The sequence below is a fragment of the Aequorivita flava genome, from assembly GCF_038742595.1.
Lineage (GTDB): Bacteria > Bacteroidota > Bacteroidia > Flavobacteriales > Flavobacteriaceae > Aequorivita > Aequorivita marisscotiae.
In genome coordinates this window covers 346,029-458,006 of record NZ_JBANCF010000003.1, presented here as the reverse complement: position 1 = coordinate 458,006, position 111,978 = coordinate 346,029, and the positions used below count along the sequence as shown (strand labels likewise).

Sequence of the window (111,978 nt, the reverse complement as noted above, 5' to 3'; positions counted from 1 at the left end):
GTTGATACTTTTGACTGTTCTGATGTTGGCGACAACAACGTTATTTTAACAGTAACCGATGTAAACGGAAATACTTCAACTTGTACTGCCATTGTAACTGTTGAAGATGTAACTGCACCAATGGTAGTATGTCAAGATATTACAGTTGTACTCGATGCAACAGGAACTGTAACCATTGCAGGAATAGATGTTGACGGCGGAAGCACCGATGCTTGTGGCATTGCGAGCTACGACCTCGACATAGATACTTTTGATTGTTCAAATGTTGGTGACAATATTGTAACATTAACGGTAACCGATGTAAACGGAAACACGTCAACTTGTACCGCTACGGTAACTGTGGAAGACAATACAAGCCCGGTATTAGTGTGTCAGGACTTTACCCTAGAACTGGGCGCGGATGGTACTGCCGTTCTTGACCCAAGTGATGTGATAGCTTCTAATGACGATGCCTGCGGAATCTTTGCCTCGGCGGTAGATATTACAAACTTTAGCTGTGCAGATATAGGAGCGCCAATTACGGTTCAAGTATTTACAATGGATGTAAACGGCAACCTTGCAACTTGTACAGCAGAGGTTACGGTTGTAGACTTACTAGCGCCGGTTATTACCTGCCCTGCAGATCAAACAGTTGATCCGGGACCTGGAAATATTTTCTATATCCTTCCAGATTACTTTGCAACGGGTGAAGCTACAGCAATTGACAACTGTACAGATCCAGTTACAATTACAACACAATCTCCTGCAGCAGGAACGCCGCTTTCTGATGGTACGTACACCATTACATTTACCGCAGAGGATGCATATGGAAATGTTTCAACTTGTGATTTTGAACTTATCGTAGAAAGTGTCTTAGGGGTTGGCGATAATAGCTACGACCTTGGAAGCATTACGATGTATCCGGTACCGGCCAAGAATATTCTGAACATCGGCAATCCGAAGTTATTGGAATTGGAGAAACTGGAAATTTACGATCTAAGAGGTAGATTGGTACAAAGTGCAGACCTTCGTGCAATGGGCAATGTAAAAACAATAAACGTTGACCAGCTTGCCGCTGCTTCCTACTATGTAAAAATAAGAGGTACAGAGGGCGAGATAACCAAACGCCTTTTAAAAGAGTAGTTTTATAATTGAATATTGAAATGAAATCGCCCGAGAATTTTCTCGGGCGATTTTTTTTAATCTTAGCAAATGATAAAAAATTTCAATCTCAGATTAATTAATCAAATTCTTCAAAATCGAATCGTTGACCTCCAACCGATACTTCGGCCATTAATCCTTCCTTTTGTAAGGTAAAAACTGCAACGCCATCGTTATACGAAATATCTAATGAAGGCGAAGCGTGATCTACAGCAATAGCCGAAACATTTGATCCAAACTGAAAATCGTCGTCCATAAATTTCTGAACAGCTTTGTCCGTTTTAAAGAATATTACTTCGCTATAGGCTTTTCCACCTATCTGTGCGCCAATATCCAGTTGTTTCATATTTGCCATTCCTACGAGTACCCCTCGTTCGTAAACGGCACCATTTCCTGAAGCGGCACCAATAATTATGGCTCCTTTTCCTACATTCGGAAATATTGCATATGCCTTGGCATCATCAAAATAGTCTTGCATTTTTGGATTAGCTTCAATAAATGCGGCTTTAGATTGTTCGGCATCCCGAATAATTTTTTTGTCCTCTGCATTCTGCGCGAAGATGTAAGCACCTATAAATAGCATTACTATCGTAAAAAGATTTTTCGTTTTCATATTTCTGTTTTTTTTTTTGAAATATAAAATTACGACCAATTTAAAACCCCTCTGGTTAAAGAAGTGTTAGATTATATTTAAGGTTGTGCCAAATAAGGTGGATGAAAAATATAAGTGTAGAAAAATTTTCAATACTTATTTAAGATCTTTTTTCACTAAAAGATAAAAATTGTTGTCTAATGGAAGATATCCTTGATCGTATAAATAGTAGTACGTAGAACCAGATTTGGTTGTATAAATTCCGGTGAAATATTCAAAACTAAAACCCATTCGCAGTAGCCTATCTTTGGTAGTTTTCGTTTTATCTTCGGTATTTAATGTTTCTAGAATTCGGTAATTTTTCCTTAGGCGATTGTTAATATTGCGCACTAAATTCTTTCTGTCTTTATTTAACGAATTGTTATGCGCATTACGACAGGCGTCACTGCAATACTTTTTGTCTGCGCGCCCAACAATTTTATCGCCACATTCGGGACAGCTCCTTTCCATATTTTAAAGATAGGGTTTTTGGAGGCAAATATCAAAACACACAATTTAAAATCTTGCGGACGGTTTCTTCGAATTTAATCGAAACTTTGCTCTTGAACTTCAATTTTTCCTTTAATATGAAACCTGTAAATAGCTTCAAATTTCAAAAAAACACCGCCACTAAGCGAAGGATTTAACTGGGTGCGATCGTCGCCAAAACTAAAGGCCGAAATGCCCAAATCCATCTTTTCGCCTTCGGCATACATTTCGTAATTATTACTGGAATAGCCAAGTTTTGCACGCAATAGCACACTTTCTTCCTTTACATTGAATTGCAAATAACTCGCAAATTCCAAAGAACTGAGGTCTGCGTATAGGGTGGGTGCATTTTCATAATGTACATTATAGCTTCGCCCAATTCCGAAGTAATCCATTCCAATAGTAGTGGCTCCTAATTTGTAACTTACATCTGCCGAAATGGGAAGGCTCATATCCATTTCAAACCGTTTATTTGCGCTTAGGTAGTACCATCCAAAAATAGGGGTGGTGAAAAGCCCGAACGCTTCCTGGGTTGCATATAAACCGAAACGATATTTTAACTTATCATTTCGCTTTAATTTCAATACTGCAAAACCACCAAAATAGAAGTCGGCTTCAGAAATGTTTTTGTAATCGGAGGCAATTTTGGGAAGCAAAACAATGGTAGTACTCCATTTTTCTGACCAGGTAGATGCCAGTCCCAATTTTAAATTGGCACTATAAAGACTAGTAAATTCAGTTTCTGGAAAAAGTTGCAGATTATTTCGACTGAAATCTGCACCAGTAACCAATGCGTGGTTTTCATTAAGAACGATGGGTAGCGTTACGCCTACTTCAAAAGATTTTACATATGTACTGCTGCCCGTATCTTCAAACTTATTATTGAATGTTTGACCGTACCCTAGTCGGAAAATATCTACATATTCCTGTGCGGAAACAAAGCATGGCAAAAGGATTGTAAATAGTAATAGTTTTTTCAAATTGGTAAATTGAACTAATTACGAATATATATTTATCGTTTTAAAGATAAAATAAAAATTCGCTAGAACGTAAACCAATGCTCCATTTTATTATCGGGAACTTCCTGCTTATGAAAAAACTCATTGCTTTGGGCATTGTATTTATAATCCTTGCTCCAATCTGAAAAATTGGCTGCCAATTGGGCAATGGCATCGCAAACAAAATGGGCTTCGGCATTGGTACTCGTAGGATTGAAAGACATGCGTATCCATCCCGGCTTATGTGTAAGATTGCCGCCATCTATCTCGCAAGTAATTGTATTTGAAGTTTCCTGATCTACGTGAAGTAGGTAATGACCGTACGTGCCGGCGCATGAGCAACCCCCGCGGGTCTGAATGCCAAAACGGTCGTTGAGCAATTTTACGCCTAAATTGAAATGTAAATCTTCAATATAAAAACTAATTACCGCCAATCTGTTTTGAGTATGGGGTGCCAGAATTTTTAGATTGGGAATACTTTCTAGCTTTTCAAAGATAATTTCTAAAAGTTCGTGTTCGCGTTTTAAAATATTTTCAATCCCCATTTTGTCTTTCAATTTAATAGAAAGAGCTGTGCGAATAGTTTGAAGAAATCCAGGTGTACCGCCGTCTTCTCGGGTTTCAATATCGTCAATATATTTGTGATTTCCCCAAGGATTGGTCCACGAAACCGTACCTCCTCCCGGATTATCGGGAATGGTGTTTTTATAAAGATTATTATTAAAAATTAACACGCCGCTGGATCCTGGACCACCTAAAAATTTATGGGGCGAAAAGAAAATTGCGTCCAAATGCGCTCCTTCCTCCTCGGGATGCATATTAATGGAAACGTAGGGTGCCGAGCAAGCAAAATCTACAAAACAGAGACCGTCGTTCTTATGCATTAGTTTTGCAATTTCGTGATAGGGTGTTTGAATTCCCGTAACGTTAGAGCAGCTTGTTACCGCAGCTATTTTTATGGGCCGTTCCTTATATTTTTCAACTGTTCTGGCAAAAGCTTCCATACAGACCAATACATTGTCGTTTGGCGGCACTACCACAACATCGGCAATGGTTTCGAGCCAAGAGGTTTGGTTACTGTGATGCTCCATATGCGTTACAAAAACCACGGGTCTAATTTCATCCGGAATGTTAGTGTACTTCTTTATGTTTTCGGGAATTTTGAGGCCTAAAATTCTTTGAAATTTATTTATAGCACCTGTCATTCCGCTATCGCAAGTAATGAGCACGTCCTGATCGTTGGCATTTACATGCTTTTTAATGATTTTTCGTGCTTCGTGATAGGCCTTTGTCATTGCGGTGCCCGTTACCGAAGTTTCGGTGTGGGTATTGGCTACAAAGGGCCCAAAATCCTTGAGCATTTTCTCTTCAATTGGACCGTATAAACGGCCACTTGCGGTCCAATCTGTGTAAATAATTTTCTTTCTTCCAAAGGGAGATTCAAATTCTTGATTAATGCCCACAATATTATTTCGAAAAGGCTCAAAATACTTTTCAAGGGACGATGTTTTTATGTTTTCTTCGGAAGTAATCATTATTAATATTTAAAAAAATTGCCTAATAAATTGAAATCTAGTTTTTAACTTTATTTAAATTCCATAACAAATTAATGAAAATAGCTTAAATAGAGGTGTTTAGCTATTTTTAATTTTGAAAGGCGGCGGTACCTTTTTGAAGCCAGCTGTAATATTCGTCAATATCGGGGGTGTAACCTACCGGATCTATTAAATTTTCTTCGTTATGATCCATCAAAACATAGAACGGTTGGGCATTTGCTTTGTATCGCTTAATTTGAAATTCGCTCCATTTTTGCCCTATATATTTTAACTTCTTTCCAGATATTTCAGAAACAAAAACTTCGTCTTCGGGTAGAGGTCTTTTATCATCCACATAGAGCGAAATTAGCACGATGTCCTGATTTAGCAATTTCAATATTTTTGGTTCGCTCCAAACGCGTTCCTCCATTTTTCGACAATTAACACACGCATGACCTGTAAAATCTACAAGTACTGGTTTACCTACTTTTTTGGCATAGGCCAAACCGGTTTCGTAATCGTGGAATGCCAGAATATCATGGGGTCCAAGATGGGCACCTTCCGGAAATTCAGCCGTACTAGTACTACCACCACTACTCATTTTAGTAAAACCAACCCCATAAGGAGATTCGCTATACTGCATCGGGGGTGGGAAACCGCTTATTAATTTTAAAGGTGCTCCCCACAAGCCTGGAATTAAATATATGGTAAACGCAGCTACAACCAAACCTAAACTCAATCTACCCACAGATAAATGATCTATAGGCGAATCGTGCGGAAGTTTGAATTTTCCGAATAAATACAGTGTTAAAGCTCCAAAAACTGCAATCCAAATGGCTAAGAAAACTTCTCTTTCCAACCAGTGCAGTTGAAGAACTAAATCTGCATTGGAAAGAAATTTGAATGCCAAAGCAAGTTCTAAAAATCCTAAGAATACCTTTACGGTATTAAGCCATCCACCAGATTTTGGAAGCGAATTCATCCATCCCGGAAAGGCTGCGAATAGCGCAAATGGCATTGCTAAAGCCAGTGAGAATCCAAACATTCCAACAAATGGTGCGATGCCTCCTTTTGAAGCCGCTTCAACCAAAAGCGTTCCTATAATAGGTCCCGTACATGAAAACGAAACAATGGCCAATGCCAAGGCCATAAAAAAGATTCCAATCATTCCGCCACGTCCCGCTTGCTTATCTACTTTATTCGCCCACGAATTGGGTAACATTATTTCAAATGCTCCTAAAAAGGAAAGCGCAAAAATTACAAGCAATAAAAAGAAGAAAAAGTTAAACCAAACATTGGTAGATAACGCATTGAGCGCATCGGCACCAAAAAACCAAGTTACTATTGCACCCAGAAATACGTAAATTACAATTATTGCAATACCGTAAATAATAGCATTTTTAATACCCGCGGCTCGCGACTTGCTTTGCTTTGTGAAAAAGCTTACAGTCATAGGTATCATCGGGAAAACACAGGGAGTTAGCAATGCTGTAAACCCGAATAGAAACGCCACGACAAAAATGGTCCACAGCCCTCTATTTTCCTGTTTTTTTGTTTGCTTAATTGCTGCTTTCGAAGTTTCGGAAGTAGTTTGAACACTATCTTTAACCACTTCTGTATTTTGAGCAGTTAAGGTGTCTTCAATATTTTCAGTGGTAGTATCGGTAAGTTCTGAATTATCTGTTGATTCAGGAACAACGTTCGTTTCAGAATTTTTGGCTGGCGCGGGAATTTTAAAAACTAAATCTACATAGTTTGGTGGCAAACAACGTGTATCGTCACATACCATAAACTCTACTTCGCCTTTTATGGTAGTGCCTTCATTGCCGGTTAGAGCTATTCGCTTGGTAAATGTGGCCGTGTGCGAAAAGAAAGTAATAACCATATCAAAAACCGGATCGTGTTCGGTAACGCCTTTTTCTTCCTTTACTTCACCTACAGATTTGTATGCATTATTTTCTTCAAAAGTAAAAACCGTTGGCAAAGGGCCATCCTCGGGCACTACTTGCGAATATAAATGCCAATTGTCTTCAATTGTGGCTTTTGCAATTAAATCGTATTCCGTTTCTGATATTTTCTTGATGCTTGTTGTCCAAGATACAGGATCTAGAATCTGCGATTGTACAGAACCGAACGAAACAAGCAGCAGTAAAAAGAAAATTTTTTTCATTAGTAAACTGTTTTGTAATGGCAAAATGAATTTCATAATTGAAGATGAGAATGAAGTAATCAAAAATATGATGCAATTTTAAGGATAAACCCTTAAAAAAATAAATACAAATATAAAGATACCTTTAGATTATGCAGGTGAATTGATTTAGAAAAGAAGGTTTTTGAAAATAAATATCGCTTTATTTGGAAATATTTATCACATAAACCTCTCTAAAGAACAAAAAACTCTAAAATTGTCAAAAATTAAACACTGAAAAATCGAAATAAAGTTTTAGGAAGATTTACGGATTCTTCGGCATAATAATTACAATTAGAGGGCGTTAGTTGATAAAATGGTGTTATATTCGCCGAAAAATTAAAAAAATCGAAATGATGAAAATATCAAAATTATTTATCCTTTGTATCTTAGCAGTGGCAACCATTAGCTGTAGTAGTGATGACGACAATAATCCGCCTCCATACACGCTTTCCACAACAAATTTTGTGGATACCTACAAATTAAAATTTTTGGAAATTAGAGAAGTTGAAACAATTACTTTTAGCAACGGAACAACTTCCACATCTTCGGCGGTAACTGTGGGCAGTGTTTTTCAAAATGTAAACTTTGTTTTCAACTCAAATAACACCTATACCGCAAATGGGTTGTTTAATACGGTAACCACAGTAACTAATCCTGACGGGAGTACAACGGTTGGCGATACGGTTATTGTGAGCTTAGATGAAACCGGTACCTACACTTTAAATGTTGGCAATAGCACCTTAACTGTGACTGATAGTGATGGGGAAGTAACAGCATTAGAAATTAGTGACTATACCGAAACCAGTATGACACTCTATGCAGAAGAAACAACAGTTTCTAACAACAGTACTATTGTAACTTCCGTTGAATACAGATTTTCTAGATAGAACTTACATTATAATCACTAGAAAACGCCGCTTTTTTAAGTGGCGTTTTTTATTATTTAATTTTCCAAAATCACTACCACTCGAGAAATCAATTAATTCTTTAAAAAACCTTACTTTTGCACACTTTATTGCAATATCCATACTATGAGTACAAAGTTTAAAGAGTATAAAGGGCTAAACCTCCCGAAACTGGCGGAAGAAATACTAGATTTCTGGAAAGAAGAACATATTTTCGAGAAAAGTATTTCCATTCGTGAAGAGGCCGAACCATTTGTGTTTTTTGAAGGACCGCCATCGGCCAATGGATTGCCGGGAATACATCACGTTATGGCGCGTGCTATTAAAGATATTTTTTGCCGCTATAAAACCCAAAAGGGATTTAAAGTAGATAGAAAGGCAGGCTGGGATACCCACGGCTTACCAATAGAATTGGGCGTAGAAAAAGAACTCGGTATTACCAAGGAAGATATTGGCAAAAAAATATCTGTTGAAGAATACAACGCGGCATGCAAAAAAGCAGTTATGCGTTATACCGATGTTTGGAACAATCTTACAGAACGCGCTGGGTATTGGGTAGATATGGAAGACCCGTACGTAACGTACCAACCCAAATATATGGAAACCGTTTGGTGGTTACTAAAAGAAATTTACAATAAAAACTTAATTTATAAGGGCTATACAATCCAGCCCTATTCGCCAAAAGCTGGAACAGGTTTAAGTTCGCACGAACTTAACCAGCCAGGAACGTATCAAGATATTACCGATACTACTGTTGTTGCGCAATTTAAAGCAATAACCAATACACTGCCAGATTTCTTGGCCGAAGAATCTAACAACATTTGGTTCCTCGCTTGGACCACGACACCATGGACACTTCCGAGCAATACAGCACTTACCGTTGGCGCCAAAATAGATTATGTATTGGTAAAAACGTTCAACCAATACACCTTTCAGCCAATACATGTTGTGTTGGCTAAAAGTTTAGTTGCTAGCCAATTCGCAAATAAGTTTGAAGAAAAGCCAAATGAAGAATCCCTCGAAGCTTTTAAACAGGGCGATAAAATGATTCCGTATTTTATTGCGAAGGAATTTAAAGGCACAGATTTACTGGGAATTCGCTACGAGCAATTATTAGATTATGCCAAGCCGCACAACAATCCCGAAAATGCTTTTAGAATAATTGCAGGCGATTTTGTTACCACAGAAGATGGTACCGGAATCGTGCACACGGCACCAACCTTTGGAGCGGACGATGCTAAAGTGGCAAAGGAAGCAACGCCCGAAGTGCCGCCAATGCTCGTTAAAGACGAAAACGGTAACTTAGTGCCACTTGTAGATTTACAAGGAAAGTTCCGTCCCGAAATGAAGGAGCTCGCCGGAAAGTACGTAAAAAACGAATACTACGACGATTCCGAAATACCCGAAAAATCTGTAGATGTTGAGCTAGCCATTAAATTGAAGACTGAAAACAAAGCTTTTAAAGTTGAAAAATATCTTCACAGCTATCCAAATTGCTGGCGTACCGATAAACCAATTCTATATTATCCATTAGATTCCTGGTTTATAAAGGTTACCGAATTTCGCGATAGAATGTTCGAATTAAACAAGGAAATAAACTGGAAACCAAAAGCAACTGGCGAAGGCCGTTTCGGCAACTGGCTTGCAAATGCCAACGACTGGAATCTTTCACGTTCGCGATATTGGGGAATTCCATTGCCAATTTGGAGAACCGAGGACGGAAAGGAAGAAATCATCATCGGTTCGGTAGAAGAATTGAAAATTGAAATGAATAAAGCTGTTAAAGCTGGATTGATGGAGAAGGATATTTTTGAAGGCTTTAAAGCGGGCGATTTATCAGACGAAAACTATAAAGAGGTAGATCTTCACAAAAATATCGTAGATGGAATAACCTTAGTTTCGCCATCTGGAAAACCAATGAAGCGCGAAGCCGATTTAATAGACGTGTGGTTCGATAGTGGCAGTATGCCGTACGCACAATGGCATTATCCGTTCGAAAACAAAGAGAAAGTTGAAAATACTTGGAGAAAGGCCGATTTTATTGCAGAAGGAGTAGACCAAACACGCGGTTGGTTCTATACCCTGCACGCCATTGCAACCATGATTTTTGACGACGTAGCTTATAAAAATGTTGTATCAAACGGACTTGTTTTAGACAAAAACGGTCAGAAGATGAGTAAACGCCTGGGCAACGCTGTAGATCCATTTGAAACTTTAGATGTTTTTGGCCCAGATGCTACACGCTGGTATATGATTAGTAACGCCAATCCTTGGGATAATTTAAAATTTGATCAAGACGGAATTTCAGAAGTTCGGAATAAGTTTTTCGGAACGCTATACAATACTTATAGTTTTTTTAGTTTATATGCCAATCTCGATAATTTTAACTATATTGAACCCGATCTTCCGCTGGCAAAGCGACCGGAAATTGACCGTTGGATACTTTCAGAATTACACTCCCTTATCCAAAAAGTAGACGAATATTACGCAGATTATGAGCCTACCAAAGCTACGCGAGTTATTTCAGAATTTGTACAGGAAAATTTAAGTAATTGGTTCGTGCGCTTAAGCAGAAGGAGATACTGGAAAAGTACCAATAATGAAGATAAAATTTCGGCTTACCAAACGTTATATACGTGTTTGGAAACCGTAGCTAAATTAGGTGCTCCGGTAGCTCCGTTCTTTATGGATAGACTTTATAAAGATTTAACGGGCGGAACATCAAAAGAAGGCGTGAAGTCGGTACATTTAACCGATTTCCCAAAAGTATATGCCGCATTTATTGACAAAAAATTGGAGCATAAAATGCAGAAAGCACAAACCATATCGTCGTTGGTGCTTTCGTTACGACAGAAAGAAAAAATAAAAGTGCGTCAACCGCTTCAAAAAATAATGATTCCCGTTTTGGAAGATACCGAAAAGGAGGAAATATTAGCGGTTTCAGATTTAATAAAAAGTGAAGTAAATGTAAAAGAAATAGAACTGATAGACGAAGGTTCCGGAATGCTGGTAAAGCAGATAAAACCAGATTTTAAAGCCCTCGGCCCACGATTTGGAAAAGAGATGAAAGCCGTGGCAGCAGCAATTTCGGCTTTTGATCAGCAACAAATTGCTATTTTAGAGAAAGACGGTGAAATATCAGTTTTTATTAATGAAAAAAGTACTAAATTGGCACTCGAAGATGTAATAATTAGTTCGCAGGATATTGAGGGCTGGTTGGTTGCAAATGCCAATGGAGTTACCGTTGCACTGGATGTAACTATAACGCCAGAATTAAAAAATGAAGGGATTGCCCGCGAACTTGTAAACAGAATACAAAACCTGCGAAAAGACAGCGGTTTTGAAGTAACAAACCGTATTGAGGTAACACTTGAAAATAACGAAGAATTACAGGTGGCGGTAAACCAAAACCTAAAATATATACAAGAAGAAACATTAACTGAGGTTTTGCAATTTCAACCAAAAATTGAACAAGGAACCGAAATTGCATTTGACGATATTGAAACGCAAATAAGCATTAAAAAACACGAATCATGACAGAAACAGAAAAGACCAGATATTCAGATGCCGAGCTGGAAGAATTTAGAGTACTTTTAAACGATAAAATAAAAAAGGCAACAGAACAATTAGAGTTAATCCAAAGTTCATATAAAAACGACAGTAACAACGGTACAGACGATACTTCGCCTACCTTTAAAGCCTTTGACGAAGGCAGTGAGGTAATGAGCAAAGAAGCAAATTCGCAACTTGCCATTCGACAAGAAAAGTTTATCCGTGACCTTAAAAACGCGTTGGTGCGTATTGAAAACAAAACCTACGGGGTTTGTCGCGTAACCGGTAAATTAATAAACAAGGAGCGTTTAAAACTTGTGCCGCACGCTACACTGAGCATAGAGGCTAAGAATTTGCAAAAATAGGATCATCCTAGCCCCTGCCCAATGCTAAGGGATTTTATTCGTAAAAATTATAGCCTTGAAAATTTTCAGGGCTTTTTTTATTGAATAAATTCTTGACGATCTTTATTATTAAATTTGTGAAACTAGCACTCTTTATACTCGCTGTAAGCTGTTTCGGAATAAATGCTTCGGTCGGTCAAAAAATAATCGAAAAGCAATTTTTTACCGAGGATATTACTACGCTCTCTATTGAAGATAATGCCATCTTTAAAATAACAGTTTATACTTCCGAAGAAAAGGAAATTAAATTTTCAGCACACATTTCTGGTGAACACTCCGAAAATGTGATAATTGAAGAAAATTTTTCTGAAGGTAAACTTTCATTAAAAACCGGATTTGCGCCATTTTTCGTTTTAAACAACGACAAATTGGCCGCCCATAAACTAATGGCCATAGAGGTGAAATTAATTGTTCCCGAAACTCTTTCGTTAGAAATTAAATCGAAACTTGCCTCCGTAGCAATAGATGGCACCATTAAAAATCTTGCAGTATCGCTACAAAGAGGCAATTGTTTTGCAACAAATTTTAGCGGAAATGCCCACCTTAAAACCACCGATGGCACTATAACCGTATATGCTGCAGATGCTGTTGGCGGAAAAGCCATTTCTACCCGTGGAAAGATTGAGAACAACTTGCCGCCCAATGGAAAGTTTTTCATTGAAGCCGAAAGTATTAATGGCAATATTAGGATGCTTCAAACCAAATAATATTGCTACTTTTGCCCGCGTTATCCATTTGCATATATGAGCCTAAAAAAATCTATTTTTATTATTATTCTGGTCTTATTGATAGATCAAATTTCTAAGTTTTATATAAAAACACATTTTGCTTTAGGCGACGAAGTTCGCGTGTTTGATTGGTTTCGTATTCTATTTGTTGAAAATGAAGGTATGGCTTGGGGTGCAAAAATTCCTGGCGAATACGGCAAGCTATTTTTAACACTTTTTAGAATTGTTGCTATTGGCGGTATAGGCTATTGGCTGTGGGACTCCGTACGAAAAAATATGCCAAGCATTCTCATCTTTTGCGTAGCGCTTATATTTGCAGGAGCTTTGGGCAATATTATCGATTCAGTCTTTTACGGAATTATTTTTAACGACAGTCACCACCAAGTAGCTACGTTATTTCCTGAAGCAGGAGGTTACGGCACGCTTTTTCACGGAAAGGTGGTAGATATGCTCTACTTTCCGCTTTATGGGGGCGTCTTGCCAGAGTGGATTCCTTTTTGGGGTGGAGAATATTTCACTTTTTTTGATCCCGTATTTAATGTGGCCGATTCGTCTATAAGCGTAGGTGTAATTTTGCTGCTTATCTTCAATAAAAAAGCATTTCCAAAGAAAGAAGTTTCGGAGTAGTATTAACCGGTGGGCGCAAGCAAATTAAAAGGATAAATGGGTATGTTTCGCAAAACCCAATAAATAACTGCCAAAGCGAAATATCCAAAAATAAAAACCTTACTGTAAAAAAGTAAAAATCTGTAACTGGTACCAAAAATCCAATTAACAATGGTAATTCCTAAGCCATAAACTAGGATAGGTATTGTTAAAACCATTAATGGGTTAAATCGAAATGCTCCAAAAATATCGCCCCGAAATAATAGGTGAATAGCCCGCTGTGAACCACAACCCGGACAGTGAAACCCCGTTAAATAGTGAAACGGGCACGGAATAAAAAATCCATTTTCCGAAGGATCATACGTGTAATAAACTATAAAAAAGACACCTGCCAATACTAGAATTAGGCCTATTTTAAAATACTTATTAGAATCCGGCAAAATTTCCTCCTATACCTATTATAACAACAAATATTACATAAAGTACCACAAGAATTAGTGAAGATGCCGCTCCCCAAATTGCCCACTTTTTTGCGTCGTCTGCTGCTCTATATGCACCATCGTAATCGCCTTGAGCCCATCGTTCATTAACTTTTGAAGCGGAAATAATCGATACAATTCCCAGCGGTAAGCAGCAAAATACGGTACATAAAATTGCCCAGATCAAGTTGTTGTCCGGTGGAGTTTGCATAGGTTGGTTGGTTGTTTCCATCTGCTTTAATTTTTAAGTTAAAATATTAGAATTTTTATAAAGATAGGTGGCAATTTTCAAAATTCACAATTTTTTCTGAAGTGATACAAAAATTTAAAGGAATATCTGTGGTTTCAAAAGGTATTTTCGGCTCCGGTTTAAAAAATGAAAGACCAACTAATATTGTGTTTTTATTGCACTTAGCCAAAAACCTATCGTAAAATCCTTTGCCATAACCCACGCGGTTTCCGCTGGTATCGTACGCCAATAAAGGTACAAATACAACTTCAATTATTTCAGGCATAATTTCAATGCCCGAAACTGGTTCTGGGATACCGTATTTTGAAGTTTTTAAAACCGTATTTTCCTGAAGTAAAAAATGTTTCATTTCACCCGAATCAAAATTTGCTTTGGAAATTACTATACTTTTGTCTTTCCCTTGTAAAATGTGAAGTAAATATTCCGTATTAACCTCTTTTTTTTCTAAAATGGGAAGAAATATATGATAATAGGTTTTATTCCAAATAGGAAGTTTTAATGCCTGATTGGCTATCTGAAGGCTCATGGCCTCAATGGATTCTTCGGAAAGCTCTTCCCGGAGTTTTTTATATTTCAAACGAAGCGAAGTTTTATCTGCCATAATATTTTAAAATTCCAACTTCCAAATTTTGTCATCCAGAACACAGTCTAAGGGCCAAATCCCAAATCCCAAATCCCAAATTCCAAAATCATCAATCGTTAATCCTCAATCGTCAATCAAAAAATCCTTTTAGTCTTCCATTTCTTCATCATCCGTATTATCGGAATTTTGAGTGGAAATATGAAAAATAGCATCGCCTTGGTTTACAATGGGCGATTGGTTTACATTTATAATATAACCTTCATTGGGCGAGGTAACTTTAAAGCGCATTTTTCCGTACGGATCGGTAATAGTTGCCAAAAACTCACCTTTTTCTACGTGCTTGTTGCAATCTATTTTAACGTGTAGCAATCCACTGCGGTAGGCACGAATCCATTTGCTTTTTTCAATAATTACCGTTTTGGCATTTGGTTCTGGCGCTACGTGCCGTTTGCCCAACATGTCTAAATGTGCTAGCACTCGCAATATACCGTCAACACCTTCTTTTGCAATGTGTTTATTGCTTTCGCGACTTTTTCCTCCTTCAAATAGTAATACGGGAATCCCCATTTTTTGACAGGTATTGCGATATGATTTTTCAATAGTATTAGAAAACACTGTAAATGGAGCATTAAAAACTTTTGCAAGTTCCAACAATTTGTCGTTCCCCGGTTTTATGCGAATTTGTGCAGCATTAAAACGGCTGGCGCCGCCTGTATGAAAATCGAGGCAATAATCTGCGTGCGGTAACACTTTTTTGGTGAAATGATATGCAACCCTACTGGCTAGCGAACCTGTTTTTGTACCCGGAAAAACCCGATTTAAGTCGCGCCCATCGGGAAACGAACGGTCGCCGTTTAAAAATCCAAATACATTAAGAATAGGAATACAGATAATAGTACCCCGTTTAGGTTTGTTTAATTTTCGGGCAATGAGCTGGCGTACAATTTCCACCCCGTTTATTTCATCTCCGTGAATGGCAGCAGTAATTAAAACCGTAGGCCCTGGGATTTTTGAGCGTTCTATAATTATTGGTATTTCAACTTTTGTGGAAGTGTAAAGTTTCGCAATGCTGAAATCAATTGTCTTACTTTCGCCCAGAGCTACGTGCTCATTTAAAATTACAATATCGCGTTCTTCCTTTTTGGCCATTTTTAAACGTTTCGTTCAATGTATTTAATAATGGAGTTTGCAATGTCTTTGCCAGTTGCTTGTTCAATTCCTTCCAAACCTGGAGAAGAATTTACCTCCAAAATAAGCGGTCCTCGTGCAGACTGAAGCATATCTACCCCCGCAATCCCAAGCCCCATGGCTTTGGCGGCTTTCAGCGCGGCAGTTTCTTCCTCGTCGGTAAGTTTAATGACCGAAGCCGTTCCACCGCGGTGCAGATTACTGCGAAATTCGCCTTCTTTTCCTTGTCGCTTCATTGCGCCAACAACCTGTCCGTCCACAATAAAGGCACGAATGTCTGCACCCCCAGCTTCTTTTATAAATTCTTGCACGATTACCCGTGCCTGTAAATTATTAAAAGCTTCAATTACAGATTCGGCTGCTTTTCTGGTTTCAACCAAAATAACGCCGATGCCCTGTGTGCCTTCCAATAATTTTATGATTACTGGAGCTCCCCCGGCTTGATCTACAATTTCCTTTACGTTTTTAGAGTAGTTTGTAAAAACGGTTTTAGGCAATCCCAATCCTGCACGCGAAAGTATTTGTAAGCTTCGCAGTTTATCGCGTGAGCGCACTAAGGCTTGCGATTCGGTGGTGGTAAACACACGCATCATCTCAAATTGCCGCACCACTGCAGTGCCATAAAATGTAACCGATGCGCCAATACGTGGAATAATAGCATCGGTGTGGTCCAGTTTATGGCCTTTGTAAATAATTACCGGATTTTTCTTTTCGATAACAATATCACATTTTGCGTGGTTAATAATCTCTACTTCGTGCTTTCGGGCCTTTGCCGCTTCCACGAGCCGTTGGGTGGAGTAAAGATTTGCATTAGCCGATAATATTCTAATTTTCATTTTTTGTTTTTTAGTTTGAAGGAGAGGTTAGTTTTATTGATATCTACAAAGAATTTTCTGCTAAGAAAATTTCGTCCCAAAAGTACGGGAAAACGCATCTCTTCGCGATCGCTCAGTGTTAAATATATTGGGTGCGTTTTGCCAAAAAGAACAATTTCCGTTTTAATTCTATATCGCGCCTCAGATTGCCCGTTACTGCTCTTTACAACTTTTACATCGTACTCGTCAAAAACAATTTCTTTTTCGTGATAACTGGGATGTGCTTCATCTAAAAAATTACATTTTAGATAGTTATCTTCCACTTTCATATTTTTGCAATGTATGGAAGAAGTGTAGGCGCCCGTGTCCACTTTCACTTCAATGTTATACAAGTTGAATTGTGGAAAATCTGCCTTATCTATCCTGCCGATGTCTCTTTTCAATGTTTAAGGAATTTTGTTATTGCAAGGTATGAAATCGAAATTGAAATCGAAATTGAAATCGAAACCCAAAAAATAAAAACTGTTCAATGGTACTGTAAACTGTCTACTTTTTAAAATTTCGCTCAATATATCCAATTACGCTTTTTGAAACGTTTTTGCCCGACGTATTTTCAATGCCTTCCAGACCCGGCGTGCTGTTGATTTCCAAAACCAAAGGACCTTTTTTGGATTGCAGGATATCCACGCCGCAAAAAACCAAATTCAATGCTTTTGCAGCTTTTATCGCTATTTTTTCTTCTGCGGAAGAGAGCGAAATCATTTCCGAAGAACCGCCGCGGTGCAGATTGCTTCTAAAATCGCCAACTTTGCATTTGCGTTTCATCGCCGCAACCACAACGCCGTCCACCACAATAGCACGAACATCGGCGCCATTTGCTTCTTCAATATATTCCTGCAGTATAAATTTAACGCCAGCAGCATTTAGGGTTTCAATTGTTGCCAAGGCATTTTGGGGACTTTCAGTTAAAATCACCCCTTCGCCGTGTGTGCCTTCCAAAAGTTTGATGATAATTGGTTTGCCGTTGAATGTTTTTAATTGTTCCTCAAATTCAAAAAACGAAGCATAAACCGTTCGTGGCACGGGAATTTGATGTTTAGCCAAAATTTGAAAGCATGTCCATTTGTCACGGCTATTAATTATTCCTTCGGAAGAAACCACGCTAAAAACGCCCATTGCCTCAAAATGGCGGACTACATTGGTGCCAAAATAAGTATTTGAAGCACCAATTCTGGGAATTACCGCGTGCAGGTCGTCCACCAATTCATTTTGAAAATAGAGGACGGCTTTTCCGTTTTCTACGGCGAGGTTGCAATAGGAAGGATCCAAAACCTCCATGGTGTGATTGCGCGCTTCACCAGCTTTTAAAAGACTTTGGGTGGAATAAAGCGCTTCCCCGCGCGATAAAATGGCAATGTTCATAGTTGGTTATTGTGGGTGCAATTTAACCAAAAAGAACATTGCCCATAAAATCATCAGTTAAAAATTAACGGTTATCTTTCCTCTTAGAAAAAACGGCGTTCCGGGCGTAAAATGTATTTCTTCCACAGCTTCCGGTTCGTCAAACAATCGGCTTTCGGTTGCAAATTGGGTTTCGTTCCATTCGGTATCGAAGAGATTTTCAATTGCAATTCCAAAAACAAAGTTTCTAAAAGTATAATTTATATTTAAATCCGTCACAAAATAACCTTCGGCAACAATGCTGTTGTCTTCGTTTGCAGCTCTGTCTTTTAGATATCGATAGGTAAGTCCGCCAGAAAAATTTGCGAGATTTTCAACTGCAATTCCACCGGTTGAGGTAAAATCCGGCGCCAACGGAATGTAGTCTGCACCATTGGGTTCCTCTGTGCTTCGCGCGTAGGTGTAATTTGCATCGCCGTAAAAATACAGCCAGTCCAGTGCTTCGTAACGCAGGCCAAAATCAACGCCCAATCGACGGGTTTTTCCGCTGGGCTCCACAATTCCGGCGTCGCCCACGTACACAAATTCCTGTTCCAAAAAGAGCGCCCAAAAGGCTGTGTTAAATATTAGATTGTCCGTCAGTTTGTAAATTCCGCCCAAATCTGCGCCGTAAGCTGCGGGCAAAATATCCTCGCCGCCATTGGCAACAACCACGCGTGTATCATTTGAATGGAACCCGATTCCGGTTTTCAAAAACAATTGGAAATCGCGGTTGGGGCTGTAAATGAAATTCAACTTCGGGCTGGCGAAAACCTTGCTTTCACTTCGATTATCGTAGGTTGGCGAAAGTTTGTTTTCGTAATCAAATTTGAAATAATCCAATCGTACGGCGGGGTTTATTTTGAAATCGCCCAAACCAAATTCCGTGTTCAAAAACGCAAAACTGTTTATTTGGTCCACATTTCCGAAGGCAATCCGATCCAAAATTTCATAACGGTTTTTGGTGTGCGAAAGCTCCACGTCGTTCACATCGTCGTAACGAACGCCGATCCCTGCGGTGTACTTAAAATCGAGCGTTTCAGAATTTATTTTATCTGAAAACTCTGTTTGAAAACCCAAAATATTTCGGTCTTCGCGCTGCGCAATTTGGTCGCCGTTTATCGGGTCTTCCAAAAAGAAAGTGAAGTTTGAAAACAGTTCAAAATCATAATGCGAATAATACGCACGGGTTTCCAACTTTTTGTTTTCCGAAAGCAATTTGGAATGGTTTATCAGCAAATTGGTGCGGCTGGTGTTTCCGCCTTCGGTATCGTCAATGGCGCCAAAACGCCCGATGGAACCATCATCAATGGCGCGCTGCGGAATCTGCCCCGAAGCATCCCACTTGCTTTGGAAATGCGAAGCGGTAAGTTGCAGTTTTTGGTTGTCGGGCAATTTCAGATTGTACTTCGCCATCATATTAAAGCGGTTGAAATTCTGCGGTGAATCAAACGGACCGTTAAACGTGTTGAGTGAAGCCGCAACATAGGCATTGCTATTCTTCGTATCCATAAGGTTAAAAAGCCCCACGGTCCTAAAAGCATCAAACTGCCCGTATTCCACAGAAATAGAGCTTTTGTCTAGCTTGTCCAAGGTTTTGAATGCTACGTAACCTGCAGTGGCAAAATCGCCGTATTTCGCGTTATATGGGCCTTTTCCGAAGGAAATTTTCTCGATGGTTTCCGGGATTAAAAAGTGCAAATCGCTGTACCCTTGCCCGTGTGCGTGCGAAACCATATTTACGGGCATTCCATCTACGGAAAGATTGATGTCGGTTCCGTGGTCTATATCAAAACCGCGCAAAAATATTTGTTCCGCTTTTCCACCGCCGGCGTGCTGGCCAATGATTAGTCCGGGAACTTTCCGCAATATTTCCTGCGACGATTTTACGGGCGTGGTCTTTAAATCTACCGCCACTATTTGGCTGAGTGTGTTTACTTCGGGTGTAATTGTAACCTGTTCTAAAGAAACTGCGGCTTCGTTTAAAGTAATGTTTATAGGTTCCGAAAAACTTTTGGCAGCTACGGTGTATTCAAAAGTATTGAAGCCTAAAATTGAAAAACTTATTTGGTCGTTTTCGGCTACATTTTCAAGTGAAAATTTTCCAGAGGCGTCGGTGTGGGTATGATTGCCCGAGGTGCGGTCAAAAACCGCTACATTTTCTAAAGGTGAATTATTGGGGTCTGTTACTTTTCCTTTTAGCGATTGCGATTGCGCAATACCAAAGCATAGCATCAGCCCCAGTAAGAGTATTTTTTTCATGGGTGATTGGTTTAAAAAATTTAAATAATTGGGTTACCGAACAAAAAATGTCTCGGTTAAAATATGCTTGCGGAATAAATTTCTATTTGAATATACGTAACGTGTTTTATCAGTCTGAGCTTGTTAAAGACATCTCTGGACGTGCACATCGACAGGCTCAGCGTGACACGGAAAATTCAATTAAATTTATATTGCAAAACTTATGAAAAGAATGTTTCGGGAGGCGGGCTGGGGATGGTTTTTACGCTTGTCGGAATATGAAAAGTGTAAGTAAAAATGTTGCTGATATTTGTTTTAAATTTGAAATTGACGGGGGGATAGTCCTGTGCAAAATGCTTATCAAAAGTATAATTGAAAAACACGCCATCGTGATCGCTGGTCTCTTCCGAAGAGAATATTTTGGAGAAAAATGTAATCAGTTTATGTTCGTGCGTGTGTTCGTGGCCCAACAAATGGTCTTCTTGGTGGTGCGAATAATCTGTATGCGCCAGCACGTGAGAAAATGTGTGCATTCCTTCCACTAGCTGTTTCTGCATCGGGTTGAGCAAATACAAAGCTGCAAGGAAAAGCACGACATGCTTTTTAAAGGAAATATGAAAATTGCTTTTGGGCATTTTTTTCGGGTTGGTTGTAAATAGATACGCAAGATTCGGAAGTTTGGATTTTTAAAAAGCTTGATTTAACCGTTTCTTAACTATTTTTGATAATGTATTCGGTGTGGATGAAAACCGAACTCCATAACACTCTAAAACCAAAAAAGGAAGCCACAACAGCTCCCTTTTTTAGTTTTATATATTCTAAACCTTACTGCACCACCAACTTTTTGGTAGTAATATCATTCCCCGCTTTTAAGGTTACAAAATAGACTCCCGCAGTATAGCCTGAAACATCCAGTGCCATCACCTCATTATTTTCCAGATATTCCTTTTCCTGCAACACCTGCCCTAAGTTGTTGGCCACGGTAACGACCAGCCCCTCAAAACCTTGGTTGGGGAGGTTTATTGCTACGGTACTTGTTGCCGGATTGGGGTACATGGTAAAATCTTGGAGTGTTGCCTCTGCCACGCCCAACGCATCGCACTCTGCTTGGTTGTTTACAAAGGTGATGTACGGATCAACCAACCAATCGTCCAGATAACTGGCGCTGGCGTCGTCCACAAGGATACAATCGAGTTCGCCTGTAGTTTCAGTAACAACAAAACTCACTATATCTTCATTATTGCCATTTCTAGCATCCAATGATAAAATTGGGTTAGAACTAGCTCCCAAACTGCGGAGTGCTATATTTGTGGTCAAATCCAATTCGGCAATATCATTGTAACTCACCGAAAGAGAAGTAAGCGCCAGATTTTGTGAGGTGTTCAAAAATCCTGTGATCTCATTATGATCAGCGAAAACCAATTCCAACACTGTATTATTAGTCAAATTCAAGCTAGTTAAGTAATTGAAAAAGCAGTATAATTGTACTAGACCAGGGTTATGAGAAACATCCAGCTCGGTCAAGTTGTTTTCTGGACAGTTAATAATCTCCAAGGTTGAGGTAGGGGGGAGTATTAATTCGGTAACGCTACTGGATTCGCAATTTAGCCCCCATAGGTTCATATTCTGCGAGACATCCAAAACCGGAATGATGTTATAGGCGCAATTTAAGAGTTCCAATGCTGCAAAATCCTCAATCCCAGTAAGATCATGGATGCCTCGCGAATTTACCAATAAGGTGTCTACATTTTCAATGTTTGCCGTCAATACCAAACCGTTATTTGGAATGCCGTCACCCATGCCATTTTGCTCGAGATGGTTTTCAAAGTTTGAATCCGGTATAGCAGTGTATTGTGCAAAACAAATAAATGAGCTCAAAAGAGTTATAAAAACCAACAATTTTTTCAAAATCATAATACTGGTTTTTTAATGTTCTACAATCAATTGTTTGATAGTCAATTGGCCATTCTCATAAAAATGAAGAAAGTACAGCCCCTCATCAAGAGTTGAAGTATCAAGGGTCTTGAGTACATTGGTGCTCTCACCCGATAGCACGAGCACGCCAATTTCGCAATGGATCTGTGCGTGGGCCTTATCGCTCATCACAAAGATCAAAGAAGCTAGAAGTAAGAAGTAAGAAGTAAGAAGTAAATTTTCTCATGATTTGGGCCATTTAAAATTTATAATGGTTAAATATACGTTAAAATTTTAAAAAAACAATTTCATCAAATGGAAGAAAAATCCCAATAGAGTTTCGCTGTCTTTTCATTAAATACTGTGTCTTCGTGTATCCAAAAAGTCTTGAAAATAGTAAGATTGTCATTTAACATTTTACCCTTCAATTTCATTGCGCATAAAACCTACAATCCACTATCTTTGAACCTATGGCTAATGCTTCGGTAACACTTCAAATTGCAACCCTTCCAGATTCGCCCGGTGTTTATCAATACTACGATAAGGATGGGAAATTGTTGTATGTGGGCAAGGCCAAAAACCTAAAAAAAAGGGTTTCATCGTATTTCACAAAAAACTTCGACAACAACCGTACGCGGCTTTTGGTGAAGAAAATCGAGACCATAAAGCACATTGTAGTTAAAACCGAGACCGATGCGCTTTTGCTTGAAAACAACCTTATAAAAAACTATCAGCCACGCTACAACGTGATGCTGAAAGACGATAAAAGTTATCCGTGGATTTGCATTAAAAACGAACGGTTTCCGCGGGTTTTTCCAACGCGACGGATGATAAAGGACGGCAGCGAATATTACGGGCCGTACACGAGTATGAAAACCGTACACACGCTACTGGATTTGATAAAAGGCCTGTACCCGTTGCGCACCTGCAACTACGATCTTTCCGAAGAAAAAATTAGGGCAGAAAAATATAAAGTGTGTTTGGAATATCACTTGGGAAATTGCGCCGGGCCTTGCGAAGGGTTTTATTCCGAAAAGGAATACCATGAAAATATTGAGGCCATCCGCAATATTGTGAAAGGAAATTTTAAGGATTCGCTACATAAATTTAAAAGCCAGATGAAAGCCTTGGCAGCCGATTTAAAGTTTGAACAGGCGCAGCGTGTAAAGGAAAAGGTTGATATTTTAGAGAACTATCAATCAAAATCCACAGTTGTAAACCCTAAGATCAACAATGTGGATGTTTTCTCGATAATTTCTGACGAAAGCTATGCGTACGTGAATTTTCTGCAACTCTCGCACGGTGCCATTATTCGTTCGCATACGCTGGAAATAAAGAAAAAACTGGATGAGACCGATGAAGAGTTGCTGCAACTAGCCATTGTGGAAATTCGGCAACGATTCAATTCGCTTTCAAAAGAAATTTATGTCCCGTTTGAAGTGGAATTGGGCGAGGATATAAAAGTACACGTGCCGAAACTGGGCGATAAAAAAGCAATTCTTGAACTTTCTGAAAGGAACGCTAAGTATTTCCGAATGGAAAAATTCAAACAGGCAAAAATCGTGGATCCGGATCGCCATGAAAAGCGTATTATGGCTCAGATGAAAAAAGATTTAAGGTTGACCGAAGAACCACGACATATAGAATGTTTTGACAACAGTAATATTCAAGGCACAAACCCTGTGGCCGCCTGTGTGGTTTTCAAAAACGGAAAACCGAGCAAGAAGGATTATCGTAAATTCAATATAAAAACGGTGGAAGGGCCCGATGACTTTGCGTCGATGGAAGAAGTGGTTTACCGCCGTTACAAAAGATTATTGAAAGAGGAGCAACCCTTACCGCAACTAATCATCATAGATGGAGGAAAGGGGCAGCTTTCATCATCGTTAAAAAGTTTGGATAAGTTGGGATTACGCGGAAAAATAGCTATTATAGGAATTGCAAAACGTTTGGAAGAATTGTTTTATCCCGATGACCCCATTCCGCTATATTTAGATAAGAAAAGTGAAACTTTAAAAATAATACAGCAATTACGAAACGAGGCGCACCGTTTTGGAATAACTTTTCACAGAAGTAAGCGTAGCAAACAGGCGTTGAATACAGAGTTAGAAACCATTGCCGGCATTGGTGAAAAGACGGTAGTTGAGTTGTTAAAACATTTTAAAAGCACAAAACGAATTGCAGCAGCCAATTTTGAAGAACTCTCAAAAGTTGTGGGAGCCAGCCGAGCGAAGAAATTAGTTGAACATTTCAGCAATAAATAATAATAAAAAATAGTAATAAATAATAATAAATAATAACCCCATTAATGAAGCACCTGCCCCTTGTAGTATTATTAATAATTTCATCCTTCTCCTTTTCACAAGAAAAACAACAGGACTTAAAAGTGGGTCTCGTGTTGAGCGGTGGCGGGGCAAAAGGTTTGGCGCATATTGGTGCTTTAAAGGTAATTGAAGAATCGGGCGTGCGGATAGATTACATTGGCGGGACTAGTATGGGGGCTATTATAGGCGCGTTGTATGCGTCGGGATATTCGGCTAAACAGCTAGATAGTATTTTTAAAGAGACTAACTTCAGCACTTTAATACAGGACGATATTCCGCGAAGTTCAAAAACATTTTACGAAAAAAAAGAATCTGAAAAATACGCGTTAACGCTTCCGTTCGACAAGTTTAAAATTGGTTTCCCATCCGGACTATCAAAAGGGCAAAATGTGTATAATCTGCTTTCAAAATTAACGAGTCACGTTAGTAATATTTCAGATTTTAGCAAGCTGCCCATTCCTTTTTTCTGCGTTGCCACAAATGTTGAAACGGGGAAAGAAGTAATCTTAGATCGCGGCTATCTACCGCGTGCCGTTATTGCCAGCGGAGCGTTGCCATCACTTTTTAGTCCGGTGATTATTGACGACAAAGTGCTGATAGATGGCGGTGTGGTAAATAACTATCCGTTAAACGAGGTGCGCGCCAAGGGAATGGATATTATTATTGGTGTGGATGTGCAGGACAGCCTTAAAACCCGCGACAATTTAAAATCGGCTTTCGAGGTTTTGGTACAGATAAACAATTACCGAACTATCAACGATATGATAGAAAAACGAAAAAATACCGACGTTTATATTCACCCAAATATTAAGGATTTCTCGGTGGTTTCATTTAATGAAGGTAAAAAAATTGTGGAGGCTGGCGTAACCGCTGCGGAATCGTTTAGCGATCAGCTTGCTGAAATAGCTTCGCAACAAAGACCTTTTGAAAAGAAGGAAATTAAGTTTGAAGACTTAGATACCATTTATATAAAAGAGGTACGCATTGAAGGCATCGAAAAATACAGCCGAAGTTATGTGTTGGGTAAATTAAAGCTTCGCACCCCAGATAAGGTTAACTATAAAGACTTTAGTGACGGCATCAACAATCTTTCTGCTACCGGAAATTTTCAGGATATTAATTATCGATTTTTTGAAGATGATAACAATCAAAGCACACTGTTGTTGCAATTGCGGGAAAGCAGCTCGTCTATGATGCTTCGTTTTGCGGCGCATTATGACGATTTATTCCGCACAGCGGCTTTGGTAAACATTACCCGAAAACGGCTGTTAACAAATAACGATATTGCTTCATTAGATTTAATTGCCGGCGACAATCTGCGCTATAATTTTGAATACTACATAGACAAAGGTTTTTATTGGAGCGTGGGCTTTAATTCAAAATATCATTTTTTTGAAGCCGATGTGCCTATAGATTTTATTGATGCAGATTTAAACGCTGAACTATCGTTACCAATCAATAAAATTTCCATAAAATATAGCGATTTTACCAATCAGCTATATTTTGAAACGCTCTTTCGACGGACTTTTGTTTTTGGCATGGGAGGAGAGCATAAATACCTTAGATATCTTTCTGAAACCATAGGAACAGATGATCAGAATTTGCCACGGACAGTTTTTGAGAGCACCAATTATTACAGTGCCTACGGTTTCTTAGAGTACGATACTTATAACAATAGTTTTTTTCCAAAATCGGGGGCTTATTTCTCGGGCGATTTTCATTGGTATCTTTTCGCACACGGCCGCAATAAGGATTTTCAACCATTCTCGCTAGCAAAAGCAAAATTTGGATATGCACATACATTTTTTCCAAATTTTTCAGCCCATTTTACAAGTGAAGGCGGTTTTAAATTAGGCGGCCCCGAAACTACCACTCTCGATTTTGCTTTGGGGGGGTACGGTTTTAAAGAGATGAATAACATAATTCCGTTTATGGGTTACGAAGCTATTTCACTTCGTGGAAATACGTATCTTAAATCTACGCTGACTTTTGATTATGAAATTTTCAGAAAAAACCACATCAACATTTCGGCCAATATTGCCAACGTGGGCAACGATCTCTTTGAGAATGGCAAATGGATAGACGGGGTAGATTATTCCGGCTATTCATTGGGTTATGGTTTAGAAACAATTTTAGGGCCAATGGAGTTAAAATACTCATATTCGCCCGAAATGGATAAAAGTGAATGGTACGTAGCGCTGGGGTATCGGTTTTAGTAAAAGATTGAACGTTTAGCTCTAATATTTTTACGATATTTGTAGGGAAGAGTTATTGAGTGGTTTGGTAACTAAGTTATTAGGAAAAACTTAAGTCACAAATCTATATTTTGCGATAAATTAATGAACACAATAACTCAATAACCCATTAACTTAAAAAGATGCCTTTCTATCACAAACTGGGCAAAATACCGCCCAAACGCCATACGCAATTCCGTAAACCAGACGGAAGCCTTTATTCAGAACAACTTTTCGGAACCGTTGGTTTCGACGGTATGTACAGCAATATTTATCACGAATATCGCCCTACGCAAGTAAAGGAAATAGTAAAACAATACAAGGTTGCCCCGAAGATTGCACGCGCCAATAATATGGAATCGCTTCGGCTAAAAGGTTTTAATGTAAAGCCTGAAAAGGATTATCTCAGCAGCCGAAAAACGGTGCTTACCAATAGTGATTGTAGCATTATACTTGCTGCGCCGCAAGAATCGCAAAAGGATTATTTTTATAAAAATACCGATGCTGATGAATTGATTTTTATCCACAAAGGCAGCGGAAAATTGCGAACCTTTTTAGGCAACCTCGATTTTAAATACGGCGATTATTTGTTGGTCCCCCGCGGAATTATTTACAAAATAGATTTTGATACGGAAGACAACCGACTTTTTATCGTTGAATCGCGACGCCCAATTTACACCCCAAAACGTTACAGAAACTGGTTTGGGCAGCTTTTGGAACATTCACCTTTTTGCGAACGCGACATACGCAAACCACAGGAACTTGAACATCACGACGAAAAAGGGGAGTTTTTAGTAAAAGTGAAAAAGCAAGACGATATTTTTGAGATGGTTTACGCCACACATCCTTTTGATGTTGTAGGATACGATGGGTACAACTTTCCGTACGCTTTTTCAATCCACGATTTTGAACCCATTACCGGGCGTATTCATCAACCGCCTCCAGTGCACCAAACTTTTGAAACTGATGCCATGGTAGTATGCAGTTTTGTGCCTAGGCTATACGACTATCATCCAGATAGTATTCCGGCGCCGTACAACCACAGCAATATTGATAGCGATGAGGTGTTATATTATGTAGATGGCGATTTTATGAGCAGGAACGATATTGAAGCAGGACAGATAACGCTGCACCCTGCCGGTATCGTACACGGTCCACACCCGGGGGCTGCGGAAAGAAGCATTGGTAAAACAGAAACAGAAGAACTGGCCGTTATGGTAGATACTTTTAAACCATTACAGGTAACCGAAGATGGTTTGAAACTTTCCGATGGCACGTATTACCAGAGTTGGCTTGAAAAAGAGTAAAAAGTAAGCGGTTACAGTTGGCAGTTATGAACTAACACAAAAATCCATGCCTCCAATTTTTTTTCAAAAAGGGTTATCGTTTTTTCTTTTATAGTAACCAACATTTGCCGATACATATCCATATAGAGAAAGACAATAAAACAGCTAAATTTGAAATTTTTCCAACTTTCTTAATCAAATCGAGAAAATTCAATGCCTCCGAGATTAGGGAAATTCGTAGTTTAGTGGATGAAAATAGTGGCTTAATTAAAAATAAATGGAATGAGTATTTCAATAATTAAATCGACTAATGCGGTTAGTATAAGTTTCGAAGATTATAAAATGAAAATAGTTTTTGAAGGTGGCAGGGAATTGTTAATCCCTTTGGAATGGTTTCCAAAACTTAGAAATGCGACAGAAAGTGAATTAAATAACTGGCGGTTTATTGGAGATGGCGAGGGTGTTCACTGGAAGAACTGGATGAAGATATTCTTATTGAGAATCTTCTAAAATAATAATAGGAATAAGATTTTTATAAAATTAAATTATGAGCAAAGAAGTAAAATCGGTTGATTACGGACTGGAGAAAATTTTTGAAGGAGCAGAAGACTTTCTGCCATTATTGGGCACTGATTACGTAGAGTTTTACGTTGGCAATGCAAAACAATCTGCGCATTTTTATAAAACTGCGTTTGGCTTTCAGTCCTACGCCTATAAAGGTTTGGAAACTGGATCGCGCGATTCTGTAAGCTATGTGCTAAAACAAGATAAAATAAAACTTGTGCTTACCACTCCGTTAAACAGTAAATCGCCCATAAACGACCACATAGTTAAACACGGCGACGGCGTAAAAGTTATAGCCCTTTGGGTAGATGACGCTACAAGTGCTTTTGAAGAAACAACCAAACGCGGCGCAAAACCCTACATGGAACCCACCGTTGAAAAAGACGAGCACGGCGAAGTAGTGCGAAGCGGCATTTACACCTATGGCGAAACGGTGCATATGTTTGTAGAACGCAAAAACTACAAGGGTAAATTTTTACCAGGTTTCCGTGAATGGAAAAGCGATTACAACCCGACCCCAACGGGCCTAAAATATATAGACCACATGGTTGGTAATGTAGGTTGGGGCCAAATGAACAAATGGGTTAAGTGGTATGAAGATGTTATGGGTTTTGTAAATTTCCTTTCGTTTGACGATAAGCAAATCCATACAGAATATTCGGCGTTGATGAGTAAAGTGATGAGCAATGGCAATGGCCGCATCAAATTTCCTATAAACGAACCGGCTAAAGGAATTAAAAAATCGCAAATAGAAGAATATTTAGATTTTTATGAAGATTCGGGCGTACAGCATCTTGCCGTGGCAACAGATGATATTATAAAAACCGTTAGCCAATTAAAGGAACGCGGTATAGAATTTTTACCGCCACCGCCGCAAGCGTATTACGACGATATTCCCCGTAGATTGGGCGACCATATGAATATGATGAAGGAAGACATCAACGAGTTAAAAAAACTCTCTATAATGATTGATGCCGATGAAGATGGTTACTTGCTACAGATATTCACCAAACCTTTGGAAGACAGACCAACCTTATTTTTTGAAATAATACAGCGCATGGGAGCTAAAGGGTTTGGAGCAGGAAACTTTAAGGCACTTTTTGAATCTATAGAACGAGAACAAGCACAACGAGGCACACTGTAATAGTGTAACTTTATAAGAACCCCATCGTCTTATTGAAGGTGGGGTTTTATTTTTTTGGAATGGTAGTTGTAAATCTTAAATTCATTAAAAACCCCTAAGTCGTACTCTATGAAAAAGCTGTTCGCGGTTATACTTATTTTTAGCGCTTTTGTTTCCGTATCTGCACAGGAAAGAGCTTATGGCAATGGCGAGTATTTTAAATTCCGCGTTCACTATGGTTTTGTAACCGCGGGTTATGCTACCCTAAATGTAAAAAATGCTTCAATAAAAGGAAAAGATGTTTACCACGTACGCGGTTTTGGCGAAACGGTAGGTATTTCCAAATGGTTTTTTAAAGTAGAAGACGACTATCAATCTTACATCGACAAAGAAAAAGATATTCCGTACCGGTTTATTCGAAAAATAGACGAAGGTGGTTACACTAAAGATATTGAAATAGATTTTAACCACACCACAAAAAAAGCCACGGTAAACGATAAAAAAAACAATGAAACCTCAGTCTTGTCGTTTCCAAAGGACACACAAGATATGATTTCGGCTTTTTACTATTTGCGCAACCAATTAAACACCGAAAACATAAAAGCAGGCGACGTTATAGAAATGAATATGTTTTTTGACAAAGAAAATTACAAATTCCGACTGAAATTCCTTGGAAAAGAAATTTTAGACACTAATTTTGGGCGCGTGCGAACGCTTATATTTAGACCTTACGTACAATCTGGTCGCGTTTTTAAAGAAAAAGAAAGTCTAACGGTCTGGATTAGTGATGATAAAAACAAAATTCCACTACTGGTAAAAGCAGATTTGGCCGTAGGTTCCCTAAAAGCAACGTTAACCGAATTTAAAGGATTACAGCACTCCTTTAAAATAATTGCAGATTAAGAATAAATAATATTGAAAATTCCCCAACCTTGAAAAAATTAATTTTAGCCGTATTTGCACTAACCTTATTAACTACCGCTTGCGAAAAATCTAAAAATGAAATTGCCGATACCAATGTAGTCGAAGCAGAACCAACTATTGAACAATACGGCTATATTCTCAATGATTTTAATGTAATTCGCGATACCATTCGTAAAGGCGATACCTTTGGCGATATTCTTTTCGCAAATGGCGTATCGCAAGATAAAATTATGGAAGTTGCAACCAAATTTCGCGATAGCTTCGACGTTCGGAAAATAGGTATTGGCAAACCATACGTACTTTTAAATTCTAAAGACTCCCTAAATAAAACCCAGGTTTTTATTTACGAAACCAATAAAGTAGATTTTGCGGTGGTAGATTTTAGAGATGCATTATCTATTTATAACAGTCAAAAACCAGTACGTTATGAAGAAAGAGAAGCTTCGGGTGTAATAACGAGTTCACTTTCGGCAACCATGGAAGAGCAGAATTTAAGTCCGTATATGACGGATGAGTTAGCAAACATTTATGCTTGGACCATCAACTTCTTTAAACTACAACCAGGCGATCGCTTTAAGGTTGTGTACACCGAGAAATTTATTGATGATACTATTCCGGGTGGGCTGCAAGAAATAAAAGCTGCCTATTTTGAGCATCGGGGCAAGCCGCTATACGCATTTAAATTCGCTTCCGATTCAAAAGAAAAATTATCGGGTTATTATGATGAAAACGCCAATAATTTAAAGCGGGCGTTTTTAAAATCGCCTGTTAAATTCAGCAGAATATCTTCCCGTTTTAATCTAAAACGACGCATAAAATATTACGGGTTTAAACTACGGCCGCATCGAGGAACCGATTTTGCGGCTGCAATAGGAACACCAATTTTGGCCACTGCAGATGGCGTTGTAACAAAATCTGAAAGAAGAGGGGGTAATGGTAATTATGTAAAAATAAGACACAACGGAACCTACGAAACACAGTATCTACATATGAAAGCTCGGAATGTAAAGGTAGGCCAATACGTAAGCCAAGGCGATGTAATTGGTTGGATTGGAATGACCGGAAATACCAGCGGGCCGCACGTGTGTTATCGCTTTTGGAAGAATGGAAAAGAAGTAGATCCTTTTAAAGAAGATACACCCTTTTCGCAACCACTTCCTAAAGAATTGCACGAACAATATTTTGCAAATCTTCTTCCTATGAAAGAAAAATTAGATTGCATTGTGTTTTAATTTTTTCAGAAATCACCCATGTTGATAACCTTGTTATTAACTAACTATCCAATTTTCAGACAGTTTGGATTTAAATTTTATCTTTATTCAGAAAGAATATTCTTAATAATTTCTTAATGGCTTTTATTGGCTAGAAACTATTTAAGATTGTATTTTTGCCGAAATTTTTAAACCTAAAATTTAAATTCATGAAAAAACTATTACTTGTTGTTTTTTTACTTGGCGGTTTTGCCGCTTTTTCACAAACAACGGTTACTGGAACGGTAATCGATTCTGAATCTAACGATCCGTTGGCAGGTGCCAATGTGGTTGAGACTGGTACCGCAAACGGCGCCATTACTGATTTTGATGGAAATTTCACTTTAGAAACATCTGCTAAATCGGGTACACTTACTATATCTTACATAGGTTATACCGTTGAAACGGTTCCTTTTAAAACTGTGGGCGCAACTACCGCGCTTGGCAACGTAAAAATTACCGTCGATGCCGATGCACTCGAAGAAGTGGTAATTGTAGGTAGAGGACTTATAGATTTGGCGAAAGATCGCCAGACTCCTATTGCTGTGTCAACCATTACTAGAGCCGAAATTCAGGCAAAGGCTGTGGGTAACGTAGAATTTCCTGAAGCTGTAAAAAGCACACCCAGTGTGTATGTTGCAAACCAAGCTGGAGGTTTCGGAGATTCTGAAATGTTTTTGCGTGGTTTTGACCAAACAAATACAGCTTTCTTATTAAACGGACAGCCAATAAATGGAATGGAAGATGGTAAAATGTACTGGTCTAACTGGTCTGGTATGAGCGACGTTGCAAACGCTATTCAGATTCAGCGTGGTTTAGGTTCTTCTAAACTTGCTATTTCTTCGGTAGGTGGTACGGTGAACATTATATCGCGCGCAGCAGGTAGAAAAGAAGGTGGTTTTGCACGTTTTATGACGGGTAATGACAGCTACTTTAAAGGTACAATAAGTTACGATTCTGGATTAAAAGGGAAATGGGCATACTCATTTTTATTAGACCACTGGCAAGCACACAGAAAATATTCTGACGGTACTGCCGGCCAAGGACAAAACTATTTTATTGGGATTGGATTTGTACCTAACGACACACACTCATTCAACTTTTTGTTAACCGGTGCGCCACAATGGCACGATCAAAATTTTGATGATGATCTAGAAACATATGCCCTATACGGTAAGCGCTACAATAGCAATTCAGGATTTTACAATGGCGAGAGATATACTTTTAGAAGAAACTACTATCACAAGCCTATAGTAAACTTAAACTGGGATTGGAATATTAGCGAAAAGACCAACCTTTCTTCTGTACTTTACGCCTCTTGGGGTCGTGGAGGTGGAACTGGCCCATTGGGAAGTTCAAGAAATATTGTAAGAGATAGAAATGGCGAGATTGATTTTGATGCAATTGAAGAAAACAATATAGCAGGAGCCGAAAACGGTATTGGAAGCTATGGTATGGGTTCCGTTGTTAGAAGAATGTCTGTAAATAATCACAACTGGTATGGATTTCTTTCCAATCTTGAAAGTGCCGTAAGCGATAATTTCACCTTTAATGTTGGTATCGATACACGTTTTTACCAAGGAGACCACTATCGTCAATTAAACGATTTATTGGGTCTTCAAGGCTTTACTGACAACTTTGGATATGACGGAGTTCGAGGCGAAGATTATGTGCTAAGCGAAACATTTGAAGCAAACCCATGGGCGGCTTTATTTAATTCGGCAGATGAAGGACAACGCTATTCTTACGATTATTCAGAAAACATCAACTATATTGGTGGTTTCGGACAAGCAGAATTTAAAACAGATACTTTCTCTGCTTTCCTTCAAGGAGCTGTTTCTACACAAAGCTACCAAAGAGAAGGTCGTGCACCAGGTAATGAAATTGAAGGTGTGAATGGTCTTGGAAAATCTGATAAAGTGAATAAAATGGGTTATAACGCTAAAGGAGGAATGGGTTATACCTTTATGCCAGATAATACCATTTTTGTAAATGCTGGCTATTACTCAAGACAGCCATTCCTTGATAATATTTTTGAAGATGTGAGAAATTCAAACTATATGCTGGAAGGCGAGAATGAAATAGACAATGAGGAAATTATAGGATTAGAAGCAGGATACAGACTTCGTGCAGGTAGATTCAGCTTAGATTTAAATGCTTACTACACTAGTTGGGGTAACAGATTTTTAGGAGGTAGTTTTATTGAAGGAGATCCAACATCTTCAAACCCAATCGAGCAGGTTGATAGATACCAGCGCTTTACTGATATTACACAAGTACACAAAGGTTTTGAATTTGAAGGGAAATACAGATATTCTAATGCATTTATGTTCCGTGCATTTGGTAGTATCGGAAACTGGAAATATGATGGCGAAACACCTTTTGAAACAAGAGAAGACCAAACTAACAATCTCTTACAGGAAGGCACTGTAAACTTAACGGGAACAAAAGTGGGCAATGCGCCACAAACCTCGTTTGGTTTTGGCTTTAAATACGATATCGTAGGCGGACTGTCTGTAGATGCGGATTATAACATCTATTCAGATCTTTACGGTTTTGTAAATGCTAGAGACGTAGTTGAGGCATCACAAAACAATGTAGTTTACCAAGCAGAGCGCCTTAATCCTTACAGTGTATTAGATGCGGGGATTACTTATAAATTTGATTTTGGAGGTAATGACTTTACAGTTAGAGCAAACTGCTACAACGCAACGAACGAAATGTACTTAAGCCAGAAAAGCTCATTCGGTTACTATTACGGAAACGGAAGAACTTGGAATGCAAGCTTGCGTTACGATTTCTAAAATCACACGTAAATATTTAATAAAAATGCCTCATATCTTTGGGGCATTTTTTTTGTTTATATACCTTATATTTGAAGCATATTTAAAATTGTAAACTATGTACACCACTTTTCAATTTCTTCATTCGTATTGGGCTTATTTAGTGCTTCTAATTGTTTTGCTTGCAACATTCAATGCACTTGCAGGTTTGTTCTCAAAACGAGAATATGGAGCTAAAGATTTTAGAATTTCGCTTTTTGCGTTAATCGTTACACACATTCAAGTACTAATTGGCTTAATTCTTTATTTTATCTCGCCAATGGGATTGCAAAATATTACGACCAACGGAATGGGCGTGGTTATGAAAGATTCTGTTTTTAGACTGTATGCAGTAGAGCACCCATTAGTAATGCTGATAACGGTTGTTTTTATAACAATAGGGTATTCAAAACACAAAAAGAAATTGTTGTCGCATCGTAAGTTTAAAACCCTCGCAATATTTTATACAATTGCCTTAATTTTAATGCTTAGTAGAATTCCTTGGAGTCAATGGTTTTAAAAAATCTAGAGTCAATATTGTAGATATTGAGAAATCAGATATCTAACAGTTTATGTTAGAAACTGAATTAAAGTGACTTAAGCAATATTAAGATGCTCTTAATTGCCGCCTATTCCGCCTAACAAGGTTCTTCCCATTTGAGTATTGGGATCAATTTTGTTTATTTTATAACCTTCGGGCGAAGTACTTCTTCTTGCAATTTCATCATTAGTGTGCCTGTTATTATTTACTTGATTCAAAGTATTTTGAACATACGCATTATTGAACGTTTGAACATTATTTTGACAAGAATTGCCAACATAAATACCATTAGACCAGCAGCTATTAATATATCCATACTGTGTTACAAATACTGCTTCACCCGAGAGAAATCCACCGTGATAATTACCTTTAAGAATTGAACCATCATGATAATAATAATATAGCCCTTCCCCCTGCGCCACGCCATTCACTACGTTGCCTTGAAAATATCCGTTCGGGTAGGTCAATATAACTATTCCGTTATAACCAGCTAGTTGCGGTGAATAAATTTGTGCTTCAGTTTTCTGTAGAAAAAAGAATAAAAGACAGAATAATAAATATAAATTTTTCATACTTAAAAAGTTATATGGGTTAAACAATTAATACGTCCTATAAAATCAGACCAATCGAGTTCTAAACGTGAAGGATTACTCGGCCAAGGATCTCGTAATACTACTTTATATGGAATTTTTCTGTTATAATTGTCATATTGAAAGAATACAGCAGTTAAAACATAGGCGTGACCAATATTTTGATTAGGAATATTTAAACCTACAATTAGAGGGTATTTATATGCTAAATCATTAATAATACTATGAGCTGTAGGATTATGCTCCATATAGGCCTTTATTGGATAACCATTTACTCTCCAACCAGCAGCTGCGTTTTGAATTGTATAGCAGTCTGCAGGTCTATCTATACAACCTTGGCCAAAAGCGTTGTTGACTATTTCACATTGGCCAACCTCTAAACCTTGGTAATCTAATACCATTTGTATGCAAGCTGCCCAACACCAATTTTGACTTTCTTGTCTAGCAACATGATAATTGAACCTATCTGATTTAACCGCTGCGGCATAATTATTTGTATCTCCAATTTGAAAAATATTCCCTGATTGAGAACATACTATCATTGTGGAATGCAATAAGATAATTAGTAAATATTTCATAATCAAATATATAACATTTATAGAATGATCTAAATACCCAGTATTGGGTATATTTGTACTGTAGTTTTCATGCAATTCTATGGTGGTTCTCAGGTATAATTCCAGTTTTATCTAAGGCCGTTTTATTGAAAATTGATTTTTTTAGGATTAACTTTCTTCAAACTTTTATTTCAACTGAAATTAAATTTCTGCAATTACATTCTATTTATCCGCACTTTTCACCTTTATCAAATAAATATAAACGGGAAAATGGTCGCTATAGCCACCGGTGTAACCATTTACAAAACTTCGGAAAGGATAACCTCTATACTGTCCTCGGGGCGTTATTAGGTAATTTTTATTGAAGATACCGGCCTTGTAAAAACGATAGCTCGAAAAATCTCTTTTCGTCAATTCTGTCGAAATGATAATTTGATCAAATAAATTCCAACTGTCGCGATACGCTAAGGTGCCCAATCCTTTTTTGTGCATTTCCTCCATGGGGTTGTATAGCTCTTTAATATGCATATTGCTGCGGTCACGCTTGGCTTTGAGCACCTCTTTAACACTTGGGCTTGTTGGGTCGTCGTTTAAATCGCCCATCGTGATGATTTTTGCATACGGATCTTCGCTGAATAACGAATCTAATATTTTCATGTTTAGCTCGGCCGCTTTTATTCGTTTAGGCTTACTTCGCGCTTCTCCACCACGTCGCGAGGGCCAGTGGTTTACAATTATATGTATTTTTTCGCCATCCAGCATACCGCTTACCAATAGCTGGTCTCGAGTATAAATACGTTCGCTACTTTCCTGATCGTTATATATTACTAGTTCGTATGCTTTGTAATTGGTGGGAGTAAAAAGCCTTTTTTGATACAATAATGCCACATCTATTCCGCGACGATCGGGGCTATCAAAATGTACAATGCCGTAATCTTTTTTAACCAATGGCTTTTGGTTAAGCAAATCTTCAAGGACGCGGCGGTTTTCTATTTCGCTAACACCAATTAACGCAGGGGAGGTGCCAGTAATATCCTTCCCTATTTCTGAAATAACCTTTGCCATATTTCCCAATTTTGCGCGATATATTTCTTGGGTCCAATGATCTTTCCCTTCTGGGGTTCGGTCATCGTCAAAAGTTATGGGGTCGTCTTCAAAATCGAATAAATTTTCGAGATTGTAAAATGCTATGGTATTTATTTTATACGTTTTTTCAGTTTGGGAAAACGAAATAGAAATATAAAAGAAACAAAAAAATAAAGGCAAACTAAAATGTTTCATAATTGCTTAAAAAAGAAAATAATCAAAAAAGTTAACTAAAAAATTTGATAAAAAATTACTTTTTTGTTAATTTTATGCGCTTAATTTAAGTTACTTCCCGATAAAACTCCCCTTTAAAGTTTGTACTAAAAGATGAAATGTTTCATTTTTATAGGGGTTCTATTTATTTTGAGTGGCTTTTCTTCGTTTGCTCAAAACGCAGTGATTACAGGTAGCGTTGTAGATACAAATTCCAGCGAACCTTTACCGGATGTAAATATTGCTATATTAAATACAGCTTATGCAACAACTACTAATGCCGAAGGAATATTTTCATTTTCGCAGCCAGACCTCCCTAAAGGCGAACAGATTCTTGTAGTAACAAAAGCTGGATACACAACCTTGCGAATTCCTATAAAAATTCAAGAAAACACACCCGTAGTTTTAAATTCAATTTTATTGGCGTTAGACCTATCTGCAATTGAAGCACAAATTGGTATAATTAGTCTATCGGACGCCGAATTGGATGAAGATGAGGGTACATCCTACAATATTTCTGGCTTGTTACAGGCTACCAAAGACGTTTTTTTAAACGCTGCGGCTTACGATTTTAGTACAACATTCTTTCGGCCACGAGGCTACGATTCCAGCGATGGCAAAGTGCTAATTAACGGATTGGAAATGAACAAAATATACAACGGAAGACCACAATGGTCCAATTGGGGAGGATTAAATGATGCGCAACGCAACCAAATGTTCTCAATGGGTATTTCGGCAAATGAATATACGTTCGGCGATCTCGCAGGTACAACAAATATAATTATGCGAGCTTCCCAATATCGAAAAGGAGGGCGCATTTCGTATGCCACCAGCAACAGAAGTTATCGGGGTAGGGTTATGGGCTCTTATAACAGCGGATTGCTTCCAAGTGGTTGGGCTTACTCCATATTGTTGGCAAGACGTTTTGCAAATGAAGGGTTTAATGAAGGAACCTTGTACGATGCCAATTCAATATTTGTTTCATTAGAGAGAAGATTCAACGAGACGAACAGCTTAAACCTAACAGCCTTTTATACCCCAAATAGAAGGGGTAAATCTTCACCAAACACCCAAGAAGTTTATGACCTTAAAGACACTCAATACAATGCTTACTGGGGATTACAGGAGGGTGAAATTCGCAATTCACGGATAAAAGAAGTGATAGAACCTATTATTATGCTTAATCATTTTTGGGATATTTCAGAAAAAACTAGGCTCAATACTAATATCGGGTATCAATTTGGAAAGATTGGAAACAGCCGCTTGGGTTACGACAACGCTCCCAATCCAGATCCGAGCTACTATCAAAAAATGCCGAGTTATTTTTTGGCAGATCCAACTGGGCCAAATTATGAAGGAGCGTACCAGGCATATTCAAAATTTGTAGAAGATGGGCAATTAGATTGGAGGAACATTTACGAAACCAATATTTTTTACGGCGGCACAGCGCGATATTATTTATACGAAGATAGAAACGATGATACCCAGCTTTCTGCAAATACAATATTAAACTCGAAATTAAATGATAAGCTCACACTAACGGCAGCTATAAATTTTCGGAATTTAAACTCCCAAAACTTCGCCAATATGCTCGATCTGCTCGGTGGAAACGGATATTTGGATGTAGATACCTTTAACACGGGCGATGCTTCGCAAAACGATTTAAACAATCCCAATCGCGTTATAGGTGAAGGCGATAAAATGAAATATAATTTTGAATTTGATGCCACAGATTACGATGCGTTTTTACAAGGGCAGTTTAACTATTCTAAAATAAACTTTTACGTAGCCGGAAAATTTGGTATTACGGGTTATCAAAGAAACGGTCTTTATCGCAATGGAAGTTTTCCAGAAAATTCTTTTGGGAAAAGTGAGAAATTGAATTTTACAACTTATGGTGTAAAGGCGGGGGCCACCTATAATATTTCGGGAAGACATATTTTAAAGACGAACGGTGCGTATTTTACCAATGCGCCAACCCTTCGCAATTCTTTTTCAAACGCTCGCCAGAACAATGCTACTGTGGTAGGACTATCTGAAGAATTAAATATACATATTGATGGCAGCTATATTTTCCGTTCGCCCATTGTAAAGGCGCGTTTAACGGGATATTATAGCTTAAAGCAGGATGCTTCCGAAATATCGTTTTATTATGCAGATGGCATTTCGGTACTGGGAAGAAGTGCTTCCACTGCTTTTGTACAAGAAGTATTAACAGATATAGATAAAAAAAATATCGGGGGCGAATTCGGTATTGAAGCACAACTAATTCCAACTTTTAAAATTAAAGGTGCCGCGGCCTACGGACAGTATATATATAACAACAATCCGAACCTTTATTTAACCTCCGATGATTTTACAGATGTACCCAATGGTGCTGTAAACTATGGAGAATCAACTTTAAAAAATTACAAAATTGCGGGCGGACCGCAGCAAGCCTATCAAATTGGTTTTGAATATCGCGATCCAGATTTTTGGTTCCTTGGCGCAACCACAAATTATTTCTCCAATGCATATATTGATGTATCGCCACTTACCAGAACAGCGAATTTTTATCTAGATACCGACGGAATTCCTTTCAACGATTACAACCCAGAAATTGCAAGAGAACTTTTAAGGCAAGAAAAGTTTGACGAATATATTTTGGTAAATGTAATAGGCGGAAAATCGTGGAAGATTAAGGGCTATTATCTCGGCTTCTTTGCCAGTATTAGCAACATTTTAGACCAAAAATATAAAACCGGGGGTTTTGAACAAGGAAGAAGTGCAAACTACCGAACACTTTTAGAAGATACCGCAAATGCTACACGTGTATTCGGTCCCAAATACTGGTATGGCTACGGAACTACGTATTATATAAACTTCTATGTTCGATTTTAATTTAAGGTATAACGACATTAAATAGTACTACAATGAAAAATTTTAAAAATATAAAACAGCTCGTTTCCCTACTACTTTTAATTTGTGCCATTGCGGCTGCTTGCGTGCAGGACGACGATTATAAAATTCCCGATGTAAATGTTGAAGAGCCCAATGTAGTGGTGAATGAAAATATAATATCAATTAAAGAGCGTTACAGAGGGTACGAACCCAAAATAATTGAAGCCGGAGAAGGTTCAAATAGACCATTATATATTAAAGCTTATGTGGTGTCTAGCGATGAAACTGGTAATTTTTACAAAACTTTGGTAATTCAAGACTTTCCCGAAAATCCTACTGCCGGGGTGGCCATTTCAACAGATGCAACTAATTTGTACACTAAATTTGAACCGGGTCGAAAAATCTATTTTCGCGTAGACGGGTTATATATTGGTCAGTATGCCGATTTGCCCACAATTGGCACGCTTGATGAAGATGAAATAGGACGAATTAATATCGAAGATTTTGAAGAACGAATGCTTCGTTCAACCGAAACAGATTCGCTTATTCCACAAATAGTAACAATATCGGAAGCGGCAGATAATGATAACAATGCCGCACTTTTAAATACACTGGTAAAGTTTGAAGATGTTCAATTTCCCGATGGCCTCGCGGGGGTAGCACATTACGCAAATCCGGATAATACCTATGGAGTAAATCGCGATGTAGAAAATTGCGAAAGCGAATTAATTGCGCTGCGCACAAGTGGATTTGCAGATTTTAAAGGAATACTATTACCCGAAGGTAATGGTAGTTTAACGGCAGTTTTAAGTAGATTTAATAATGATGCACAACTATTTATTCGCGATTTGGACGATGTGCAAATGGATGGTGAACGCTGCAGTATGGGTGGCGGTACCGGTGGTGCTGTAATGTTGCCATTTAATGAGAATTTTGAAAATCAGCCTGCAGATGTTCCTGTAAATATTGAAGGGTGGATTAATAAAAATATCAATGATGGCGATGTTTTATTTAATGTAGAAGAATTCAATTCAAGTAAGTATGTGCAAGTTTCGGCTTATAACTCAAATGAAAACCCTTGTGAAGTTTGGCTCATCACCCCCGGATTAATTTTACCAACGGATACCTCGCCTACATTAACTTTTGAAACTAATGACGGCTTTTACAACGGCGACGGCTTATTTGTAAAAATCTCTACAGATTTTGAGAGTGATATTTCGGCAGCTACTTGGACCGATTTAAACGTTGAAATTTCCAGCGGCCATACAAGTGGATACGGTTCCGAATTTACACCTTCGGGCAACATTGATCTTTCCTCGTATGCTGGCCAAGTTGTGTATTTGGCTTTTCAATATTTGGGTGCGTCAAACGGAGTTTCTACTACCTATCAAATTGACACGATTTCGGTAGTGGAATAAATTGTGTTAATTATCTATTTTGAAATTACTGGCTAAAACCAAAAATTTTATTTTCGGTATAAAATAAATTAATAGATTTATTTTTACCAAAACAATAGCAAATATGAATTCTAAACGAATGCTATTTCGCCAGTATTCCGAAGGCGATTTTGACGATTATCTTAAATTGGTAAGCAATGCCGAGGTAATGAAAATGATAACAGGGTATGCGTTATCAAAAGAGGAGGCCAAAGATCGTTTCGACAAAATGTTGAAGATAAACCTTGAATCTCCAGAAATAGGTCATTTTAAAGTTATATGTGCAAAAGATGAAGCCTTCATGGGGCATTCAAAGTTAGTACTGACAGCAGAAGGTGAGGCCGAAATTGGATACGTGCTTATGCCCCAATATTGGGGTAAAGGTTTCGGCAACGAAATAGCCGAAACACTAACTAATCGGGGAAGAGAAGTTGAAAAGATTAGTACATTAATAGCTATTATTGATCCGGTAAATATCGCGTCGCAAAAAATTTTGAGCAATCAAGGATTTCAATTTGATTATAACGGCGAATACTTTGGTCTTCCTGCAACGTATTTTAAGTTGAAATTATAAAGAAAAAACCCTCACTGTATTTGATTGCTCAAATAAGCGAGGGTCATTTTCTGGTTGGTTACCAGTTAAAAATTTATTTCTTTACAACTATAAAATCTGAACGTCGGTTTTGCTGGTGTTGTGCCTCGGTGCAGTTTTCACCACAATTTACCGCAGGTCTGCTTTCGCCAAAACCTTCACCGCTAATTCGGTCTTTTGAAATTCCTTTCGAAATTACATATTGCACCGTGTTTTTTGCTCGTCTATCAGATAGATTCATATTGTAAGCGTCGGTGCCTCTGTTATCTGTGTGGCCTTCAACTTTAATAACCATTTCAGGATGCTTCTTCATTAATTGCACTAATTTATCCAACTCGAATGCTGCTTGGGGCTTTATGTTGTGCTTGTCAAAATCAAATAGAATTGGATTCAATTTAACCATTTCGCCTTCAACAATATCGTCAATTGGACGAAGTGCTATGCGTATATTTTTTTCTCCTTCTTTTGAAGAGGCCACGGTCTCGGCATTGCTTTCGTAACCTTCTTTAAAGGCTTGCACCACGTGTGCTTGATCGCAAGCTGCTGTAATTTTTGAAGTCCCGTTATTACTGGTAGTTTCGCTTTTTAATTTATTTTCAAGATTGTCAAACAAATCTAATTGGGCCCCGGAAATTGGTTCGTTGGTGGTAGCATCTACTACCAAAACATTGAGAATTACGTCGCAAATTTCTAACTTTTTAATTTTGTAAATATCATCGCTTCCCATTCCGCCAGCTCTGTTTGAAGATACATAACCTTCGTCTGTAGCTGGATTGTACGAATACGCAAAATCATCATCGCTAGAATTAACGCCAAGTCCGAGGTTTTTAACTTCGCCAAAGTTATTTCCATTAGCTTCTGCAGCAAAAACATCTAAGCCACCCATTCCTAAATGCCCATCACTGGCAAAATACAGGGTACCGTTTGAATCCACAAAAGGAAAACCTTCTCTGCCTTCGGTGTTTATGTTATCGCCTAAATTTACGGGTGTTCCAAAAGTTCCATCGGCAGCGATAGACACTTTATAAAGGTCTGCCTGGCCTTTTCCGCCGGGACGATCGCTAGTAAAGTACAGGGTGTTGCCATCTGGGCTCAACGCAGGGTGACTGGTAGAGTATTGTTTATCGTTAAAAGGTACAGGTTGTATATCTTTCCATTCCCCATTTACATTTTCGGCGTAATAAATATTTAATTCGCTTATGCCCGCCTCGCTCTTCTTGTATTTTCCATTGTAATAATCGTTTCTGTCAAAATACATGCGTTTGCCATCTGGGGTAATGGCTGCGGTGCTTTCGTGATATTTTGTGTTTACATCGCCTTTGAGCAGAACTTCATTTTTTTCAACATCGCCAACAATAGAAGCTTTGTAAATATCTAAAAAGGGCTCTTCGTTCCATCCATACTTTTTGCGAGTTGTATTTCTGGCAGATGTAAAATAGAAATCCTTTTCAATGGTTAACCCACCAAAATCTGAATATTCTGAGTTTAACGCCTCCAGATTTTTTGCTTCGTATTTTTGGCTGTTTTCATCGACAATTTTAGGAAGATAATCTGGATTTTTCATAAAAGCAATAGCGCGCGAATCGTTTGGTTTCATTTGAGCAAATTGCTTCATATAGGTGTTATAATCGCCAAACTTACCATTTGATTTTAGGGCTTGGGCATAATTATAAACCGTTTCAGAATCTACATCTTTTCTTTTTACTACTCTTTTGTAGTAGGTTTCAGCCTTTTTTGTATCGTTAATATAAAAATAGCTATTCCCCAATCGTTCGAAAACGTAGGTACTTCCCTCGCCTTTTTTAAGTAGTTTTCCATAAGCCTCTGCAGCGTCTACATATTGTAAACGATCGTAATATTGATCGGCTTTTTTCGTTTTACTATTTTGAGCGGTCACCATGGAAGTACTTACCGCTAGGAGTAAAAATATTGTATATATTTTGTTCATCTTAAATGAATTTTTTATAGTTATTAGAAGAATCTTGGGGAACGTAAAACACGTGGCTTAAAGTACAGATCGAAGGTTAGCACCACTTCGTGCGATGCTGGACCAACGGTTTTAAGGTCTGAAGTTACGTGGTCATAAGCATATCCAATGCGTATATTGGGATTAATTTGAAACCCAACCAAGCCACTGAATGAATCGTCCAATCTGTACGATGCTCCAAGTTCAAACTTATCATAAAATAGTGCGTTTAAGTTTCCGTCGTAAGAAACTGGTGCATCAAAAGCAGATTTAACCATCACTGAAGGTTTCAACTTAAAGTTTTCTGAAACCTGAAAAACGTATCCCGCAGTTGCAAAATAGTGGTTAGTTTCTGAACCGTATTTAATTCCGTTTTCGTCTAAGTGAACAGATTTCAGCATATTTGGAACAGATAAACCTACATAAAAATTATCGCCATACAGAAATGCTCCGGCTCCAATATTGGGATAGGTGTTTTTAATGTCTTGGCTAAAAAATGGATCATTCGGGTCTTGCAGCTCTAAAGTTGAAAGACCAACTTCGTGAAATGATGCACCCGCTTTTAATCCCAAAGCCAGTTTTACCGTACTTGCTACTTGCAGGGTGTACGAGAAATCTGCGTAAACATTTGTTTCGCTCACGGGGCCTAATTCGTCTTTAATGGCAGAAAGCCCCAGACCTATTTTGTCGCTAATTGGCTTATGCGCCGAAAATGTAAAGGTAACGGGGTTATCGTCCATCCCGGACCATTGGTTTCGGTATAACGCTGTGAGGGAAAGGCTTTCCTTTGACCCAGCATAAGCAGGGTTTACAACGTTCATATTGTACATGTATTGGGTGTATTGAGGGTCTTGCTGCGCTTGTGTTTCTTGAAAGAGCATCACCGCCATCAATACAATAAGGATATATATATGTTTTTTCATTTTTATCTATTTGATAGTTAAAAAGTATTTATGGGTTTTAGTTAGCTTCTTGGTTAAGATAAATCCAGCCCGTTGCTTGCGGACCGTAAACAGCATCGTTACCAGCAAGATCAATTACGTAAAAATATGTTCCGGAAGGTAAGTCGTTCCCGTCTTGGGTTTGGCCGCTCCATTGGTTTATGTAATTGTTCTGTTCAAAAACAAGAGCGCCCAATCTATTAAAGATTTGCAGTTTACTGATACCTGTTCTATCATTTAAGAAAGTTAAATCTAAGGTGTCGTTATAACCGTCGCCATTTGGAGATAACCCTTCAGAAATAACGCATTGGCCTACATCATATAAAGTGATGTCTATTGAATCTTCGCCAGAACATCCTCCAACTGTAATTACAACGGAATAGGTTTGAGTTCCCATCGTTCCCGCTTCAATACTAAAATTTAAAGTACTGTTTGTTTCATTAGCTAATAAGGTACCGTTTAAATACCATTGAAAGGTTGCACCTTCTTCCGAAGTAGTTGCCGTTAACGTTTCTGGTTGATTAGGGCACGTTTGGAAATTTGCACCAAGCGCAACCTCCAAATCGTCCCGAATACTTACAACTATTGAATCTTCGCCACTACAGCTCCCTACCGTTACTACGACAGTGTATTCTCCTGCTTGCGATATGGATAAGGTTTGGTTATTTTCTCCAGCAAGTAAGATTCCGTCTAAATACCACTCGTAAGTTGCATTTTGTGGGTCGCCATCTACTTGGGCAGTAAGAATAGTATCCGATTCAAAACAGGTTGAGAAATCATCACCTAAGTTTACCATAACTGGATCTGAAATAATAATATCAATACTATCAGATACCACGCAAGGACCCACAGTTATCTCTAACGTGTAGGTTCCGCTTTCGCTAACGGTAATAGTGGGTGTTGTTTCGCCAGTACTCCAGAGATACGTAATTCCTGAGGTATTTCCTGTAATTACTGGAACTATTTCAAAAGAAGAACCGTTACATAAAACTTGGTCTGAACCTAAATCAAGCACTGGAGGTTCGTTCACTATTACGTTTATTACAAACGTTTGTTCACTACACGGAGGATAGCTAACAGTAACATTGTATGTGCCAGCATCTGTTGGCGTATAAGTAGCATCTGTAGATACTGTGTTTCCATTTTCATCAGTCCATTCATAAGTCACTAAAGTTAGATCAATACCAGGATCTGAAGGAGTGGCATCTAGAACTGGAAAATCGTCTCCAACACAAAGTTGCACTTCTGATGGCAGATTTCCTGACAGATCAAAAATGGGATTTACAATTAGTTGGAATGAAACCGTGCTAAAACATGTAGGTTCGTTGGCTTTTTCAACTCTAACATATATAGTTTCTGGGTTAGAAACATTGGTATAAGCAGATGGGTTTGTAATTGCGTTTTGGTTCGCTTCAGATTCAAACTGTGATAGATGAAATGAAGTATTAAAAAGTGCAGGGTCTTGGCCATTTAAAATAATGCTTATTTGATCTTCCAAATTAAATACTTCCGTTTCATCGCCATTTTCATCACACGCACTCAAGTCTGGCGGGGTAACTATTTCCGGTTGTAGGTTTTGAAGACTCAGCGTAATATCGTCAATAGCTAAATCATTTCCGCAGCCACCAATAGAGTTATTAATAAGTACGAGCTGCACATCTGTATTGTTACCCGTATTAAATACAATGGCAAATTCTTGCCAGTTAGGCTCAGGACCATTTGGAATATCACCTGTATTTGTTTCGGCTATTAGATTGCCTGAAGGGTCTTCTATTCTAAAAATAACGTTTGAAGGAATTCCAGAGCCACTACAAATACCAGTATCTGTATCGTAAACAGTTGTAATCCATGCGTTAAACGTGTATTCAATGTTTTGGTTTAAAGTTATGGTTCTTCTGTAAAACTCATCGGGATCAAATGAAGCATTTACAAAAAGCATTCTTCCATCTACATCACCTTCAGTATGATCTTCCATATCTGGAAACCATCCTGTATTTAATCCTGCAGAAGTATTTGAAATCGTGTACTCGCCATCATCTACTTGAGTAGTTCCGTTGAAGGTATAATTAGTATAAGGTGTAGAGACTCTACCAGTGCCTGTACCAAAATTTTCTTCAAAGTCTACACCTTCACAAATAGGTTCTATAGTACAGTTAGGACTGGAAAGAAAAAGAATGTTTACACTATCTGTTACTACGCAGGAGCCTTTGGTTATTTCGAGGGTGTAAGTCCCGGAAGTCGTTACCGTAATAGTTGGTGTGGTCTCGCCTCCAGGGCTCCATAAATATGTAGCTCCTGTGGTGTCTCCTGTTATTTCTGGAATTATTTCGTAAGAAGGTGTATCGCAGAAGCTTAAATCTGGGCCCAACTCTAAAGTAATGTTTCCGGAGGCAGTGGTAACTACTACCTCATCAGTTTCAGTAATAATATCGCCATTACAATTTGTGTAAACAGCTTGTGCGGTATAGGTAGTTGTAGGATCTGTTGGGCACACATTTATTGTACGGTCTGTACCAATAACGGTTCCACTTGAATCTAACCAAGAAAACACCACATTTGATGCTCCATTTGGCGTAAATCGCCATGCTTCATCTGTTGCTAACCAGTCGCCGGTGTTTCTTCCCGGCGGGGTATACCCTTGGGTTCCGTTTTGGTTTTGGATTCCCACTACTGCATTTCCGTCATTCCAGGAACAACCATCTGGTCTATCCTGAATATAAACTTCTACCACATTTGTAGTTTCATATATTACAACTTGAGATGTTAGTTCAAGACCTGTACAAGCAGATCCGAAGTAAGGAATGCCAGGAAAATTAACCACCATTGTTCTACAAGGTGCATCGCCAAATACAGCCCAATTTATTTGGCCTGAGCCACCAACAGATGGGTCTACATCCATATACGGCCCAAAAATGGCTGTAAAAAATAAGTTAGGATCCGGTATAGATTCGTCAAAAGACCAACTGCAATAACTGCCGGGTGAATTGCTCGCCAAATCGAAAGAGATTACGGCGTTAGAGCCAATTACCATTTGAGTATATGTTTGTCCAAAAAAACAAAAATCAAAGGGTAGTTGGATGGCCGGAGACCAAACATCGTCTGTATTTACAGAAACCGGTGTTCCGCCTGTAAATGGGAATGGAGGGTCATACGGTATTGAAGTCACTTGGTAACTAGTGGTCTCTCCAGTGTCTAAATAACTTGCCGTAAGATCTGTACATGGTTCGCCGCAGTCTAGCTCAACATCTTCTCCCGCATAAACATTAGGGCAACCAGGACCTTGCGCAAATGCTGAGACAGAAATAAATAAAAATGAAAAGAGTAGAAAGGAGTGTGGTTTAAAGCTGTTTTTCAATAAATGCTTACAACTTTTTGAATAGAGGAGTAATTTTTTATTCATAAGTTTAGATGAGTAATTAATATGGTTTTATCCGTTAACTTTTTTTTAACAGCGAAATATAATAAAATTCAAAATTAAAATCCTTGAAAAATGGAATTTACTTAGCCTTCCATCACACTTTTTCTCAATGCTATGCTAATTCACCTTAATTTCCGTGATTTACACATCTTTTTTTTAAAGTTATACTACGGATTAGCAAAATGATGTTAATTGCTTGTAAACTACAAATTACTCTTGCTATCTGTTTTGTACATTTGTGCCATAATTATTTTTATGATAGAGCAAGTAGATATTTCATATGAAAAAACAGTTTTAATTGGTCTGATTACAAAATTTCAGGACGAAGTAAAATCTGAAGAATACCTCGACGAACTAGAATTTCTGGCTTATACCGCGGGTGGTGAAGTTTTAAAACGCTTCACCCAAAAAATAGATGTACCCAATCCCAAAACCTTTATAGGTACCGGAAAATTAGAGGAGGTGAAAAATTTTGTAGATGAAAACGATATAAGTGTCGCTATTTTTGACGACGAGCTTTCACCAGCCCAGCAAAAGAATATTGAAAAAATTCTTCAATGTAAAATTATTGATCGTACAAATTTAATTCTCGATATATTCGCCCAACGCGCGCAAACGAGCTATGCCCGCACCCAAGTAGAACTTGCTCAATACCAGTATTTATTACCGCGGCTAGCTGGTATGTGGACTCACTTAGAACGCCAACGCGGTGGTATTGGAATGCGCGGCCCCGGTGAAACAGAAATTGAAACAGACAGACGTATTGTTCGCGATAGAATAGCCTTATTAAAGGAAAAATTGAAAAAAATTGATCGCCAAATGGACGTACAGCGCGGCAATCGTGGTTCGCTGGTTCGAGTGGCATTGGTAGGCTATACAAATGTGGGAAAGTCCACATTAATGAACGTCCTTAGCAAAAGTGATGTTTTTGCCGAAAATAAACTTTTTGCAACGCTAGATACTACAGTGCGAAAAGTGGTAATTGGCAATCTGCCATTTTTGCTTACAGATACGGTTGGTTTTATCAGAAAATTACCTACCCAATTAGTAGAGTCGTTTAAAAGCACGTTGGACGAAGTGCGCGAAGCAGATTTGCTATTGCACATAGTTGATATTAGTCATCCTTCTTTTGAACATCATATAGATTCTGTAGATAAAATTTTAGAAGAAATTGAAAGCGCAGATAAACCCACAATCATGGTTTTCAATAAAATTGATGTTTACAATCCCGAAGAAATTGAAGAAGACGATCTAATAACCGAAAAGACCAAAGCGCATTACACTTTAGAAGAATGGAAACAAACCTGGATGGCCAAACTAAATGGGGACGCTATCTTTATTTCGGCATTGAATAAAGAAAATTTCAGCCAATTTCGAAAATTGGTTTATGAAAAGGTGAAAGAAATTCATACCACGCGCTTTCCGTATAATAATTTTCTTTACAACGAATACTCAGAGGAAGAATAATAGCTTTTTTTTATAGAGACGTAAAAAAAGCTCCCAATTTTAAATAAGGGAGCTTTTTATTTTTGTATAATGTTTAATTTCTAAAATCCGTAAGACAATCCAACGCCCAAAGTTTCACGTATTTGGAAACCTTGTACCGCATTATCGTCATAAATGGCTTGCAAAGTTACATTAGTCGAAATATATTTATTCACCTTCATTACAAGATTAAATGTATAATCTACATCTACATTTTGAGGATCTTCAAGATAATTTGAATAGAGGTTTAAAATATTTTCTGCGGAAATATTAGCCATAATATTAAATTTGGCGTACGCCGAAACAGAAGCTCCAAACTCGAAGCGGCTGCTTTCATTAGCATCTACACCAAAATATTTATTTGCATTGTAAGCATCCAAAGCGCCAGGAACCGATTCATCCACGGTTGTAAAATCTTTATCAACAAGGATGAATTTAACTGTTGCAGGAGATATGTTTACGAACAGATTGTCACTTTTTTTCCAAAGCATACCAGGGCCAAACTGAATATAGGCGGGTGATAAAATGTGTGTGGTTTCGGTGCGGTACCCTTCGTCTTCTGGACTAAGATCGCTGTTAAATTCATACCCTTTTGCGAATTGCGTTTTAAAGTTAAAAAACAATGAATAATACCAATTGCTTTCTTTAACCTGTTGCCCTAAAATAGAGTTCAACTCCAAGCGATCGTTGGTTTTTCGGGAGTATTTGTCGTCTTTGTTTTTAGTGATTCCGTATTCGCCAATTAATCGGTTGTTCCAGCTAAGTTTGTCGTGCTTATAATTGAAATCGTACGTTAATGAAAGGTTTCCAGAATAATTAGAAGTTCCGCCACCAGTCCATTCCGCATTAAAAGCTGCTTGATTAAATAATAGCGAAATGTTCCCCGCACGTGTCCAGCCATTTGGCACTGTATCTTTCGGAGCTTCTTGTTGGGCAAGCAATGCCAATGGTGCAGCAAAAAGAACTGCCAGAAGTAAAATTTTTTTCATCTTAATTTATGATATATTGTTTCTGCAAAAATACTAAGCTTTTATAGGAGTTGGCACAAATACGAAAATTAATCTATCTTCTTTTATAAAGTGGTACCGAAGAACAGGCCTCGCCGTACATAATGCTTTTTGCCACAGGCTGAAGTTTTTGGGCCAAAAGTACATACGCATTCTGCGGAATGGGTTTGTGGGCGCAACCTTTAATAATTACGGGTTTGTCTGTGTATTCTGAAACATCTAAATTTTGAAGCAGTTCCGCAAAAAGAATGCTTTCCAATTCTTCCAAGCTTCCAACAGTAACTTTAGCAGCAAAAGGAGCTAAATGAAGTGATAAAAGTAAATACGCCCATCCGGGAACTATGGCATCTGTACTGCAATATAGCGCTACGTATTTGTCCTGATATTGCGACCAATCGTAATTATTAGCCCTATCCCTGAAATCACTTTCTCGAAGTACGATACCTTCCAACAACCATTGTGAAATATCAAAAGCAATTCGTTCACCTTTTGGATATACGTCTTCAAGGTTAAAGGTTGCCAATTTGCTATTCGCTACGCGATTTACTATTTCGTTCACAGTTAAAATACTTTTAATTTAGAAAGCGTGTTTACAACATTCCTAGTTCTAGTTTTGCTTCATCGCTCATTAATTCCTGCGTCCATGGTGGGTCGAAGGTTATTTCTACTTCGGCGTCTGTAATATTTTTCATCGACTTTACTTTTTCTTCCACTTCCATCGGTAAGCTTTCTGCTACGGGGCAATTTGGAGTGGTAAGAGTCATCAAAATTTTTACTTCGCGATCTTCATTAATAAAAACATCATAAATAAGTCCCAATTCATAAATATCTACCGGTATTTCTGGATCGTAAATAGTTTTAATTACGGCTATTATTTTTTCGCCTAATTCGGCCATGTCTATTTCTGTATCTGCTTCCATCTGTTTAATTATTTACTTGTGTTTGGTATGCCAGGGCATACATTTTCATTTGTTTTATCATTGAAACCAAGCCGTTTGCTCGCGTGGGCGAAAGATGTTCTTTCAGCCCAATTTCGTCTATAAAATCGGTATTGGCATCGAGAATAGCTTGTGGATTTTGGTTTGAAAATACGCGCACTAAAACCGCAATTATTCCCTTTGTTATTATGGCATCGCTATCTGCTGTAAATATTACATTGCCGTCTTTTATTTCGGAATTGAGCCAGACTTTACTCTGGCAACCTTTAATAAGCTTTTCGTCGGTTTTTAAATCCTCATCAATTAGCGGAAGCGATTTACCCAAATCTATCATATATTCGTATCGCTGCATCCAATCGTCGAACATTGAAAACTCGTCTATTAACTCTTCCTGTATTTCTTCAATCGTCATAATTCACTTTTAATTATTTGCGTCTTTCTTCGCGCTCAGGAGTACACTTCTGTCCGTTTTAGAAAATAATGTGAGCACGCCGTTTTCTATGGTAAAAGAGCCTGTATTGTTAAGCGCATCTAAAAAATCTCGTTCGGTTTTCATTATTTCTTTTTCCGCACAAAATTTTTCGCTTACCGCAAGATTTCCAAAATCAATTGTATAAAGGTCAATGGTGTATGTGCCAAAAACCGAATTGCAACCCGTGGTTCCTCGGAACGAGTTGTCTAACGCAGACATTGTAAACGTCGGGTTTGTGCTAACGTTTAGCTTTTTACCTTGAATTGCGGTAACCGTATAACTGCCCGTAAGTTGAACGCTTCCGGCTACATCAATTACTTTTTTAGTTTCATCGCAACTTATAAAAAATATTGAAAAGATTAAAATCGAAAATGTGGCAATTGTTTTCATAGTTTTTATTTTAAAAATTGAACATCAAAGTTCAAGTTTTAGCATTAAGCTTTGGGCTAACTTAACATCATTTTAGCTTTTTTTACCGCTTTTACTAACGCATCTACTTCATCTAAAGTATTGTAAAATGCAAAGGAAGCGCGTACCGTGCCCGGAATTTTATAATAATCCATTATGGGCTGTGCACAATGATGACCAGTGCGGACGGCAATACCGAGTTTATCAACGATTGTTCCAATATCATAGGGATGGATTCCCTCGATATTGAAAGATACAACCGAAGTTTTATCGGGTCCGGTGCCGTAAATTTTTAATCCTTCAATTTTTAAAAGTTCTTCGGTTGCGTACAACAACAGCTCGGTTTCGTGTTTTTCGATAGCGTTAAAACCTATCTGGTTAAGATAGTCTATAGCTGCGCCAAAGGCTATTCCACCGCAAATATTGGGTGTTCCAGCTTCAAATTTATGAGGCAAGCCAGCATAGGTGGTTTTTTCAAAAGTAACTTCCGCAATCATTTCGCCACCACCTTGGTATGGCGGTAGTTTGTTGCCCCATTCCTCTTTTATATACAATATACCTACGCCGGTTGGTCCGCACATTTTATGGGCCGATGTAACGTAGAAATCTACATTGAGTTTTTGAAGATCGGGTTTAATATGCGAACAAGATTGTGCGCCGTCAACAAGTACAGCAGCTCCCACTTGGTGTGCTTTTTCAATAATTTTTTCAATCGGGTTTATAGTTCCCAATGCATTTGAAATATGATTTACAAATACAAGCTTCGTTTTATTGGTAAGCAATTTTTCATATTCTGAAAAAATTAAAACGCCATCCTCATTCATCGGGATTACCTTTAAAATGGCGCCTGTTTTTTCACAAAGCATTTGCCAAGGCACAATATTGCTGTGATGCTCCAATGCCGAAACGATAATTTCGTCACCCTTTTTTAATATTTCAGAAAAGCCGCTTGCAACTAAGTTTATTCCGTGGGTTGTTCCTGCGGTAAAAATGATTTCGTGGGCTTCTTTTGCTTTAAAATGCGCTTGTAATTTATGGCGAGCTGCTTCGTAAGCATCTGTAGCTTCTTGCGATAGTGTGTGTACGCCACGGTGAATGTTTGCATTGTAATTGCTGTAATAATCTACAATACAATCTATAACTTGTTGTGGTTTTTGCGAAGTTGCAGCATTGTCCAAATACACTAACGGATAACCGTTTACCTTTCGGGAAAGGATGGGAAAATCGTCACGTATTTTTTGGATGTTAAAAGACATTTTGAGTTTTTTTGAATTTGAAATTCGGGATGAAGTTTACCACGAATACACGAATTAATTATATTTTCATTCGTGTATTCGCAGTGGATTTTAAAGCTCAAACCCCAAACTCACTCCAATTTTATTGGCGATAAGCTTGTTGATTCGCGATTTCAATTCTGGAATTTTTACACTTTCCAAAACGGTGTTTGCGAAAGCGTACATCAATAGGGCGCGCGATTCCTTTATGCCAATTCCTCTGCTTCTAAGGTAAAATAAGGCTTCTTCATCAAACTGGCCAATGGTACATCCGTGCGAACATTTTACATCGTCGGCAAAAATTTCCAATTGTGGTTTTGCGTTTATCGTGGCCTTATCATCAATTAAAATATTGTTGTTCTGTTGAAAAGCATCGGTTTTTTGTGCATCTTTTTCAACAATTATCTTTCCGTTAAAAACACCGGTAGACGATTCGGCAAACAACCCTTTATAATCTTGGTGACTTTCGCAATTAGGCGCTATATGGTGTACCAATGTGTTGTGATCTACGTGTTGCTTTCCTTCAAGAATAGTAACTCCTTTTAACGTGGAATCGCAATTTTCGCCTTTTTGATAAAAGTTGAGGTTGTTGCGAACTAAATTTCCACCAAAAGCAAAAGTGTGCACGCGGCAAACGGTATCGCGTTGTTGCGAAATGTAAGTGTTGTCAATTAACGAAGCAGAAGCTTCGTCATTTTGGATTTTATAAAAATCTACATATGCGCGTTTCTCGGCAAAAATTTCGGTAACCGAATTGGTTAAAACCGCATTATTAGAAAGACTCTGATGGCGCTCAATAATCTGAACGTGGGCATTTTCGCCAACCACAATTAAGTTTCGGGGCTGAAGAAACATTGCAGCTTCATTTCCCGTTGAGAAATTGATAATTTCAATCGGTTTTTCAACCTCTTTATGTGCTGGGATATGAATATAAGCACCTTCTTTGGTGAATGCTGTATTTAACGCCGTTAAGCTTTCGCTTTTTGCGGCTTTATTAAAATACGCCTCAATTACGGCTTTGTATTTACTTTTGTTTAAAGCAGCGGACATTAAACAAACATCCAGTGTATCGTGGGTAGTTTCAGATAAAAATGAACTGTAAACACCATCTACAAATACAAGTTTGTAGGTATCTATTTCGTGAAGAAAATACTTGCGTACATTTTTAAGCTCCACATTGCGTTCCTTGGTTGAATATACGCTGTAGTCTGGTTTTAACAACGAATTGAGGGAAGTGTATTTCCAGTCTTCATCTTTTTTTGAAGGAAATCCTTTTTCCTCAAAAATTTTAATGGCGTTATTTCGTACATCGTGCAGGGGTGAGTCAAACTCAAGGTAATCTTCGAGCCCGATGTAAGATGATAATAATTTGTCTTTAAAACTCATATTTTTTAATTCAGAATCTTTAAACTAATTCTTCTTTAATCCAGTCGTATCCTTTTTCTTCTAGCTCGTAAGCAAGTTCCTTGGTGCCGGATTTTACTATTTTTCCATCCATGATTACGTGTACGAAATCTGGAATTATATAATCTAACAAACGTTGGTAGTGAGTAATTACTATCACGGCGTTATCTTCACTTTTTAGGGTGTTAACACCTTTGGCAACTACTTTTAATGCGTCAATATCCAATCCAGAATCGGTTTCGTCAAGAATTGCGAGTTTTGGATCTAGCATTGCCATTTGGAAAATCTCGTTGCGTTTTTTTTCACCTCCAGAAAAACCTTCGTTTAAGGATCGGGAAAGAAACTTGCGGTCAATTTCTAGCAAATCTGCTTTTTCCTTTATCATCTTTAACATTTCAGAAGCTGGCATATCTTTTTGTCCTTTAGATTTGCGCGTTTCGTTAATAGCTGTTTTGATGAAATTTGTTACCGAAACACCTGGAATCTCAACAGGGTATTGAAACGAGAGGAAGATACCTTTGTGCGCTCTTTCCTCTGGATCTAATTCTGAAATATCCTGATTTTCAAAAGTTATGTAGCCTCTTGTAACGTCAAATTCTTCTTTGCCTGCAACTACAGATGCCAAGGTACTTTTTCCCGAGCCATTTGGGCCCATTATGGCGTGTACTTCGCCTGCTTTTACTTCTAAGTTAATACCTTGTAGTATATCTTTTCCTTCAAGTCCGGCGTGTAAATCTTTTATTTTTAACATGTTAATTGTTCTTTGCTGATTCTTCAAATTTTATATCTGCTTCCGAAGGTTTATCACTCACCCTCAAAATTTCATTAATTGTTATTACCTCTTCCCACTCACTGTCGGTATCGGTATTTTTAGATACGGTGCCCCTAACTATTACGTTTACCATATCAAAATCGTTTTGTTTAACGGCGGCAACTTGTTTAGAAAGTTGGTCTGAAATTTCGTTGCGTTTTACACCGTAAATAAAATTGGTTCCCATTAAAACTACGGCGCCGTTAGAATCTATATAATCTCCATTGTAGGCTTTAAAATTTTCTGGGTTTGTCGCTGCGTTTTCGGTGGCTATTTCTTCTGTAGCCACGTTTTTTTCTTCTGAATTTTTACAAGAAAAAACCGCTGCCGAAAGCATTAGCATCAAAAAGATTTTTTTCATCATAAAACGATAATTTAAGTTATTAAATAGTGAGAATGTTTCCCTAGTTTATTTGGAATTATAGCCCATAAACTCAAGGTTATCCTACCGATCCTTCTAGGCTTATTTCCAATAATTTTTGTGCTTCTACGGCAAATTCCATAGGGAGCTTATTTAATACTTCTTTACTAAAACCGTTTACAATTAGTGCAATTGCTTTTTCGGTATCAATTCCACGTTGGTTACAATAGAAAATTTGGTCTTCTCCAATTTTACTGGTTGTTGCTTCGTGTTCTATTTGGGCGGTTTTGTTTTTTGCTTCAATGTAGGGGAAAGTATGTGCGCCACAACTGTTGCCCATTAATAGGGAATCGCACTGCGAAAAATTACGTGCATTGTCGGCATTGGGTAAAATTTTAACCAATCCGCGGTAACTGTTCTGCGATTTTCCGGCCGAAATACCTTTTGAAATTATGGTACTTCGAGTGTTTTTCCCGAGGTGAATCATTTTGGTACCCGTATCGGCTTGCTGAAAATCGTTTGTAACTGCAATGGAGTAAAACTCACCGATAGAATTGTCGCCTTTTAATACACAACTTGGGTATTTCCAGGTTACGGCACTTCCTGTTTCTACTTGTGTCCAGGAAATTTTAGCATTCTTTTCGCATAAACCTCTTTTGGTTACGAAGTTGTAAACACCGCCTTTACCATTTTTATCGCCCGGAAACCAGTTTTGTACTGTAGAGTATTTTATTTCGGCATCGTCTAATGCTATTAACTCAACTACCGCCGCGTGCAATTGGTTTTCGTCGCGACTTGGTGCGGTACAACCTTCCAGATAACTCACGTAACTTCCTTCATCTGCAATAACTAGGGTTCGCTCAAATTGGCCAGTTCCTGCTTGGTTTATTCTGAAATATGTAGAAAGTTCCATTGGGCAACGAACACCTTTTGGAATATAGCAAAAAGATCCATCGCTAAACACCGCGCTATTTAATGCTGCATAAAAATTATCGCGCTGCGGAACTACCGTTCCCAAATATTTTTTGACTAATTCGGGATGTTCTTTTATTGCTTCAGAAATAGGACAGAAAATAATTCCTTTTTCAGCCAATGTTTTTTGAAATGTAGTTGCTACCGAAACAGAGTCCATAACAATATCTACAGCAACTCCGGCAAGTTTTTTCTGCTCATCTAACGAAATTCCGAGTCTTTTAAAAGTGTCTAGAAGTTCGGGGTCTACCTCGTCAATACTGTTGTATTTGGGTTTTTTATTTGGAGCGGAATAATACGAAATAGCTTGAAAATCTGGCTTTTCGTAATGTACGTTTGCCCAATCGGGTTCTATCATTTTTTCCCAGGCACGAAAAGCCTCCAAACGCCACTCGGTCATCCACTCGGGCTCTTCTTTCTTTTTTGAAATAGCGCGTACTACATCTTCGTTCAATCCCACGGGGAAGGTATCAGACTCAATATCGGTATAGAAACCATATTCGTATTCTTTGGTTTCCAGTTCTTTTTTTAAATCGTCTTCGGTATATTTATTCATCTTCATAAAATGTTTTAGAGTGAAAAAGATTCACCACAGCCACAGGTGCGATTGGCATTGGGGTTGTTAAACACGAATCCTTTTCCGTTAAGGCCTCCGCTGTACTCAAGCGTGGTTCCTACTAAATATAAAAAGCTTTTTTTGTCTATGGCTATTTTTACTTGATCTTCTTCAAAAAGTTTATCGTTTTCGCCTATGGTATGATCAAATTTTAATTCGTAGCTCAAGCCAGAACAGCCACCGCTTTTAACGCCAACGCGCACAAAATCGTTTGCAATATTGAAGCCTTCTTCAGCCATCAATTGTGCAATTTTTGCTTTGGCACCTTCACTTATTTTAACCATATATAGATTAATTCTAAATTAGAGGGCAAATATACATCAAATGGAACTTTTAACCATACGGAAGCGGGAATTTAAAACTATGGCACAATAGTTTTAAACAATTATTAACACATTGGTTTTTATCGTGTTTTTGAAACCTAAAATTAGTTCGATTTAATTGGGATCCTGAAAATTTGGATTGGTGAGAAAGGAAGGGTCGGAAAGCGAGAGCAGGAATGCTTTTAGGTCTGCTTTGTCGGCTTCGGATAAGTGAACGCCGCCACGCGATACGGCTTTCATAAGAGGGTCTATGGTTCGGGAGTAAACCAAACCTTCGCTATAATGGTTAATAACTTCGTCTAAAGTTGCAAAGCGACCGTCGTGCATATAGGGTGCTGTATAGGCGAGATTACGAAGGGAGGGCGATTTAAAAAGGCCATCGTCGTTGGGGTCGCCAGTTACGTTGCCCAGTCCTTTGTCTGTAATTATAGCATCCAGCCCATTGTTATGAAATATATTGTCCGTCCATAAGGGGCTGTTTTCATTTCCGTGGCAGTGAAAGCAATCTCCACGCGCTTCGTCCATAAAAATATCAAAGCCGTTTAATTCTTGCTGCGTTAAACTGCCTTCGCCTAAAAGATATTTGTCAAATGGCGAATTGGCAGATATCAATGTTCTTTCAAACTGGGCAATGGCCTTGGCGGCCAATTCTTTGGTAATGGTTTTAGTTCCAAATGCTTTATTAAAAAGTTCTGGGTATTGACTGTGGTCTTGTAAACTACCAACGGCATTTTCCCACGTATTGTGCATTTCTACCGGATTGGTTACAGGTTCCAGTGCTTGGACTTCAATACTTAAGGCGCGTCCGTCCCAAAAAAAATGATTGTCTCTATTCCATGCCAGATTAAAAATTGGCATCGAATTTCGCTCGCCTTCCAAACCGTCTATTCCCACACTAAAGCGCGTATTATCTGTAAAGGCATTGGCGGGTTTGTGACATGAAGCACAAGCCTGGGTATTATTTCCTGAAAGGATGGGATCGAAAAATAATTTGCGCCCTAAGGCTATACCTTCTTCGGTTTGTGGATTGTCTGCTGGAATAAAAGGAGGTGGTAAAAGGCGTTCAAGAATGGTGGGAATAGTTAAAGGCTTTGGGGTGGGGGTGTATTGTTCGGTAACTTCTTCCGGGGTTGAATCGTTTGAAGAACAGCCAACTACAATCAATACTGCTAAAGCACCGATTATAAATTGAAATTGTTTTAATTTACAAACCATTCGTTATTTTTTATTGTGAAATAACACCAATACTAAATACGCTACCTCCGTTTTTCTGCATATCTTTTTGTGCACCATAATTCATCATTAAATTTGTGCTACGATCGTTTAACTCCCACGTAACTGGGTTTTTAAACCATTCTGAAATATCCATTTTTATTTCAATGGTAGCATCGTCTGTAATTGTGAAGTTTTTGTCGAAATTAAAGGCGATGAAATTCTGTTCAAAAACACCGTCACTCACGCGTGCAGTTCCGTTGTGAAAATTGAAAGGTTGTGAAATTCCTGCAACATCTTCAAATTTGCCATCCATCTGCATAAAATGGTAACCACCGCCTAAATTGGTTGGCCAATTCCAATCGGCATCGTTTAAATCGCGATATGCGCCACTAATATTATCGGCTTCATTAAAACCGTATATAAAGGTTATTCCGGTATATTCTCCAGTAATTATAGAATTGGCCGGTGAAAGTGTTAACGAACTTAAATTTGAAAGATCTACTAAATTGTATTCGTCAAAATTAACGGTAGTGCCATCTGCTTTTTTTAATACGATACGCGAAATTAAATAACGAAGTCTCGAGATTTTTATCAAGTTTCCCGCTTCATTTAAAAATTCTGTGGTGTTCAAATCTGCTTCGGTAACTGGGTTTCCGGACCAATTTTGGGTAAAGAGAATGGTTGCATTTTTTTCGTAAATACAGGAGCCGTCATCTGTATTTGCGGCAGAATTATAGTTAAGCGAATTGGCATCCATACAGCCAAGTACTTCGGCGGGAGGATCGTCATTGGTGCTGCAACCAATGGTTACAAGCATTATTAGCAATAAGATAGCGTTTATTTTCATATTTATAGAAAACGTGCTTTTAGGCACTATTATTTCAGTTTAATCATTAAAAAGTCTTTAGAACCTTTGTTTAAAGGTATGTCTAAATCATTGCTTTCGCTATTTCCGACAACCACAATTTTATTGTCTGTGGTTTCAATTGCTTCCGAAGCAAACTCGATGTTGGATCCGCCAATGCTGTTTTGAAATTTTAAATTTCCATCTTTATCAATAATAAATACCCATACGTCATTCAGGCCGTTGTTTTCCTGTAAATCGCCATCTGAACTTCGGCTGTGGCCACTTAAAATATAATCGCCGTTGTTGCGCAGCACAATACTGTGAGCGGTATCGAACAGGGAGCCGCCATATGATTTTTGCCATATTTTACTACCATTGTCGTCAAATTTAACTAACCAGGCATCGGCATTGCCACGTGGGTTGGTAACATCTTGATCGCTACTGCGGGAATCGCCTACCATGATATAGTTACCATCGTCGGTTTTAACGGAAGCGTAGGAGTTATCTATTTCATCTCCGCCAAAGGATTTGGTCCAAAGCAAGGTGCCATCTGCTGTTAAACGCACAGCCCAATAGTCGTAACTGCCTTTTGGATCTGTTTTATCGAAATCGTCACTTTCTGAAGTTCCCGTCATTAAAAATCCGCCATCTGCCGTTTCTAAGGCATCGTAGCTACGATCGTTATTGCTGCCGCCAAAATAACGCCTCCAACTGGTAGATCCGTTTGCATTTAGCTTAATCCCCCAATATTCTCCAACGCCGTGTTTTGCACCTTTCTGGAAATCGTTTCCGGCGCCACCGCTTGCTGATACATCAAAATACCCAGTAATAAAATATCCCCCGTCTGAAGTTTGAAAAGCTTTAAAAGCTTGATCGCTACCGGAAAAGCCAAAAGTTTTTTCCCACATTATAGTACCGCTGGCGTTAATTTTAACAATCCAATAATCTTGGAACCCTGCGTTAAAATTTATATCGCCATCGCTACTGGAGGTATAACCGGTAAGTAAAAAGCCGCCATCATTTGTTTTTGTAATTCGTGCAGCATTTTCGTCATCACTGCCACCGTAGGTTTTACTCCAAATAATAGTTCCTTCCTTAGAAACCTTTAAAAGCCAGAAATCGCTATCGTTGCCAGATCTGTCTGTAATGTCGCCATCAGAACTTCGGGTGGTGCCTAGGATTAGATAACTGCCGTCTGCTGCTTCTACAACAGAGACAGCTTCGTCTATTCCGCTCCCCCCGTAGGTTTTTATAAGTTCTACTTCTACACTTATTTCAGGTTCTGGCTCGGTCTGGGGGCCATCATCTTTTCCGCAGGAAGAAACTAAAAGTGAAAAGGAAAGCGAAAGAATTGCAACGTTTAATCTACTCAATTTACTATTTGGCATAAAGGGGAAACTCAATTTTTTAGTCTATCAACAATCGTTTTGTTGTGGTGGCATTTATTTTCATTATATACATTCCAGCTTGAAATTTTGAAATGTCGATACTTTCAGAAAGACTATTAGCAACGGTTAAGTGCATTACTTTCTGACCCAATACATTGTATATTTCAATTTTATGAATTGGATCTTCTTTGGATGAAACGGTAACACGCTCTGTTGCAGGATTTGGTGCGATGGCAAAAGCAGCGATGTTATTATCTGAAACGCTTAAAAGCGGATCTTTTACAATAAACAATCCTCTATTTATGTCGCTAATAACAATATTGCCACTGGCAAAATAAGGATATACGCTCCAAGCGCCGTCAAAACGGGCCGAATTACTCGTGGGATACGTGTCGAAAAACTTGGTTTCAACGAAATTTTCGTTATCCAAGTCACTAATATCAAACACTCTTAAACCAGCTCTGTAGCTAGACAGATAAAATTCATTTCCTTTTACATACCCGTTGTGATCTATTGCCTCGACAGCAGCTTCGTATTCAAAATGAACTACTGGATTATCTAAGTCGCTCACGTCAAAAATGATTGTTCTAGTGTTAAATCCGAAATTAGCTTCGTCTAATTCGTCTCCAATAATAAAGTAGCGTTTATCGTCAGTTAGCCATCCTTGGTGTGTATAGTCAATGCTTCCGTAGAACCCAACTGAAATTCCAACAGGATTGTTTTTATCTGTTACATCTACAATTGAAATTCTATCTTCGTTACTTCCGAATAAAATTTCGCGACCTGTGTAATCTGCATCAGGGCCGTCGTACATTACAACTTGTGCGTCATGGCAATAATTGTCGTCACTAAAACCGCCGGCTCCCATTGGGTTTAGTGGGTCTTGAATATTAACAAAATGGGGTCCTCCGCCAAATGTGCTTGTGCCCACTGCGTAAGCAAAACCAGTTTCTTCATTAATTACAATATTGTGAGCATTGCCAAAACCATTGTAATGAGCATCTTCAGTAAAAGTTTCTGGAGCGTTGGTAACGTTGCGTAGCCTTGTTAAGTCAAAAACCTGCATTCCGTGTCCGTTGGCTTCACTTACAATAAAAGCATGGTCGTTGTACACTTTAATATCTCTCCAAGTACTTGAGCTACTGTGGGTAGGTAATTTGCCTAAATATAATGGGTTAATGGGGTCTGTAATGTCAACAAAAGCGGTGCCATTGCCCAAGCCCATTATAGCATATTCTCGACCATCTTGCGGATCGGTCCAACCCCAAGAATCATTTCCTTTATCAGTGCTAAAGGTGGCGAGGCTAATACGCGACTGTAAGTCTAATCCGTTACACGGGTACTGGCCAGCCATACCATTAATACAAGGTGTTTGGGCTACTGCGATTATACTAAGAAATAGTGCAATAAAGGGTACTAATTTTTTCATCGGTTTGTTTTGTAAAATTAAAAGTGGGGCTAAATGTAAACATATTCTGAGTTTTCTTACAAACCTAAGAGGTTAAATATTAATGTAATGCTGCTTTTTTTTCTTCTGCTAGGTTATAATCAATGAAACAACCATTATTTACAATTAGCTTTTTTATTGCTATTGGTTACTGTATTTTTGCCATAAATTGCAAAAACATTATATGTTTGAGAATAAAGATAACTCCGCTACAAGTATTGAAAGTTTGGGTGAATTTGGCCTAATTGACCATCTAACAAAGAACTTTAAAATAAAGCAAAAGTCCACTGTAAAGGGAATTGGCGATGACGCAGCTGTTCTTGCTTGCGACTCAAAAAACGAAATAGTTGTTACTACCGATTTACTCCTTGAAGGAGTTCATTTTGACTTAAGCTATATGCCCCTAAAACATTTGGGATACAAGGCGGTAGTCGTTAATCTTTCTGATGTTTTTGCAATGAATGCGGAGCCTTCGCAAATAACAGTGAGTATTGCGGTATCTAACAGATTTCCGGTGGAAGCTTTGGAAGAGCTCTATGCCGGAATTGCTACTGCTGCTACTATGTACAATGTAGATGTAATTGGAGGAGACACTACCTCGTCTACCAGAGGTTTGCTAATTAGCATAACAGCTTTGGGTACTGTGGCAAAAGGAGAGGCAATTTACAGAAGCGGTGCAAAAGAAAACGATTTGCTAGTAGTATCGGGCGACCTTGGTGCGGCATATATGGGATTGCAGATTTTGGAACGCGAAAAGGAAGTTTTTAAAGTGAACCCTAATTCGCAGCCAGATTTAGAGCCGTATTCCTACTTAATAGAACGGCAGCTAAAGCCGGAGGCACGAAAAGATATTCCTGGCTTATTGAGAGAATTGGGCGTAAAACCAACGGCAATGATTGATATTAGCGACGGTTTGTCTTCTGAAATATTACATATCTGTAAAAGCTCTAAAGTGGGATGTAATTTATATGAAGATAAAATCCCCCTAGATCCGCAAGTCATTTCTACCTGTGAAGAATTTAAACTAGATAGCACTACAATAGCCTTAAGTGGCGGAGAAGATTATGAATTGCTCTTTACTGTTAAAACAGAAGATTTTCCAAAAATAAAAGCCAACCCACACTTATCAATTATTGGGCATATTACCGATGAAAATGAAGGCGTGCATTTAATTAGCCGCGCTGGTGCGAAAATACCGCTAATCGCACGTGGTTGGAATGCACTAAGTAGCGAAGAATAATTTTTTACTGTAACTACAAGTTAGTTTATTTCCTATACGGAAAAATGAAGCATTCATAAAGGAGGTTGGTTTTTAATAATATAAAAGCTTTTTCTTCTTTCGAATATACTGCATTAATTTTTCGTTTAGTTTACGGCGTTGGAGGGTAAGTTTTTCAAATTTACCGGAGCGATTGTTAGAAACCTCTTTCCCGCAGCAAGCACATTGATATTCAAAAATGTGATTGGTAATTTTGCGAGTTACGATATAATCGTGGCCAAATGCAAAACAGATTAGGCTTGAGATAGGAGGTCGGCTTTGGGGCATGACTTTTTCCATCTTAAGGAAGATTTAGGGTTTATTTGATAAAGCTAGCCATTATTTAGCAATAATGCAATAGTTATAGCAATTGCTTTAAATATTTGGCAACAGAGTCTTTATTTTCTATTAAACTCATGTGTCCACCCGCTATAACTTTTACCGTTGCGTTACAGTTTTCTGCTAGTTCTTTTACTTCCAATACTGGTAAAATAGGGTCGTCTGCAGCAAGTAGTACGTGCTTTTCTTTTCCGAAATTTTTAAGTACCTCGGTTCTGTCCTTTCTATCGCGCATACCTTTTATTGCCGCTTTAATTCCTTCAACTGGAAAGGTGTATGCTTCGGCTTTTAATTGGTTGATTTCTGCACTATATTTTTCACGTGAAGTTTCAGCAATTAGGTTGCTGATGGCCATGCTAATGTAGGCTTTTGGGCTTTTATCAATAACTTTTAAAGCGCGATTTCTATTGTTTTTTCTCGCTTCGGAATCTGCTGCTGGGCTAGAGTTTAATAAAACTAATTTTTCAATGTTTTCCGAAAATAATTCGGCGTAAGCCAAAGCTATATATCCGCCCATAGAATGGCCGATAAATGTAGCCGTAGAAATATTTAAACGTAGCAGAAGTTGGGCTATAACCGTTGCCATTATTTCCATAGTAAAGCTTTGGGCTAGTACACCGCTATTTCCGTGACCGGGAAAATCTAGTGTAATAACTGTATTGTGCTCAGATAATTGGGAGATAAGCGGTTTCCACGTGGTAGAACTTTCGAGAAAGCCGTGTAAAAGTACTACTGCCGGACCTTCTCCGAAAACTTCATAATGGATGCGAGTATTTTTAAAATTGAATGTCATAGCTTGAAAAAAACCCCAAGGGCAGAAAACACCTTTGGGGTTTAAAATCTATAAATTGGGTTCTACTTATTCATGATTTCCTCAATTTCTTCTGCTTCAATAGGAATATTTCGCATTAGATTAAAAGGCTCTCCATTTTTTTGTATAACCACATCATCTTCCAAACGCACGCCAAAGCTTTCTTCTGGAATATAGATTCCCGGTTCCACGGTAAAAACCATATTTTCGGTCATCTTTTCCCAAAGAACGCCGTAATCATGAGTGTCTAAACCTATGTGGTGGCTAGTGCCGTGCATAAAATATTTTTTATAGGCAGGCCAATTTGGATCTTCATTTTTAACGTCTGCCTTGTCTAAAAGTTTTAAATCCAACAGTTCTTTGGTCATTAATTTACCCACTTCTACGTGAAATTCTTTCCAATAAGCTCCTGGAACGAGCATTTTTGTAGCCTCATCTTTTACGCGTTTTACCGCGTCGTAAACTTGGCGTTGGCGTTTGCTAAATTTTCCGTTCACTGGAATTGTACGCGTCATATCGCTAGAATAGTTTGCGTATTCGGCACCTACATCTATTAAAATTAAATCGCCGTCTTTACACTGTTGGTTGTTTACCACATAATGTAGCACATTTGCGTTATTGCCGCTTCCTATAATTGGAGTATATGCGAAACCGCGCGAACGATTTCTTAAAAACTCGTGCATATATTCGGCTTCAATTTCGTATTCCCACACTCCTGGTTTTACGAAATTTAAAACTCTTCTATGTCCTTTTTCCGTAATATTGCAAGCTTGCTGCATAATTTCTATTTCAATAGGATCTTTTACAGAACGCAGTGCTTGTAAAATTGGGTTGCTTCGTTCCCAACTGTGAGCAGGAAATTTTGCTTTCGTAGCTTTTATAAAACGATCTTCGCGGGTTTCGGTTACAACACTTTGGCGATAATGTTCGTTAGTGTTAAAATAAATACGCTCGGCTTGGGTCATTACTTCAAAAAAGATTTTATCAAAATCTTTTAACCAGTGAATAGATTTTATACCGCTAACTTCTGTAGCTTTTTCCTTGGTTAACTTTTCACCTTCCCAAACGGCAATATGGTCGTTTGTTTCGCGTACAAATAGCATTTCGCGGTGCTCTTCATAAGGAGCATCGGGAAAGAGTACCAGAATAGTTTCTTCCTGATCGGCGCCTGTTAAATAAAAAATATCGCGCGCCTGCTGAAATGGCATGGTGCTGTCTGCACTAATTGGGTAAATATCGTTACTGTTAAAAACGGCTACACTTTTTGGTTTCATCTGCGCCATAAAGTTTTTGCGGTTTTTTACAAAGAGTTTACTGGAAATTTGATCGTACTTCATGAGTAGTATTTTTTAATGAGAAATATTAATTGTTCTGTTCGTAAACACAACAAAGTATGTGTAATAAGCTGCTGGATAGCGCTTATTTGCAAAAATAATTATTATTAAGTTATTTGCAGTTTCTGAAGGGTTAAATGTGTACTAATTGTTTAACAGTAAAATGCCATTGCTTAATAGAATAACTGATTTGGCTTTCCGTGAAAAAATAAATTGGTTAATTAAAATGAAATTTGATGGTGGCGCGCCTTTCCTTCAAAACAAACTATTCCTTTAACCAGGCTGCAAGTGCGTCGAGGGCTTCAATATTTTCAATTAGCCAAGCTTCGGCGTTTTTGTTTCCGTTCTGTAAGATATACATACAGTATGTTTCCAAATGGTCGCTCTGGGCCAGATCGTAAAAGAATGGGACGTAAAATTCGCGGTAAATTTCTTGTGATTTTTTATCATTTAATTCTCCCAGTACTTGAAAAAACGATTTGGTATTTTCCACAAAAAGTTCTTCGGCAGTTTTATCTGCATTTTCGGGCAACATATTAGAGGCACCCATAAGGCCAAGCATTAATTCTGCAGCTGAAAATGGGGCATCATCGCCCGTGGCAGATATGTTTATAGTTATAGAATTGTCTTTTTCTTGGGAAACATTGCCCGTAAAATTATGCTGAAGCAGTGTATAGGCGTCTAAAGACCGAGGGGAACTTGGTTCCAATAAAAGAAAGTAATGATTGGCTAATAGAGATTGTACGGTATTGCCTTGTGCAGACTCAATATTTGCGAGCATCCAATGGCTACTACCGTGGCTGGGATTGTTTTCTAAGGCCTTAATTACATTTTCTTTGGCTTCTTCCATCTGGTTCAGTTTGTAATGATTTAGCGCTAAGTTATAAGGCAAAAGGTAGTCATCCGGAAATTTTCGCATTGCTTTTTCAAAAAGTTTAATAGACTGTTTTACCTCGCCCATCATATCTAAAGCAGATCCTTTAATAAGGTAGGCGTTAACCAAATTATCTTCGTTTTTTTTAAGTACCATTTCTGCACGGGCAATGGTGTTTTTATAATCGTTTTTTTTAAAATAGCTCAGTGCCATTTCATAATTTACTACCGTAGATTGTGGGTCTAATATTAATGCCTTTTCATAAGTTGCAAGTGCTTTGTCGTATTCGCCTTTGTCGTGGTAGGCTATGCCTTCCTCTATATAGGTGTTTATATTATTTTGTGCAAAACACGTGGTGAAACTTAAAGTGAGTAGGAGGAAAAATAGATATTTCATACGATGTAGTTATAAATTAAATGTAGGGTTTTTTAACTAGGTTTCAATTTAGCGGTAACGAGCAACTTTATTGTTGTTTCATATATTTTTTAGTTTTAAAAAATGTTCCTGTATCATTAAATTCCACTTCATTTTTGGTTTCAATGAGCCACATATTTACTTTTAGGTTATTTAATAATTCATATTCTAAGCGTACAAAACCATAAATTTATGAAAAGAAGCTTTTTAATTTGGTAACTCCAAGATTTGATGTTGCGGTGCTTTCAACAATAAAACAAGGTACTTTGCCCATTTCTGTATCGAGGGTTTCGGTGCCAACTATCTTATAATTATAGGTTAGCAGGAGTTTTCCTTCCCAAGTACCCCACATTTTGTTTCCCCATCCTTCGCCAATCTGCATTTTATCGGTCCAAGTAGAATTTAATTTTAAAGGTGTTTTTACAAAGGGAAATGGCGCTGTTTCCAAACAATTAAAAAAACCAGATCTAATAGGATGTACCCATACATTTTTTTCATTTTCTACTGCGCCAGTTGAGGTTATTGATGCAAAAGAAGGTTCCTGGAAATACGAAATTTGAGTTTGGTTTTCGTTACTTCTATTGTTGTTTTCTATGGGTTGAACTATTAAATGAATCTTAGTTACCCCAATACTGTCAGTGCTTATTGGCGTAAGTTCAAAATTACTGTTTGCGAACATTCCTTCATTCCGTTTAAGTTTTAGTTTTTCTCCATTTAAATTTATTTCGTAATCGTAAATAAATACACTTCCGGGTTTATAAATTTTGTTGTTCTCGTCTATATTTTCTGCTTCAATATAAACCGTGTCATATTGTTGCGAGATCCCAATCTGAAAGATTAAAAGGAAAAAAAGATTTAATTTAATGTTCATTAAATGAATTTTAAATGAATTGAATAGCCCTATTGTTTGTGTTGATTAAAGCCCATTGAACGATCTGTATAGTCAATATCCGAACTTTCTAAAAGTTATACTTATTCTTGGGTTTTTATATGCCGGATCTACGGGTAAACTGTGTTGAAAGCTTTCTTGACAATCTGCTTTCATAATTAATAAACTGCCGTGATTTAGCACCATACTTGATTTTTCTAAAGTTTGGTTTTCTCTAAAACAAAATTGTCGTTCCTCGCCTAAACTAATTGCAGGGATTACCGTAGTATCACCATAGGCTGTTTTATCTGAATGGTAATCTACTCCAGCATTTCCGTCGGGATAATAAATACAAACACAGGTTTTAAATTTTTCGCCCGTGAAATCTTCAACTTGACTTTTAAGGGCTAACATCTGCTCGGACCAAATTCTATTGTGGCCCCAGACCGTTTCGGGAAATTTATTTTGTTCTATGAGGTCTTTGTCGAGAAACATTATTTTGCCAAAATCAAATTTAAAATGTACGCCAGCGAAAGTTGTAATTTCCATCATGCGCGTAAGTTCTTCAATCTCCATTAAATGTTCAAACAACTCGTTGGCCTCTTTTTTAGGGATAAAATTTGCGTGATAGCTAATTACTTCTTCAATATTTTTCATCTAAAACAATCATTTGTTATTCGGACCGCGATATATTTAAACTTTTTCGTCCCAATTAAATTTTCTGTTCGCCTAAAATAAGGTTTTTGTGAAATATTACTATTAATTATTTCGCTTAAAATCTTTTGTACTACTGAAATAGAAAAAATTTTTATCCGGTCGCTGCGCATTTTAATAGGTAATCTTTTATTTTAATTTAGCAAGGCTTCAATTACAGTTGCATACCCCATCTCAAATAAGTACTTTCATAATACTTAAAACCAATTTTGATGAAAAATTTTATTCTTTCGGTACTTTGCTTTACTACTGTATTAGTTTATTCGCAACAAGGCGCTATTTCTGAAACTACCGTTACATCTAGTATTCAAAGAAAATCGGAACTGGCTCAAACTTCTTCGGTTAAAAATTTACCGTTTAAAAACATTGGCCCGAGCATTATGAGCGGACGGGTGGTAGATTTTGCGGTAAATCCTAATAACCCTATTGAATTTTATGTGGGTTATGCCAGCGGTGGAGTTTGGTACACAAATAATAATGGCACGTCCTTCACTCCAATTATGGATAATAGTCCTACTCAAAATGTGGGTTGTGTGGCAGTAAATTGGCAAGATGGAACTATTTGGGTGGGTACTGGTGAGGTAAATGCGTCGCGTTCTTCCTACGCCGGAATTGGTTTGCTGAAAAGCGAAGACAAAGGTAAAACGTGGCAAATTATGGGGCTAACGGATAGCCACCATATAAGTAGTATTCTTATAAATCCGTCCAATCCAGATGAAGTGGTTGTGGGAGCCGTGGGGCATTTGTATTCAACTAATGAGCAGCGCGGGGTTTTTAAAAGTACCGATGGCGGTAAAACGTGGAATAAAACTCTCTTTATAAATAACGAAACTGGTATAATTGAAATTTCTGTAAATCCTAAAAATTTCAACACAATGTACGCCACAGCGTGGGACAAAGATCGGAAAGCATGGAATTTTGAAGGTAGCGGTCCGGGTAGTGGTGTTTATAAAAGTACGGATGCTGGAAGTACGTGGACTAAAATTTCAACAGAAAATAGCGGATTGCCAATAGGAAAAGGAATGGGCCGCATGGGTACCGCCGTGGTTGATGACAACACAGTTTATTTAATAGTGGATAATCAATTTCACAGAGCGGAAGAAGAGAAAAAAGAAGATTCGGAAATGCTCACTAAAGACGATTTTAAAACAATGGATGTTGCAACTTTCTTGGCGCTGGATGACAAAAAGCTAAACCAATTTTTAAAAATGAATGGTTTTCAGGAAAAATACCGTTCCGAAAATGTAAAACAAATGATTCGGGTAGGTACCGTAAAACCTGAGGACGTTGCAAAATATTTGGAAGATGCAAACAGTGCGCTTTTCGATACTCCTGTAATTGGCGCTGAGGTTTATAAAAGTACAGATGGTGGAAAAACGTGGCATAAAACGCACGACAGATTTCTGGACGATCTGTACTATTCGTACGGATATTACTTTGGAAAAATTCATGTAGATCCCAGCAATGCCAACAAAATATATATTTATGGGGTGCCAATTTTAAAATCTTCCGACGGTGGAAAAACCTTTACCAGTATTGATGCTGATAATGTGCACGTTGACCATCACGCTTTGTGGATAAACCCAAACATGCCCGGCCACTTGATAAATGGTAACGATGGCGGCGTTAATATTACGTACGACGATGGTAAAACGTGGATAAAAAATAATACACCAGCAGTGGGTCAATTTTATGCGGTAAATGTAGATCACGAAAAAAACTACAATGTTTACGGAGGCTTACAGGACAATGGCGTTTGGGTGGGCCCAAGCGATTACGAAGCAAATGCTGGCTGGCTTCAAAATGGAAAGTATCCTTACCATTTTCTATTTGGAGGAGATGGTATGCAGGTAGAAATTGATAACAGAAATAGCAATATTATATATACGGGATTTCAATTTGGCAACTACTACAGATTAAATAGAAACGGTGGCGAACCTGTTTACATCCAACCCAAGCACGAGCTAGGCGACAGTCCGTATCGTTTTAATTGGCAAACGCCTATTTTGTTGAGCTCGCACAATCAGGATATTCTTTATTTGGGCGGCAATAAGTTAATGCGAAGTATGAACCAAGGAGAAGATTGGACCGCAATTTCTGAAGATTTAACCAATGGTGGAAAACCAGGGAATGTGGCTTTTGGAACGCTTACGACTATTAGTGAGTCTCCTTTTCAGTTTGGACTTTTATATACTGGTAGCGATGACGGTTTGTTGCACCTTAGCAAAGACGCAGGGGGTCAATGGACGAAAATTTCGAATAACCTTCCCGCCGGATACTGGATAAGCCGTGTGATTGCCTCTTCGCATAAAAAAGAGCGAGTTTATGTTACTTTAAACGGGTATCGGCAGGATGAATTTACCCCCTTGGTTTTTGTAAGTGAAAATTACGGCGTCACGTGGAAAGATATTCGCAGTAATCTACCTGAGTCTCCCGTGAATGTTATAAAGGAAGATCCAGAAAATGAAGATTTATTGTATTTGGGAACAGATAACGGCGCATACGTTTCTTTTAATCGCGGCGAAAATTGGGAAGTATTTTCAAAAGAATTGCCCAACGTTGCGGTGCACGATTTGGTAATTCAGTCCGAGGCTAAAGATTTGGTTTTAGGCACACACGGCCGTTCTATTTATGTAGCCGATATTAATTTGCTTCAAAAGTTGAATAAAAGCACGATGAACGAAGTAGTATTGTCCGAAATAGATTCAATAAGTTTTAGTCCGCGTTGGGGAAGCAAATGGAACACTTGGGGTGAAATTTATGAGCCAAAATCGAAAATTCAATTTTACAGCCCCAAAAGTGGAAAAGCAGTTATTTCAATTAAATCACAGGAAGGAAAGGTGCTGCATCAGTTTACAACCGAAGCTACAGAAGGAATTAATGTGGTGGAATATAATTTTTCAATATCTGAAAAGGGAATAAAAGTTTTTAAAAAATCTGACATTAAAATTAAGGAAGCAGACAATGGTATCTTCTATCTTCCCAAAGGAGCGTATAAATTGAATATTTTATTGAACGGCAAGGAGGCAACTACCGATTTAAAAATAATATAATTTTGTATTTAAATCGATTCTAAATAGATTTTAAAAAATTAAGAATGTTTGGCGACATGCCTTTTGAAGTGTATTTTTGTATCACTATTCTTGAAATAAAACCATAATGGCAATATTATCTTCTTCAATTGCACGAAAAGTTGCTATGGCGCTTTCCGGCTTGTTTCTTGTTTTGTTTTTGGCACAACATTTTACCATCAACATTACTTCGGTCATAGATCCTGAAACTTTTAATAATCTGTCTCATTTTATGGGGCATAATTTTGTTGTGCAATTTATTGCGCAGCCTATTTTGATCTTTGGAGTGGTCTTTCACTTTATAATGGGGCTGGTTCTTGAAATAAGAAATCGCAACGCACGACAAATAAATTACGTTTCGTTTAAAGGAAACAAAAATTCAACGTGGGCTTCGCGAAATATGATTATTAGTGGTGCCGTTATTTTGGCGTTTTTGGGACTTCATTTTTACGATTTCTGGTTTCCGGAAATAGTTCATAAATACGTTGAAAGCAATCCGCTGGATGCAACGCGGTATTACCCAGAATTACTGCATAAATTTGAAAGCCCGGTACGCACCGGTTTGTATTGCTTGGCTTTTGTTTTGCTTGCTTTGCACTTATGGCACGGGTTTTCATCGTCCTTTCAGAGCATGGGCTGGAACAACAAATATTCAAAAGGCTTAAGAGGCTTTACCCAGTTTTACGCAATATTTATTCCTTTAGGATTTATTTTCATTGCGCTTTATCTTCACTTTAATCAATAAACACCACGAAACGCAACGCTATGTCAAAATTAGATTCAAAAATCCCAAAAGGACCCTTAGCAGATAAGTGGACAAAACATAAAAACGATATAAACCTCGTTAACCCGGCCAACAAGCGCAGTATAGATGTTATTGTGGTTGGTACTGGGCTTGCCGGCGGTAGTGCTGCGGCAACTCTGGCCGAATTGGGTTACAATGTAAAAACATTCTGCTACCAAGATTCGCCGCGTCGTGCACACTCTATTGCTGCACAAGGAGGTATTAACGCTGCCAAAAACTACCAAGGTGATGGCGATTCAAACTACAGATTGTTTTATGATACTGTAAAAGGTGGCGACTACCGTTCGCGCGAAGCAAATGTGTACCGATTGGCTGAGGTGTCGGCAAATATTATAGATCAATGCGTAGCGCAAGGGGTTCCCTTCGCACGTGAATACGGTGGGTATTTAGACAATCGCTCCTTTGGTGGCGTGTTGGTATCGCGTACCTTTTATGCCAAAGGACAAACCGGACAACAATTATTATTAGGAGCGTATTCTGCAATGAACCGTCAAATTAACCGCGGAAAAATTACTCCCTACAACCGTCATGAAATGCTAGATTTAGTAATTGTTGATGGAAAAGCCAGAGGAATTATTGCGCGTGATTTAATTTCAGGTGAAATAGAAAGACATTCCGCACACGCCGTGGTTATTGCTTCGGGCGGTTACGGAAATGTTTTCTTTTTATCTACAAATGCTATGGGAAGTAACGTTACTGCTTCGTGGAAAATCCATAAAAGAGGTGCGTATTTTGCAAATCCATGCTACACACAGATACATCCTACGTGCATTCCTGTTTCAGGAGACCATCAAAGTAAACTAACTTTAATGTCTGAATCTTTGCGAAACGATGGTAGAATATGGGTTCCAAAGAAGAAGGAAGATGCCGAAGCTATTAGAAACGGATCGAAAAAACCGAACGATCTTTCAGCAGAGGAAAGAGATTATTATTTGGAGAGAAGATATCCTTCTTTCGGAAACTTAGTGCCGCGCGACGTTGCTTCGCGTGCTGCCAAAGAACGATGCGATGCCGGTTATGGCGTAAATAAGACTGGGCAGGCCGTATTTTTGGATTTTGCCTCAGCAATTGAGCGTTATGGAAAGGAGCAGGCCGGAATTCACGGAAATCATAGCCCAAGTAAAGAAGAAGTTACAAAATTGGGAAAAAAGGTAATTGAAGATAAATACGGGAACCTATTCCAAATGTATCAGAAAATTGTAGATGAAAATCCGTACGAAACCCCAATGATGATTTATCCAGCCGTGCATTATACAATGGGTGGAATTTGGGTAGATTACGATTTACAATCTACAATTCCGGGTTGTTATGTAACTGGAGAAGCCAACTTTAGTGATCACGGCGCAAACCGATTGGGCGCTTCGGCCTTAATGCAAGGCTTGGCAGATGGTTATTTTGTATTGCCTTATACCATTGGCGATTATCTTTCACAAGATATTAAAACCGGACCTATATCTACTGAATCAAAGGAATTTGTGGAAGCGGAGCATAAAGTGCGCGAGCTTTTAGAGAAACTAATAAATAATAAGGGAACACACTCGGTAGATCATTTCCATAAAAAACTGGGCCATATTATGTGGAACAAATGCGGAATGGCCCGTAATGCAAAAGATTTAGAGTCGGCAATGACCGAAATTAGAGCCTTACGCGAAGAATTTTGGAGAGATGTTAGGGTTCCCGGTACTATGACCGAAATGAACGCCGAACTTGAAAAAGCCACTCGAGTGGCCGATTTTTTAGAGTTGGGTGAATTATTCGCAAAAGACGCGCTTCACCGTAACGAAAGTTGTGGTGGCCATTTCCGTGAAGAATATCAAACCGAAGAAGGAGAAGCCCTCCGCGACGACGAAAACTTTATGTACGTTGCCGCTTGGGAATACACGGGAGATCCCGGGAATGAAGTGCTTCACAAAGAAAATTTGGAGTACGAAAATATTGAAGTTAAATCGAGAAGTTATAAATAACAGAATAACAATTAACTTTTAACAACATGAAGTTAACACTTAAAATCTGGAGACAGAAAAATAATAAGGCCAAAGGAGAACTAAAAACATATCCTATTGACGGAATAGAAGGCGATATGTCTTTTTTAGAGATGCTCGACGTTCTTAATGAAGGTTTAATAAACAAAGGCGAAGAGCCCGTAGTTTTTGATCACGACTGTCGTGAGGGAATCTGCGGAAGCTGCTCCCTGCAAATAAACGGAGAGCCGCACGGGCCTGATAGGTTGGTAACAACTTGCCAGTTGCATATGCGCATGTTTAATGACGGCGATACCATTGTTATTGAACCTTTCCGCGCAAAGGCATTTCCGGTGATAAAGGATTTAGTGGTAGATAGAAGTTCTTTTGATAGAATCCAGCAGGCAGGTGGCTTTATTTCGGTAAATACATCTGGAAATACTATTGATGCCAACGCTATCCCGGTAAATAAACACGATGCAGACGAATCATTCAATGCGGCAACCTGCATTGGTTGCGGTGCTTGTGTGGCAGCTTGTAAAAATGCCAGCGCTATGCTGTTTACCTCGGCAAAAGTGAGCCAGTTTGCATTGCTGCCGCAAGGAAGAATTGAAGCAACAGAGCGTGTTTTAAACATGGTTTCTCAAATGGATAAAGAAGGTTTTGGAAATTGTACCAATACCGGTGCGTGCGAAATTGAATGTCCAAAGGGTATTTCTTTGGAAAACATTGCCCGTATGAATCGTGAATATTTAAGTGCGAGTTTAGAAGGCTAATTCTTCAACTTTTATATAGTAAAGGCCCTGCACTCGCAGGGTTTTTTTATTTAGAGGATAAAGGTTTCGGTTTTTAAATGGTAATTTGTTTACCGATAATTTTCAAATAAATGATTAACTTATCCTTTAAAATCAGAAAACTATGTTCGCAAAACTACCCTTCGTAATTTTACTTTTGATTTGTGGGAGCATAAGTGCTCAAATTCAATTTCAGGACCACGTAATCATTGATGATACATTTTTACCCAATGGGCCATTTTCAGTACATTCAGCCGATATTGATGGCGACGGCGATATGGATTTACTTTCAGCATCCCGCGATGACGATAAAATAGCTTGGTACAAAAACGACGGCTTAGGCAACTTTCAGACCCAACAAGCTATTTCTACAAATGCTAATTTGGCAATTTCAGTTTATGCCGCAGATATCGATGGCGATGGCGATATGGATGTACTATCTGCATCTTATGAAGACAAGAAAATAGCTTGGTATGAAAACACTAATGGCCAAGGTGCTTTTGGCCCCGAGAAGATAATTTCAACAAACGCAAATGGAGCTAGAATGGTTTATACTGCCGATATCGATGGCGATGGTGATGTGGATGTACTTTCTGCATCTAGTAATGATAATAAAATTGCTTGGTATAAAAATTTAGATGGCTTAGGAAATTTCAGCTCAGAACAAATAATCACCTCAAATGCTAATGGAGCATTATCAGTCCACACTGCTGATATTGATGGCGACGGCGATCAGGATGTGCTGTCCGCATCATATTTGGATGATAAAATAGCTTGGTATGAAAATACAGACGGAATGGGCGCCTTTGGCGGCCAACAAATAATAAGCACCGATTTTTTGGCTCCAATTTCTATTTACGCTGCAGATTTTGATTTGGATGGCGATATGGATATAGTATGTGTTTCTGCTGATGATGTTGATTTTATTGGGGTTTTCAATAAAACAATTTGGTTTGAGAATACAGATGGACAAGGTGTTTTTGCATCCCACGAAATAGACGATTCTTTAGATAATATTCCATTACATCAAGTATCTGCAAGTGATATTGATGGCGATGGTGACATGGATGTGCTCTCTACAGGAATCGATCAAATAAGATGGTATGAAAATATTGATGGGTTGGGCAGTTTTGGTCCTCAACGGATGATTAATTCAAATATTCAAACTGCAGTTTGGGCTCACGCTACAGATATTGATGACGATGGTGATAAAGATGTTGTTTTTGCCTCGCTTTATGATGACCTTGTTGCGTGGCACGAAAATCTAGATGGTTTGGGCAGTTTTGGACAGTTTAATAACATTGTTGTTCAAGCCGTTTTTCCACTTTCCGTATATCCTGCTGACCTTGATGGTGATGGCGATTTGGATGCAATTTCAGCATCGAGTATTGATAATAAAATTGCGTGGTACGAAAACCTCGATGGGCTGGGAACTTTCGGTATTCAGAACATAATTGTTGTTAACTTAAATGGCGCGGGATTTGTTAGGGCGGCAGATGTTGATGGTGATGGCGATATGGATGTGCTCTCTACTTCAAGAGATGACTATAATATAGCTTGGCACGAGAACCTCGATGGGCAAGGAAGCTTCGGGCCGCCACAAATAGTATCCAGCGGTATGGCCATTGGTTTAAGTCTCGGTGCAATAGACATAGACCGCGATGGAGATCTGGATATTGTTTCCTCTACTGGAGGAGATAGCCAAATTGTTTGGCATGAAAACCTGGACGGCCAAGGAAATTTTGGTCCCCAACAATTAATAACGCTAAATGCAGATCATCCCTCTTCCATTTATGCTGTTGATGTAGATGGCGATGGCGATAATGACGTGCTGGCTGCTGCCTTGGAAGGTGATATGATTACCTGGTATGAAAACACCGACGGCTTGGGCACTTTTGGCCCGCAACAGATAATTTCTACCGAGACCGATTATGCAACCTCGGTATATGCCTCAGACCTTGACGGTGATGGCGATATGGATGTGCTTTCAGCATCTAGCGCTGACGATAAAGTGGCGTGGTATGAAAATTTGGATGGACTGGGAAACTTTGGACCACAAATTATTATTTCGGCGAGTGCAAATTTCAATAGAAGTGTTTTTTCTGAAGATGTTGATGGCGATGGCGATATGGACGTACTCTCCTTATCCAGTAACCCAAATTTGGTAACTTGGTTTGAAAATATAGACGGCCAAGGCACTTTTGGCCCTCAACAAATAGTAACATCAAATGTAATATATCCAACATCTGTATTTGCTGCAGATATGGATGGCGATGGCGATATAGATGTACTATCTACTTCAAACGGTGATGATAAAATTGCTTGGTACGAAAACTTAGGCCCCTTGTCCGTAGCTGAAAATAATCTAGATGAATTTATTATTTATCCTAATCCAACATCGGGTATTTTAACGGTTAAATCGCCAACGGAAATTGTTAAGTTAGAAATATACAATCAATTAGGGCAGCTTGTTTCAAAAGAATCGCATCAAAATACAATCAATATATCGAAAACGAGGGTGGGTTTATACTTTTTGAAAATATACGATATAAACGGTGATTGCTATGTAAAAAAAATAGTCAAGAAATAAGACAGTACTATTTTTACGTAGAAAATTTTTCATTCTGATTAGTTAGTTCTACTTCGTTAATGAGATTGTTATGGATAATTTTCAAAAATTCTTCTGTGTCGTAGGGTTTAGCAATTATGGCATTCATTCCTGAGGCCGCAATTTTGGTTCTCATTTCTTCAACTTCAATGGCTGTTAAGGCCACTATTGGAATAGTTTTATTGAATTTTCTAATTTCTTTAGTGGTTTCCATTCCATCTTTACCGGGCATATTAATATCCATCAATACTAAATCGAACATATTGGTTTTTAATTTTTCAATGGCAATATTACCACTATCGGCAATGGTGCAATGCATTCCGTATTTTTCAACTATTTTCTGTGTTACTATCTGGTTAATTCTATTATCGTCCACCACAAGTATTTTTTTGCCGCGAAGGGCGTGGTAATCGTATTTTGATTTGTATTCTAAGGGTTGTTTATAGATTCCGAAGGGCAAAACGAAACTAAACGTAGCACCCTTACCTGGTTCGCTTTCTAAACTAATAGTGGCATTTGAGGCTTCCAGCAATTTTTTAACAATAGTTAGCCCAAGTCCTGTGCCTTGTATTTTAGAATTTTCTGAATCTACTTGTTGAAATTCCTCAAAAATTGCCTTTTGTTTTTCTTTCGGAATTCCGACGCCAGTATCTTCAACGCTAAATTTTATAGTTACTTCATTTTTGGAAATGGACTCCATTTGTGCCAAAATATAAATATCTCCTTTCAAGGTAAATTTCACGGCATTACCTACCAAATTCATAAGAATTTGGGATAGTCTAACGCGATCTCCAACCAAGTTCTGGGGTATATTTTCTGATATTGATACGTGGATTTTGTTTTTGTTCTGCATTAGAGCATACTGAAACGACGAAACAATAGACTGGATTAATTCATTTAAATTAAATGATGTTTTAACCTCTTTCAAGGTGTTAGATTCGAGCTTACTTATTTGTAAAACATCGTTAATAAGTGCCAAAAGATAATCTGCAGAAAATTTTAGATGCTTTAAATCTGTCTGGTGACTTTTAAGCGATTTGTCTTCTAGCAGAGCTGTGGCTAGCCCTATAACACCGTAAAGCGGGGTGCGCAATTCGTGGCTTACGGTGCTAAAGAACTTACTTTTGGCCATTGCCAATTCTTCTGCTTCCTGCTTTGCTTTTAATAATTGTTGGTTTTTTTCTTTTAAAGATTGCGTGAGCTTTTTTCTACCCATATGTGATCTAAACAGAATAATTAAAAAAAGCCCCATAATAATTGCTGTTCCAATAAAAAAGAAAAGCAGAAGATTGCTTACCATGGCTCTTTCCGAAATTAATTTTTTCTCTAATTCGGCTTTTTGGGCTTGCTCTTTATACTCTTTTACACTAAACTGTGCGGCTGCATTTTGAATGGCCATTAGCTTTTCTTTTTCAAACCGAATTTGTGTAATACTGTCAAATTTTTTCCGCATTAAATAAGCCTCTTTAAAGCGGTTTAGGCTATAAAGAGTATTGCTGTATTCTAAATACACTTCAATTAACGTATCGTCTAAAAAAGCGCCATTTTTTGTAGATGCAATAGCTTCATTAAAATTTTCAATGGCTCTAATCGGATTGTTTAAAGCGCGCTGCAATTTCCCTTCAAGTAACTTCATGTCGGTTTGCATACGCTTGTAATCCACGGCTGTAATGCCTTTTTTTGCCAACTTAAAATAGTTCTGTGCTTTTTTGTTTTGACCTTGATTGAGATAAATTTTCGATAGATTATAATACACTATTGAAACAGCTAGTGTGTCTTTTCTACGGAGGGAAAGTGGCAAGGATTTTACAAAAAATGGTAGGGCAGAATCGTATTTTTTTTCAGTAAGATACAGTGTTCCAATAAAATTATATGCGCGTGCCATCTTAAGGTTATCGGTAGTTTTTTTGGTAAATTTTAAGTAGTCCTCTCCATAGAGATGAGCATTTTTAAAATCTTCTAAATGCATAAAGGCGGCTGCCATCATATATCGGGAATAATAGGCGTTTTCAATATCTCCAATATCTTCAGCGAACTTAATATTATGAATGGAAGAGAGTATTACAGAATCATATTTTCCTCTAAACAATAAGGTATGCGTATGTTGCTGCAGTGCTATTAATGAATCTTTCAGTACAGCAATATCATTCGCGGTTTTTTGGGAAACAGTGTCCGGATTAATTTGTGCAAATCCTAACCAGGAAATTAGTAACACTATGGAGGTAAGATACTTCAAGATAAAAAGATGTGTTGTGAGTGAGGTTTCTAAATATACTAAAATATAACGAAATTGAGAGCGGATAGTATTTTTTTAGAGCTAAGTAAGAATTTAATTATAAATTATTGAAATAGCAATTTCAACAGATGCTATATAACATGTTGTTGTTTTTTGAAATAAAAATTTATCTTTAAATACTCAAAAAAACACATCGATGAAATCATTTCTTTTATACTTCGGACTTTTTTCAATTTTTACCACTATGGCCCAATCTACAAAGCCTAACGATCCTTTGGCACATACCTATTCTATTGTTGCACGCGATGCGAATACAGGAGAAATGGCGGTGGCCGTTCAAAGTCATTGGTTTAGCGTTGGCACAGGTGTTTCCTGGGGCGAGGCTGGAGTTGGTGTAGTTGCAACACAATCATTTACCAATAGATCTTTCGGTATTCGGGGATTGGATTTGTTAAAACAAGGAAAATCTCCGCAACAGGCAATGGACATTTTGTTGAGCGACGATGAGGGCCGCGATTTTCGGCAAGTTGCAATTCTAGATTCCAAAGGAAGAGTTGCAACACATACGGGAAAAAATTGTATTGTTTATGCCAGCCATGCAAATGGTGAAAACTTTTCAATACAGGCAAATATGATGCTTAATGATAAGGTTGTTCCTGCCATGGAAAAAGCCTGGAAAACATACAATAAATTGCCGCTAGCAGAAAGGATGGTACAGGTTTTACTCGCTGCCCAAAATTCAGGGGGCGATATTCGTGGAAAGCAATCTGCGGCGCTACTAATTGTTGCTCCAGAAGCTACGGATGAGCCATGGAACGACGTACTACTAGATTTGCGAGTAGATGACAACGAAAATCCTGTAAAGGAATTAGATAGGCTTTTGAACGTATTTCGAGCGTATGAACACATGAATCAGGGCGATGTATATGTTGAAAAAAATGAAATGAAAAAAGCAATGGCCCAATATAATGCTGCCATGAAAATGTTTCCTGAAAATCTTGAAATGCAATTTTGGACTGCCATAACCTTGGCAAATGATAAACAATTTGAACGAGCTGCCGAAATGCTTGGTAAAATTTATGAAAAGGATAAAAACTGGAGAGAATTAACCCGGCGTTTACCAAAAGTGGGGCTGTTGAATGTTTCGGAAAATGAATTGTTAGAATTGGTTAAATAAGTTTTAACACCTTTATATTCAATATAATTATAATAAATCCGTTTTCTCATAAATTGATTGATATTTATGCAAAAAGGCTTTATTCTATTGTTTTATATTTTTTTCGGAATTAGTACTTCGGCACAGATAGGCCCTGTTATTGGAAGAAATAACAACAATGAAGAACGTGTTGCAAAGGGTGAAATTTCTTCACAATTTTCAACTTTAAAGTTGGCGCATGCCATAACCAAAAATGCTACTACAGATAGGCAAAAAGTAATTTCAATTTATACTTGGATTGCCGCCAATATTGCTTACGACCATGAATTGCGACTGAGCAAAATGCTTCAAAACACAATATATACTTCAGAAAATAATGTAATAAAAAAGGTTTTGGAAAGAAACAAAGCGCTTTGTGGTGGGTACGCTTTTCTGTTTAAAAATCTTTGTATCGATGTGGGGGTTTCTGCTGAAGTAATTCATGGATTTACACGAGATTATTCCCGAAAGAGTAGAAAGAGCAAGACGCCAAATCATACCTGGAATGCCGTAAAACTCGATGGCCAGTGGCAATTGCTAGACATTACTTGGGCTATAAGTTATGGCAATAAAAATGGAACAGACGATTTTTGGTTTTTAACGGAACCTTCAGATTTTATATACACGCACTACCCAGAGATTTCAAAATGGACACTTTTAAAGCACCAAGTTTCATTTTCAGACTTTCAGGCTCACTTGGTAAAATAAAAAAACCTTCACAGCGTGGTGAAGGTTTTTTTATTTTTAAACAAAATTGTTACTATGCTTCTGCGTTTGGAACGATAGAAACGTAACTTCTGTTATCTTTCTTTTTGGTGAATTTCACTACCCCGTCTACTTGCGCGTGAAGGGTGTGGTCTTTACCACCATATACATTTTCACCTGGGTGATGTGTATATCCTCTTTGTCTTACAATGATATTTCCGGCAATAGCGGCCTGGCCTCCAAAAATCTTAACGCCTAAACGTTTCGATTCGGATTCGCGACCGTTTTTGGAACTACCAACTCCTTTTTTGTGAGCCATTTTGTTTCGGTTTTAAATATTATACGTTAGCGAGATTATTTTTCAACCCCACCGTCTAAATTGTCTTGCAATTCCTTTAGTTCATCCCACTTGCCATCTGCAGCTAATTTAGCTTGTTTTGGCCAAGTATCGGTAACTAAATGAGCAAGGTTTGAACTTGCTTCAGAAAGAATAGTTGCGATAGCCTCTGGTTTTGCCTTTGCAACTTTCGCAAAAGTATCCAATCCGGCAGCAACCATAGCTTCTGCAGCTTTAGGTCCAACACCTTCAATCTTTTTAAGATCATCTGCTTTTGCAGCTTTTGGAGCGGCTTTTTTTGCAGGTGCCTTTTTAGCTTCTGCTTTTGGAGCAGCTGCTTTAGTTTCTTTCCCGCCTGACGGACGGGCAGGTTTTGGAGCAGCTTTTTTGGCTGTTTCCTTTTTAGCTGGTGTAGCTCCTGAAGCTACAATGCTTTCAATTACAATTTCAGAAAGAGCCTGACGGTGTCCGTTTTTAACACGGTATCCTTTACGGCGTTTCTTTTTGAATACTATAACTTTGTCACCTTTAAGGTGCTTTACGACTTTTGCTCCTATTTGAGCGCCGTTTATAGCCGGGGCGCCAATGGTAATATTGTCTCCGTCACCAATAAGAAGTACATTGTCAAAAGACACTTTTTTTCCTTCTTCTACTGGCAAACGATTAACAAAAACCTTTTGGTCTTTCGCAACTTTTACTTGCTGCCCTGCTATCTCTACAATTGCGTACATAGCGAATCGTTTATAAAATTAGTTAAACTTATATTTCCCTAACGTTTACGGAGGCGGTAACTTCCGAAGCAAATACGGTTTGCGTAGGGGGCTGCAAATATAATTTTTAAATTGGAAACAGCAAAGTGTTTTTCTTTAATCTTTTCAGAACTAAGTGTGCAAAGTGTTTTGTTTTAGATTTTTGTATCTGCCTGCAAGTAAATAAAAGCTGGAAGGCCATTTCCCTGCATTTATTTGATGGTGTGCCTATTTCCGTCTTGTGTGTTCCAAGATTTTTTGAGAAGTTGCATAAAGGTGAGTGTTAAAACAATACTTGTGGCAAAGCCCATAATTAAAATAGAAAGTATTAACATAAGTGTTCCCATGCTGTATTCCAAATTCCATCGTTCCATAATTCCAGCGGAAAATTCGGTATCTATTTGGTACATATAGATTGCCATAAATAGCGTAAAAAGAATTGAAGCTATTCCGCCTGAAAATAAACCTACCTCAAAGCCCTTTTCGTATTTAAAGTTGTTTTCTCCTGTTGCGTAATTTTTCATTGCCATATAAATACCAAAGCCAAAAATTAAACCATTAACCGAACTTAATTCAGGGTATTGGTGAAGACCTATTAATTTTAAGAGAAGGAAATATGCAATTAAGGCTATTGCAATCCAAACGCCATAACGAGAATATACTTTAAACATAGTGGTGGTTTTTACACCCAAAAGTTACGAAAAGTTGCCGAACCATTTGTAAATGGTTTGTTAACTTTTTATTTACAAGCTATATTAGGCTACTGCCACGTAATGGTTTCCATTAGTTTACGAATGTCTTCGCGTAAATAAACTACGGCAGGATAGATGGAATCAAAATTTGGTTTTGCATCAAAATATAAGGCTCCGTTTAAAAAATGATTTGTACTGTCCGTAACATAAAATTCTGCTTGGGTGGCTGCATTTCCATTAATCATATAGAACATGCCGTATACGTTTTTGTCTGGATTTACATAGGGCTGCTCGGGGATGCTATTTGCCTTTATAGTATGGTCATATGCCAATTTTTGAGCATCTTGCAAGAGTGAATCTAAATTGTTTTTTCGTACATCTTGGTAGGTTAAATACAAGGTAGCCTTCATTTCTGGATACGTAATATTTATGCCGCAGTTGTTTTTCTGGACGAGCGTTGTAATGTGATTCACCGAAAAAGAATAGGGGCAGTCTGTGGAAACGGTACGGTACTGGGGTTGTGGATATTCTAAACGCAACATAGCCGCAGGTTTTACCAACGTATTATCTTGACAGGATGCAAGGGTAAAAAAGCTTATAAATAAAGTAATATAGAAGTTATTAATTTTCAATGGTAAGTTTTATTTGTTTGATGCGCTTGCCCTCAAACGCCTCAATGGTAAACGCATAATTGTTGAAAGATATTACTTCGTTTTTCTTGGGAAAGCCTTTTGAAATTTCTAATAGAAACCCAGCAAGCGTTTCGGCTTCACCTTTTTCGTCTTCAAAAATTTCTGGATTTTCAAGTTTTATTACTTTATAGAAATCTTTTAGTGGTGTTTTTCCTTCAAAAACATAGGTATGATCGTCCAATTTTGAAAAAATTAAATCTTCATCGTCAAATTCATCGCTAATTTCACCAACAATTTCTTCAATAATATCTTCTAAGGAAATCAAGCCGCTCGTACCGCCGTATTCATCAACAACAATGGCGAGGTGCATTTTCATTTCTTTAAACTCATTCAGTAAATCGTCCAGCTTTTTATTTTCGGGAACAAAATAGGCTTCGCGCTTTAGGGTTTTCCAGTCTAGTATTTTTCTATCTGTAAACGGAATTAAATCCTTTACATATAAAATTCCGGTAATATTGTCTATGCTGTCTTTGTAAACAGGAATCCGGGAATAACCTCGTTGAATAATTTCTGGCAGAATTTCTTTAAAAGGTTGCTCTTCGTTAAGTGCAAAAATGTCCATTCGGTTTTTCATTACCTGTTTGGTGTCGGTGTTTCCGAAGGTAACAATACCTTGAAGGATTTTTTGTTCCTCAAAAGTGGTATCCTGATTAGAAAGCTCTAGCGCTTGCGATAGATGATCTACACTTATATTAGATTTTTGTTTGCCGTACCGATCGTGAAGATACAATGTGGCAGAACGCATTGGCGAGCTAATTGGCGATAACAATGTATCTAATACATTTAGCGGCTGCGCCATAAAAACTGCAAATGAAATCCGGTTGCGATTGGCATATATTTTTGGAAGGATTTCGCCAAAAAGCAAGATTAAAAAAGTAACTACAACTACTTTTAAAAGGAATACTACGCTTAGTTCAAAATAATGCAGATTGAGGGAATAGTCCCATCTGGCAAACCAAATAGTGCTCAACGACTCAAAAAGCAATACAATGGCTATGTTAATAAAATTATTTGCTACCAAAATAGTGGCTAATAACTTTTTGGGCTTTGCTAGTAAGCGCTGTACGATGCCTAATTTTTTGGCGATTGATTTTTCGTCATTAGTTTCAAAATCAGATGATGTTAGCGAAAAGAAAGCCACTTCGGCACCAGAAATCAAGGCTGAGCACGCCAAAAGTACAAACAGTAAAACAGTACTTAATATTTGGGAAAAATCCAAAACGGTAAGAAAATATAGTAAACCAGGGGGGTCAGTATCCAAGTTGATTATTTTAGTTAAACATTAAAAAGGAAGATCGTCCTCTTCATCAGAAACTTGATTGTTTGTTTGCGGTTGTGCTGCAGACTGTGTTTTCTGGGTGGTTTGCGCGGTATTGCCAGTTCCAGAGTTTGCGCTGTCACTCTTGGGAGATAAAAAAGTAAAATCTGTACAGTGAATTTCGGTACTGTATCTGTCCATGCCTTTATCGTCCTGCCATTTGCGAGTTTTTAGGCGACCTTCAATATAGACCATATCGCCTTTTTTTAAATATTTTTCGCAAATTTCTGCTGCTTTGTTTCGCACTACAACATTGTGCCATTCTGTGTTTGTTACGCGCTCGTTTGTTGTTTTATTGGTATAGGTTTCGTTGGTAGCAAGCGGAAAACGGCCCAAGCTATTGCCGCCTTCAAAATAATGCATTTTTACATCATCTCCGGTATGCCCAATCAACATTACTTTGTTTAATGTTCCACTCATAACTATTGTTTTTTTAATTTGTGCAAAGGTAGATTTTGCGTTTTAAATATACGGAATTTTTAAAATTTTATATAAAATGATTTCCTGCCGCATTATGTAAGGTAACCGAACATCAGTAATTCTCAAAAAACTCCGAGACAAAATCTGCAATTAAAACGGGAACTGCGTAATCTTTTACGTTGGAAATTGGAATTGTATTTTCATTTTCCTCCAACGTTTCAACGATCCAAAACCGTGTGCTTAAATGTTGATGCGAAAGTTTGTGAACGATTGGCGTTTCATTAAATAGTGAAATAGTATCGATTTGTAGATTTTTGCAAAATGTTTGAAATTGCGTATGTTTTGTAAGGGAACGAAGATTTACTTCTTCCGAAGTTTCAATTAAAGGAAATTGGTATAACTGCTGCCAAATTCCTTTTCCCGTGCGCTGTTGTAGCATGGTGTGTTCATTTTTGGAAAGCACAACTAAATAATTGAAGAATCTTTTTTTAATGGGTTTGGCCTTTATTTTAACGGGAAGATGATCTACATTTTTCTGCTGGAAAGCCTTACAACTATCGTTAAAAATACAATTATTGCAATCTGGGTTTTGCGGCACACAGTACCGCGCGCCAAATTCCATAATGGCTTGGTTAAAGGTGCCGGGCTCATCTATATCTATAAGTTGCTGTGCGAGTTGTTTAAATTCTTTTTGTCCGGCAGTGGTATTAATAGGAGTGTTGATTTCAAAAAAGCGAGAGAGAACACGATAAACATTACCATCTACAACCGCTTCGGGTTGGTTAAACGCAATACTAGCAATGGCACTGGCTGTGTAATCGCCCACGCCTTTTAACTTTAAAAGGTCTTTGTAATTGTCGGGAAAAACCCCGTTCATTTCTTGGCACACCATTTTTGCGGTGGCATGTAGGTTTCGGGCACGCGAATAATAACCCAAACCTTGCCAAAGTTTAAGCACTTCGTCTTCGCGGGCATTGGCTAAATTTTCAACTTGCGGATAGGCTTCAATAAATTTCAAAAAGTAGGGCAATCCTTGCGCTACTCGGGTTTGTTGTAGAATAATTTCTGACAGCCAAATATGGTACGGATTCTTTGTTTTGCGCCAAGGCAATTCACGCTTGTTTTGTATATACCACGCAATGAGCTTTTTGGAAAAATTAGGGGCTATTTTATGCATTGGGTAAAATTAATCTATATCCCATTAAATTTTAAAGGATTAAGGTTTGAATTATTGATTTTAAAATATGTATATTTGCGGTCTGAAAAAAAATCTAGAAAAGAATAATTAATTAAAATTTACAAGAATGACGAAAGCAGATATCGTAGCGAAAATTTCAGAAAAGCTCGGAATGGAAAAGAATGAAGTTCAAGCTACTGTTGAAACCTTTATGGAAGAAGTAAAAAATTCATTAGAAGGAGGAGACAATGTGTATTTAAGAGGTTTTGGAAGCTTTATTATTAAAACAAGAGCCGAAAAAACAGGAAGAAATATTTCAAAGAACACAACTATTAAAATTCCGGCTCACAATATTCCAGCTTTTAAACCTGCAAAAGTATTTGTTGAAGGTGTAAAAACTAACGTGGACGTAAAATAAAACTAACCCGTTCCACTTTTGTGGGGCATTAAAAAAGACTTTAGTATGCCAAGTGGTAAAAAAAGAAAAAGACATAAGGTAGCGACTCACAAGCGCAAGAAAAGACGTCGCGCTAACCGCCACAAAAAGAAAAAGTAGTTTCTAAACTACTTTTTCTGTTTTAAAAGTGTTTTGGACAGAATCCCTTTTGGGTATTCTTTTCAATAAAAACAAACAAAAGATCGTTCTTTGAAAATGACATTGCAGCAACTGGCTTTTAGATTGGTGCAGTATCGCCGGATTTTTATATAAAATCTGTGAAAAATATTGTTTAATTAGTTCCGAATTTTTCTTCGGAACAACAAAATTAATGTAAAGTGAACTACGAATTATTTATTAGGTCCGGTTCACAAGAAGTTGATTTTGCCCTTTTAAAAGATGGAAAACTTATAGAGCTCCACAAGGAGGAAGAGGATAACAATTTTACCGTAGGCGACATATTTCTTGCCAAAATACGTAAAACTGTTCCTGGGCTTAACGCCGCCTTCGTGAATGTAGGCTACGAGAAAGATGGTTTTTTACACTATCATGATCTCGGGCCTAAAATACTTTCGCAATTAAAATTTGTGAAAGCCGTAAGCTCTGGAAAATTAAAAGATTATTCCTTAAAAGAATTTCCGTTCGAAAAAGAGATTGATAAGCATGGCAACTTAAACGATGCCTTAAAAAGCAATCAATCTATTTTGGTTCAAATTGTAAAAGAACCCATATCCACCAAAGGACCCCGTATAAGTTCAGAGCTTTCTATAGCCGGACGATACATAGTTTTGGTTCCCTTTTCAGACCGTGTTTCTGTTTCTCAAAAAATAGAAACCAACGAAGAAAAAGACAGGTTAAAACGCTTAATTACAAGCATAAAACCCAAAGGATTTGGCGTTATTATTCGTACCGTAGCCGAGGGCAAAAAAGTAGCAGAACTGGACAAAGATTTACAGAATCTTATGGAACGCTGGACAGCGATGTGTAAGAAGCTACAAGGGGCGCACCACCCTTCAAAAGTGCTAAGTGAGTTAAATAGGGGAGCATCTATCATTCGTGATATGTTCAACGATTCATTCTCTGCAATACATATAGACGATGAAACCCTATACTTGCAAATAAAAGATTATGTGCAGGAAATTGCACCCAAAAAAGACAATATCGTAAAGTTTTATGATAGCAATGTACCGATGTTTGAAAAATTTGGCATCGATCGGCAAATTAAAACTTCCTTCGGAAAAACGGTCTCAGGTAGCAAAGGAGCCTATTTGGTTATAGAACATACCGAAGCAATGCACGTAATAGACGTGAATAGCGGTAATCGTAGCAATAAGCAAAAAACACAAGAAGGCACTGCGCTGGAAGTGAATTTAATTGCAGCTACCGAAGTGGCAAGACAACTAAGGTTACGCGATATGGGAGGCATTATTGTGGTAGATTTTATTGATTTGGCAAATGCCAATCACCGAAAACAGCTCTACAACCATCTTCGCGATGAAATGAAAGACGATAGAGCAAAGCACAAAATACTACCACCAAGTAAGTTTGGGTTAATACAAATAACCCGCCAACGCGTTAGGCCAGAAATGAATATTAAAACCCGTGAAGAAAATCCCAGTAATGTGATAGACGGAGAAATTGAAGCGCCTATAATTGTTGTTAACAGAATAAATGAAGAGGTAAAGCGCCTATTCAAAAAAGACTATAAAAAGATAACGCTAAATACGCACCCTTTTATAGCGGCCTTTTTAACCAAAGGTTTTCCAAGTGTGCGCACCAAATGGTTTTTGGAGCACAAAAAATGGATAAAAATTCAACCAAGAGATGCATATACATATCTTGAATATCACTTTCACGATAAAGATGGTGAATTGATAAAATAACCAAAACCCCTTTTGAAGACTTACTTCGAAAGGGGTTTTTTTGTTAGTTTTACTTCCAGTTTGAACACTCACAAAACATACACCGTTGAAGAAGCTACCAGGCGAATGGAGCGCTACTGTGCCTATCAGGAACGTTGCCATAAAGAAGTGCGCCAAAAACTGTATGAAATGCAGATGATCCCGGTGACAGTGGATAATATTATAGATCACTTACTTAAACATAATTTTTTAAATGAAACCCGCTTTGCGCAAGCCTATGCCAGAGGAAAGTTTAGAACGAAAAAATGGGGAAGAAATAGAATTGTGAATGAATTGAAATTCCGTGAAATTTCAAAATTCAATATTAAAATTGCTCTAAAGGAAATACCCGATGCTGAATACTACAAAACCTTTGAAATCTTGGCAGACAAACGATTGCTACAATTAGCTGGCGAAAAAAATCTTCAAAAAAAGCGAAAAAAACTGGCCGATTACCTTTTTTATCGTGGGTGGGAACCTGAGTTGGTGTACCACAAAGTGAATGAAATTTTAAAATAATTAGAATTTATTGTAAATAAAACTTGACATTTCAAGGCATTTATTTATATTTGTGTCAAATAAACTTTACAAATAATCAAATAAACTTTACTTATGGACGCAAAACAGAATACATGGAAAGTAACCAATAGGAACAATATTAAACAATTAGCCTATTGGACCGGAGGGTGGGTAATAGCCATGGCAGTGGCCTCCTTTGGACAAAAATTTTTCTGGGAAGGCAATACTGTATTAACTCTCATATTTATTTTTATAGCTACTGTTGTTGGTATAGGAATGATTATTATGAATCGAAAATACATTAACAATTTGGACGAAATGCAGCGCAAAATACATGTTGAGGCAATGGCAATTTCATTAGGTATAGGCGTGGTTGGTGGATTGAGCTATTCATTATTAGATCAAGCAAAAATTATTAGTATTAACGCGGAAATTGCAGATGTAGTTATACTCATTGGGATTACATATTTAGTAGCAACTTTTGTAGGCTTAAATAGATACAAATGAAGAATAAAATCAAAATACTACGTGCCCAGCACAATATGACCCAAGCCCAATTGTCAGTTGAAGTTCAGGTTTCTCGGCAAACTATAAACGCTATTGAAACAGGAAAATTTGATCCCAGTTTACCACTTGCCTTTAAGATTTCAAGATTATTTAAATTGCCAATTGAAAGTATATTTTTTGAAGAATAAGGTATAATTAAGCGAATTTTAAACTCATACCAATAGCGCCTATTTAATAGATATTGAACGAAGCCCCAAAGCTAACTGAAACTTGATTATGCAACTTTTCGGCCTGAGTTAACATATTTGTGTTGTATTTTGAAATAGGAATATTTATCTCGGTAAAAACTCCAAAACCATTGGTAAAGAAGTATCGCAAACCCAAATGCCCGCCAAAGTTTTTCAAACTTGCGTAAAGACCGGGATAAACATCTAAATATTCATCAACGTTTATAACATTTCCAAGGTTTGCGTTAAAACGTGCACGGAAGTCAAACCTATCCTTAAAATCTGCGAAGGGCTCTTCTTCGCCACTTTTATTTCTAATTTTATCGATGCCCAACAAATATGTTGAAGCCAGTCCGAGTGAAATATTTTCACCCACGCCAAAATCTACACTCCCCATAATTCCAGTGCCATTATCTTGAAAATTAGCACCAATCTGGAATTTTACGTCGCCCTTTCCGGTATAGGCCTGTGCAAAAGTTACCTGTACCCAAAGTAGTATAAAAACGATTGCGGCGATTTTCATTTAAAAAAAATTAAAGGAAAGGTACTGAATTCTTAAGGAACTATAGCATTTTATTGGTGCGCAAAATAGCTTGTTCGTTTTTCCAATCAATCCATTTTTGTCCTTTTAGTTTTCGCATTAACTGATCGTAGTAACGCATAACAGCAATATTATAAATTGCTTTGGCCAAGTTTTTAGGATTTCTTGCAATGGCACGTAGGCTCATCGAAAAACCTGGGGTAATGTAGCGCATATAATGCCAATAGCCTTCGGGCATGTATAAAACATTGCCGTGCTCTAAGTTGGTGATATAGCCCTCCGCTTTTTTTAATGCTGGCCATTTGGTATAATCAGGATTGTGAAAATCTATATCTTCACGAGTAATTAAGGAATGGGGTATTTTATATAGATAATCATTCTGTTTTTGGTCGAAGAGAATCACTTCTTTTTTTCCTTGGAAGTGAAAATGGAAGATGTTTGCCAGATCAATATCGTAATGCATAAAAGTATAAGAATCCTTCCCACCGAAAAAGAGCATTGGTAGGCCTTTCATTAATTTCAAACCAAAATCTGGATAACTAAAATCTTTTTGGAGTTGTGGCACTTCCTTTAAAATGTTCCAAAGAAAAATACGGTATTTGGTGGGTTCTTTTTTTAAAAGAGCAACATATTCGCTCATCTTCATTTCTGCGTGCGGCTCGTTAAAACCATCTTTATGACTTACGGGACGGTTATCGTAAAGAGGAACGGTTTTATCGCCAGCCACTTCGGCCATATAATCGAGATCCCATTTTGTAAATGCCGGCCAGTCCTCTACAAACCTTTCAATAACTACTGGTTTTTGGGGCTTAAAGTAATTTTTTAGAAAATCTTCTTTGGTAATAGTTTTTACCTTATCTATCTTCTGTAAATGCATAACTGTTTTGGGTTGAAACAAATTTACGAATCTCTTTTAACAGATGGAAGGGGTGTTAATATAACTTTAAGGAATTGACTAATTTTTTCAAATTCAATCCAATTAAATAAATTATTGTTTTTCGATAATTTGGATATATTTGTTATCGTTAAACAATAATTATTTTATAAATGAAAAATTTAGGTATAGTAAGTGTTTTGTATTTTATTTTCAATTTCGCTTTTTGGGTAAGTATTGCTTTTTTAATATTTAACCTATCGTTGCTAGTTTTTACCCATGATGGATCTGTCGGTAATTTTTCGACTGATTTGCATCCTTCAAAAGGGTTTCAAATTCCTGTAAAAATGTATATTCGTACTCCCGATTCAATCTTCGATTGGAAAGGAGAAAGACCTTCAAAGAGGATCGACAAAGACATATACAGTATAAATAAGATACCCGCTGAAACCTCGTTCGAAATTTTGTCTAAATTTAAGAACGAAACATTGCAATTAACACAAAATCATGTATCTGTAAACACCAAGGTTCGGGTAAAAAGTTCGAATATGCTATTTGGTATTTTTGGATATTTCTATAATTATCTTTCACTTGTTGTAGCAGTGATTTCATTTTATTTATTAAAAAGGATTTTTCAAATATTAAGAAGAAGAATTACTTTTTCCTCCGCTCTTTTCGAAAACATAAGAAATTTGGGTTTTCTATTCATATTTTCACAAATCTGTTATGTAGTGCTAAGTGTTTATTTTGCAACTAACTATGGTGTAATTCGCTTTATACTTGCTGATGATCCCAATGTCAATCAATTGGTTGAGTATATTTTTAATCCTACATTGGATTTCAATTTTGTGTTTTTTATAATGGGCCTATCATTGATTATACTCTCAGTTTTATTGAGGTATGGGCAAAGTATCAGAGAGGATAACGACTTAACAATATAGCAAATGGGTATAGTTATAAACTTAGATAAGTTATTGGAAAGTCGTGGTATGAAAAGCAAAGAACTTGCAGAAATTATCAATATTACGGAAGCCAATCTGTCAATATTAAAATCTGGAAAAGCACGAGCAGTTCGGTTTACAACCTTGGAGGCAATTTGTAAAGCATTGGATTGCCAGCCTGGAAATATTTTGGAGTATATAAAAGATTGAAATGATAGGTATAATTTATGTCTATATCTGTTTGAACAATTAACGCTTTTTCCAAATGAAGGTATTTTACGAGAAGACTTAGCTGAGAACATACGAAGCATTCCATGCCAACCACATATCGTGTTCTATCTTATTTACGAAAAACCTATTTTGATTGTCAGGGTTTTACATCATAGACAAATCGATGCGGATTATTTCGAGTAAAAAATTAATTTTTATAAAAAACAAAAATCCCAAACTCCATCATTTTGGAATTTGGGACTTATTTTTTTTGGATTTGCTTTGGCTTAATCCGCCAAAACCATCACACGATTGTTGTTGCACTCAACAGTGCCTCCGGAAATATGAAGTACCCACCTGTCACCTTCTTTGGTAAATTTTTTCTCAAAACCATCGGCGATCGTTGGGTTACCTTTAAATTTCACTTTGCCTTCCTGTAAAACAGAAACAATGGGAGCGTGATTATTAAGCATCTGAAATTCACCATCTACACCGGGTACGGTAATGCTTTCAACTTCACCTGCAACTAAAGACGCTTCGGGGGTTACTATTTCTAAGTACATATTTATAAGTTTTCAGTTGGCAGTTACAGTTGGCAGCTATTGCTAACTGCCACTGGATACTGCATACTTTTTTTAAGCTTCGGCAAGCATTTTTTCTCCTGCTTCAATAGCTTCTTCGATGGTTCCTTTAAGGTTGAAAGCAGATTCTGGTAGGTGATCTAATTCGCCATCCATAATCATATTAAAACCTTTAATTGTTTCTTTAATATCTACTAATACGCCAGGAATACCTGTAAACTGCTCAGCTACGTGGAATGGTTGAGAAAGGAAACGCTGTACACGACGTGCGCGGCCAACAGCCATTTTATCTTCTTCAGAAAGTTCTTCCATCCCAAGAATTGCAATAATATCTTGTAGTTCTTTATAACGTTGTAAAAGCTCTTTTACGCGTTGTGCGCAGCCGTAGTGCTCTTTACCTAGAATAGGTTCAGTAAGAATACGCGATGTAGAGTCTAACGGGTCTACCGCTGGGTAAATACCAAGCTCCGCAATTTTTCTTGAAAGTACAGTTGTAGCATCCAGGTGGGCAAAAGTTGTTGCCGGCGCTGGATCCGTAAGGTCATCTGCAGGTACATAAACCGCCTGAACAGAAGTAATAGAACCTCTTTTTGTTGAAGTAATACGTTCTTGCATCGCACCCATCTCTGTTGCCAAAGTTGGTTGGTAACCCACCGCTGAAGGCATACGTCCAAGAAGTGCAGACACTTCAGAACCTGCTTGTGTAAAACGGAAAATATTATCAACGAAGAAAAGAACGTCTTTTCCTTGGCCCTCGCCAGCTCCATCACGGAAGTATTCAGCAATAGTTAGCCCAGAAAGAGCAACACGCGCACGTGCTCCCGGTGGTTCGTTCATCTGTCCGAAAACAAAGGTAGCTTTAGATTCTTTCATCGCAGTTTTATCTACTTTTGAAAGATCCCAGCCGCCAGCTTCCATTGAGTGCATAAAGTCGTCACCGTATTTTATAATACCAGACTCAAGCATTTCGCGAAGTAAATCGTTCCCTTCTCGAGTACGTTCACCTACACCTGCGAATACCGAAAGACCTCCGTGGCCTTTGGCAATATTGTTAATTAACTCTTGAATAAGTACCGTTTTACCTACACCAGCACCACCGAAAAGACCAATTTTACCACCTTTTGCATACGGCTCAATAAGATCTATTACTTTAATACCTGTAAATAAAACTTCGGTAGAAGTGGAAAGATCCTCGAATTTTGGAGCATCACGGTGAATTGGAAGGCCGTTGTCGCCAGCTTTTGGCAAGTTTCCGATACCATCAATAGCATCGCCAATTACGTTAAAAAGTCGACCGTATACTGCATCTCCAATGGGCATTTGAATTGGAGCTCCCGTTGCAACAGCTTCAACGCCACGGCTTAAACCGTCTGTAGAATCCATTGAAATGGTACGAACCATGCTCTCGCCAATGTGCGATTGAACTTCAAGAACCAAAAGGTTTCCGTTGTTGTTTACCTCTAACGAGTCGTATATTTTTGGAAGTTCCGATCCGCTATCAAACGCAACGTCAACTACCGGGCCAATAATCTGTGCAACTTTTCCTGTACTTTGTGACATGAGTAACTGTTTATTTTATAGTTATCTAAGGGCAAAAAAACCACCCCTATTTTGAACGGTGCAAAGATAGTTTTTTCTAGATGAAAAATGCAATGGGAATGTTGAAAAAATTAACTACTTCAAAAGAAAAAACATTAAACTATTAAAAATTGATTAATGTATAGTAAAAGTGCGCGTTTCACACGTATTGTTTATAGCTAATGAAACTTTGAAATTGCCTTAAATTAAAGAATATGTTTTGAAAATATAAAAAAACCCAAACAGTGTAACTTACATAAGCAAGTCAGGCCGTTTGGGTTTTAGTAGTAACTTATGCTGTAAATTATTCTACAGTAACAGATTTTGCCAAGTTTCGAGGCTGATCTACATTTCTGTTCAGCATAACTGCAATATGGTATGAAAGTAACTGCAATGGTATGGTTGTTAACAAAGGTGTTAAGGCTTCCATAGTATGCGGAACCTCCATAACGTAATCTGCCATTTCCTTGACAACGGTATCGCCTTTAGACACTACCGCGATAATTTTTCCTTTTCTGGCCTTAATTTCTTGGATGTTGCTTACAACTTTGTCGTAATGGTCGCTTTTTATGGCTATTACCACTACTGGCATTTGTTCGTCAATTAATGCAATAGGACCGTGCTTCATTTCAGCGGCAGGGTACCCTTCGGCATGAATGTATGAAATTTCCTTTAATTTTAAAGCGCCTTCTAAAGCTACTGGGAAATTGTAGCCTCTTCCCAAATAAAGAAAGTTTCTGGCATCTTTGAATGCAGCGGAGATTTCGGTTATCTTATCGTCGGTTTTTAAAGCTTCTTCAACTTGGTTTGGAATTAACTCCAACGCACGTAAATAAAGCATAAAATCGCTTTGGCTTATTGTGCCTTTTGCTTTTGCCAGACGTAGCGCTATCATTGCTAAAACAGTAATTTGGGTAGTAAAAGCTTTGGTAGATGCCACGCCAATTTCTGGTCCCGCATGGGTGTAGGTGCCACTGTGAGTTTCGCGCGAAATAGAAGAACCAACCACATTGCAAACTCCATAAACAAAGGCACCTTTAGATTTTGCCAATTTTATGGCTGCAAGTGTATCTGCTGTTTCACCACTCTGAGAAATAGCGATTACTACATCTTTTTCAGAAATAATTGGGTTTCGATAGCGAAATTCGGAAGCGTATTCAACCTCTACTGGTATGCGCACCAAATCTTCAAAAATATATTCAGCAACCAAACCGGCATGCCACGAAGTGCCACAGGCAACTATAATAATGCGTTGGGCATTTGTAAATTTTTCAATATAATTTTCCAGTCCGCCCAGTCTAACAATGCCTTGATCTGCAAGTAATCTGCCGCGATACGTATCTTTTATAACCGAAGGTTGCTCGTATATTTCTTTTAGCATAAAGTGGTCGTAACCACCTTTTTCAATTTGTTCTAAGTTAAGTTGAAGTTCTTGAATGTACGGGGCAACAAGAATATCGTCTTTTATTTTACGCACTTTTACATCGCGTCCTAGTCTAATAATTGCCATTTCCTCATCTTCTAAATAAATGGCGTTGTTTGTAAACTCTATAAAAGGAGAAGCATCGCTAGCCACAAAAAATTCGTCTTCACCAATACCAATGGCTAATGGACTTCCCAATTTTGCAACTACAATTTCGTTTGGTTTCTTTTTGTCGAAAAGTGCTATTGCGTACGCTCCCACCACTTGGTTTAAAGCAATTTGTACGGCTTTTCCTAGCTTTACGTTTTCTTTAATTTGAATGTCTTCAATTAAATTAACCAAAACTTCGGTGTCTGTATCAGACTTAAAAGTGTAGCCTCTATTTATTAATTCTTTTTTAAGTGAACCGTAATTTTCAATAATACCATTGTGTATAATTACCAAATCGCCACTCATAGAATAGTGTGGGTGGCTGTTTACATCGTTTGGTATTCCGTGTGTGGCCCAACGGGTGTGGCCAATGCCTAAATTGCCTTCGCGAGAAATATTCAACTTTGCTTTTTCCTCCAAACTTGCAACTTTGCCTTTTGTTTTGCACAGTTGAATGTCGGTACCATCAAATAGTGCAATTCCTGCACTGTCATATCCTCTGTATTCTAAGCGTTTTAATCCGTTTAAAACAATGGGATATGCTTCTCTTTTGCCAATATAGCCTACAATTCCACACATAATCGACGTTTAATTTGGTTCAGTATAATAAATTTGAAGTTTTAGTCTTTTTTCTTGATTGGGCGATGCGTTTCCGTGAAGAATGGTTCCTTCGGGAGAAACGATAGCACTCGAGGGAACTTCCTTAATGCTAGGTTCCATGGGGTTCTGCAGCTTCTGCGTTGTGCGGGTTAACACATTTTGCGAAACAATAATTCCCAAAGGCACGTTTGTGCTGTCTTTATTTATCAAGTTGCTAATATGGTCGGTAATTTTCAACTTGTAATAATCGCCGTTACCATCACTGCCTCTTTGCAATTTTCCGTAATGATTGGAAAGTGCATCTATTGCCTCAAGTCCGTTAGTTGGATCTTGATTGTAATCTGCCAAAACATCGCTGTTTTTTAAATCGTAAATTACAATTCGTTCGGGTTCCGTAGCGCCACCAACCATTAAATCTTGATTTACATACAGAATTAGGTTTGCTTCATTTACAATCCATTTTTTATCGCGAAGCATTTCAAGATCGTCAGCAACTCCATTATTGTCATTATCTTTTCCGAAAAGCTCAATTACCGAAATAATTCCATCGCCACCGCGCAGATATAAGTTTTCATTGCCCGTTTGGATATTTGGATTTTCTACAGCAGTTTGTATTTGTTGCGGAAGTTGGTTTGTAAATGTATTTACACTTATGCCTCCATTAAAGTTTAACTTAAACGTGCCATTTTCGCGCTCGTCATCATCATTCTTAAAGTTGTAATAAATTGTAACGAAAGCTTTTGTGGCATCAAAAATAAACAAACTTCCATTGTCTGTTGTTGAGCTTACATCAAAATAAAGTCCTCTTAAAAAGTTTTTGAAGTTATTGCTATTGCGTAATTCGGGAGTACCTTCCATGTCAATAATATTGGTTTGGAAGAAGGTAGAATCCAATTTTACGCGAAGGCCTGGGGGCAGTTTTATTTCGTCTTCTTCGCCTTGGTTAAATAGATATCCGATTTTAGTAGGAATAAAATCGATTACTGTAGCTAATTCTTCACCTAAATAACTTTCAAAAAGTGGTCCTTGATTGGTATAATAGTTTTGAAATTCCTCAAAACCAGAGTCTGGATCGTATTCTCTTAAAAAATATTTCGACTGTAAAATTGAAATATTTATCGGGCTTGTACCGTATATAGAATCGAGTTCGTACGTTGTTATGCTGTCTACTGTGGTCTCGGTGCTGTAGTAGGGAAGGTACACAAATACACTATCTACCGTTGCACTGTCTCCAAATTTTGGGTCGCTACTCTCTAACGTTAGCTGGGAAAGCAAACTAACGGTTGATTTGCCATACACAGGATCGTTATAAACCCCAAATTGATAGGATGGCAATCTATTGCTCTGCACCGGCCCTAATTTTCTGCTGTAAGAAATAACAGTTTGCGAATCGTCTAAAATTCCGTTTGGAATTTCTGTTCCCAATACTTCAGAACCGATAAGAGAGGTTTCTTTTTGGCATGAAGAAAACGCAATAATTATGAGGAAAATAGTGCCAACCATTGGCAACAAGCTTTTTAATTTCATCTGCATACAATGTTTATTAAATAGGAAGGAATTGTGTCTAGATTATTGGTTATAAGTTGTTTTGTAAATAAAGGGGATAAAATTTAATTGGAGCTTTATTAAAAATTTCGTGCTAAACTGTTTTCAAATTAATTATAGCACTAAAATTTATTCCAAAACTTTCGAGCTGTAAAAATCTAAATATGCTTGCGAAAAATCTTCCATATTATGATACTTTAACACGGGTTTGTCCATAGTGTTAATAAAATTTTCGAGCGCTTCAGGTATTTCTTCTGTAGCTACAATAATGGCATCCGAATTTCTAATGGCAATCTTCATCAGGTTTATATAACTCGGATCTTCTAATTCGGCAATGGCTTCATCGTCTATAGCGTCATACCTCACTTTTTCAATGGTATCTTTTGCTAACGATCCTTCGAATCCAGTATTGTACACAGAGGTTACAATTTTACTGTTTTCAAATAATGGTTCATTGCCGTAATAATTGCGAAGGTAAAGCGGCAAAAAGGCTGCCAACCAACCGTGCACGTGAATAATATCTGGTGCCCAGTTTAATTTTTTTACCGTTTCAATTACCCCTTTTGCAAAGAATATAGCGCGTTCGTCATTGTCTTTATAAAAGTTGCCATCTTCATCGGCATAGGTGGCTTTTCTTTTAAAATAATCTTCGTTGTCAATAAAATAAACTTGAATACGCTCTTTGGGAATTGACGCCACTTTAATTATCAGCGGCATATCCAGATCGTTTATAACCAAATTCATACCTGAAAGGCGTATTACCTCGTGCAGTTGATGTCTTCTTTCATTAATGTTTCCATAACGGGGCATAAAGATTCTAATCTGGCCACCGTTGTTATTGATCATTCTAGGAGCTTCAAACGACATTGAAGAAATCTCGGTCTCGGGAAGATAAGGCACAACTTCTGAAGACACATACAAGACTCTTTTATCTTTCATCTATAAGTTTTTTAAAAATTATTTGAAATTTTGCCTCAATTGCTTCGAGGCATTTAAAAACACGCAAAATTACGAAAATTTATGTAGATTGTCTTTAATATATTAATTTTGCCCGCTCTTAAAGCAATTTTATGGTTGTATTTACCCAGAAAGAAACCTTGGTGAAAGCCTTGTCTTCTGAATATAAAAATGACAAAATAGGTTTTGTGCCAACAATGGGTGCATTGCATAAAGGCCATATATCATTGGTTGCTAAAGCTTTGAGCGAAAATAGTTTGGTGGTGGTGAGCATTTTTGTAAATCCAACCCAGTTTAATAACACGGCAGATCTTAAAAAATATCCGCGTACTCCCGAAGACGATATTATGTTGTTAAAATCGTTAAATGAGGATATAATTGTGTATTTACCTGAGATTTCAGATTTATATGAAGAAACTGTTACAGCAAAAAAATACAATTTTGGCGCTCTTGAAAACGAAATGGAGGGAAAACACCGGAAGGGGCATTTTGATGGCGTGGGAACAATTGTAAGTAAACTATTAAAAATTGTAAAACCCGCTTCGGCTTACTTCGGCGAAAAAGATTTTCAGCAATTACAGATTGTAAAAAAATTGATTGAAATTGAAAACCTCCCCGTAAAAATTATTGGTTGCCCTATTTTAAGAGAAGAAAATGGGCTTGCCATGAGTTCGCGAAATAAACGGCTAAATAAAATCCAGTACGATGAGGCCGCTATTATTTATAAAATTTTAAAGGAAGTACGTGAAAAATTTGAATCAACAACCATTGCAGATCTAAACTCTCTGGTTGCGGAACGATTTTTGCAAAACCCAAACTTAAAATTGGAGTATTTTGAAATAGCCGATGAAGAAACACTTAAAACCGCAACCCATAAAAATGAAGGTTTAAAATACCGTGCTTTTATGGCAGTATTTGCTGGTAAAGTTAGGCTTATAGATAATATCTCTTTAAATTAATATCTTTGCACCATGCAAATACACGTAGTAAAATCTAAAATCCATAGAGTAAAAGTTACCGGTGCCGATTTAAATTATATTGGTAGCATCACTATTGACGAAGATTTAATGGACGCCGCCAATATTATTGAAGGCGAAAAAGTTCAAATTGTAAATAACAATAATGGCGAAAGGCTCGAAACGTACGCCATTCCCGGTCCGCGCAATAGTGGCGAAATAACGCTTAACGGTGCTGCCGCAAGACGCGTAGCTCCGGGCGATGTACTTATACTTATTACCTATGCAATAATGGAAATAGAAGAGGCCAAAGCCTTTAAGCCTGCATTGGTTTTCCCGGACGAGGAAACAAATTTACTTCGTTAAATTGAGCCGTTCCCTTTCAAAATTCTTACAGATTGCCGTTCCACTTGGTTTGGGCATCTTTCTTATTTGGTATATATATCAATCGTTTACTCCCCAACAACTCACTGAAACTAAAAAACATTTTACTGATGCTAATTACGGTTTTGTACTGCTTTCAATAGCGCTGAGTGTTTTAAGCCATATATCACGTTCGTATAGATGGAGCTTTATGTTAGAACCCTTGGGTTATCGCACTAAAATTGCCAATAATTTTATGGCAGTTTCCGTGGCCTATTTAATGAATATTTTTATTCCTAAAAGTGGCGAATTTTCTAGAGGTATTATTTTAGATAAATATGAAGGAGTGCCTTTTCAAAAAGGATTTGGTACTATTATTTCTGAAAGAATCGTTGATTTAATATTTCTACTTTTATTTACCGCCTTGGCATTGTTTATTAAGTTTGATGTTTTGTATCAGTACATAGTGGGCAGTATCCCTAGCTCGCTGTTGTATATTCTTATCTTCGGAATTGTATTAGGCGCCATTAGTATCCCGTTGTATGTTAAATTTTCAAAATCGAATGTCAATAAAAAGCTGAAAAACTTTGTAATTGGTTTAAAGGAAGGAATCTTCAGCATTCTAAAAATGCGAAGAAAAGCGGCGTTTTTATTTCACTCGTTTTTAATCTGGGGGTTGTATCTGCTCTCTTTCTATACGGCGCTCCACGCATTGCCAGAAACTGCAAATATTTCAATCGGTACAATTATTATTGCTTTTGTGGTAGGTAGTTTTACATTTGCCTTTACCAATAGCGGTTTTGGCACCTACCCCGCGGCTATAGCCGGAATTTTAGCAATTTTTGGAGTAGCCAAAACTGTGGGTGTGGCCGTGGGTTGGATTGTTTGGATTTCAAATATTAGCGCGATTATTTTCTTTGGAGTACTCTCTTTGGTATTGCTTCCCATTTATAATAGAAAGGGGTTACAATTATAGCTTTTTTTAGAAAATATAGCTCTTTCAAAAAACCTACGAATTCAAAATTTCATATCTTTCCACAGCATTTAAAAAGGTAGGGTTATGAAAAGTATGCTAATATTTTTGGTCGGAGTTTTGCTTAGCAATGCTTCATTCTCACAAATTATTTATGAAGAATTTAAATCGGAAAGACTGGACCAGTCGCGAAGACTTAAAATTCAATTGCCCAGAAATTACGACACGAATGTTGATAAAAAATATCCAATAGTGTTGGTGCTGGATGCAGATTATTTGTTTGAGCCAGTTGCCGGAAATGTAGATTATTTTAGTTATTGGGAAGACATGCCAGAGTCTATCGTCGTTGGAGTTATGCAGGGTGGTTCGCGATATTTTGATTGTGCTTACGACGACAATACATTTTTTCCCGATGAAAAGGGAGCCCGTTTTTTTGAATTTTTAGGGCTAGAACTTATTCCGTATATAGATAAAAAATACCGCACCGCTAAGTTTATTATTGGAGTGGGACACGATTTTACCGCTAATTTTTTAAATTATTATCTCTTTAAAGATCCACCTTTGCTTAACGGATATATTAATTTGAGTCCAGATCTGGCTCCCATGATGCAAGAGCGGCTGGCAGAACGCATACCACAGATTCCGGGAAAAATATTTTACTATTTGGCAACTGGCACAGACGATATAAAAGGACTGATGGAATCATCGGAAGATTTAAACAAACAATTGAGCAGTATAAAGAATAATTCGTTTAGCTATTATTACGATAATTTTGAAGGCGCTACACATTATTCGTTGGGCGGTAGGGGAATACCCAATGCGTTGGAAAAAATATTTTCAGTTTATAGACCAATAAGCAAAAAAGAATACTCGGAAGTATTGCTAAAATTAAAAACGCCGGTTATTCAATATCTTTTAGATAAATATAAAGTTATTGAAGATCTCTTTGGAATAACTAACAATATTCGTGTTAACGATTTTATTGCCACGGCAACCGCAGCAGAAAAATTAAAGCAATGGGAGTCGTTGCGGGAAATTGCAACTATGGCAAAAAAGCAATACTCAGAAACCGTGCTGGGCGATTATTATTTAGGCCGTTATTATGAAGAAACCGGTGAACCCAAAAAAGCAATGAAAATCTTTCAAGGAGCTTTTGATAAAGAAGAAGTAGATTTTATTACAATAGATAAATTATTGGATCGAGCAGATAAAATAAAGCAGGATTTTGGGTATTAAACCAATTTAAAGTTCCTTTATAATTAACCTATGCAAATAGGCCCAAGTGTTGAGTGCATTGGAATTTGTATTTTCAATATCTAGTTTTGTAATAATATTGCTTCTGTGCTTTTCTACCGTTCGAACCGAGATAAACAATTCTTTTGCTATTTCGCTACTGCTTTTTTGTTGGGAAACCATTTTTAAAATAATTTTTTCAGAATAGGTTAAATGTTTCATTTTCCGGATGTCTTCTGAAACAGCTTTAAGCGATGAATCTTCAAATGCCCGGCTGAAGTAAACATTGTTATTTAACACCTCTTCAATGCACTCTTCAATTTCATAAAATGAATCTTCCTTTAGCAAATACCCGTTAATTTGAAGCGCCCTAGCTTGCGATATATATTCTATTTCTTTGTGAAAGGAAAGCACTATAAATTTAGTGTCAACTTCTTTCTGCTTGGCCATTTTAATTACATCAAAACCGGTTAAAATAGGCATGTCTATATCTAACAAGGCAATGGTTGGGTTGTGAACCAGAATTTTTTCCAAGGCTTGCATTCCATCAGAAGCCTGTCCCACAACATTGTAATTATTTTCTAACAATTCGTCGTAAAGCCCTTTCAGGATCATGGGGTGATCGTCTGCAATTACAATAGAGATATTATTTTTTTTAATCATTTTAGATTGGAATTGTAAGCGTTATTTTAGTGCCTTTCTTTAACTGACTTTTAATATCAATTTTTGAGTTTAAAATCTTCGCGCGTTCTCTTAATGTTTTCATTCCGAGGCTTGCGCTCGTTTTAATCATTTCTGAGACTTCAAACCCTTTTCCATTATCTGCTATTGTTGCTTGTATGGTATTATTTCTTTTTTTAATAGAAACGGAACCGGCCTTGGCTTCGGCGTGTTTTACCATATTATTGAGTACTTCTTGTATAATTCTATATAAATGTAGTGAAGCTTCTTTGGTTATAAGGTTGTCTATATCATCTATTTGATGTGTAAAAAAAATATTGGTATTAGCATCTACTTCATTAATCATGTTCTTAATTGCGGCAGTAGGCCCCAAACGTTCTAAATTTGCCGGATGCAGTCCTCTAGAAATACTGCGAAGTTCATCTAAAGTGCTGCTGGCCAAAGTTTCCATATCTTGATTTTTAATATTTTTTGTTTTTTTGGTTAACAACATTAGTTTTTGGCCTACACTATCGTGTAATTCGCGCGCCACTCTTGTACGCTCTTCTTCTTGTGCCTTGATAAGGTTGTGCGTGTAGGCCTCATTTCTTTTACGCGCTAGTTTACTGCGATAGGAAAAAAAGACAAATACGCTAGCGGTAATAATAGATACTACCGTAACCCAAAAAAGCCATGTTTTCCAAAATGGAACTTTTATTTCAAACGAATACTGATAGGGCTGGGTTTGCCATTTTCCATAGCCATTATCTGCAGTAAATTCAAAGGTGTATTTGCCCGGAGGTAAATATGAAAATACCACATTGTTATCTGCTATAGGTTCAGACCATTGGTTTTCGTCACGCAGCCCAATCATTCGGTATTTATACTTTACGTTTTCCGGATTGGTAAACGTAATTGCTTCCATCGAAAAACTTAAATAGTTTTTTTGATAGGGTAGAACTATGCCTTTTTCGGTACTATACAAGCTATCGATCAACGGTTCTGAAAACAATAAAATTTCGGGTAAATTTAGTTTTGGCGGCTTATTGTTAGCTGTAAATTTATTCTCGTTAAAAGCTATAACACCGTCTAATGAAGTGGCCAATACTGTTTTATCTTTTGTAACAAGCAGGGAATTAAAATCTATATCGTTTGCTAAAAAATGAGGTATGGTGTGGTAATATTTTGCGACAATTGAATCATTTTGCAGCAAATTTGGGAGATCTACTTTAATTAAAACATCCCTTCCGGCTAACCATAAATCGTTACCATCTACCTCTAAAGCTCTAAAGTATTTTAAACCAGAAAACCGATTCATATTAAAAGTTTGTATTTTAAATTGGTCGTTCTGCAGGCTAATGTGATATAATTTTTTTTCGCTACCAGCTAGCACTTCAGTCTTAGTGACAGTAGATATGCTCCTAAAATTATTGTTTGAAATCGGGCTTAAACCGTGGATTGTATCTAATTTTTTATTTTTTATTTGAAATAAACCACTTACTTTACAGAGCAAATAACGGTTGCCAATTGGTTCAATGCCTATAGATCTTTTAGAATTTATAAAATATATTGAATCTTTGGTGCGGACTTTTATTGTATTTGTACCAAACAGAAAGGTTTTGTCTTGCTTTTTAAATATTAAATTATAATCGCCTTCATCTACTAGTTTTGAACTTGGTTTATTGTTTGTATGTTCAAAAACGGCTTTACCGGTATTGTATAGTAGATTGTCTTCTTCTGTTACAAAAAGATTTTTTATAGAGCCATTTTTTGTTATTTGTCTAATTGTTTGGGAATCATCCAAAATAGCAACCCCATCGTTTGTGGCCATCACCACCTTTCCGTTCCATTCAACAATATCATTTACGGTAGCCAACCCTTGACTGTCATCGTAAATTTTAAAAGCTGTATCTCTAAAACGGATAATTCCTTCGCCATATGAAGTCATCCAAAGATTGCCTTCATAATCTTTAATAGTTTGATAAATGTATTTTGAAGGCAAGCCCTGAGCCTCATTTATAATTTCTAAATGCCCGGTGTTTTTATTAAAAATTCCAATGCCATTTCCCTCAAAACTTAAATAGAACTCATTTTCATTCGCTTCTAAAATGCCGTATATCCGGTTTTTATCAAAATCGTCAGGATTAAATTTAAATAACTGAAGCTTGTCATTGGTAATTTTATACAATTCGCCATAAGCCCCTACCCATATATTTTTTGCATCGTCTACCAAAACGGAATAACAAATATTATTAATGCCGCTCTTTTCGTTGAAAATATTTTCAATCTTAAGCGGGTTTAAAGTCATTTTGTAAATCCCTAATTTGGTAGAAGCTAGATATATAGTGTTATCGTCATACCACGCTGCATTTTGAATACCTTCAACCCGATTTTTAGAATCATTTTTTAACAAATCGTGCAGCTTGCCATCTTTAAAAATAGCAATGCCTTGTACAAAAAATATATACATTAAACCATCGCTACTTTCCAACATAGCGGTTACGGCTCCCAAGGCGTCAAAATTTACACCTTTTGGATTGGTAATTTTACCATTTTCAATATAACTAACGCCATTATCTAAGGTGCCCACCCAGATGCGACCCTTAGAATCTTCAAAAAGACTAAAAATTATATTGGAAGCGAGACCGTCCTCGGTTGTGTAATTTGTAAAAGTTTTGCCGTTAAAACTGCTTAATCCCGAAGTAGTACTTATCCAAATTCTGTAATCGCTCGCTTGAAGTATGGCGAAGGTTTCGTTGGTTATCAATCCTTCCTCGGCTTTATATTTTTTAAATTGATATCGCTGCGCGTTTGTATGCATCGAGAATACACACAAAAATAACATTGTGAGGAATAAGCGTATCATTTAGCGAAGTTTGTTGTGTAAATATATTTAATTTAGCCGAACTATTATGGCTAAAACAAAAACAACATTTTTCTGCCAAAACTGCGGTGCCCAATACGGCAAATGGCAGGGGCAGTGCAATTCGTGTAAAGAGTGGAATACCATTGCCGAAGAAGTAATCCAAAAAGCCGAAAAGGTAAGTTGGAAATCTTCCGAAAACGCCTCAAAAAGAGTGGCAAAACCACAGCGTATTTCTGAAATATCAACACAAGCCGAAGCCCGTTTAAACACAAAAAACAACGAATTAAATAGAGTTCTTGGCAGCGGATTGGTTCCAGGTTCCCTAACGCTTTTGGGCGGCGAACCCGGCATTGGGAAAAGTACGTTAATGCTGCAAATTGCTTTGCAACTTCCGTATAAAACGCTTTACGTTTCGGGCGAAGAAAGTGCCCAACAAATAAAAATGCGCGCCGAACGTATTCAACCTATTTCCGAAAACTGTTTCATTTTAACCGAAACAAAAACGCAGAATATTTTTAGAAATATTGAAGAAATTGAACCAGATATCGTGGTAATCGATTCTATTCAAACTTTACACACAGACCATATTGAAAGCACTGCGGGCAGTATTTCGCAAATTCGGGAAACCACGGCCGAACTTATAAAATTTGCAAAGGAAACCGCAACTCCGGTAATTTTAATTGGTCATATAACTAAAGATGGAAATATCGCTGGCCCAAAAATTTTGGAGCATATGGTAGATACCGTGCTGCAGTTTGAAGGCGACCGAAACCATATTTACAGAATCCTCCGAGCCAACAAAAATCGTTTTGGAAGTACAAACGAACTCGGTATTTACGAAATGCAGGGCAGTGGTCTTCGCGAAGTTTCCAACCCTTCGGAAATACTAATTTCAAAAAATGACGAAGACTTAAGCGGAACCGCAATTTCTGCTACTCTGGAAGGTATGCGCCCCTTGATGATAGAAATTCAAGCCTTAGTAAGCAGCGCAGTTTATGGTACACCACAACGCAGCGCCACGGGTTATAACGCCAAACGGCTGAATATGATTTTAGCAGTTTTGGAAAAACGCGCCGGTTTTAAACTTGGTGCAAAAGATGTATTTTTAAACGTAACCGGAGGAATAACCGTTGACGATCCCGCGATAGATTTAGCGGTAGTTGCCGCAGTACTTTCCTCAAATATTGATATTGCTATAGATAAGCGCCTTTGCTTTGCCGCGGAGGTTGGCCTTGCCGGCGAGGTACGTCCCGTAACCCGTGTGGAGCAGCGCATTATGGAAGCCGAAAAACTTGGTTTTACTTCCATAGTAATTTCAAAATACTGCAAAATCCCAAAGAATAACTTTCACATAAATATTATTAAAGTAGCCAAGGTGCACGATGTGGTGCATCATCTTTTTGGGTAACTTTCTCGCTAAGGGAAAAGTATCCTCCCCAACCTCCCAGAATGGCAGAATCAGCGTAAGGCTTTCTCTTTTGGGGGTTAGGGGGACTTTAAGTACATTAGCATGGTTATGAATTTGAAATTTTTCTTAATTATTATCCTTTTCATAATGATTGCCGGTGGCTGCAAACAAGTACGCAAAGCGGCCGATGTATTTGTGCAGCCCACAGCCCGCGAGGTTTACGAACGCAATTTTTCAAAAAATGATTCCCTGTTGGTTAATTGGAACAAGGCTTTTGAGAGGGCAAAGCAGGATAGTATTCAAATTACATTACCTTATTCGGAAAGCGGTGTTTTTTCAAAGGAAAATTTCAATGTTTACAGCTATAACATTCAGTTGAAAGAAGGCGAACGCATTGTGGTTGATGTGGAAAAACAAGCTGATTCTGCCTTGGTATTTGTAGATCTCTTTCAGGCGAAGAATGATTCGCTTCAATCTTTTGAACTTTTAGAAAGCTCGGAAATAAAAAAGCCATTTCTGTTAAAAGAAATAGAAACATCCGGGTTTTATAAAGTTATCATCCAGCCGCAACTGGAGTTGCAATTTTCTTTTGTTTTAAAAATTTATACAGAACCAATATACACCTTTCCCGTAAGTGGGGCGGGAAATAAAAACATCCAGAGTTTTTGGGCAGATCCCCGCGATGCCGGAAGCCGCTCCCACGAAGGAGTTGATATTTTCGCGGTACGGGGTACGCCGGTGATTGCAGTTTCAAATGGCGTTATTTCTTCAGTAGGCGAGCGCGGTCTGGGCGGCAAACAGGTTTGGCTTCGCGACGGTCTCTTTGGAAAAACTATTTATTATGCGCATTTAGACAGCATTGCAGTTTCCGAAGGAAAAAGGGTAAAAATTGGCGACACTCTCGGTTTTGTAGGCAATACGGGCAATGCACAAACCACGGAGCCACATCTTCATTTCGGAATTTACAAAGCACGCGGAGCAATAAATCCGCTTTCATTTATTAAGAAAACCGAGATTCAGCCCAGTGAAAAATCTTCGGCAATTACAAAAGCTGTTAATGTAAGAAATCGCGCAAATATTCATAAAGGGCCCGCTTCAGTTTTTGAACAATTTGGCAGTTTGAAAAAGCACGACACAATTATTGTTTTGGGAAAAAATCAAAACTGGTTTCATATTCAAATCCGAGACAGTTTAAAAGGTTTTGTAAATGAAGCCACACTAAAAGCCGTATTTCCGAATTAACTTTTTTTTAGCCGTTTGAAAAATAGCTTAGTAGTATCTTTAGAAATCAATTCTAAAACTGCAGCTATGTCTATCTTTTCTAAAATTAAACAAACTATTAATTTAATGCAG

At 37.8% G+C, this 111,978-nt stretch carries 103 protein-coding genes (1 of these 103 cut by a window edge); 43 read left to right on the top strand and 60 right to left on the bottom strand.

Annotated elements, in window-relative coordinates; genetic code table 11:
* Nucleotides 1–1,122: T9SS type A sorting domain-containing protein (locus VZD24_RS06910; protein WP_342686967.1), on the top strand; the 1,122-nt coding region annotated here is incomplete at its 5' end.
* A gap of 97 nt (nt 1,123–1,219) precedes the next feature.
* Here VZD24_RS06910 and VZD24_RS06905 read toward each other — a convergent pair.
* From VZD24_RS06905 to VZD24_RS06885, 5 genes are all read right to left on the bottom strand, one after another.
* Nucleotides 1,220–1,753 carry a lipid-binding SYLF domain-containing protein gene (locus VZD24_RS06905; protein ID WP_342686968.1) on the bottom strand — a complete coding sequence of 178 codons (534 nt, stop codon included), beginning with the start codon at nt 1,751–1,753 and terminating at the stop codon, nt 1,220–1,222.
* A gap of 135 nt (nt 1,754–1,888) precedes the next feature.
* Nucleotides 1,889–2,242, bottom strand: a complete 354-nt coding sequence (locus VZD24_RS06900; protein ID WP_279449446.1) for a hypothetical protein — start codon at nt 2,240–2,242, stop codon at nt 1,889–1,891.
* Between the two features lie 74 nt (nt 2,243–2,316).
* Nucleotides 2,317–3,240: a DUF6268 family outer membrane beta-barrel protein gene (locus VZD24_RS06895; RefSeq protein ID WP_342686969.1), complete on the bottom strand. Its 924-nt coding sequence runs from the start codon at nt 3,238–3,240 to the stop codon at nt 2,317–2,319.
* A gap of 62 nt (nt 3,241–3,302) precedes the next feature.
* A complete protein-coding gene (locus VZD24_RS06890) occupies nt 3,303–4,793 on the bottom strand; it encodes an aminotransferase class V-fold PLP-dependent enzyme (RefSeq protein ID WP_342686970.1) in 1,491 nt (496 codons plus the stop codon).
* Between the two features lie 109 nt (nt 4,794–4,902).
* Nucleotides 4,903–6,963, bottom strand: coding sequence for a protein-disulfide reductase DsbD family protein (locus VZD24_RS06885; protein ID WP_342686971.1), 2,061 nt, complete (start codon nt 6,961–6,963; stop codon nt 4,903–4,905).
* Between the two features lie 371 nt (nt 6,964–7,334).
* On the opposite strand from VZD24_RS06885, the gene VZD24_RS06880 reads away from it, so the two are divergent.
* The 5 genes from VZD24_RS06880 (at nt 7,335) to VZD24_RS06860 (ending at nt 13,200) form a co-directional block, all read left to right on the top strand.
* Nucleotides 7,335–7,871: a hypothetical protein gene (locus tag VZD24_RS06880; protein ID WP_279449442.1), complete on the top strand. Its 537-nt coding sequence runs from the start codon at nt 7,335–7,337 to the stop codon at nt 7,869–7,871.
* Nucleotides 7,872–8,015: 144 nt separating this feature from the next.
* Entirely contained in the window at nt 8,016–11,426 is a 3,411-nt protein-coding gene (ileS, locus tag VZD24_RS06875; RefSeq protein ID WP_342686972.1) for an isoleucine--tRNA ligase, read from the top strand.
* Entirely contained in the window at nt 11,423–11,806 is a 384-nt protein-coding gene (locus VZD24_RS06870; protein ID WP_279449440.1) for a TraR/DksA family transcriptional regulator, read from the top strand. Before ileS ends, VZD24_RS06870 begins: the two co-directional genes overlap by 4 nt.
* Before the next feature lie 116 nt (nt 11,807–11,922).
* On the top strand, nt 11,923–12,552 hold the full coding sequence (locus VZD24_RS06865) for a DUF4097 family beta strand repeat-containing protein (RefSeq protein ID WP_342686973.1): 630 nt from the start codon (nt 11,923–11,925) through the stop codon (nt 12,550–12,552).
* Between the two features lie 36 nt (nt 12,553–12,588).
* Complete coding sequence (locus VZD24_RS06860; protein WP_279449437.1) at nt 12,589–13,200, top strand: lipoprotein signal peptidase; 612 nt, start codon at nt 12,589–12,591, stop codon at nt 13,198–13,200.
* Between the two features lie 2 nt (nt 13,201–13,202).
* On the opposite strand, the gene VZD24_RS15245 is transcribed toward VZD24_RS06860, so the two are convergent.
* The 11 genes from VZD24_RS15245 to VZD24_RS15305 all read right to left on the bottom strand — a co-directional run bounded on the left by VZD24_RS15245 (nt 13,203) and on the right by VZD24_RS15305 (nt 22,278).
* Nucleotides 13,203–13,574: a DUF2752 domain-containing protein gene (locus VZD24_RS15245; RefSeq protein ID WP_373693847.1), complete on the bottom strand. Its 372-nt coding sequence runs from the start codon at nt 13,572–13,574 to the stop codon at nt 13,203–13,205.
* 31 nt (nt 13,575–13,605) lie between these two features.
* On the bottom strand, nt 13,606–13,890 hold the full coding sequence (locus VZD24_RS06855; RefSeq protein ID WP_279449436.1) for a CD225/dispanin family protein: 285 nt from the start codon (nt 13,888–13,890) through the stop codon (nt 13,606–13,608).
* Nucleotides 13,891–13,924: 34 nt separating this feature from the next.
* Complete coding sequence (locus tag VZD24_RS06850) at nt 13,925–14,509, bottom strand: 5-formyltetrahydrofolate cyclo-ligase (protein WP_279449435.1); 585 nt, start codon at nt 14,507–14,509, stop codon at nt 13,925–13,927.
* Between the two features lie 129 nt (nt 14,510–14,638).
* The gene (locus tag VZD24_RS06845; RefSeq protein WP_279449434.1) at nt 14,639–15,640 is read right to left on the bottom strand and encodes a succinylglutamate desuccinylase/aspartoacylase family protein; all 1,002 of its coding nucleotides are present in this window, start codon (nt 15,638–15,640) and stop codon (nt 14,639–14,641) included.
* A gap of 2 nt (nt 15,641–15,642) precedes the next feature.
* Nucleotides 15,643–16,515 (bottom strand): 30S ribosomal protein S6--L-glutamate ligase, encoded by an 873-nt coding sequence (gene rimK, locus VZD24_RS06840; protein WP_279449433.1) that lies wholly within the window; start codon nt 16,513–16,515, stop codon nt 15,643–15,645.
* Nucleotides 16,512–16,937 carry an ATP-dependent zinc protease family protein gene (locus tag VZD24_RS06835; protein ID WP_279449432.1) on the bottom strand — a complete coding sequence of 142 codons (426 nt, stop codon included), beginning with the start codon at nt 16,935–16,937 and terminating at the stop codon, nt 16,512–16,514. Before VZD24_RS06835 ends, rimK begins: the two co-directional genes overlap by 4 nt.
* A 103-nt stretch (nt 16,938–17,040) precedes the next feature.
* Nucleotides 17,041–17,916, bottom strand: a complete 876-nt coding sequence (locus tag VZD24_RS06830) for an ATP-grasp domain-containing protein (protein ID WP_342686974.1) — start codon at nt 17,914–17,916, stop codon at nt 17,041–17,043.
* 57 nt (nt 17,917–17,973) lie between these two features.
* Nucleotides 17,974–20,196, bottom strand: coding sequence for a TonB-dependent receptor (locus tag VZD24_RS06825; protein WP_342686975.1), 2,223 nt, complete (start codon nt 20,194–20,196; stop codon nt 17,974–17,976).
* Nucleotides 20,197–20,396: 200 nt separating this feature from the next.
* Nucleotides 20,397–20,810, bottom strand: a complete 414-nt coding sequence (locus VZD24_RS06820; RefSeq protein ID WP_342686976.1) for a hypothetical protein — start codon at nt 20,808–20,810, stop codon at nt 20,397–20,399.
* 190 nt (nt 20,811–21,000) lie between these two features.
* Nucleotides 21,001–22,089, bottom strand: coding sequence for a T9SS type A sorting domain-containing protein (locus VZD24_RS06815; protein WP_342686977.1), 1,089 nt, complete (start codon nt 22,087–22,089; stop codon nt 21,001–21,003).
* A gap of 12 nt (nt 22,090–22,101) precedes the next feature.
* Nucleotides 22,102–22,278: a T9SS type A sorting domain-containing protein gene (locus VZD24_RS15305; RefSeq protein ID WP_507237235.1), complete on the bottom strand. Its 177-nt coding sequence runs from the start codon at nt 22,276–22,278 to the stop codon at nt 22,102–22,104.
* Between the two features lie 281 nt (nt 22,279–22,559).
* Here VZD24_RS15305 and uvrC point away from each other — a divergent pair, with 281 nt between their 5' ends.
* From uvrC to VZD24_RS06770, 10 genes are all read left to right on the top strand, one after another.
* The gene (uvrC, locus tag VZD24_RS06810; protein WP_342686978.1) at nt 22,560–24,353 is read left to right on the top strand and encodes an excinuclease ABC subunit UvrC; all 1,794 of its coding nucleotides are present in this window, start codon (nt 22,560–22,562) and stop codon (nt 24,351–24,353) included.
* Between the two features lie 44 nt (nt 24,354–24,397).
* Complete coding sequence (locus VZD24_RS06805) at nt 24,398–26,629, top strand: patatin-like phospholipase family protein (protein ID WP_342686979.1); 2,232 nt, start codon at nt 24,398–24,400, stop codon at nt 26,627–26,629.
* Nucleotides 26,630–26,790: 161 nt separating this feature from the next.
* Nucleotides 26,791–27,954 carry a homogentisate 1,2-dioxygenase gene (locus tag VZD24_RS06800; RefSeq protein ID WP_342686980.1) on the top strand — a complete coding sequence of 388 codons (1,164 nt, stop codon included), beginning with the start codon at nt 26,791–26,793 and terminating at the stop codon, nt 27,952–27,954.
* Between the two features lie 104 nt (nt 27,955–28,058).
* Nucleotides 28,059–28,235, top strand: coding sequence for a DUF4160 domain-containing protein (locus VZD24_RS15240; protein WP_373693811.1), 177 nt, complete (start codon nt 28,059–28,061; stop codon nt 28,233–28,235).
* A complete protein-coding gene (locus VZD24_RS06795; protein ID WP_342686981.1) occupies nt 28,216–28,443 on the top strand; it encodes a DUF2442 domain-containing protein in 228 nt (75 codons plus the stop codon). The genes VZD24_RS15240 and VZD24_RS06795 overlap by 20 nt, the downstream gene beginning before the upstream one ends.
* Nucleotides 28,444–28,480: 37 nt before the next feature.
* Nucleotides 28,481–29,641 carry a 4-hydroxyphenylpyruvate dioxygenase gene (gene hppD, locus VZD24_RS06790; RefSeq protein ID WP_342686982.1) on the top strand — a complete coding sequence of 387 codons (1,161 nt, stop codon included), beginning with the start codon at nt 28,481–28,483 and terminating at the stop codon, nt 29,639–29,641.
* A 108-nt stretch (nt 29,642–29,749) separates the two neighbouring features.
* Complete coding sequence (locus VZD24_RS06785) at nt 29,750–30,523, top strand: DUF3108 domain-containing protein (RefSeq protein WP_342686983.1); 774 nt, start codon at nt 29,750–29,752, stop codon at nt 30,521–30,523.
* 29 nt (nt 30,524–30,552) lie between these two features.
* Entirely contained in the window at nt 30,553–31,776 is a 1,224-nt protein-coding gene (locus VZD24_RS06780) for a M23 family metallopeptidase (RefSeq protein ID WP_342686984.1), read from the top strand.
* 188 nt (nt 31,777–31,964) lie between these two features.
* The gene (locus tag VZD24_RS06775; protein WP_279449417.1) at nt 31,965–34,598 is read left to right on the top strand and encodes a TonB-dependent receptor; all 2,634 of its coding nucleotides are present in this window, start codon (nt 31,965–31,967) and stop codon (nt 34,596–34,598) included.
* Nucleotides 34,599–34,695: 97 nt separating this feature from the next.
* The gene (locus VZD24_RS06770; protein ID WP_279449416.1) at nt 34,696–35,136 is read left to right on the top strand and encodes a hypothetical protein; all 441 of its coding nucleotides are present in this window, start codon (nt 34,696–34,698) and stop codon (nt 35,134–35,136) included.
* Between the two features lie 98 nt (nt 35,137–35,234).
* Here the strand turns inward: VZD24_RS06770 and VZD24_RS06765 are convergent, their stop codons facing one another.
* The 3 genes from VZD24_RS06765 to VZD24_RS06755 form a co-directional block, all read right to left on the bottom strand.
* Nucleotides 35,235–35,729: a hypothetical protein gene (locus VZD24_RS06765; protein WP_342686985.1), complete on the bottom strand. Its 495-nt coding sequence runs from the start codon at nt 35,727–35,729 to the stop codon at nt 35,235–35,237.
* Between the two features lie 2 nt (nt 35,730–35,731).
* Nucleotides 35,732–36,325 carry a C39 family peptidase gene (locus tag VZD24_RS06760; RefSeq protein WP_342686986.1) on the bottom strand — a complete coding sequence of 198 codons (594 nt, stop codon included), beginning with the start codon at nt 36,323–36,325 and terminating at the stop codon, nt 35,732–35,734.
* A 201-nt stretch (nt 36,326–36,526) separates the two neighbouring features.
* Entirely contained in the window at nt 36,527–37,585 is a 1,059-nt protein-coding gene (locus tag VZD24_RS06755; protein WP_342686987.1) for an endonuclease/exonuclease/phosphatase family protein, read from the bottom strand.
* Nucleotides 37,586–37,717: 132 nt separating this feature from the next.
* Here VZD24_RS06755 and VZD24_RS06750 point away from each other — a divergent pair, with 132 nt between their 5' ends.
* The 3 genes from VZD24_RS06750 to VZD24_RS06740 all read left to right on the top strand — a co-directional run bounded on the left by VZD24_RS06750 (nt 37,718) and on the right by VZD24_RS06740 (nt 42,493).
* Complete coding sequence (locus VZD24_RS06750) at nt 37,718–40,483, top strand: carboxypeptidase-like regulatory domain-containing protein (protein WP_342686988.1); 2,766 nt, start codon at nt 37,718–37,720, stop codon at nt 40,481–40,483.
* A 32-nt stretch (nt 40,484–40,515) separates the two neighbouring features.
* Entirely contained in the window at nt 40,516–41,901 is a 1,386-nt protein-coding gene (locus VZD24_RS06745; RefSeq protein WP_342686989.1) for a DUF5689 domain-containing protein, read from the top strand.
* Nucleotides 41,902–42,004: 103 nt separating this feature from the next.
* Nucleotides 42,005–42,493, top strand: a complete 489-nt coding sequence (locus tag VZD24_RS06740; RefSeq protein WP_342686990.1) for a GNAT family N-acetyltransferase — start codon at nt 42,005–42,007, stop codon at nt 42,491–42,493.
* Between the two features lie 73 nt (nt 42,494–42,566).
* Here VZD24_RS06740 and VZD24_RS06735 read toward each other — a convergent pair whose 3' ends face one another.
* Genes VZD24_RS06735 through VZD24_RS06725 form a run of 3 tightly spaced genes read right to left on the bottom strand, consistent with a single transcriptional unit; the run spans nt 42,567 to nt 48,818 of the window.
* On the bottom strand, nt 42,567–44,459 hold the full coding sequence (locus VZD24_RS06735; RefSeq protein WP_342686991.1) for an OmpA family protein: 1,893 nt from the start codon (nt 44,457–44,459) through the stop codon (nt 42,567–42,569).
* 23 nt (nt 44,460–44,482) lie between these two features.
* Nucleotides 44,483–45,400 carry a PorP/SprF family type IX secretion system membrane protein gene (locus VZD24_RS06730; RefSeq protein ID WP_279449407.1) on the bottom strand — a complete coding sequence of 306 codons (918 nt, stop codon included), beginning with the start codon at nt 45,398–45,400 and terminating at the stop codon, nt 44,483–44,485.
* A gap of 37 nt (nt 45,401–45,437) precedes the next feature.
* Nucleotides 45,438–48,818 carry an NIDO-like domain-containing protein gene (locus VZD24_RS06725; protein WP_342688776.1) on the bottom strand — a complete coding sequence of 1,127 codons (3,381 nt, stop codon included), beginning with the start codon at nt 48,816–48,818 and terminating at the stop codon, nt 45,438–45,440.
* Nucleotides 48,819–49,091: 273 nt separating this feature from the next.
* Between VZD24_RS06725 and hflX the strand changes: the two genes are divergently transcribed.
* Nucleotides 49,092–50,303, top strand: coding sequence for a GTPase HflX (hflX, locus tag VZD24_RS06720; RefSeq protein WP_279449405.1), 1,212 nt, complete (start codon nt 49,092–49,094; stop codon nt 50,301–50,303).
* Between the two features lie 80 nt (nt 50,304–50,383).
* Here hflX and VZD24_RS06715 read toward each other — a convergent pair whose 3' ends face one another.
* The 15 genes from VZD24_RS06715 to VZD24_RS06645 form a co-directional block, all read right to left on the bottom strand.
* On the bottom strand, nt 50,384–51,310 hold the full coding sequence (locus VZD24_RS06715; RefSeq protein WP_342686993.1) for a DUF3078 domain-containing protein: 927 nt from the start codon (nt 51,308–51,310) through the stop codon (nt 50,384–50,386).
* A gap of 73 nt (nt 51,311–51,383) precedes the next feature.
* The gene (locus VZD24_RS06710) at nt 51,384–51,887 is read right to left on the bottom strand and encodes a DUF2480 family protein (RefSeq protein WP_279449403.1); all 504 of its coding nucleotides are present in this window, start codon (nt 51,885–51,887) and stop codon (nt 51,384–51,386) included.
* Between the two features lie 31 nt (nt 51,888–51,918).
* Nucleotides 51,919–52,248 (bottom strand): SUF system Fe-S cluster assembly protein, encoded by a 330-nt coding sequence (locus tag VZD24_RS06705; protein WP_279449402.1) that lies wholly within the window; start codon nt 52,246–52,248, stop codon nt 51,919–51,921.
* 4 nt (nt 52,249–52,252) lie between these two features.
* Nucleotides 52,253–52,678: a SufE family protein gene (locus VZD24_RS06700; protein ID WP_279449401.1), complete on the bottom strand. Its 426-nt coding sequence runs from the start codon at nt 52,676–52,678 to the stop codon at nt 52,253–52,255.
* Between the two features lie 9 nt (nt 52,679–52,687).
* Nucleotides 52,688–53,128 (bottom strand): META domain-containing protein, encoded by a 441-nt coding sequence (locus tag VZD24_RS06695; protein ID WP_279449400.1) that lies wholly within the window; start codon nt 53,126–53,128, stop codon nt 52,688–52,690.
* A gap of 56 nt (nt 53,129–53,184) precedes the next feature.
* Entirely contained in the window at nt 53,185–54,402 is a 1,218-nt protein-coding gene (locus VZD24_RS06690; protein WP_342686994.1) for an aminotransferase class V-fold PLP-dependent enzyme, read from the bottom strand.
* Nucleotides 54,403–54,492: 90 nt separating this feature from the next.
* Nucleotides 54,493–55,806, bottom strand: coding sequence for a Fe-S cluster assembly protein SufD (sufD, locus tag VZD24_RS06685; RefSeq protein WP_279449398.1), 1,314 nt, complete (start codon nt 55,804–55,806; stop codon nt 54,493–54,495).
* A 19-nt stretch (nt 55,807–55,825) separates the two neighbouring features.
* Nucleotides 55,826–56,575, bottom strand: a complete 750-nt coding sequence (sufC, locus tag VZD24_RS06680; protein ID WP_279449397.1) for a Fe-S cluster assembly ATPase SufC — start codon at nt 56,573–56,575, stop codon at nt 55,826–55,828.
* A 1-nt stretch (nt 56,576) separates the two neighbouring features.
* Nucleotides 56,577–56,999, bottom strand: a complete 423-nt coding sequence (locus VZD24_RS06675) for a hypothetical protein (protein ID WP_342686995.1) — start codon at nt 56,997–56,999, stop codon at nt 56,577–56,579.
* 76 nt (nt 57,000–57,075) lie between these two features.
* A complete protein-coding gene (gene sufB / locus VZD24_RS06670; protein WP_279450226.1) occupies nt 57,076–58,524 on the bottom strand; it encodes a Fe-S cluster assembly protein SufB in 1,449 nt (482 codons plus the stop codon).
* A gap of 14 nt (nt 58,525–58,538) precedes the next feature.
* Complete coding sequence (locus tag VZD24_RS06665; RefSeq protein ID WP_279449395.1) at nt 58,539–58,868, bottom strand: HesB/IscA family protein; 330 nt, start codon at nt 58,866–58,868, stop codon at nt 58,539–58,541.
* 153 nt (nt 58,869–59,021) lie between these two features.
* Nucleotides 59,022–60,122, bottom strand: a complete 1,101-nt coding sequence (locus VZD24_RS06660; RefSeq protein ID WP_342686996.1) for a cytochrome-c peroxidase — start codon at nt 60,120–60,122, stop codon at nt 59,022–59,024.
* 10 nt (nt 60,123–60,132) lie between these two features.
* Nucleotides 60,133–60,969, bottom strand: a complete 837-nt coding sequence (locus VZD24_RS06655; RefSeq protein ID WP_342686997.1) for an MbnP family protein — start codon at nt 60,967–60,969, stop codon at nt 60,133–60,135.
* 29 nt (nt 60,970–60,998) lie between these two features.
* Nucleotides 60,999–62,357, bottom strand: a complete 1,359-nt coding sequence (locus tag VZD24_RS06650) for a hypothetical protein (RefSeq protein WP_342686998.1) — start codon at nt 62,355–62,357, stop codon at nt 60,999–61,001.
* A gap of 19 nt (nt 62,358–62,376) precedes the next feature.
* Nucleotides 62,377–63,786 (bottom strand): choice-of-anchor B family protein, encoded by a 1,410-nt coding sequence (locus VZD24_RS06645; RefSeq protein ID WP_342686999.1) that lies wholly within the window; start codon nt 63,784–63,786, stop codon nt 62,377–62,379.
* 202 nt (nt 63,787–63,988) lie between these two features.
* On the opposite strand from VZD24_RS06645, the gene thiL reads away from it, so the two are divergent.
* Nucleotides 63,989–65,044, top strand: a complete 1,056-nt coding sequence (gene thiL / locus VZD24_RS06640) for a thiamine-phosphate kinase (RefSeq protein WP_279449390.1) — start codon at nt 63,989–63,991, stop codon at nt 65,042–65,044.
* Between the two features lie 72 nt (nt 65,045–65,116).
* On the opposite strand, the gene VZD24_RS15300 is transcribed toward thiL, so the two are convergent.
* The 6 genes from VZD24_RS15300 to VZD24_RS06615 form a co-directional block, all read right to left on the bottom strand.
* Nucleotides 65,117–65,350 carry a DUF1660 family phage protein gene (locus tag VZD24_RS15300; RefSeq protein ID WP_489470565.1) on the bottom strand — a complete coding sequence of 78 codons (234 nt, stop codon included), beginning with the start codon at nt 65,348–65,350 and terminating at the stop codon, nt 65,117–65,119.
* 73 nt (nt 65,351–65,423) lie between these two features.
* Nucleotides 65,424–66,194: an alpha/beta fold hydrolase gene (locus VZD24_RS06635; protein WP_342687000.1), complete on the bottom strand. Its 771-nt coding sequence runs from the start codon at nt 66,192–66,194 to the stop codon at nt 65,424–65,426.
* 62 nt (nt 66,195–66,256) lie between these two features.
* Complete coding sequence (locus VZD24_RS06630; protein WP_279449388.1) at nt 66,257–67,549, bottom strand: aminopeptidase P N-terminal domain-containing protein; 1,293 nt, start codon at nt 67,547–67,549, stop codon at nt 66,257–66,259.
* 262 nt (nt 67,550–67,811) lie between these two features.
* Nucleotides 67,812–68,816 (bottom strand): tetratricopeptide repeat protein, encoded by a 1,005-nt coding sequence (locus VZD24_RS06625; protein WP_342687001.1) that lies wholly within the window; start codon nt 68,814–68,816, stop codon nt 67,812–67,814.
* A 208-nt stretch (nt 68,817–69,024) separates the two neighbouring features.
* The gene (locus VZD24_RS06620) at nt 69,025–69,705 is read right to left on the bottom strand and encodes a hypothetical protein (RefSeq protein WP_342687002.1); all 681 of its coding nucleotides are present in this window, start codon (nt 69,703–69,705) and stop codon (nt 69,025–69,027) included.
* 72 nt (nt 69,706–69,777) lie between these two features.
* A complete protein-coding gene (locus VZD24_RS06615) occupies nt 69,778–70,359 on the bottom strand; it encodes an alpha-ketoglutarate-dependent dioxygenase AlkB (protein WP_279449385.1) in 582 nt (193 codons plus the stop codon).
* 269 nt (nt 70,360–70,628) lie between these two features.
* Between VZD24_RS06615 and VZD24_RS06610 the strand changes: the two genes are divergently transcribed.
* From VZD24_RS06610 to VZD24_RS06590, 5 genes are all read left to right on the top strand, one after another.
* Nucleotides 70,629–73,469, top strand: coding sequence for a WD40/YVTN/BNR-like repeat-containing protein (locus VZD24_RS06610; protein ID WP_342687003.1), 2,841 nt, complete (start codon nt 70,629–70,631; stop codon nt 73,467–73,469).
* Nucleotides 73,470–73,575: 106 nt separating this feature from the next.
* Nucleotides 73,576–74,232: a succinate dehydrogenase cytochrome b subunit gene (locus tag VZD24_RS06605; RefSeq protein ID WP_279449383.1), complete on the top strand. Its 657-nt coding sequence runs from the start codon at nt 73,576–73,578 to the stop codon at nt 74,230–74,232.
* 20 nt (nt 74,233–74,252) lie between these two features.
* Entirely contained in the window at nt 74,253–76,256 is a 2,004-nt protein-coding gene (locus tag VZD24_RS06600; RefSeq protein ID WP_279449382.1) for a fumarate reductase/succinate dehydrogenase flavoprotein subunit, read from the top strand.
* Between the two features lie 26 nt (nt 76,257–76,282).
* Nucleotides 76,283–77,029, top strand: a complete 747-nt coding sequence (locus VZD24_RS06595) for a succinate dehydrogenase/fumarate reductase iron-sulfur subunit (RefSeq protein ID WP_279449381.1) — start codon at nt 76,283–76,285, stop codon at nt 77,027–77,029.
* A 142-nt stretch (nt 77,030–77,171) separates the two neighbouring features.
* Nucleotides 77,172–79,637, top strand: a complete 2,466-nt coding sequence (locus VZD24_RS06590; protein ID WP_342687004.1) for a T9SS type A sorting domain-containing protein — start codon at nt 77,172–77,174, stop codon at nt 79,635–79,637.
* A 13-nt stretch (nt 79,638–79,650) separates the two neighbouring features.
* On the opposite strand, the gene VZD24_RS06585 is transcribed toward VZD24_RS06590, so the two are convergent.
* Entirely contained in the window at nt 79,651–81,891 is a 2,241-nt protein-coding gene (locus VZD24_RS06585) for a tetratricopeptide repeat-containing hybrid sensor histidine kinase/response regulator (RefSeq protein WP_342687005.1), read from the bottom strand.
* A 196-nt stretch (nt 81,892–82,087) separates the two neighbouring features.
* On the opposite strand from VZD24_RS06585, the gene VZD24_RS06580 reads away from it, so the two are divergent.
* On the top strand, nt 82,088–83,068 hold the full coding sequence (locus VZD24_RS06580) for a DUF1028 domain-containing protein (RefSeq protein ID WP_279449378.1): 981 nt from the start codon (nt 82,088–82,090) through the stop codon (nt 83,066–83,068).
* A 66-nt stretch (nt 83,069–83,134) separates the two neighbouring features.
* Nucleotides 83,135–83,794, top strand: coding sequence for a transglutaminase domain-containing protein (locus VZD24_RS06575; protein WP_342687006.1), 660 nt, complete (start codon nt 83,135–83,137; stop codon nt 83,792–83,794).
* Between the two features lie 52 nt (nt 83,795–83,846).
* Here VZD24_RS06575 and rpmA read toward each other — a convergent pair whose 3' ends face one another.
* From rpmA to mutY, 7 genes are all read right to left on the bottom strand, one after another.
* Nucleotides 83,847–84,110: a 50S ribosomal protein L27 gene (rpmA, locus tag VZD24_RS06570; RefSeq protein ID WP_279449376.1), complete on the bottom strand. Its 264-nt coding sequence runs from the start codon at nt 84,108–84,110 to the stop codon at nt 83,847–83,849.
* Between the two features lie 35 nt (nt 84,111–84,145).
* Nucleotides 84,146–84,859 carry a 50S ribosomal protein L21 gene (gene rplU / locus VZD24_RS06565; protein ID WP_279449375.1) on the bottom strand — a complete coding sequence of 238 codons (714 nt, stop codon included), beginning with the start codon at nt 84,857–84,859 and terminating at the stop codon, nt 84,146–84,148.
* 230 nt (nt 84,860–85,089) lie between these two features.
* The gene (locus VZD24_RS06560) at nt 85,090–85,548 is read right to left on the bottom strand and encodes a DUF4199 domain-containing protein (protein WP_342687007.1); all 459 of its coding nucleotides are present in this window, start codon (nt 85,546–85,548) and stop codon (nt 85,090–85,092) included.
* A gap of 89 nt (nt 85,549–85,637) precedes the next feature.
* Nucleotides 85,638–86,201 (bottom strand): gliding motility lipoprotein GldD, encoded by a 564-nt coding sequence (gene gldD / locus VZD24_RS06555; RefSeq protein WP_279449373.1) that lies wholly within the window; start codon nt 86,199–86,201, stop codon nt 85,638–85,640.
* Nucleotides 86,191–87,522 (bottom strand): gliding motility-associated protein GldE, encoded by a 1,332-nt coding sequence (locus VZD24_RS06550; protein ID WP_279449372.1) that lies wholly within the window; start codon nt 87,520–87,522, stop codon nt 86,191–86,193. Before VZD24_RS06550 ends, gldD begins: the two co-directional genes overlap by 11 nt.
* Nucleotides 87,523–87,543: 21 nt before the next feature.
* Entirely contained in the window at nt 87,544–87,999 is a 456-nt protein-coding gene (locus tag VZD24_RS06545; protein ID WP_279449371.1) for a single-stranded DNA-binding protein, read from the bottom strand.
* Between the two features lie 112 nt (nt 88,000–88,111).
* Complete coding sequence (mutY, locus tag VZD24_RS06540) at nt 88,112–89,176, bottom strand: A/G-specific adenine glycosylase (RefSeq protein WP_279449370.1); 1,065 nt, start codon at nt 89,174–89,176, stop codon at nt 88,112–88,114.
* A 127-nt stretch (nt 89,177–89,303) separates the two neighbouring features.
* On the opposite strand from mutY, the gene VZD24_RS06535 reads away from it, so the two are divergent.
* The 5 genes from VZD24_RS06535 (at nt 89,304) to VZD24_RS06515 (ending at nt 92,727) form a co-directional block, all read left to right on the top strand.
* Nucleotides 89,304–89,594 (top strand): HU family DNA-binding protein, encoded by a 291-nt coding sequence (locus VZD24_RS06535; RefSeq protein ID WP_014782104.1) that lies wholly within the window; start codon nt 89,304–89,306, stop codon nt 89,592–89,594.
* 356 nt (nt 89,595–89,950) lie between these two features.
* Complete coding sequence (locus VZD24_RS06530) at nt 89,951–91,495, top strand: Rne/Rng family ribonuclease (protein ID WP_279449369.1); 1,545 nt, start codon at nt 89,951–89,953, stop codon at nt 91,493–91,495.
* A 60-nt stretch (nt 91,496–91,555) separates the two neighbouring features.
* Nucleotides 91,556–92,032, top strand: a complete 477-nt coding sequence (locus tag VZD24_RS06525; protein WP_279449368.1) for a regulatory protein RecX — start codon at nt 91,556–91,558, stop codon at nt 92,030–92,032.
* Nucleotides 92,033–92,125: 93 nt separating this feature from the next.
* Nucleotides 92,126–92,539: a hypothetical protein gene (locus tag VZD24_RS06520; protein ID WP_279449367.1), complete on the top strand. Its 414-nt coding sequence runs from the start codon at nt 92,126–92,128 to the stop codon at nt 92,537–92,539.
* Nucleotides 92,536–92,727: a helix-turn-helix transcriptional regulator gene (locus VZD24_RS06515; RefSeq protein ID WP_279449366.1), complete on the top strand. Its 192-nt coding sequence runs from the start codon at nt 92,536–92,538 to the stop codon at nt 92,725–92,727. The genes VZD24_RS06520 and VZD24_RS06515 overlap by 4 nt, the downstream gene beginning before the upstream one ends.
* Nucleotides 92,728–92,770: 43 nt before the next feature.
* On the opposite strand, the gene VZD24_RS06510 is transcribed toward VZD24_RS06515, so the two are convergent.
* Nucleotides 92,771–93,289, bottom strand: coding sequence for a DUF6646 family protein (locus tag VZD24_RS06510; RefSeq protein WP_279449365.1), 519 nt, complete (start codon nt 93,287–93,289; stop codon nt 92,771–92,773).
* A gap of 40 nt (nt 93,290–93,329) precedes the next feature.
* On the bottom strand, nt 93,330–94,184 hold the full coding sequence (locus VZD24_RS06505) for a cupin-like domain-containing protein (protein ID WP_342687008.1): 855 nt from the start codon (nt 94,182–94,184) through the stop codon (nt 93,330–93,332).
* Nucleotides 94,185–94,354: 170 nt separating this feature from the next.
* Between VZD24_RS06505 and VZD24_RS06500 the strand changes: the two genes are divergently transcribed.
* The 3 genes from VZD24_RS06500 to VZD24_RS15235 are packed head-to-tail and all read left to right on the top strand — an operon-like array spanning nt 94,355 to nt 95,536.
* Nucleotides 94,355–95,122 carry a DUF2975 domain-containing protein gene (locus VZD24_RS06500; RefSeq protein ID WP_279449363.1) on the top strand — a complete coding sequence of 256 codons (768 nt, stop codon included), beginning with the start codon at nt 94,355–94,357 and terminating at the stop codon, nt 95,120–95,122.
* 3 nt (nt 95,123–95,125) lie between these two features.
* Complete coding sequence (locus VZD24_RS06495; RefSeq protein WP_279449362.1) at nt 95,126–95,332, top strand: helix-turn-helix domain-containing protein; 207 nt, start codon at nt 95,126–95,128, stop codon at nt 95,330–95,332.
* A gap of 27 nt (nt 95,333–95,359) precedes the next feature.
* Nucleotides 95,360–95,536, top strand: coding sequence for a type II toxin-antitoxin system RelE/ParE family toxin (locus tag VZD24_RS15235; protein WP_373693813.1), 177 nt, complete (start codon nt 95,360–95,362; stop codon nt 95,534–95,536).
* Between the two features lie 83 nt (nt 95,537–95,619).
* Here VZD24_RS15235 and VZD24_RS06490 read toward each other — a convergent pair whose 3' ends face one another.
* From VZD24_RS06490 to VZD24_RS06470, 5 genes are all read right to left on the bottom strand, one after another.
* Nucleotides 95,620–95,895: a FoF1 ATP synthase subunit delta/epsilon gene (locus VZD24_RS06490; RefSeq protein WP_279449361.1), complete on the bottom strand. Its 276-nt coding sequence runs from the start codon at nt 95,893–95,895 to the stop codon at nt 95,620–95,622.
* A gap of 72 nt (nt 95,896–95,967) precedes the next feature.
* Nucleotides 95,968–97,473 (bottom strand): F0F1 ATP synthase subunit beta, encoded by a 1,506-nt coding sequence (gene atpD, locus VZD24_RS06485; protein WP_279449360.1) that lies wholly within the window; start codon nt 97,471–97,473, stop codon nt 95,968–95,970.
* Nucleotides 97,474–97,795: 322 nt separating this feature from the next.
* Nucleotides 97,796–99,643, bottom strand: a complete 1,848-nt coding sequence (gene glmS, locus VZD24_RS06480; RefSeq protein WP_279449359.1) for a glutamine--fructose-6-phosphate transaminase (isomerizing) — start codon at nt 99,641–99,643, stop codon at nt 97,796–97,798.
* A 9-nt stretch (nt 99,644–99,652) separates the two neighbouring features.
* A complete protein-coding gene (bamH, locus tag VZD24_RS06475; protein WP_342687009.1) occupies nt 99,653–101,191 on the bottom strand; it encodes a BamH family beta-barrel-assembly machinery protein in 1,539 nt (512 codons plus the stop codon).
* 147 nt (nt 101,192–101,338) lie between these two features.
* Entirely contained in the window at nt 101,339–102,148 is an 810-nt protein-coding gene (locus VZD24_RS06470) for a glycogen/starch synthase (RefSeq protein WP_279449357.1), read from the bottom strand.
* 131 nt (nt 102,149–102,279) lie between these two features.
* On the opposite strand from VZD24_RS06470, the gene panC reads away from it, so the two are divergent.
* The 4 genes from panC to VZD24_RS06450 all read left to right on the top strand — a co-directional run bounded on the left by panC (nt 102,280) and on the right by VZD24_RS06450 (nt 105,694).
* The gene (gene panC / locus VZD24_RS06465; RefSeq protein WP_279449356.1) at nt 102,280–103,125 is read left to right on the top strand and encodes a pantoate--beta-alanine ligase; all 846 of its coding nucleotides are present in this window, start codon (nt 102,280–102,282) and stop codon (nt 103,123–103,125) included.
* 12 nt (nt 103,126–103,137) lie between these two features.
* Nucleotides 103,138–103,488, top strand: a complete 351-nt coding sequence (panD, locus tag VZD24_RS06460) for an aspartate 1-decarboxylase (RefSeq protein ID WP_279449355.1) — start codon at nt 103,138–103,140, stop codon at nt 103,486–103,488.
* A 1-nt stretch (nt 103,489) separates the two neighbouring features.
* Nucleotides 103,490–104,461 (top strand): lysylphosphatidylglycerol synthase transmembrane domain-containing protein, encoded by a 972-nt coding sequence (locus VZD24_RS06455; RefSeq protein ID WP_342687010.1) that lies wholly within the window; start codon nt 103,490–103,492, stop codon nt 104,459–104,461.
* An 84-nt stretch (nt 104,462–104,545) separates the two neighbouring features.
* Nucleotides 104,546–105,694, top strand: coding sequence for an alpha/beta hydrolase (locus tag VZD24_RS06450; protein WP_342687011.1), 1,149 nt, complete (start codon nt 104,546–104,548; stop codon nt 105,692–105,694).
* A 6-nt stretch (nt 105,695–105,700) separates the two neighbouring features.
* Here the strand turns inward: VZD24_RS06450 and VZD24_RS06445 are convergent, their stop codons facing one another.
* Both VZD24_RS06445 and VZD24_RS06440 read right to left on the bottom strand, forming a co-directional pair.
* On the bottom strand, nt 105,701–106,354 hold the full coding sequence (locus VZD24_RS06445) for a response regulator (RefSeq protein ID WP_342687012.1): 654 nt from the start codon (nt 106,352–106,354) through the stop codon (nt 105,701–105,703).
* Between the two features lies 1 nt (nt 106,355).
* Nucleotides 106,356–109,217, bottom strand: coding sequence for a sensor histidine kinase (locus VZD24_RS06440; RefSeq protein WP_342687013.1), 2,862 nt, complete (start codon nt 109,215–109,217; stop codon nt 106,356–106,358).
* A 46-nt stretch (nt 109,218–109,263) separates the two neighbouring features.
* Between VZD24_RS06440 and radA the strand changes: the two genes are divergently transcribed.
* The 3 genes from radA to VZD24_RS06425 all read left to right on the top strand — a co-directional run.
* A complete protein-coding gene (gene radA, locus VZD24_RS06435) occupies nt 109,264–110,625 on the top strand; it encodes a DNA repair protein RadA (RefSeq protein ID WP_342687014.1) in 1,362 nt (453 codons plus the stop codon).
* A 108-nt stretch (nt 110,626–110,733) separates the two neighbouring features.
* Entirely contained in the window at nt 110,734–111,867 is a 1,134-nt protein-coding gene (locus VZD24_RS06430) for a peptidoglycan DD-metalloendopeptidase family protein (RefSeq protein ID WP_342687015.1), read from the top strand.
* 66 nt (nt 111,868–111,933) lie between these two features.
* On the top strand, nt 111,934–111,978 hold the 5' portion of the coding sequence (locus VZD24_RS06425) for an acyl-CoA dehydrogenase family protein (RefSeq protein ID WP_279449348.1). It continues 1,320 nt past the right edge of the window; the window shows 45 of its 1,365 coding nt (coding positions 1–45); its start codon is at nt 111,934–111,936; the stop codon falls past the right edge of the window.

Coding starts and splice junctions, on each gene's coding strand:
- VZD24_RS06905 (WP_342686968.1), bottom strand. CDS start 1,753: ATGAAAACGAAAAATCTTTTTACGATAGTAATGCTATTTATAGGTGCT.
- VZD24_RS06900 (WP_279449446.1), bottom strand. CDS start 2,242: ATGGAAAGGAGCTGTCCCGAATGTGGCGATAAAATTGTTGGGCGCGCA.
- VZD24_RS06890 (WP_342686970.1), bottom strand. CDS start 4,793: ATGATTACTTCCGAAGAAAACATAAAAACATCGTCCCTTGAAAAGTAT.
- VZD24_RS06885 (WP_342686971.1), bottom strand. CDS start 6,963: ATGAAAAAAATTTTCTTTTTACTGCTGCTTGTTTCGTTCGGTTCTGTA.
- VZD24_RS06880 (WP_279449442.1), top strand. CDS start 7,335: ATGATGAAAATATCAAAATTATTTATCCTTTGTATCTTAGCAGTGGCA.
- ileS (WP_342686972.1), top strand. CDS start 8,016: ATGAGTACAAAGTTTAAAGAGTATAAAGGGCTAAACCTCCCGAAACTG.
- VZD24_RS06870 (WP_279449440.1), top strand. CDS start 11,423: ATGACAGAAACAGAAAAGACCAGATATTCAGATGCCGAGCTGGAAGAA.
- VZD24_RS06860 (WP_279449437.1), top strand. CDS start 12,589: ATGAGCCTAAAAAAATCTATTTTTATTATTATTCTGGTCTTATTGATA.
- VZD24_RS06855 (WP_279449436.1), bottom strand. CDS start 13,890: ATGGAAACAACCAACCAACCTATGCAAACTCCACCGGACAACAACTTG.
- VZD24_RS06850 (WP_279449435.1), bottom strand. CDS start 14,509: ATGGCAGATAAAACTTCGCTTCGTTTGAAATATAAAAAACTCCGGGAA.
- VZD24_RS06845 (WP_279449434.1), bottom strand. CDS start 15,640: ATGGCCAAAAAGGAAGAACGCGATATTGTAATTTTAAATGAGCACGTA.
- rimK (WP_279449433.1), bottom strand. CDS start 16,515: ATGAAAATTAGAATATTATCGGCTAATGCAAATCTTTACTCCACCCAA.
- VZD24_RS06830 (WP_342686974.1), bottom strand. CDS start 17,916: ATGAACATTGCCATTTTATCGCGCGGGGAAGCGCTTTATTCCACCCAA.
- VZD24_RS06825 (WP_342686975.1), bottom strand. CDS start 20,196: ATGAAAAAAATACTCTTACTGGGGCTGATGCTATGCTTTGGTATTGCG.
- VZD24_RS06820 (WP_342686976.1), bottom strand. CDS start 20,810: ATGCCCAAAAGCAATTTTCATATTTCCTTTAAAAAGCATGTCGTGCTT.
- VZD24_RS06815 (WP_342686977.1), bottom strand. CDS start 22,089: ATGATTTTGAAAAAATTGTTGGTTTTTATAACTCTTTTGAGCTCATTT.
- VZD24_RS15305 (WP_507237235.1), bottom strand. CDS start 22,278: ATGAGCGATAAGGCCCACGCACAGATCCATTGCGAAATTGGCGTGCTC.
- uvrC (WP_342686978.1), top strand. CDS start 22,560: ATGGCTAATGCTTCGGTAACACTTCAAATTGCAACCCTTCCAGATTCG.
- VZD24_RS06805 (WP_342686979.1), top strand. CDS start 24,398: ATGAAGCACCTGCCCCTTGTAGTATTATTAATAATTTCATCCTTCTCC.
- VZD24_RS06800 (WP_342686980.1), top strand. CDS start 26,791: ATGCCTTTCTATCACAAACTGGGCAAAATACCGCCCAAACGCCATACG.
- VZD24_RS06795 (WP_342686981.1), top strand. CDS start 28,216: ATGAGTATTTCAATAATTAAATCGACTAATGCGGTTAGTATAAGTTTC.
- hppD (WP_342686982.1), top strand. CDS start 28,481: ATGAGCAAAGAAGTAAAATCGGTTGATTACGGACTGGAGAAAATTTTT.
- VZD24_RS06785 (WP_342686983.1), top strand. CDS start 29,750: ATGAAAAAGCTGTTCGCGGTTATACTTATTTTTAGCGCTTTTGTTTCC.
- VZD24_RS06775 (WP_279449417.1), top strand. CDS start 31,965: ATGAAAAAACTATTACTTGTTGTTTTTTTACTTGGCGGTTTTGCCGCT.
- VZD24_RS06770 (WP_279449416.1), top strand. CDS start 34,696: ATGTACACCACTTTTCAATTTCTTCATTCGTATTGGGCTTATTTAGTG.
- VZD24_RS06765 (WP_342686985.1), bottom strand. CDS start 35,729: ATGAAAAATTTATATTTATTATTCTGTCTTTTATTCTTTTTTCTACAG.
- VZD24_RS06760 (WP_342686986.1), bottom strand. CDS start 36,325: ATGAAATATTTACTAATTATCTTATTGCATTCCACAATGATAGTATGT.
- VZD24_RS06755 (WP_342686987.1), bottom strand. CDS start 37,585: ATGAAACATTTTAGTTTGCCTTTATTTTTTTGTTTCTTTTATATTTCT.
- VZD24_RS06750 (WP_342686988.1), top strand. CDS start 37,718: ATGAAATGTTTCATTTTTATAGGGGTTCTATTTATTTTGAGTGGCTTT.
- VZD24_RS06745 (WP_342686989.1), top strand. CDS start 40,516: ATGAAAAATTTTAAAAATATAAAACAGCTCGTTTCCCTACTACTTTTA.
- VZD24_RS06740 (WP_342686990.1), top strand. CDS start 42,005: ATGAATTCTAAACGAATGCTATTTCGCCAGTATTCCGAAGGCGATTTT.
- VZD24_RS06735 (WP_342686991.1), bottom strand. CDS start 44,459: ATGAACAAAATATATACAATATTTTTACTCCTAGCGGTAAGTACTTCC.
- VZD24_RS06730 (WP_279449407.1), bottom strand. CDS start 45,400: ATGAAAAAACATATATATATCCTTATTGTATTGATGGCGGTGATGCTC.
- VZD24_RS06725 (WP_342688776.1), bottom strand. CDS start 48,818: ATGAATAAAAAATTACTCCTCTATTCAAAAAGTTGTAAGCATTTATTG.
- hflX (WP_279449405.1), top strand. CDS start 49,092: ATGATAGAGCAAGTAGATATTTCATATGAAAAAACAGTTTTAATTGGT.
- VZD24_RS06715 (WP_342686993.1), bottom strand. CDS start 51,310: ATGAAAAAAATTTTACTTCTGGCAGTTCTTTTTGCTGCACCATTGGCA.
- VZD24_RS06705 (WP_279449402.1), bottom strand. CDS start 52,248: ATGGAAGCAGATACAGAAATAGACATGGCCGAATTAGGCGAAAAAATA.
- VZD24_RS06700 (WP_279449401.1), bottom strand. CDS start 52,678: ATGACGATTGAAGAAATACAGGAAGAGTTAATAGACGAGTTTTCAATG.
- VZD24_RS06695 (WP_279449400.1), bottom strand. CDS start 53,128: ATGAAAACAATTGCCACATTTTCGATTTTAATCTTTTCAATATTTTTT.
- VZD24_RS06690 (WP_342686994.1), bottom strand. CDS start 54,402: ATGTCTTTTAACATCCAAAAAATACGTGACGATTTTCCCATCCTTTCC.
- sufD (WP_279449398.1), bottom strand. CDS start 55,806: ATGAGTTTTAAAGACAAATTATTATCATCTTACATCGGGCTCGAAGAT.
- sufC (WP_279449397.1), bottom strand. CDS start 56,575: ATGTTAAAAATAAAAGATTTACACGCCGGACTTGAAGGAAAAGATATA.
- VZD24_RS06675 (WP_342686995.1), bottom strand. CDS start 56,999: ATGATGAAAAAAATCTTTTTGATGCTAATGCTTTCGGCAGCGGTTTTT.
- sufB (WP_279450226.1), bottom strand. CDS start 58,524: ATGAATAAATATACCGAAGACGATTTAAAAAAAGAACTGGAAACCAAA.
- VZD24_RS06665 (WP_279449395.1), bottom strand. CDS start 58,868: ATGGTTAAAATAAGTGAAGGTGCCAAAGCAAAAATTGCACAATTGATG.
- VZD24_RS06660 (WP_342686996.1), bottom strand. CDS start 60,122: ATGGTTTGTAAATTAAAACAATTTCAATTTATAATCGGTGCTTTAGCA.
- VZD24_RS06655 (WP_342686997.1), bottom strand. CDS start 60,969: ATGAAAATAAACGCTATCTTATTGCTAATAATGCTTGTAACCATTGGT.
- VZD24_RS06650 (WP_342686998.1), bottom strand. CDS start 62,357: ATGCCAAATAGTAAATTGAGTAGATTAAACGTTGCAATTCTTTCGCTT.
- VZD24_RS06645 (WP_342686999.1), bottom strand. CDS start 63,786: ATGAAAAAATTAGTACCCTTTATTGCACTATTTCTTAGTATAATCGCA.
- thiL (WP_279449390.1), top strand. CDS start 63,989: ATGTTTGAGAATAAAGATAACTCCGCTACAAGTATTGAAAGTTTGGGT.
- VZD24_RS15300 (WP_489470565.1), bottom strand. CDS start 65,350: ATGCCCCAAAGCCGACCTCCTATCTCAAGCCTAATCTGTTTTGCATTT.
- VZD24_RS06635 (WP_342687000.1), bottom strand. CDS start 66,194: ATGACATTCAATTTTAAAAATACTCGCATCCATTATGAAGTTTTCGGA.
- VZD24_RS06630 (WP_279449388.1), bottom strand. CDS start 67,549: ATGAAGTACGATCAAATTTCCAGTAAACTCTTTGTAAAAAACCGCAAA.
- VZD24_RS06625 (WP_342687001.1), bottom strand. CDS start 68,816: ATGAAATATCTATTTTTCCTCCTACTCACTTTAAGTTTCACCACGTGT.
- VZD24_RS06620 (WP_342687002.1), bottom strand. CDS start 69,705: ATGAACATTAAATTAAATCTTTTTTTCCTTTTAATCTTTCAGATTGGG.
- VZD24_RS06615 (WP_279449385.1), bottom strand. CDS start 70,359: ATGAAAAATATTGAAGAAGTAATTAGCTATCACGCAAATTTTATCCCT.
- VZD24_RS06610 (WP_342687003.1), top strand. CDS start 70,629: ATGAAAAATTTTATTCTTTCGGTACTTTGCTTTACTACTGTATTAGTT.
- VZD24_RS06605 (WP_279449383.1), top strand. CDS start 73,576: ATGGCAATATTATCTTCTTCAATTGCACGAAAAGTTGCTATGGCGCTT.
- VZD24_RS06600 (WP_279449382.1), top strand. CDS start 74,253: ATGTCAAAATTAGATTCAAAAATCCCAAAAGGACCCTTAGCAGATAAG.
- VZD24_RS06595 (WP_279449381.1), top strand. CDS start 76,283: ATGAAGTTAACACTTAAAATCTGGAGACAGAAAAATAATAAGGCCAAA.
- VZD24_RS06590 (WP_342687004.1), top strand. CDS start 77,172: ATGTTCGCAAAACTACCCTTCGTAATTTTACTTTTGATTTGTGGGAGC.
- VZD24_RS06580 (WP_279449378.1), top strand. CDS start 82,088: ATGAAATCATTTCTTTTATACTTCGGACTTTTTTCAATTTTTACCACT.
- VZD24_RS06575 (WP_342687006.1), top strand. CDS start 83,135: ATGCAAAAAGGCTTTATTCTATTGTTTTATATTTTTTTCGGAATTAGT.
- rpmA (WP_279449376.1), bottom strand. CDS start 84,110: ATGGCTCACAAAAAAGGAGTTGGTAGTTCCAAAAACGGTCGCGAATCC.
- rplU (WP_279449375.1), bottom strand. CDS start 84,859: ATGTACGCAATTGTAGAGATAGCAGGGCAGCAAGTAAAAGTTGCGAAA.
- VZD24_RS06560 (WP_342687007.1), bottom strand. CDS start 85,548: ATGTTTAAAGTATATTCTCGTTATGGCGTTTGGATTGCAATAGCCTTA.
- VZD24_RS06545 (WP_279449371.1), bottom strand. CDS start 87,999: ATGAGTGGAACATTAAACAAAGTAATGTTGATTGGGCATACCGGAGAT.
- mutY (WP_279449370.1), bottom strand. CDS start 89,176: ATGCATAAAATAGCCCCTAATTTTTCCAAAAAGCTCATTGCGTGGTAT.
- VZD24_RS06535 (WP_014782104.1), top strand. CDS start 89,304: ATGACGAAAGCAGATATCGTAGCGAAAATTTCAGAAAAGCTCGGAATG.
- VZD24_RS06520 (WP_279449367.1), top strand. CDS start 92,126: ATGGACGCAAAACAGAATACATGGAAAGTAACCAATAGGAACAATATT.
- VZD24_RS06515 (WP_279449366.1), top strand. CDS start 92,536: ATGAAGAATAAAATCAAAATACTACGTGCCCAGCACAATATGACCCAA.
- VZD24_RS06510 (WP_279449365.1), bottom strand. CDS start 93,289: ATGAAAATCGCCGCAATCGTTTTTATACTACTTTGGGTACAGGTAACT.
- VZD24_RS06505 (WP_342687008.1), bottom strand. CDS start 94,184: ATGCATTTACAGAAGATAGATAAGGTAAAAACTATTACCAAAGAAGAT.
- VZD24_RS06500 (WP_279449363.1), top strand. CDS start 94,355: ATGAAAAATTTAGGTATAGTAAGTGTTTTGTATTTTATTTTCAATTTC.
- VZD24_RS06495 (WP_279449362.1), top strand. CDS start 95,126: ATGGGTATAGTTATAAACTTAGATAAGTTATTGGAAAGTCGTGGTATG.
- VZD24_RS06490 (WP_279449361.1), bottom strand. CDS start 95,895: ATGTACTTAGAAATAGTAACCCCCGAAGCGTCTTTAGTTGCAGGTGAA.
- atpD (WP_279449360.1), bottom strand. CDS start 97,473: ATGTCACAAAGTACAGGAAAAGTTGCACAGATTATTGGCCCGGTAGTT.
- glmS (WP_279449359.1), bottom strand. CDS start 99,643: ATGTGTGGAATTGTAGGCTATATTGGCAAAAGAGAAGCATATCCCATT.
- bamH (WP_342687009.1), bottom strand. CDS start 101,191: ATGAAATTAAAAAGCTTGTTGCCAATGGTTGGCACTATTTTCCTCATA.
- VZD24_RS06470 (WP_279449357.1), bottom strand. CDS start 102,148: ATGAAAGATAAAAGAGTCTTGTATGTGTCTTCAGAAGTTGTGCCTTAT.
- panC (WP_279449356.1), top strand. CDS start 102,280: ATGGTTGTATTTACCCAGAAAGAAACCTTGGTGAAAGCCTTGTCTTCT.
- panD (WP_279449355.1), top strand. CDS start 103,138: ATGCAAATACACGTAGTAAAATCTAAAATCCATAGAGTAAAAGTTACC.
- VZD24_RS06450 (WP_342687011.1), top strand. CDS start 104,546: ATGAAAAGTATGCTAATATTTTTGGTCGGAGTTTTGCTTAGCAATGCT.
- VZD24_RS06445 (WP_342687012.1), bottom strand. CDS start 106,354: ATGATTAAAAAAAATAATATCTCTATTGTAATTGCAGACGATCACCCC.
- VZD24_RS06440 (WP_342687013.1), bottom strand. CDS start 109,217: ATGATACGCTTATTCCTCACAATGTTATTTTTGTGTGTATTCTCGATG.
- radA (WP_342687014.1), top strand. CDS start 109,264: ATGGCTAAAACAAAAACAACATTTTTCTGCCAAAACTGCGGTGCCCAA.
- VZD24_RS06430 (WP_342687015.1), top strand. CDS start 110,734: ATGAATTTGAAATTTTTCTTAATTATTATCCTTTTCATAATGATTGCC.